The organism is Candidatus Photodesmus katoptron Akat1 (genome assembly GCF_000478685.1).
Taxonomy (GTDB): Bacteria; Pseudomonadota; Gammaproteobacteria; order Enterobacterales; family Vibrionaceae; genus Vibrio; species Vibrio anomalopis.
Window position 1 is genome coordinate 1 of the sequence record NZ_AMSD01000002.1, and the last position, 115,343, is coordinate 115,343.

108 protein-coding genes, 6 tRNA genes, 2 rRNA genes and 11 pseudogenes (1 of these 127 running past the window's edge) are annotated in these 115,343 nt (G+C 31.9%); 74 read left to right on the plus strand and 53 right to left on the minus strand.

The features are described from left to right. Window positions 1–386, plus strand: a pseudogene (locus O1U_RS04920) (M48 family metalloprotease); the annotation flags it as partial. 131 nt (window positions 387–517) lie between these two features. Here the strand turns inward: O1U_RS04920 and purB are convergent. The 13 genes and pseudogenes from purB to erpA form a co-directional block, all read right to left on the minus strand. After that, window positions 518–1,900 carry an adenylosuccinate lyase gene (purB, locus tag O1U_RS02450; protein ID WP_016503825.1) on the minus strand — a complete coding sequence of 461 codons (1,383 nt, stop codon included), beginning with the start codon at window positions 1,898–1,900 and terminating at the stop codon, window positions 518–520. A 49-nt stretch (window positions 1,901–1,949) separates the two neighbouring features. Beyond that, complete coding sequence (hflD, locus tag O1U_RS02455; protein ID WP_016503826.1) at window positions 1,950–2,570, minus strand: high frequency lysogenization protein HflD; 621 nt, start codon at window positions 2,568–2,570, stop codon at window positions 1,950–1,952. Between the two features lie 30 nt (window positions 2,571–2,600). Next, a complete protein-coding gene (gene mnmA, locus O1U_RS02460) occupies window positions 2,601–3,698 on the minus strand; it encodes a tRNA 2-thiouridine(34) synthase MnmA (protein ID WP_016503827.1) in 1,098 nt (365 codons plus the stop codon). 150 nt (window positions 3,699–3,848) lie between these two features. Continuing rightward, window positions 3,849–5,177: a sodium-dependent transporter gene (locus O1U_RS02465; protein ID WP_016503828.1), complete on the minus strand. Its 1,329-nt coding sequence runs from the start codon at window positions 5,175–5,177 to the stop codon at window positions 3,849–3,851. A 73-nt stretch (window positions 5,178–5,250) separates the two neighbouring features. Next, window positions 5,251–7,332, minus strand: coding sequence for an ATP-dependent DNA helicase RecG (gene recG / locus O1U_RS02470; protein WP_016503829.1), 2,082 nt, complete (start codon window positions 7,330–7,332; stop codon window positions 5,251–5,253). 119 nt (window positions 7,333–7,451) lie between these two features. Beyond that, complete coding sequence (gene spoT, locus O1U_RS02475; protein WP_016503830.1) at window positions 7,452–9,566, minus strand: bifunctional GTP diphosphokinase/guanosine-3',5'-bis pyrophosphate 3'-pyrophosphohydrolase; 2,115 nt, start codon at window positions 9,564–9,566, stop codon at window positions 7,452–7,454. Between the two features lie 39 nt (window positions 9,567–9,605). Then, window positions 9,606–9,935, minus strand: coding sequence for a DNA-directed RNA polymerase subunit omega (gene rpoZ / locus O1U_RS02480; RefSeq protein ID WP_016503831.1), 330 nt, complete (start codon window positions 9,933–9,935; stop codon window positions 9,606–9,608). 80 nt (window positions 9,936–10,015) lie between these two features. After that, complete coding sequence (gene gmk / locus O1U_RS02485; RefSeq protein WP_016503832.1) at window positions 10,016–10,657, minus strand: guanylate kinase; 642 nt, start codon at window positions 10,655–10,657, stop codon at window positions 10,016–10,018. A 998-nt stretch (window positions 10,658–11,655) separates the two neighbouring features. Beyond that, on the minus strand, window positions 11,656–12,603 hold the full coding sequence (gene lpxL / locus O1U_RS02490; protein ID WP_016503833.1) for an LpxL/LpxP family Kdo(2)-lipid IV(A) lauroyl/palmitoleoyl acyltransferase: 948 nt from the start codon (window positions 12,601–12,603) through the stop codon (window positions 11,656–11,658). Window positions 12,604–12,784: 181 nt separating this feature from the next. Then, a complete protein-coding gene (coaBC, locus tag O1U_RS02495; protein WP_016503834.1) occupies window positions 12,785–13,978 on the minus strand; it encodes a bifunctional phosphopantothenoylcysteine decarboxylase/phosphopantothenate--cysteine ligase CoaBC in 1,194 nt (397 codons plus the stop codon). Window positions 13,979–14,053: 75 nt separating this feature from the next. Continuing rightward, complete coding sequence (gene pntB, locus O1U_RS02500) at window positions 14,054–15,454, minus strand: Re/Si-specific NAD(P)(+) transhydrogenase subunit beta (RefSeq protein WP_016503835.1); 1,401 nt, start codon at window positions 15,452–15,454, stop codon at window positions 14,054–14,056. Window positions 15,455–15,467: 13 nt separating this feature from the next. Beyond that, window positions 15,468–17,064 (minus strand): annotated as a pseudogene (locus O1U_RS02505) (Re/Si-specific NAD(P)(+) transhydrogenase subunit alpha). A gap of 123 nt (window positions 17,065–17,187) precedes the next feature. Then, window positions 17,188–17,529 carry an iron-sulfur cluster insertion protein ErpA gene (gene erpA / locus O1U_RS02515; protein WP_016503837.1) on the minus strand — a complete coding sequence of 114 codons (342 nt, stop codon included), beginning with the start codon at window positions 17,527–17,529 and terminating at the stop codon, window positions 17,188–17,190. Between the two features lie 330 nt (window positions 17,530–17,859). Here erpA and O1U_RS02520 point away from each other — a divergent pair, with 330 nt between their 5' ends. The 37 genes and pseudogenes from O1U_RS02520 (at window position 17,860) to pmbA (ending at window position 44,166) form a co-directional block, all read left to right on the plus strand. Further along, window positions 17,860–19,005 (plus strand): 1-acyl-sn-glycerol-3-phosphate acyltransferase, encoded by a 1,146-nt coding sequence (locus tag O1U_RS02520; RefSeq protein ID WP_016503838.1) that lies wholly within the window; start codon window positions 17,860–17,862, stop codon window positions 19,003–19,005. A 601-nt stretch (window positions 19,006–19,606) separates the two neighbouring features. Then, window positions 19,607–21,388 carry a monovalent cation:proton antiporter-2 (CPA2) family protein gene (locus O1U_RS02525; protein WP_016503839.1) on the plus strand — a complete coding sequence of 594 codons (1,782 nt, stop codon included), beginning with the start codon at window positions 19,607–19,609 and terminating at the stop codon, window positions 21,386–21,388. A gap of 124 nt (window positions 21,389–21,512) precedes the next feature. Beyond that, on the plus strand, window positions 21,513–22,451 hold the full coding sequence (locus tag O1U_RS02530; protein WP_016503840.1) for an isoaspartyl peptidase/L-asparaginase family protein: 939 nt from the start codon (window positions 21,513–21,515) through the stop codon (window positions 22,449–22,451). Between the two features lie 125 nt (window positions 22,452–22,576). Continuing rightward, on the plus strand, window positions 22,577–23,875 hold the full coding sequence (locus O1U_RS02535; RefSeq protein WP_016503841.1) for an adenylosuccinate synthase: 1,299 nt from the start codon (window positions 22,577–22,579) through the stop codon (window positions 23,873–23,875). 67 nt (window positions 23,876–23,942) lie between these two features. After that, window positions 23,943–24,566, plus strand: a complete 624-nt coding sequence (locus O1U_RS02540) for a tetratricopeptide repeat protein (RefSeq protein ID WP_016503842.1) — start codon at window positions 23,943–23,945, stop codon at window positions 24,564–24,566. Between the two features lie 121 nt (window positions 24,567–24,687). Then, window positions 24,688–26,883 carry a ribonuclease R gene (gene rnr / locus O1U_RS02545; RefSeq protein WP_016503843.1) on the plus strand — a complete coding sequence of 732 codons (2,196 nt, stop codon included), beginning with the start codon at window positions 24,688–24,690 and terminating at the stop codon, window positions 26,881–26,883. Window positions 26,884–26,952: 69 nt separating this feature from the next. Beyond that, window positions 26,953–27,696 (plus strand): 23S rRNA (guanosine(2251)-2'-O)-methyltransferase RlmB, encoded by a 744-nt coding sequence (gene rlmB / locus O1U_RS02550; RefSeq protein WP_241761345.1) that lies wholly within the window; start codon window positions 26,953–26,955, stop codon window positions 27,694–27,696. Between the two features lie 453 nt (window positions 27,697–28,149). Next, window positions 28,150–28,461: a 30S ribosomal protein S10 gene (gene rpsJ / locus O1U_RS02555; RefSeq protein ID WP_001181007.1), complete on the plus strand. Its 312-nt coding sequence runs from the start codon at window positions 28,150–28,152 to the stop codon at window positions 28,459–28,461. A gap of 18 nt (window positions 28,462–28,479) precedes the next feature. After that, window positions 28,480–29,121 carry a 50S ribosomal protein L3 gene (gene rplC / locus O1U_RS02560; protein WP_016503845.1) on the plus strand — a complete coding sequence of 214 codons (642 nt, stop codon included), beginning with the start codon at window positions 28,480–28,482 and terminating at the stop codon, window positions 29,119–29,121. Window positions 29,122–29,138: 17 nt separating this feature from the next. Continuing rightward, on the plus strand, window positions 29,139–29,741 hold the full coding sequence (gene rplD, locus O1U_RS02565; RefSeq protein ID WP_016503846.1) for a 50S ribosomal protein L4: 603 nt from the start codon (window positions 29,139–29,141) through the stop codon (window positions 29,739–29,741). Next, window positions 29,738–30,031, plus strand: coding sequence for a 50S ribosomal protein L23 (gene rplW / locus O1U_RS02570; RefSeq protein ID WP_016503847.1), 294 nt, complete (start codon window positions 29,738–29,740; stop codon window positions 30,029–30,031). Before rplD ends, rplW begins: the two co-directional genes overlap by 4 nt. A gap of 19 nt (window positions 30,032–30,050) precedes the next feature. After that, window positions 30,051–30,875, plus strand: coding sequence for a 50S ribosomal protein L2 (gene rplB / locus O1U_RS02575; RefSeq protein WP_016503848.1), 825 nt, complete (start codon window positions 30,051–30,053; stop codon window positions 30,873–30,875). Window positions 30,876–30,893: 18 nt separating this feature from the next. Then, entirely contained in the window at window positions 30,894–31,172 is a 279-nt protein-coding gene (rpsS, locus tag O1U_RS02580) for a 30S ribosomal protein S19 (RefSeq protein ID WP_016503849.1), read from the plus strand. Window positions 31,173–31,187: 15 nt separating this feature from the next. Continuing rightward, window positions 31,188–31,529, plus strand: a complete 342-nt coding sequence (rplV, locus tag O1U_RS02585) for a 50S ribosomal protein L22 (RefSeq protein WP_016503850.1) — start codon at window positions 31,188–31,190, stop codon at window positions 31,527–31,529. An 11-nt stretch (window positions 31,530–31,540) separates the two neighbouring features. Continuing rightward, window positions 31,541–32,239, plus strand: a complete 699-nt coding sequence (rpsC, locus tag O1U_RS02590; RefSeq protein ID WP_016503851.1) for a 30S ribosomal protein S3 — start codon at window positions 31,541–31,543, stop codon at window positions 32,237–32,239. An 11-nt stretch (window positions 32,240–32,250) separates the two neighbouring features. Further along, window positions 32,251–32,664 (plus strand): 50S ribosomal protein L16, encoded by a 414-nt coding sequence (rplP, locus tag O1U_RS02595; RefSeq protein WP_016503852.1) that lies wholly within the window; start codon window positions 32,251–32,253, stop codon window positions 32,662–32,664. Next, window positions 32,661–32,851: pseudogene (gene rpmC, locus O1U_RS02600) on the plus strand (50S ribosomal protein L29). The gene rplP and the pseudogene rpmC overlap by 4 nt, the downstream one beginning before the upstream one ends. A gap of 1 nt (window position 32,852) precedes the next feature. After that, complete coding sequence (gene rpsQ, locus O1U_RS02605) at window positions 32,853–33,122, plus strand: 30S ribosomal protein S17 (RefSeq protein ID WP_016503854.1); 270 nt, start codon at window positions 32,853–32,855, stop codon at window positions 33,120–33,122. Between the two features lie 172 nt (window positions 33,123–33,294). Next, window positions 33,295–33,669, plus strand: coding sequence for a 50S ribosomal protein L14 (rplN, locus tag O1U_RS02610; protein WP_016503855.1), 375 nt, complete (start codon window positions 33,295–33,297; stop codon window positions 33,667–33,669). 12 nt (window positions 33,670–33,681) lie between these two features. Next, window positions 33,682–33,999, plus strand: coding sequence for a 50S ribosomal protein L24 (rplX, locus tag O1U_RS02615; protein WP_016503856.1), 318 nt, complete (start codon window positions 33,682–33,684; stop codon window positions 33,997–33,999). A gap of 19 nt (window positions 34,000–34,018) precedes the next feature. Beyond that, entirely contained in the window at window positions 34,019–34,570 is a 552-nt protein-coding gene (gene rplE, locus O1U_RS02620) for a 50S ribosomal protein L5 (RefSeq protein ID WP_016503857.1), read from the plus strand. A gap of 13 nt (window positions 34,571–34,583) precedes the next feature. Next, on the plus strand, window positions 34,584–34,889 hold the full coding sequence (gene rpsN, locus O1U_RS02625) for a 30S ribosomal protein S14 (protein WP_016503858.1): 306 nt from the start codon (window positions 34,584–34,586) through the stop codon (window positions 34,887–34,889). Window positions 34,890–34,919: 30 nt separating this feature from the next. Then, a pseudogene (rpsH, locus tag O1U_RS02630) lies at window positions 34,920–35,311 on the plus strand (30S ribosomal protein S8). 12 nt (window positions 35,312–35,323) lie between these two features. Beyond that, a complete protein-coding gene (gene rplF / locus O1U_RS02635) occupies window positions 35,324–35,869 on the plus strand; it encodes a 50S ribosomal protein L6 (RefSeq protein WP_016503860.1) in 546 nt (181 codons plus the stop codon). A 33-nt stretch (window positions 35,870–35,902) separates the two neighbouring features. Continuing rightward, window positions 35,903–36,259: a 50S ribosomal protein L18 gene (rplR, locus tag O1U_RS02640; protein WP_016503861.1), complete on the plus strand. Its 357-nt coding sequence runs from the start codon at window positions 35,903–35,905 to the stop codon at window positions 36,257–36,259. A 19-nt stretch (window positions 36,260–36,278) separates the two neighbouring features. Then, window positions 36,279–36,776, plus strand: coding sequence for a 30S ribosomal protein S5 (rpsE, locus tag O1U_RS02645; protein WP_016503862.1), 498 nt, complete (start codon window positions 36,279–36,281; stop codon window positions 36,774–36,776). Between the two features lie 16 nt (window positions 36,777–36,792). Beyond that, window positions 36,793–36,977, plus strand: a pseudogene (rpmD, locus tag O1U_RS02650) (50S ribosomal protein L30). Continuing rightward, window positions 36,974–37,405, plus strand: a complete 432-nt coding sequence (gene rplO, locus O1U_RS02655; protein ID WP_016503863.1) for a 50S ribosomal protein L15 — start codon at window positions 36,974–36,976, stop codon at window positions 37,403–37,405. The pseudogene rpmD and the gene rplO overlap by 4 nt, the downstream one beginning before the upstream one ends. Window positions 37,406–37,426: 21 nt before the next feature. Beyond that, window positions 37,427–38,743: a preprotein translocase subunit SecY gene (secY, locus tag O1U_RS02660; RefSeq protein WP_016503864.1), complete on the plus strand. Its 1,317-nt coding sequence runs from the start codon at window positions 37,427–37,429 to the stop codon at window positions 38,741–38,743. A gap of 28 nt (window positions 38,744–38,771) precedes the next feature. Further along, entirely contained in the window at window positions 38,772–38,885 is a 114-nt protein-coding gene (gene rpmJ, locus O1U_RS04840) for a 50S ribosomal protein L36 (protein WP_016503865.1), read from the plus strand. A 145-nt stretch (window positions 38,886–39,030) separates the two neighbouring features. Then, the gene (rpsM, locus tag O1U_RS02665; protein ID WP_016503866.1) at window positions 39,031–39,387 is read left to right on the plus strand and encodes a 30S ribosomal protein S13; all 357 of its coding nucleotides are present in this window, start codon (window positions 39,031–39,033) and stop codon (window positions 39,385–39,387) included. A 26-nt stretch (window positions 39,388–39,413) separates the two neighbouring features. After that, window positions 39,414–39,803 (plus strand): 30S ribosomal protein S11, encoded by a 390-nt coding sequence (gene rpsK, locus O1U_RS02670; RefSeq protein ID WP_016503867.1) that lies wholly within the window; start codon window positions 39,414–39,416, stop codon window positions 39,801–39,803. Window positions 39,804–39,834: 31 nt separating this feature from the next. Then, window positions 39,835–40,455: a 30S ribosomal protein S4 gene (gene rpsD / locus O1U_RS02675; RefSeq protein ID WP_016503868.1), complete on the plus strand. Its 621-nt coding sequence runs from the start codon at window positions 39,835–39,837 to the stop codon at window positions 40,453–40,455. 29 nt (window positions 40,456–40,484) lie between these two features. Next, window positions 40,485–41,474: a DNA-directed RNA polymerase subunit alpha gene (locus O1U_RS02680; RefSeq protein WP_016503869.1), complete on the plus strand. Its 990-nt coding sequence runs from the start codon at window positions 40,485–40,487 to the stop codon at window positions 41,472–41,474. A gap of 28 nt (window positions 41,475–41,502) precedes the next feature. Further along, window positions 41,503–41,877 (plus strand): 50S ribosomal protein L17, encoded by a 375-nt coding sequence (rplQ, locus tag O1U_RS02685; RefSeq protein WP_016503870.1) that lies wholly within the window; start codon window positions 41,503–41,505, stop codon window positions 41,875–41,877. Window positions 41,878–41,954: 77 nt separating this feature from the next. Next, on the plus strand, window positions 41,955–42,566 hold the full coding sequence (locus O1U_RS02690; RefSeq protein ID WP_016503871.1) for a flavin prenyltransferase UbiX: 612 nt from the start codon (window positions 41,955–41,957) through the stop codon (window positions 42,564–42,566). Window positions 42,567–42,819: 253 nt separating this feature from the next. Next, entirely contained in the window at window positions 42,820–44,166 is a 1,347-nt protein-coding gene (pmbA, locus tag O1U_RS02695) for a metalloprotease PmbA (protein ID WP_040356540.1), read from the plus strand. Between the two features lie 14 nt (window positions 44,167–44,180). Here the strand turns inward: pmbA and O1U_RS05015 are convergent, their stop codons facing one another. The 7 genes from O1U_RS05015 to O1U_RS02725 all read right to left on the minus strand — a co-directional run bounded on the left by O1U_RS05015 (window position 44,181) and on the right by O1U_RS02725 (window position 48,781). Further along, on the minus strand, window positions 44,181–44,333 hold the full coding sequence (locus tag O1U_RS05015; protein WP_141631650.1) for an HPF/RaiA family ribosome-associated protein: 153 nt from the start codon (window positions 44,331–44,333) through the stop codon (window positions 44,181–44,183). A 161-nt stretch (window positions 44,334–44,494) separates the two neighbouring features. Continuing rightward, on the minus strand, window positions 44,495–45,220 hold the full coding sequence (gene lptB / locus O1U_RS02700) for an LPS export ABC transporter ATP-binding protein (RefSeq protein ID WP_016503872.1): 726 nt from the start codon (window positions 45,218–45,220) through the stop codon (window positions 44,495–44,497). Window positions 45,221–45,224: 4 nt separating this feature from the next. Next, window positions 45,225–45,728, minus strand: coding sequence for a lipopolysaccharide transport periplasmic protein LptA (gene lptA, locus O1U_RS02705; protein ID WP_016503873.1), 504 nt, complete (start codon window positions 45,726–45,728; stop codon window positions 45,225–45,227). Next, a complete protein-coding gene (gene lptC / locus O1U_RS02710; protein WP_016503874.1) occupies window positions 45,709–46,275 on the minus strand; it encodes an LPS export ABC transporter periplasmic protein LptC in 567 nt (188 codons plus the stop codon). Before lptC ends, lptA begins: the two co-directional genes overlap by 20 nt. Before the next feature lie 11 nt (window positions 46,276–46,286). Next, on the minus strand, window positions 46,287–46,823 hold the full coding sequence (gene kdsC, locus O1U_RS02715; protein WP_016503875.1) for a 3-deoxy-manno-octulosonate-8-phosphatase KdsC: 537 nt from the start codon (window positions 46,821–46,823) through the stop codon (window positions 46,287–46,289). Further along, window positions 46,823–47,797 (minus strand): KpsF/GutQ family sugar-phosphate isomerase, encoded by a 975-nt coding sequence (locus O1U_RS02720; protein ID WP_016503876.1) that lies wholly within the window; start codon window positions 47,795–47,797, stop codon window positions 46,823–46,825. The genes kdsC and O1U_RS02720 overlap by 1 nt, the downstream gene beginning before the upstream one ends. A gap of 21 nt (window positions 47,798–47,818) precedes the next feature. Further along, entirely contained in the window at window positions 47,819–48,781 is a 963-nt protein-coding gene (locus O1U_RS02725) for a calcium/sodium antiporter (RefSeq protein ID WP_040356542.1), read from the minus strand. A 232-nt stretch (window positions 48,782–49,013) separates the two neighbouring features. Here O1U_RS02725 and O1U_RS02730 point away from each other — a divergent pair, with 232 nt between their 5' ends. From O1U_RS02730 to O1U_RS02765, 8 genes and pseudogenes are all read left to right on the plus strand, one after another. Beyond that, window positions 49,014–49,823, plus strand: a complete 810-nt coding sequence (locus O1U_RS02730) for an ATP-binding cassette domain-containing protein (RefSeq protein WP_034411794.1) — start codon at window positions 49,014–49,016, stop codon at window positions 49,821–49,823. Then, the gene (mlaE, locus tag O1U_RS02735) at window positions 49,817–50,611 is read left to right on the plus strand and encodes a lipid asymmetry maintenance ABC transporter permease subunit MlaE (RefSeq protein WP_016503879.1); all 795 of its coding nucleotides are present in this window, start codon (window positions 49,817–49,819) and stop codon (window positions 50,609–50,611) included. Before O1U_RS02730 ends, mlaE begins: the two co-directional genes overlap by 7 nt. A 2-nt stretch (window positions 50,612–50,613) precedes the next feature. Next, window positions 50,614–51,087 carry an outer membrane lipid asymmetry maintenance protein MlaD gene (gene mlaD, locus O1U_RS02740; RefSeq protein ID WP_016503880.1) on the plus strand — a complete coding sequence of 158 codons (474 nt, stop codon included), beginning with the start codon at window positions 50,614–50,616 and terminating at the stop codon, window positions 51,085–51,087. Window positions 51,088–51,090: 3 nt separating this feature from the next. Continuing rightward, window positions 51,091–51,729, plus strand: coding sequence for an ABC transporter substrate-binding protein (locus tag O1U_RS02745; protein WP_016503881.1), 639 nt, complete (start codon window positions 51,091–51,093; stop codon window positions 51,727–51,729). 6 nt (window positions 51,730–51,735) lie between these two features. Then, window positions 51,736–52,046: pseudogene (locus O1U_RS02750) on the plus strand (STAS domain-containing protein). 27 nt (window positions 52,047–52,073) lie between these two features. Continuing rightward, the gene (locus tag O1U_RS02755) at window positions 52,074–52,331 is read left to right on the plus strand and encodes a BolA family protein (RefSeq protein WP_420887246.1); all 258 of its coding nucleotides are present in this window, start codon (window positions 52,074–52,076) and stop codon (window positions 52,329–52,331) included. Further along, window positions 52,331–53,593: a UDP-N-acetylglucosamine 1-carboxyvinyltransferase gene (murA, locus tag O1U_RS02760; RefSeq protein WP_016503884.1), complete on the plus strand. Its 1,263-nt coding sequence runs from the start codon at window positions 52,331–52,333 to the stop codon at window positions 53,591–53,593. The genes O1U_RS02755 and murA overlap by 1 nt, the downstream gene beginning before the upstream one ends. A gap of 101 nt (window positions 53,594–53,694) precedes the next feature. Beyond that, window positions 53,695–54,417 carry a 1-acylglycerol-3-phosphate O-acyltransferase gene (locus O1U_RS02765; protein ID WP_016503885.1) on the plus strand — a complete coding sequence of 241 codons (723 nt, stop codon included), beginning with the start codon at window positions 53,695–53,697 and terminating at the stop codon, window positions 54,415–54,417. A 121-nt stretch (window positions 54,418–54,538) separates the two neighbouring features. On the opposite strand, the gene O1U_RS02770 is transcribed toward O1U_RS02765, so the two are convergent. The 4 genes from O1U_RS02770 to mutY all read right to left on the minus strand — a co-directional run bounded on the left by O1U_RS02770 (window position 54,539) and on the right by mutY (window position 56,306). Further along, window positions 54,539–54,614: transfer RNA gene (locus O1U_RS02770), tRNA-Asn, on the minus strand. Between the two features lie 54 nt (window positions 54,615–54,668). Next, window positions 54,669–54,744 (minus strand) — tRNA-Phe (locus O1U_RS02775). 215 nt (window positions 54,745–54,959) lie between these two features. Then, on the minus strand, window positions 54,960–55,235 hold the full coding sequence (locus tag O1U_RS02780) for an oxidative damage protection protein (RefSeq protein ID WP_016503886.1): 276 nt from the start codon (window positions 55,233–55,235) through the stop codon (window positions 54,960–54,962). A 24-nt stretch (window positions 55,236–55,259) separates the two neighbouring features. Further along, window positions 55,260–56,306 carry an A/G-specific adenine glycosylase gene (mutY, locus tag O1U_RS02785; RefSeq protein ID WP_016503887.1) on the minus strand — a complete coding sequence of 349 codons (1,047 nt, stop codon included), beginning with the start codon at window positions 56,304–56,306 and terminating at the stop codon, window positions 55,260–55,262. A 195-nt stretch (window positions 56,307–56,501) separates the two neighbouring features. Between mutY and trmB the strand changes: the two genes are divergently transcribed. Further along, entirely contained in the window at window positions 56,502–57,224 is a 723-nt protein-coding gene (gene trmB / locus O1U_RS02790) for a tRNA (guanosine(46)-N7)-methyltransferase TrmB (protein WP_016503888.1), read from the plus strand. 41 nt (window positions 57,225–57,265) lie between these two features. On the opposite strand, the gene hemW is transcribed toward trmB, so the two are convergent. The 7 genes from hemW to metK all read right to left on the minus strand — a co-directional run bounded on the left by hemW (window position 57,266) and on the right by metK (window position 64,077). Next, the gene (gene hemW / locus O1U_RS02795) at window positions 57,266–58,453 is read right to left on the minus strand and encodes a radical SAM family heme chaperone HemW (protein ID WP_016503889.1); all 1,188 of its coding nucleotides are present in this window, start codon (window positions 58,451–58,453) and stop codon (window positions 57,266–57,268) included. Then, on the minus strand, window positions 58,425–59,048 hold the full coding sequence (gene rdgB / locus O1U_RS02800) for an RdgB/HAM1 family non-canonical purine NTP pyrophosphatase (protein WP_016503890.1): 624 nt from the start codon (window positions 59,046–59,048) through the stop codon (window positions 58,425–58,427). The genes hemW and rdgB overlap by 29 nt, the downstream gene beginning before the upstream one ends. Window positions 59,049–59,286: 238 nt before the next feature. Continuing rightward, complete coding sequence (locus O1U_RS02805) at window positions 59,287–59,844, minus strand: YggT family protein (protein WP_016503891.1); 558 nt, start codon at window positions 59,842–59,844, stop codon at window positions 59,287–59,289. A gap of 385 nt (window positions 59,845–60,229) precedes the next feature. Continuing rightward, window positions 60,230–60,931 (minus strand): YggS family pyridoxal phosphate-dependent enzyme, encoded by a 702-nt coding sequence (locus O1U_RS02810; protein WP_016503892.1) that lies wholly within the window; start codon window positions 60,929–60,931, stop codon window positions 60,230–60,232. Between the two features lie 145 nt (window positions 60,932–61,076). Beyond that, complete coding sequence (gene ruvX / locus O1U_RS02815; protein ID WP_016503893.1) at window positions 61,077–61,493, minus strand: Holliday junction resolvase RuvX; 417 nt, start codon at window positions 61,491–61,493, stop codon at window positions 61,077–61,079. A 364-nt stretch (window positions 61,494–61,857) separates the two neighbouring features. Next, the gene (gene gshB, locus O1U_RS02820; RefSeq protein ID WP_016503894.1) at window positions 61,858–62,811 is read right to left on the minus strand and encodes a glutathione synthase; all 954 of its coding nucleotides are present in this window, start codon (window positions 62,809–62,811) and stop codon (window positions 61,858–61,860) included. A 111-nt stretch (window positions 62,812–62,922) separates the two neighbouring features. Continuing rightward, on the minus strand, window positions 62,923–64,077 hold the full coding sequence (gene metK / locus O1U_RS02825) for a methionine adenosyltransferase (protein ID WP_016503895.1): 1,155 nt from the start codon (window positions 64,075–64,077) through the stop codon (window positions 62,923–62,925). Between the two features lie 230 nt (window positions 64,078–64,307). On the opposite strand from metK, the gene mdh reads away from it, so the two are divergent. Further along, window positions 64,308–65,249: a malate dehydrogenase gene (mdh, locus tag O1U_RS02830; protein WP_016503896.1), complete on the plus strand. Its 942-nt coding sequence runs from the start codon at window positions 64,308–64,310 to the stop codon at window positions 65,247–65,249. 5 nt (window positions 65,250–65,254) lie between these two features. On the opposite strand, the gene ispB is transcribed toward mdh, so the two are convergent. Beyond that, a complete protein-coding gene (ispB, locus tag O1U_RS02835; RefSeq protein ID WP_016503897.1) occupies window positions 65,255–66,223 on the minus strand; it encodes an octaprenyl diphosphate synthase in 969 nt (322 codons plus the stop codon). Between the two features lie 268 nt (window positions 66,224–66,491). Between ispB and rplU the strand changes: the two genes are divergently transcribed. The 4 genes and pseudogenes from rplU (at window position 66,492) to folA (ending at window position 68,797) form a co-directional block, all read left to right on the plus strand. Further along, window positions 66,492–66,803 carry a 50S ribosomal protein L21 gene (rplU, locus tag O1U_RS02840; protein ID WP_016503898.1) on the plus strand — a complete coding sequence of 104 codons (312 nt, stop codon included), beginning with the start codon at window positions 66,492–66,494 and terminating at the stop codon, window positions 66,801–66,803. A gap of 34 nt (window positions 66,804–66,837) precedes the next feature. After that, window positions 66,838–67,095: a 50S ribosomal protein L27 gene (gene rpmA / locus O1U_RS02845; RefSeq protein WP_016503899.1), complete on the plus strand. Its 258-nt coding sequence runs from the start codon at window positions 66,838–66,840 to the stop codon at window positions 67,093–67,095. Between the two features lie 127 nt (window positions 67,096–67,222). Continuing rightward, window positions 67,223–68,269, plus strand: a pseudogene (gene cgtA / locus O1U_RS02850) (Obg family GTPase CgtA); the annotation flags it as partial. Window positions 68,270–68,308: 39 nt separating this feature from the next. Further along, window positions 68,309–68,797: a type 3 dihydrofolate reductase gene (folA, locus tag O1U_RS02855; protein WP_016503901.1), complete on the plus strand. Its 489-nt coding sequence runs from the start codon at window positions 68,309–68,311 to the stop codon at window positions 68,795–68,797. A 63-nt stretch (window positions 68,798–68,860) separates the two neighbouring features. Here the strand turns inward: folA and O1U_RS02860 are convergent, their stop codons facing one another. From O1U_RS02860 to pepA, 7 genes are all read right to left on the minus strand, one after another. After that, on the minus strand, window positions 68,861–69,691 hold the full coding sequence (locus O1U_RS02860) for a symmetrical bis(5'-nucleosyl)-tetraphosphatase (protein WP_016503902.1): 831 nt from the start codon (window positions 69,689–69,691) through the stop codon (window positions 68,861–68,863). Between the two features lie 115 nt (window positions 69,692–69,806). Then, window positions 69,807–70,628 (minus strand): 16S rRNA (adenine(1518)-N(6)/adenine(1519)-N(6))-dimethyltransferase RsmA, encoded by an 822-nt coding sequence (rsmA, locus tag O1U_RS02865; RefSeq protein WP_016503903.1) that lies wholly within the window; start codon window positions 70,626–70,628, stop codon window positions 69,807–69,809. Beyond that, window positions 70,625–71,623, minus strand: coding sequence for a 4-hydroxythreonine-4-phosphate dehydrogenase PdxA (pdxA, locus tag O1U_RS02870; RefSeq protein WP_016503904.1), 999 nt, complete (start codon window positions 71,621–71,623; stop codon window positions 70,625–70,627). Before pdxA ends, rsmA begins: the two co-directional genes overlap by 4 nt. After that, on the minus strand, window positions 71,613–72,881 hold the full coding sequence (locus tag O1U_RS02875) for a peptidylprolyl isomerase (protein WP_016503905.1): 1,269 nt from the start codon (window positions 72,879–72,881) through the stop codon (window positions 71,613–71,615). The genes pdxA and O1U_RS02875 overlap by 11 nt, the downstream gene beginning before the upstream one ends. A gap of 46 nt (window positions 72,882–72,927) precedes the next feature. Next, window positions 72,928–75,351, minus strand: coding sequence for an LPS assembly protein LptD (gene lptD, locus O1U_RS02880; protein ID WP_241761346.1), 2,424 nt, complete (start codon window positions 75,349–75,351; stop codon window positions 72,928–72,930). Between the two features lie 55 nt (window positions 75,352–75,406). Beyond that, the gene (locus O1U_RS02885) at window positions 75,407–78,277 is read right to left on the minus strand and encodes a valine--tRNA ligase (RefSeq protein ID WP_040356546.1); all 2,871 of its coding nucleotides are present in this window, start codon (window positions 78,275–78,277) and stop codon (window positions 75,407–75,409) included. 252 nt (window positions 78,278–78,529) lie between these two features. Then, window positions 78,530–80,029, minus strand: coding sequence for a leucyl aminopeptidase (gene pepA / locus O1U_RS02890; protein WP_016503908.1), 1,500 nt, complete (start codon window positions 80,027–80,029; stop codon window positions 78,530–78,532). 183 nt (window positions 80,030–80,212) lie between these two features. Here pepA and lptF point away from each other — a divergent pair, with 183 nt between their 5' ends. Together lptF and lptG are read left to right on the plus strand one after the other, a co-directional pair. After that, window positions 80,213–81,313: an LPS export ABC transporter permease LptF gene (gene lptF, locus O1U_RS02895; RefSeq protein WP_016503909.1), complete on the plus strand. Its 1,101-nt coding sequence runs from the start codon at window positions 80,213–80,215 to the stop codon at window positions 81,311–81,313. Between the two features lie 4 nt (window positions 81,314–81,317). Next, a pseudogene (gene lptG, locus O1U_RS02900) lies at window positions 81,318–82,390 on the plus strand (LPS export ABC transporter permease LptG). 62 nt (window positions 82,391–82,452) lie between these two features. On the opposite strand, the gene O1U_RS02905 reads toward lptG, so the two are convergent. Then, window positions 82,453–82,926: an RDD family protein gene (locus O1U_RS02905; RefSeq protein ID WP_016503910.1), complete on the minus strand. Its 474-nt coding sequence runs from the start codon at window positions 82,924–82,926 to the stop codon at window positions 82,453–82,455. A gap of 244 nt (window positions 82,927–83,170) precedes the next feature. On the opposite strand from O1U_RS02905, the gene O1U_RS02910 reads away from it, so the two are divergent. The 6 genes from O1U_RS02910 (at window position 83,171) to O1U_RS02935 (ending at window position 88,650) form a co-directional block, all read left to right on the plus strand. Next, a tRNA-Leu gene (locus O1U_RS02910) sits at window positions 83,171–83,256 on the plus strand. A gap of 368 nt (window positions 83,257–83,624) precedes the next feature. Beyond that, a 16S ribosomal RNA gene (locus O1U_RS02915) occupies window positions 83,625–85,181 on the plus strand. A 78-nt stretch (window positions 85,182–85,259) separates the two neighbouring features. Beyond that, window positions 85,260–85,336, plus strand: a tRNA-Ile gene (locus O1U_RS02920). Window positions 85,337–85,416: 80 nt separating this feature from the next. Then, a tRNA-Val gene (locus tag O1U_RS02925) sits at window positions 85,417–85,492 on the plus strand. A 173-nt stretch (window positions 85,493–85,665) separates the two neighbouring features. Continuing rightward, window positions 85,666–88,569, plus strand: a 23S ribosomal RNA gene (locus tag O1U_RS02930). Together the 16S and 23S rRNA genes with 4 tRNA genes alongside form the textbook arrangement of a ribosomal RNA operon. 4 nt (window positions 88,570–88,573) lie before the next feature. Next, a tRNA-Asp gene (locus O1U_RS02935) sits at window positions 88,574–88,650 on the plus strand. 4 nt (window positions 88,651–88,654) lie between these two features. Here O1U_RS02935 and O1U_RS02940 read toward each other — a convergent pair. After that, complete coding sequence (locus O1U_RS02940; protein WP_040356548.1) at window positions 88,655–89,467, minus strand: sporulation protein; 813 nt, start codon at window positions 89,465–89,467, stop codon at window positions 88,655–88,657. A 363-nt stretch (window positions 89,468–89,830) separates the two neighbouring features. On the opposite strand from O1U_RS02940, the gene ccoG reads away from it, so the two are divergent. Next, on the plus strand, window positions 89,831–91,237 hold the full coding sequence (gene ccoG, locus O1U_RS02945) for a cytochrome c oxidase accessory protein CcoG (RefSeq protein WP_016503912.1): 1,407 nt from the start codon (window positions 89,831–89,833) through the stop codon (window positions 91,235–91,237). A gap of 222 nt (window positions 91,238–91,459) precedes the next feature. Further along, on the plus strand, window positions 91,460–92,062 hold the full coding sequence (locus tag O1U_RS02950; protein WP_016503913.1) for a thiol:disulfide interchange protein DsbA/DsbL: 603 nt from the start codon (window positions 91,460–91,462) through the stop codon (window positions 92,060–92,062). A 98-nt stretch (window positions 92,063–92,160) separates the two neighbouring features. Here the strand turns inward: O1U_RS02950 and O1U_RS02955 are convergent, their stop codons facing one another. Together O1U_RS02955 and dnaQ are read right to left on the minus strand one after the other, a co-directional pair. Beyond that, complete coding sequence (locus tag O1U_RS02955; RefSeq protein WP_016503914.1) at window positions 92,161–93,327, minus strand: TIGR03503 family protein; 1,167 nt, start codon at window positions 93,325–93,327, stop codon at window positions 92,161–92,163. Window positions 93,328–93,466: 139 nt separating this feature from the next. After that, window positions 93,467–94,203, minus strand: a pseudogene (dnaQ, locus tag O1U_RS02960) (DNA polymerase III subunit epsilon). A gap of 54 nt (window positions 94,204–94,257) precedes the next feature. On the opposite strand from dnaQ, the gene rnhA reads away from it, so the two are divergent. Continuing rightward, the gene (gene rnhA, locus O1U_RS02965; protein ID WP_016503916.1) at window positions 94,258–94,737 is read left to right on the plus strand and encodes a ribonuclease HI; all 480 of its coding nucleotides are present in this window, start codon (window positions 94,258–94,260) and stop codon (window positions 94,735–94,737) included. A 263-nt stretch (window positions 94,738–95,000) separates the two neighbouring features. Here the strand turns inward: rnhA and O1U_RS05020 are convergent, their stop codons facing one another. Beyond that, the gene (locus O1U_RS05020; protein ID WP_420887247.1) at window positions 95,001–95,207 is read right to left on the minus strand and encodes a methyltransferase domain-containing protein; all 207 of its coding nucleotides are present in this window, start codon (window positions 95,205–95,207) and stop codon (window positions 95,001–95,003) included. Window positions 95,208–95,597: 390 nt separating this feature from the next. Next, window positions 95,598–96,761 (minus strand): annotated as a pseudogene (locus O1U_RS02975) (transglycosylase SLT domain-containing protein); the annotation flags it as partial. Between the two features lie 397 nt (window positions 96,762–97,158). On the opposite strand from O1U_RS02975, the gene aroC reads away from it, so the two are divergent. Both aroC and murI read left to right on the plus strand, forming a co-directional pair. Then, window positions 97,159–98,244, plus strand: a complete 1,086-nt coding sequence (gene aroC, locus O1U_RS02980) for a chorismate synthase (RefSeq protein WP_016503918.1) — start codon at window positions 97,159–97,161, stop codon at window positions 98,242–98,244. Window positions 98,245–98,298: 54 nt separating this feature from the next. Continuing rightward, complete coding sequence (gene murI / locus O1U_RS02985; RefSeq protein WP_016503919.1) at window positions 98,299–99,111, plus strand: glutamate racemase; 813 nt, start codon at window positions 98,299–98,301, stop codon at window positions 99,109–99,111. Here the strand turns inward: murI and O1U_RS02990 are convergent. After that, window positions 99,083–99,508: an RNA recognition motif domain-containing protein gene (locus tag O1U_RS02990; RefSeq protein WP_034411865.1), complete on the minus strand. Its 426-nt coding sequence runs from the start codon at window positions 99,506–99,508 to the stop codon at window positions 99,083–99,085. The genes murI and O1U_RS02990 overlap by 29 nt on opposite strands. Window positions 99,509–99,807: 299 nt before the next feature. Here O1U_RS02990 and O1U_RS02995 point away from each other — a divergent pair, with 299 nt between their 5' ends. The 3 genes from O1U_RS02995 (at window position 99,808) to O1U_RS03005 (ending at window position 102,500) form a co-directional block, all read left to right on the plus strand. Next, the gene (locus O1U_RS02995; protein ID WP_016503921.1) at window positions 99,808–100,401 is read left to right on the plus strand and encodes a YhgN family NAAT transporter; all 594 of its coding nucleotides are present in this window, start codon (window positions 99,808–99,810) and stop codon (window positions 100,399–100,401) included. Between the two features lie 421 nt (window positions 100,402–100,822). Further along, complete coding sequence (gene pdxH, locus O1U_RS03000) at window positions 100,823–101,458, plus strand: pyridoxamine 5'-phosphate oxidase (RefSeq protein WP_016503922.1); 636 nt, start codon at window positions 100,823–100,825, stop codon at window positions 101,456–101,458. 124 nt (window positions 101,459–101,582) lie between these two features. Next, on the plus strand, window positions 101,583–102,500 hold the full coding sequence (locus O1U_RS03005) for a DUF368 domain-containing protein (RefSeq protein ID WP_040356599.1): 918 nt from the start codon (window positions 101,583–101,585) through the stop codon (window positions 102,498–102,500). 209 nt (window positions 102,501–102,709) lie between these two features. Here the strand turns inward: O1U_RS03005 and lysS are convergent, their stop codons facing one another. The 6 genes and pseudogenes from lysS to mutH form a co-directional block, all read right to left on the minus strand. Continuing rightward, entirely contained in the window at window positions 102,710–104,224 is a 1,515-nt protein-coding gene (gene lysS, locus O1U_RS03010) for a lysine--tRNA ligase (RefSeq protein ID WP_016503924.1), read from the minus strand. A gap of 31 nt (window positions 104,225–104,255) precedes the next feature. Beyond that, window positions 104,256–105,353, minus strand: a pseudogene (gene prfB / locus O1U_RS03015) (peptide chain release factor 2). A gap of 60 nt (window positions 105,354–105,413) precedes the next feature. Further along, entirely contained in the window at window positions 105,414–106,736 is a 1,323-nt protein-coding gene (brnQ, locus tag O1U_RS03020) for a branched-chain amino acid transport system II carrier protein (protein WP_016503926.1), read from the minus strand. Window positions 106,737–107,026: 290 nt separating this feature from the next. Beyond that, window positions 107,027–107,929: a 3'-5' exonuclease gene (locus tag O1U_RS03025; protein WP_016503927.1), complete on the minus strand. Its 903-nt coding sequence runs from the start codon at window positions 107,927–107,929 to the stop codon at window positions 107,027–107,029. 103 nt (window positions 107,930–108,032) lie between these two features. Then, window positions 108,033–108,446, minus strand: a complete 414-nt coding sequence (locus O1U_RS03030) for a DNA polymerase III subunit psi (RefSeq protein ID WP_016503928.1) — start codon at window positions 108,444–108,446, stop codon at window positions 108,033–108,035. Between the two features lie 134 nt (window positions 108,447–108,580). After that, complete coding sequence (mutH, locus tag O1U_RS03035) at window positions 108,581–109,246, minus strand: DNA mismatch repair endonuclease MutH (RefSeq protein ID WP_016503929.1); 666 nt, start codon at window positions 109,244–109,246, stop codon at window positions 108,581–108,583. Window positions 109,247–109,374: 128 nt separating this feature from the next. Here mutH and rppH point away from each other — a divergent pair, with 128 nt between their 5' ends. The 3 genes from rppH to O1U_RS03050 all read left to right on the plus strand — a co-directional run bounded on the left by rppH (window position 109,375) and on the right by O1U_RS03050 (window position 111,649). Then, window positions 109,375–109,872 (plus strand): RNA pyrophosphohydrolase, encoded by a 498-nt coding sequence (gene rppH, locus O1U_RS03040; protein ID WP_016503930.1) that lies wholly within the window; start codon window positions 109,375–109,377, stop codon window positions 109,870–109,872. 120 nt (window positions 109,873–109,992) lie between these two features. Next, complete coding sequence (lgt, locus tag O1U_RS03045) at window positions 109,993–110,796, plus strand: prolipoprotein diacylglyceryl transferase (protein WP_016503931.1); 804 nt, start codon at window positions 109,993–109,995, stop codon at window positions 110,794–110,796. Between the two features lie 4 nt (window positions 110,797–110,800). Next, complete coding sequence (locus O1U_RS03050; protein ID WP_016503932.1) at window positions 110,801–111,649, plus strand: thymidylate synthase; 849 nt, start codon at window positions 110,801–110,803, stop codon at window positions 111,647–111,649. A gap of 52 nt (window positions 111,650–111,701) precedes the next feature. On the opposite strand, the gene rpsT is transcribed toward O1U_RS03050, so the two are convergent. Further along, window positions 111,702–111,968 (minus strand): 30S ribosomal protein S20, encoded by a 267-nt coding sequence (gene rpsT / locus O1U_RS03055; protein WP_016503933.1) that lies wholly within the window; start codon window positions 111,966–111,968, stop codon window positions 111,702–111,704. 236 nt (window positions 111,969–112,204) lie between these two features. On the opposite strand from rpsT, the gene murJ reads away from it, so the two are divergent. The 3 genes from murJ to ileS form a co-directional block, all read left to right on the plus strand. Beyond that, the gene (murJ, locus tag O1U_RS03060) at window positions 112,205–113,767 is read left to right on the plus strand and encodes a murein biosynthesis integral membrane protein MurJ (protein WP_016503934.1); all 1,563 of its coding nucleotides are present in this window, start codon (window positions 112,205–112,207) and stop codon (window positions 113,765–113,767) included. A gap of 80 nt (window positions 113,768–113,847) precedes the next feature. After that, complete coding sequence (gene ribF / locus O1U_RS03065; RefSeq protein ID WP_016503935.1) at window positions 113,848–114,786, plus strand: bifunctional riboflavin kinase/FAD synthetase; 939 nt, start codon at window positions 113,848–113,850, stop codon at window positions 114,784–114,786. Between the two features lie 63 nt (window positions 114,787–114,849). After that, window positions 114,850–115,343: the 5' portion of an isoleucine--tRNA ligase gene (ileS, locus tag O1U_RS03070; RefSeq protein ID WP_040356549.1), read on the plus strand. It continues 2,347 nt past the right edge of the window; the window shows 494 of its 2,841 coding nt (coding positions 1–494); it begins with the start codon at window positions 114,850–114,852; its stop codon lies beyond the right edge, outside the window.

Below are 115,343 nucleotides of genomic sequence, written 5' to 3' on the forward strand. Positions count from 1 at the left end.
TACGTTTGTAATTTTCTTTTCTCGTTTTATTGCCAACATTGTTGCTTCAAATAATAGTGGGGAAGGAGAAGAAACTGGACCTAATATGATGGTTTACTTTTTGTTTCTTTAGTTCTTGATTTAGTATTCGGTCTTTTAGCTAGTATAATTGTTATGTGGTATAGTCGTCAACGTGAATTTCGCGCTGACTCTGGTGCAGCAAGTTTAGTTGGTAAAAAAGCATGATTTCTGCATTGCAACGTTTAAGAACAAATCCAAACTCTAAACTTGAGAGTTCTATGGCAGCATTCGCTATCAGTGGAAAGAAATCTGTACTTAGTTTGTTAATGAGTCATCCTCCGATCCAGAGAAGAATTGATGCGCTTCATTTTAATAGCAGCAATTAAATTGCAATTAGCTATTAATCTTAACTGATAGTGTACTAGTACTAATTATTAGATTAGTTTAGTTATTAGTTTAGTTAGTACAATAACAATAGACTGGTTTTCTTTTTTCAGTGAAGATGAAGACGATCCAATCATTTATTTAAGCTGATATTGTCAGCTAGCCTAATGGCCTGTCCAATATATTGTTCAGGTGTTATTTTTCTAAGACGTTCTTTTAGTTTTTTAGGAAGATCTGACTTTTGAATAAAATCATGTATAATTTTCTTATCAATAATTTTATTACGAGTTAAATCCTTCAATTTTTCGTAAGGTTTAGGTACTCCATAACGGCGCATTATTGTTTGTATTGGTTCTGCTAATATTCCCCAATTTTTATTTAATTCGGTAAGTAAAGCTTCACGATTTATTTTAAGTTTAGAAATTCCTTTTAATGTAGAAGTATATGCAATGATTGTATAACCAATTCCAACACCAAGATTGCGCAATACAGTAGAATCAGTTAAATCTCTTTGCCAACGAGAAATAGGAAGTTTTTTAGCTAAATGATCAAATACAGCATTAGCAAGTCCTAGATTTCCTTCTGAATTTTCAAAGTCAATTGGGTTAATTTTATGTGGCATTGTTGATGAACCAATTTCATTGGTAGATGTTTTCTGTATAAAGTAATTTAAGGCTATATAACCCCATATATCACGATTAAAATCTATAAGAATAGTATTAAATCTTGAAATTGCATGAAATAGCTCAGCTATATAATCATGTGGTTCAATTTGAGTTGTATAAGGATTCCAAGTAATACCTAAGGATTTCGTAACAAATTCTTTGCTTAATAAATGCCAATCTACTTTAGGATAAGCAGCATAATGAGCATTATAATTACCTACAGCGCCATTAAATTTAGCTAGAATTTCTATCTTTTGGATTTGTTTATATTGACGCTTCATACGGTATAGAATATTAGCCAGCTCTTTACCCATTGTTGATGGAGAAGCAGGTTGACCATGCGTACGTGATAAAAGGGGTATATCTCGATATTCAATAACAAGAGCAGTAATTGTATTTATGATTTTTTTAATTTTAGGAAGGATGATATTATCGCGTGCTTCCTTTAACATAAGTGCATGAGCAACATTATTAATATCTTCTGAGGTACATGCAAAGTGAAAGAATTCACTTACTGAGTGTATTTCATGAAATTTTGCTGCTTTTTCTTTAAGGAAATATTCTATAGCTTTAACATCATGGTTAATTTGATCTTCAATTTCTTTAATACGCATTGCATCTTGTTCAGAAAAATTATCTTTAATATCATCCAGATACTTATTGGCTTTATTACTAAATTGGGGAACTTCTTTAATATGAACAGTTGAAGATAGTTTTTTAAACCAAAGTATTTCAACAATGACACGATATTTAAGAAAAGCTAACTCACTAAAAATTTTTCGTAAATCAACTGTTTTCTTTTCATAACGACCATCCAGAGGAGAAATAGCAGTTAGTGAAGATAATTCCATATTATATTTTACCTTGTAAATAGGAATGAATGGAACGAATTTGCTAGAATTATATTCTAGCAAGTAAAACACTTGCTTGTTCAACCATTTTTTTTCGATTAAAAATTAAGTTTCGTCGTTTTCCACCAACTTGACGCCAAAGAACGACACTTCGAGTGCCTGATAGTAACAAAGCTCGTACTTTATATTGATTAATTTTATTTTGTATCACTGAATGAGTTCCCATAACTTGAATGCGAGGACCTATAGGACTTATAATATCAAGATAAATATTAGATAATTGTTCAATTATTTTTTCATGAACTAATTCTAAGTGTTCAAGTTGGTCAGTTAAGACTGAAATTCGTTTGGCAAGTTGGTCCATAGCATCATGATGACGACTTAATTTTCGTTCTAGATTTAGTAAATTAATAATATAACGGATGATTTCAATGCTTTCAGGTGTATTATCTATACCTTTTGCAAGTTGTTTAATTCCAATTTTTAAATTAGCTTCTTCGCCATAAACATTAATTGTACTATTAGGATTAGTATTAAATATAGCATTTAAAGAAGTTTTAAATCCATTCAGATCACATGTGCCACTTTTAGCAACCTGTTGGACTAAGGTAACAGCTTGATAAATACCAGAAAAAGCAATAGTACGATTATAAATTGTTTTATTAGGCAAATTATTTTCTCCAAGTGGCTTTAATTAATTTTATTCTTGAATAATACCACCACCAAGACAAATGTCCTTTAAGTAGAAAACTGCAGATTGTCCAGGAGTTACAGCTATTTGAGGCGAATCAAAAACAATGCGAATACTTTTACAATTAATTGGAATTAAGGTGCAAGGAGTATCTTTTTGACGATAGCGAGTTTTTACTGTACAAGTAATCGGTTTTGTCATTGGCACTCTATCTACCCAGTATAATTTTGAAACAATACATTCTTTAGATTTTAAAAGTATATGCTCTTTGCCCGGTACGACAATAAGAACATTTCTTTTTATATCTTTTTTAGCTACATACCATGGTTTACCATTACTGTCTTTTTGTCCGCCAATACCTAGTCCTTTTCTTTGCCCTAATGTATGATACATTAAACCTTTATGTTCACCTATTACTTTACCTTCTTGTGTTTCAATCTTTCCTGGTTGTGCTGGTAAGTAGCGCGATAAAAAGTCAGAAAATTTTCTTTTCCCAATAAAACAAATGCCTGTAGAGTCTTTTTTATTTGCAGTGATAAATCCTTGCTCTTTCGCAATACATCGAACCTCAGATTTTTTAAAGTTACCAAGTACAAATAGACTTCGAGCAATTTGTTTATGGCTAAGGGTATAAAGAAAGTAACTTTGGTCTTTTGTATTATCTATACCACGTAACATTTTCGGTTTTGCATTTTTATGCATAAAGGAACGACGAACATAGTGTCCCATAGCAATATAGTCAGCATCAAACACTTCATTAGAAAATTCTAGAAAAGTTTTAAATTTAATTTCTTTATTGCAAAGGATATCAGGGTTAGGGGTTCTTCCTGCTTTATATTCTTCTAAGAAGTGCTTGAATACATTATCCCAATACTCTGAAGCAAAATTGACAGTATGGAGATTAATATTCAGCTGTTCACATACTGCCTGCGCATCAGAAAGATCCTGTGCTGATGCGCAATATGTTTCATTGTCATCCTCCTCCCAGTTTTTCATGAAGAGAGCTTCAACATGATACCCTTGTTTCTGTAAAAGATAAGCAGAAACTGAAGAATCAACTCCACCAGACATGCCAAGAATAACTTTCTTATTGCTATTTTTAGACATTTTTAGATAGCACCATTTAAGCATCATAAAAGAATTATTCTAACAGAAATATTACTTAATTGATAGTACTGAAATAAAATCAACATATTTCTTAAAACACTATACGATAGTCATAAAAGTTTGATTGTTGAATTATTTAATATAATTTCTTTAATGAAAGAATATTAATAGCATAAATATTGGACATATTATTTTTATATAAATAGGCCAAATTTTCCAAAAAAAACTTTCTTGTATATTTGCATAACCTTTTTTAAGTTCTTGCAATACCTTGTTTCTATTCCATAACCAACCTGAAATTAAGGCAATAAATAATCCAATAATTGGTTGCATGTAAACAGTAGTTAATTGTACAAAAAAACTAAATAATTCATTAAAATTCCATATTATTATTGAAGAAATAGTTATAATTATTACACTAATCCAGGTAACAGCAATTGACCGACTTTGATTCAGCTCTTCTATTGCACATGAGACAGGAACTTCTAGCATTGAGATAGAAGAAGTTAGCGTAGCAATGATCATTAATAAGAAAAAAATGCTACTAATAACAAGACCAGATGTTCCCATTGTATTAAATAAATTAGGAAGCACTTTAAATACTAAAGTATCAGAATGAAGTAATTTACCTGATTCTGAAAAAATTTGTACTCCATTATTTTGTGCTACAAACATAGCAGGGAGAATTAGTAAGCCAGCAATAAATGCGATAGCAGTATCAAATATTGCTACTTGAGCAGCTATTGTAGGTAAATTAGTATCTTTTTTTAGGTAAGAACCATAAACCATCATTGTGCAAACTCCTAGCGATAGTGAAAAAAAAGCCTGTCCCATTGCACTTATTGCCAAATTAAAACTAAGATGTGAAAAATCAGGAATTAGATACATCTTTAGTCCTTCTTTAGCTCCAGATTGAGTAAAGATGTATATAGTCATGATAATAAAAAGAACCAGTAAGAGAGGCATCAGATAGGTTGAACATTTTTCAATACCATTAGCAATACCATTTCTAACAACTAACATAGTTAGTAACATAAATATTATCATAAGCATTAAATTTCTAGCTATACTAAAAGTGGTTAGCCAATTAGCAGTATTATTCATTCCTAATAATTTAACTCCATTACTAATAAAATAACCAATTAGCCAGCCAGCTATAATCGCATAGAAACTTAAGATAAGTGAAACTGCTACTATGCTTATAATAGCAATCCAGCTAATTTTCCATTTAGGAGAAATTTTTTTTAAAGACCTAATTGGATTCGACTGAGCATAACGGCCAATGGTGAGTTCGGCAACTAATATAGGGAATGCTAATAAAAATACCATTAGCAGGTAAATAATTAAAAATACTGCCCCACCATTGTTTGCTGTTTGTGTTGGAAACCCCCAAATATTTCCTAAACCAATAGCAGAACCTGCTGCTGCCATAATAAAACCAAACTTTGAAGAAAAGTGATTTCTAGAATTGCTTGCCATATATAATACCGATATCATGTTTATTTATAGGTTAATTAGTTTTTTATATTCTTATTAAAAGTCAAAGGACTTGCTAGGCTTTATCATAGTTAACATTGTTTTTACTTATCCATCTGTTAATAATTTCCGTAGTATTTTTAGGGTGATTTTTGTAAATATAGTTCGAAATTTTTTTTATTTTTGGAATTAAGTATTGATCTCGCATCAAATCAGCTATCTTAAAATCGATTAATCCAGTTTGTTTTGTACCTAGTATTTGACCAGGACCTCGCATTTCTAAGTCTTTTTGAGCAATAAAAAAACCATCATTACTATTACGCAATACACTTAGTCGGTTTTTTGCAATTTTAGAAAGTGGAGTATGATATAATAATACACAATAACTTGCTATTTTCCCTCTTCCTATACGACCACGAAGTTGGTGAAGTTGAGCCAGACCAAGTCTTTCTGCATTTTCTATAATCATTAAGCTAGCATTTGGTATATCTACGCCAACTTCAATAACAGTAGTAGATACTAAAAGGTGAAGCTTATTATCTTTGAATTCATTCATTATTTTTTGTTTTTCATTAGAATTCATTCGACCATGTAATAAACCAATTTTTATATTAGGTAGGTTTTTTCTTAATTTATTTGCTATATCAATTGCTGATTCTGCTTTTAATACTTTTGAATCATTAATTAGAGTACAAATCCAATAAGCTTGTTTTTCTTCATTTAAACAAGCCTTATATATGTGTTTCATGATATCAGAACGTTTACTTGATGGTATTGCTACTGTTTGAACAGGCGTTCGATTAGGAGGTAATTCATCGATAATTGAAATTGCAAGATCAGCATAGATAGTCATTGTTAGTGTTCTAGGAATAGGTGTTGCTGTCATGATTAATTTATGTGGGTAAATTTCGTACTTTAATCCTTTCTTACGCATTTCTAATCGTTGATGAACTCCGAATCTATGTTGTTCATCAATAATTACTAAAGCTAAGTTATAAAACTTTACATGTTTTTGGAAAAGAGCTTGGGTACCAATTATCATTTTAGCTTCGCCATTAGCGATTCGTGTTAGTTCTGTTATTTTGGATTTCCCTTTTAATTTACCTAATAAGAAACTTAGTTTTATGTTAATTCTATCAAACCAGTTGCAAAATGTAATAATGTGTTGCTCTGCTAGTAATTCAGTCGGAGCCATAAATGCAACTTGATAGCCATTTTCAATAGCTTGTATTGCTGCTAATGCAGCAATCAAGGTTTTTCCTGATCCAACATCACCTTGAAGTAGACGCATCATAGGTTGAGTTTTAGTAAGATCGTCCTCAATTTCTTTCGCTACTTTTATTTGAGCATTAGTAAGTGAAAAAGGAAGTTGTTTTAGTAGATTTTTTTTTAAAAAAACGGACCTTGTCAAGGAAATCGCCGTTGCTTTTTTATTCTTATGTCGTATTTTTAGAATAAACAAATTCTGTGCTAAGAGTTCCTCTAAGATCAATCTAATTTTTGCTGGATGTTTATTTTTGTGAAGTATACTTATATTAGTGTATTTTGAAGGTCTATGAATAATATGAATTGCTTGAGTTATGGTTATTTGTCCATCATATAACCCTACTGGAAGCAATTCTTTTACACTTGTAGTTTTAAGAATTTTTAATGCTTTGCTAGTTAAGTTGCGTAAAGTAGTTTGTTTTAAGTTTCCAAGGCGTGGATAAATAGGAGTAAGATTATGCTGGATATTAGGAGTTCTTTGAGGTGTGAATAATTTATAATCAGGATGGACCATTTCTAATCCCGTGTATCCTTGTTTCACTTTTCCATAAGCGTATACTAATTTACCTTTTAAAAAAAAATTTTTAAATTTATCAGAAACATTTAAAAAACGCAAAACTATTTCATTTTTTCCATCACTAACTGTAACAGTAAATATTTTTTGTTTGTAAAAAAATGTATCTAAGTGAATGATTTTTCCTTGAACAGCAGCAGAAAGACCAATGTATAATTTAGCTATAGGATAAATACGAGTACGATCTTCATAACGTAATGGCAGATGAAATAGTAAATCTTGAACGTTTTTAATTCCTTGTTGAGTTAATTCCTCAATCAATTTATTGGTTATCTGAGGAAGTGAGCTCAAATGGATATCTGATAAAAAAACCGGCATAATAAACTTAATTGATAATCGATTATAGTATAACTCTCAAAAATATAGTAAATTATTTTTTCTTTTGATTGTACCAGAGTTGAATATCTATATTAAGATATAGATAACACTTGATTTCTTTATTTGCGTTTTACTTTGATCACATATGGCATGACACGAATTTTTTTTATAATACTAGCAAGATGTTTTCGACAATTAGTTGTCAGAGATACCGTAACTGTATGAAGATGGTGATTACGTTCTTCAGTTGATAATCCATGAATATTAGAGTTCGTTTTGGAAATAGTATTAATTAATTCTGCTAACGAGTTATGATGGTTTTTTGTATCGATTTTTAGCTCTGTTATAAATTCTCGCTTGTAATCATCTGACCATTTCACTGCCATATGTTTATCAGGTTCTTTTTGATAACCATGTATATTAGGACAAATTTCACGGTGTACTATTAATCCTCGACCAGGAGAAATATAAGCAATAATGTGATCATTAGGAATAGGATGGCAGCAGTTAGCAAATGTTAGCAACATGCCTTCTGAACCTAGAATAGGAAGCTTGTTTTTATGGGTAATGTTTGTTTTATATTTAGTTTTAGTTATGTTATCTCCAAGTAATCGTCGAGCTACAACAGTACTTATAAGTTCACCAAGACCAATCTCTGCTAATAGGTCTTCAATGTTATCTAGCTTTAGCTCTCTTAAAACGCGTTGAATATGAATCTCAGTAATATCAGATAAAGAAAAATCTCCTAATGCATGATTTAGTAAACGACGCCCTAAAGTAATAGATTCTTCTCTACGCATTGTTCTTAAAATTTGACGAATTTTAGTTCGGGCACGAGAAGTCATTACATAGTTGAGCCAGGAAGCGTTTGGACGAGCGCAAGGAGCAGTAAGAATTTCGATAGTTTGGCCATTTTTAAGTGATTTACTTAATGGATATGGATTTCTCTCAACATTTGCACCAACACACATGTTACCTACATCAGTATGTACTGCATAGGCGAAATCTACAGCAGTTGCACCTACTGGTAATTCAATGATACGACCTTTTGGAGTAAAGACATAAATTTCATCAGGAAATAAGTCAGATTTAACGTTTTCAATAAATTCAAATGAGTTATCTGCACTTTTTTGTAATTCTGATAAACTTTGCATCCAGCGTTGTGCTTTGATTTGTGCTGTAGTTCCAGTCCAAATATTATTACCTTCTGTGCATGACCAATGTGCAGCTATACCTTTATCAGCCATCTGTTCCATATCTTCAGTTCGAATTTGTACTTCTACAGGTACTCCATGCGGACCAACCATAGAAGTATGTAAAGATTGATATCCATTAGCTTTAGGTACTGCAATATAATCTTTCATTCGATTAGGTCGAGGTTTATACAAGTTATGTATTTGTCCAAGTGCTCGATAACAATCATCAGAATCCTTTACTACTACGCGGAAAGCATAAACATCCATAATTGTATGAAAACGCTGTTCTTTAGATTTCATTTTGTTATAAATTGAGAATAGATTTTTTTCTCGACCCAATACTCTTGCCTTCAAACTAGCTTGTTCTAAATGCTCTGCAATTTCATTATGAATACGTTGTATTATATCTTTACGATTACCACGAGCAGAACAAAGTACTTTTTTAAATACCCTATAACGATCTGGATAAAGCGCTTCAAACCCAAGCTCTTCAAGTTCAGTTTTAATATTATGTATTCCGAGACGATGTGCTAAAGGAGAGTATATTTCCAGTGTTTCTCTTGCAATGCGACGTTTTTTATCAGGGCGAAGTGCATTTAATGTACGCATATTATGAATACGGTCAGCAAGCTTAATGAGAATAACCCGAATATCCTGTACCATAGCCAGGACCATTTTACGAAAATTTTCGGCTTGGGCTTCCTTTCGATCTCGAAATTTTAGTTTATCTAACTTAGAAACTCCATCCACTAACTCCGCAACTGTCTTACCAAATTTATTTGTTAGTTCTTCTTTAGTGACATTACAGTCTTCAATAACATCATGAAGTAAGGCAGCTTGTAGTGTTTCGAGATCAAGACGCATTTCTGCTAGGATAGAAGAAACAGCTACCGGATGCATAATATAAGGGTCACCGCTTGATCGTGTTTGTCCTTTATGAAAGTTTTTTGCTATCAAATAGGATCGAAACAAAGCTTCAATTTGAGGCCCTTTTAAGTATTCTTGGGCAATGCCTTTAAGGTCATAGAAGAGATACAAATTTATAAGCCAGAAAGATTACCAATTTAAAATAGAGCATTAAAAAACATTATATTTTGGAAACAATTGATGTCTAGATCCAAAATCTAGTGAATCTGAATGATGTTGCTTGTTGTTGCTTACTGCAGCTAATTCTGCAGCTTCTTGTTCTTGTTGCTCTTGGCGTTCACGAGTATCAAGAAAGTTTTTAGTGATTAAACCTTCTTCTATTTCACGAAGAGCAATAACTGTTGGTTTATCATTTTCTTCTGGTATTAGTGAATTTTTTCCACCAATTTGCATTTGACGAGCGCGTCGTGCTGCAATGAGAACTAAATCAAATCGATTGCCCACTTTTTCGACAGCATCTTGAACAGTTATACGTGCCATGAGAACTCCAGGTTAGTTAAACAAAAATCTTAACTAAAAAAAGTCAAGAAATAAAAAACTCATACATACTAATTTTAAATTCATTTTTCTAAAAGCCCTTGAATTAGATCATGATATTTATAAATCTGCTTATCTTTTTTTAATCTTTCTGAACGAATAATTGCTTGAAAATCTACCAAAGCTGTATCAAAGTCATCATTTAAGATAATATAGTCATATTCGTTATAGTGAGAAATCTCTGATTCTGCTTCCGCTACACGTCTAGCAATATCACTCTTGCTATCTTGAGCACGAGAATTTAAACGATATTCCAATTGACAATAGGAGGTTGGTAATATAAACACACTTTTCGAAAAAGGAATTTCCTTACGGATTTGACGTGCACCTTGCCAATCAATATCTAGAATAACATCACTACCATTATTTACATTCTCTAACATCCAATTACGCGATGTACCATAATAGTTACCAAACAATTCTACATGTTCTAGGAACTCATTTTGAATTATTAGGTCTTCAAAAGATTTTCGATTTATAAAGTAATAATGGATGCCATTTTGCTCATTTGGTCGCATATTACGAGTGGTGTAAGATATGGATAGCTTTATTGTATTCATTAAATCGTTCTTTAATATTGCAGAGATCAAACTAGACTTCCCTGCACCACTAGGTGCAGATACAATATAAAGAGTGCCTTCTACTTTTGTTTTTGATAAGCCCATAATCCTTACTATAAGAAGAATGTAATCAATTTAACTTTAAAAACCAAAGGTAATCCGTCTTCTTAACTGATTGCTGTTCATTAAAATTAGAAAAAACCATGAGGATAACTATACACAAACGGAGATAGTATCACAAAAGGAAATGGATTGTGTATATTATTTTATGTTTTTTGAGTTAACCATCATTTATTTTAGTATGGAATATATGATTTAATCCTTATTAAAAAATTAAAAGTTTACATAGAATGCCTCTCCATCTTTGCGTATCTCTTAATAAAGATAAATATCATATATATTATTCTAGACAGAGAGGTGCTAGATTTTCTATTCTTGATTCATTACTAGTTAGAAAATTTATTATAAAATGTGTATTTCATATTTATTAATGAGTTCATTTTAAGGTTGTTTTTTTGGTAGAAAAAAAGTACAAATAGTGAATTTTGTTTTCTAAAATTCTTGTCTAGTAGCTTGTATCAAGCAATTAAAAATAGGTTTGCTTTTTAGTTTCATAATGATAGTCACCTTATAGCATTTTAATACTATAACATTGTAGTTGGATAGTAAGGTGACCAAGCTTAGTAGAACTAGGTTATAGATTTCTATTAGAAATCCACATTATAGGTAAATAAAGGAATCAAGTTTTTTATTAATTAGTATTTCTTTGTTTTGATTATATTTAGTAGAATGAATTGAAAATACTGAAGATACTAGTAAATATTAACTTGCTTTAGCAGGTGTTTCTTAGTATTTTTTGATATCTTTTTTAGTTTTTTCGAGAAAAAGCATTTCAAATTAATACGAGTTTGACACTTCTAATAAGAAGTATTTTTGTAAGCTTTAAATTTTTAGCTAATTGAACACTTACTTTTAAAAAGATGTTAATCCAGGTTAACCAATATTATAATTGTAAGAAAAAACTAAAACGAAATATTTATCAGTATTACCCGTATTATTATTTATGAATTAGAGAATCCTATACAATTTTAAAGGATAAGAGACTATTGGTAACGTGAATTAGTTAGTGATTTATTCGGTAAAGATTTATATCTTTTATGTATCCACATCCATTGTTCTGGTGCACGTAGAATAATTTTTTCTATATACTGATTCATATAGATAGCCGCATTTATTTTATTTTTTTTAGGATAATTTTCTTCAATTGATTTATCTGCGATGATTTCGTATCTATTATCTGCATTTCTAAAACCAGATCCTAGTACAATGGCACATTTAGTAGCATAAATCAGGATGCTAGGACCTGTAGTTGTACATGCTTCTTTTACTTCAAAAAACGGGACGAAAACCGATTGATTATGACCATAATCTTGATCAGGAAGATAAAATAGACGGTTCCCTTTTTTAAGTACACGAATCATTTGTTTTAGATTAGTTCTATGTATTAGCTTATTGCCATTTCTCGTACGTCCACGATATTGAATAAATTCGTAAACTGGATTTTTATTTGGTCGATAAACACCATAACCTGATAGACCGAGTATGGCAAATGCTCGTGCTGTAATTTCTAGATTGAGCGAATGCACACAACAAAGAAGCACCCCTTTTTTTTTATTATCTAATCTTTTTAGCTCCTTAACATCTTTAGTTAATAGAATGTTTTTTAATCTCCACGTGGGCCAAAACCAAGCTACACCCGTTTCAATCAACGCTATACCTGTGTTTTTAAAATTTTCTATTACTAATTGTTTTATTTCATCTTTACTCATTTTAGGAAAACTAAGTTCTAAATTTCGTTTTGCTATTTTTGCTCGTTTCCTTTCTAAATACATGCTTAAAATTCCTATGCATCTCCCTAATTTTAATAGGAAATAAAAAGGAAGTATATTAACTAAGATTGCTAATAATGATAAACCAATCCAAACCAACCAATTTTTAAAATAAAATAGTTCAATTGAAAGTTGAGGTTTTACAAATTTCTCGTTATCCATAATTTTTACTTTATTTGTTTTTTATCATGTTTATAGGATAGTTTTATTAACAAGAACAAAAGCATCCTTTATGATGATTCGATTTTATATGCTTACTATGAGAGATTTCTTTTTTCTTCTTCAAACTAATGAGTAATAGATTTATTATGTATAATAAGGATGAACAAATTATCAAAGTAAATTACAGACATTCACTAATATAAAGCAGAATTGCTTTTGCTAATTTAGTTTTTGAAGTTAATGGTAATTGTGTTTTTTTTTGTTTTTCATAAATGGTGATTGCATTATAATCACTATTAAATCCCTGATTGGAACATGCTACGTTATTCGCACAAATTATATCCAGATTTTTTTTAATAAGTTTATCAAGGGTATTTTTTTCAATATTTTGAGTTTCAGCAGAGAAGCCAACAGTAAATGGTCTGTTTTTTACCAATTTACCAACATCGGCAACAATATCTGGGTTTTTTACTAACCTAATATTCATTTGAGTTCTATTATCAGTCTTTTTAATTTTTTGACTTGATATAGTTTTCGGTCTGTAATCAGCTACAGCAGCACAGCTAATAAAAACATCATGTTTAATTGCATGATTCAATATAGTTTGATGCATTTCTAGAGCACTTTTAACGCTAATACGAGTTATATTTTTAGGTTTAGAAATAGAGACAGGTCCGCTAACTAGTGTAACTTTAGCTCCAAATAGTTTAGCTGCTTCTGCTAAGGCATAACCCATTTTCCCAGAGCTATAATTAGTGATATATCGTACAGGGTCAAGTGCTTCATGAGTAGGACCTGCAGAAATTAATATTGATTTACCCTGAAGACATTTAATTTGAAAAAAAACCTCACATCGCTCAACAAGTTGTATTGGTTCTAACATCCTACCTAGACCAAGATTTCCACATGCTTGTTTGCCAGATTTTGGCCCCCAAATATTTATGCCTCGTTCAGCAAGGATAGTAAGATTCTCTTGAGTTGCTCTATTAAGATACATGTTTTGATTCATAGCTGGTGCTATTGAAATAGGTGTATTTGTTGCTAAAATTAATGTAGATAATAGGTCATTAGCAATTCCTACTCTCATATTTGCAATGAGATTTGCTGTAGCAGGAACTAGTAAAATTAAATCAGGCCATTTTGCTAGCTCAATATGTTTCATGGAATACTTTTTTCCAGAACAACTAAATGATATCGGATAACCTGAAATAGTTTGCATTGTAAGAGGAGTAATGAATTTTGTTGCCGTTTGTGTCATGACCACTCTAATATCAGCTCCAAGTTCAATTAGAGTCCGTGCAAGTTCTGCGCACTTATATGCGGCAATTCCACCAGTAATGCCTAAAAGGATTCTTTTTCCGGACAAGGTTTGCATGGATCTCATTTTCCTTACAACACAGCATAATAGTATAAAACTAAAAGAATCTAAATTAACTTTCTTAATATTAATTTAATTTTTTCGGTTTGAAAGAGTTTGAGATATCGCTTCTATATTATCTTTCGCATCACCAAACAACATTGCTGTATTTTCTTTAAAGAAAAGTTTATTTTGTATTCCCGCATACCCTGTGTTCATAGAACGCTTTAATATAATAACATTCCGAGCATGCCATACTTTCAATACAGGCATTCCTGCTATTAGACTATTTTCTTCTTCGAGAGCTGCTGGATTAACTGTATCATTTGCGCCAATAACTAAAACAGTATCAGTTTTACTTAGTTTATGATTTATTTCATCCATTTCAAAAACAAGATCATAAGGTACTTTAGCTTCTGCAAGAAGAACGTTCATATGTCCTGGCAGTCTACCAGCAACAGGATGAATTGCAAATTTTACATCAATATTTCGAGCTCGTAATTTTTCAGTCATTTCATACACTGGATATTGGGCTTGAGCTACTGCCATACCATATCCGGGAACAATAATAATTGATTTAGAATTTATAAGAGTTTTAGTAACATTTTCAATGTCTGTTGTGTAATATTTTCCTATTGTAGAATCTGAATCGATTGTTTGAATTTGACCAAATCCACCAGAAATTACACTAATGAATGAGCGATTCATTGCTTTGCACATAATGTAAGAAAGAATAGCACCTGAAGATCCAACTAGCGCACCAGTTATAATTAACAAGTTGTTTTGAAGCATAAAACCAGTTGCGGCTGCCGCCCAACCTGAGTATGAATTGAGCATTGAAATAACAACTGGCATATCAGCACCGCCAATAGAAGCAACTAAATGATATCCAAATGCAAGTGAAATTAAAGTTGTTGTAGTTAATATTAGCACTTTCCAATTAGTTCCAGTTTCTATGAACTGAAATAATAAAAATATGGAAATTAAAAGTGCAGCAATATTCCATATGTGCTTGTACGGAATGTTTAACGGTTTAGAAGAAAGGATTTCCCTTAGTTTTCCAAAAGCAACTAGTGAACCTGAAAATGTAATTGAACCAATAAAAATTGCTAAGAATATCTCAACTAAATGAATGACTTGTTCAGTTTGAGTTATATATTCTTCTTGAAGAAGAATATAATTATTATAGCCAACTAAAATAGCTGCCATTCCTACAAAGCTATGGAGAATTGCAACCAGTTCAGGTATTTTTGTCATCTCAACTTTCTTAGTGTATTTAATACCAATAGTCCCACCAATTAGCATAGCAATAACAGTCCAAATTAATCCTTCATATCCTTGAGAAAATATAGTTGCGATAAGAGCTATGCTCATACCTGCCATTCCGTAATAATTTCCTAAACGTGCCGTTTTTTGTTTAGAAAGACCGGCTAAGCTTAAAATAAAAAAGACAGCAGCAAGAATGTAAGCTGTATGTACTAATCCTGAAGACATATTGGATTCTCCTTCAATCTTTATGAAACATTTTAAGCATACGTTCAGTTATAGTAAACCCCCCGAATATGTTGATGCTTGCAATAAGCACGGCAATGAATGACAATAAAGTTACGATTCCACTGCCTTGTTCTATTTGTAATAATGCGCCAACAATTATGATACCAGAGATTGCATTTGTCACTGACATTAATGGGGTATGAAGTGCATAGGTTACATTCCAAACAACGTAATAACCGATTATGCAGGATAGAACAAGCACAGTAAAATGCTCAAAAATGGCTTCTGGAGCATTAAATGCAATCCAACCTAATACTCCTACGAGAACTGATAATATTAAAAATTTCTTTAATGATAATATAGGGTTAGCTGGATTAATCTTCGTTTTACTAACTGGATTAACCTTCGTTTTACTAAGTTTTTCTACTTGTTTTGTTGGAGATATTGATATTGGAATAGGTGGTGCTGGCCAGGTTATTTCCCCTTTTTTATGACGGTCACACTTCGCAAAATCACATCTTCAAGATTAATACTAATTTGACCATCTTTCCCTTTGCATAATAACTTAAATAGGTTAAGAATGTTAGTAGCGTAAAGTTCTGATGATTGACTAGGAAGTCTTGCTAGTATATTAGTATAGCCTATAACTTTGCTTCTGTTATCTGTTGTGACGACTTTATCAGGTATTGTATACTCACAATTTCCACCATTAGAAGCAGCAAGGTCAACTAGAACAGATCCAGGCTTCATATTATCTACCATATCTTTGGTGATTAGTATTGGTGCAGGTTTTCCTGGAATTAATGCACTAGTGATAATTATATCTATATCTTTGGTTTGGTTCGCATATAGTTCTTGAGCTTTTTTATTAAAATGATCGGACATTTCTGTTGCATATCCATCAGTCCTTTCTATCTTCTCTGTTGTTTTTTCTTTTACTTGCTGATAATTTATCTCTAAAAATTCAGCACCCATTGATTTTACTTGTTCTTTCACTTCAGAACGAACATCAAATGCTCGCACAATTGCACCTAGACTTCTAGCCAATCCTATGGCAGACAGTCCTGCAACACCAACACCTAGAACTAATACTTTTGCTGGTTCTATTCTACCTGCTGCTGTTATTTGACCACTAAGAAAGCGTCCAAATTGATGCGAAGCTTCTATTATTGCTCGGTAACCAGCAATATTTGCCATAGAAGATAAAGCATCTAGTGATTGGGCTTTAGATATTCTTGGAACTGCATCCATTGCTATTACATTAATATCTTTGCTAGATAGTCGCTTCATTAATTCAGGATTTTGAGCAGGCCAAATGAAACTTATGAGGGTAGCCCCTTTCTTGATAAGTGTTGCTTCATCAATATTATTTTTTGATCAAAAATAGGAGCATTAACCTTAAGAATAATATCTTTTTCCCAAACTTTCTTTGTTGAAACAATTCTTGCTCCTGAAGTTTCATAGTCTAAATCACGAAAGTTTGCTAGTTCTCCTGCTTTGGATTCAACAAAAACCTCAAAACCTAATTCAATAAGATGTTTAACTGATTTTGGACAAGCAGAAACTAGCTTTTCACCAGATCGTATTTCTTTAGGTATACCAACTTGCATAGACTATCCCTCAACTAGATTGTTATTGCATAGCAAAAACGACAAGCTTTTTATAAAAAACACTTAAAATTTTTTTATTTTAAATAATCTAACCATATTACTAATATATAATAAATGATGAAATCAAATACTAAATGATGACCCGCATCCACAAGTTGTCACAGCATTTGGGTTGTCAACGAAAAAGTAAGAACCTTTTAGCCCTTCTGTATAATCAACTACACCTCCAATCAAGTATTGGAGACTCATTGGATCAATAACTAAAGTTACACCTTGATTTTCAATAGTAGTATCACCATCATTAATGTTTTTATCAAAAGTAAACCCATACTGAAAGCCGCTACAGCCACCACCTGTAATATACACTCTTAGTTTTAACGCTAAATTTTCTTCTTCTAAAAGTAATGTCTTTACACGTATAGCTGCTGCATCAGAAAAAGTTAGTGGAATGTTTGTTTTATTCATAAATAATATTTCTTATATATTTAGGATATGGAAACCTTATTTTAATTGTCAGATTTAATCTGTCAGAAACAATAACAAAGTAAGCAATTAACTTAACAAAGTGTTACAAAAAAGTACAATCAATTATATGGATAAATTAATTTTTAATTAAGAAATGTTTACTGGATATTATAAATAGTTGAGTTGTTTCTGCTTTACATAGGAATAAATTAGCTAATTTAATATAATAAATATAGCTAAAAGCTTTTTATATTAATATTTTTTAGGATGAATGATATAAAGATTATGCGTAGAATATAAATTATTTCCCACTTTTATATAGTTTAAGTAATGAGTTTTGATACTTCCCGTTATGCAGAGATTCGTCCATATAATGACAAAGAGATTCCATCCGCTATAGCTAGATTGATTAATGATCGAGAATTTATTAATGCAATTCTTCGTTATCGTTTTAAAAATTATTCTCTTTGGTTAAAAAATCTAATGGCCCCATTTATGAGAATGTATTTAAAAATTAAATGGGCTAAATTAACTTCAGTTGAAGCTGTTCAACTTGAGGTTAAAAAACATTTATCTAGAACTTTGAAATCTACAACTGATGGAGTGACTTTTTCAGGTCTAGATAAGTTAGTTCAACACAAAGCATATTTATTTATTTCTAATCATCGTGATATTACAATGGACCCTGCTTTAATCAATTATGCTCTTCATCAGTTTAATCATAAGACTGCTCGTATTGCTATTGGTGATAATCTCTTAAAAAAATCCTGTGCTACAGAATTAATGAAGTTAAATAAAAGTTTTATTGTAAAACGTTCAGCAAAGGGTCCACGTGAAATCATGAAAGTGTTGAGCACTCTATCTAGTTATATTAAGCACTCGCTTGATACAGAAAATTCAATTTGGATTGCTCAGAAGGAAGGACGTGCAAAAGATGGTAATGACTTTACTGATCCTGCAATTTTAAAAATGTTTTATATTGAAGGACGTAAGAGAAAAATCAGCTTTCCTGAGTATATTAAATCTTTGCGTATTATTCCAGTAGCTATTTCTTATGAGAATGATCCATGTGATGTCGCAAAAGCATGTGAACTATATGAGCGTTCAAGTAAAGGAAGTTATAAAAAAGGAGAATTTGAGGATATCGAAAGTATTGTTCAGGGTATTCTTGGTGATAAAGGCAAAGTGCATATTGCATTTGGTGATATCATCGATCAGGTATTTAAAACTCCAGATCAATTGGCAATTGAAATTGACCGTCAAATCTATAAGAACTATAAACTTTTTCCAATTAATATGCTTGCTGCAGGAAGAAGTTGTGGAAAGTTTGAAAAAGATGTTTATCTCAAATTGCAAAAAAAGCTAGAATCTTTACCAATCGGAGCACATCAATACTTGTTAGATAGTTACGCAAACCCAGTTCGAAATCAAAAAAAACAATTTAATTTAGGAAAGGTACAGTTTTTTATTTATTAAAATAAGTATAATTTCTTGTATAAGATTGTAATTTATTTGGATATTTATCTGTTTTCGTTAGTTTTGTTTTGATCTAAGTGGATAGAGTGCTTATTCTCTTTTTTTAGCGAGATATATAGATAGTGCCTATTGTTTATTTTTATTTTATCTTCTAATAAAGATATTCATCTGTTATGTCTAGCATATTAATTATAGGCATCTCCTCCGGATTTAGAGGTAAATCTCATTTTTTTTCTCCATTACATTCTACTATATACTTAACAATTACAGTTATAGTTTAAACCTTAATTTTTTAGTCTAATTTAGAAGAAAACTAGTTGTTTGTAGTTATCTAGGGAGAAAATCTAAGTTAGATGATATAAATTATCAAATTTATAAGCAGTGTTTTTGTCTTGTTTTAGATGAAAATTTGATGTTAAAGTTCACTTCTAGGGTTACTCACTGTATCTAATTTATGGTTACTATGCATTTTAAAAGATACGTTTTTTTTGAGTGCTTGTTCAGCTAATCAAATTAGTTGTTTTGTGTTATTTACAAAATATTAAGTTATAGAACAGCTGATTTAATGCTTATTAAAGACCGTTTTTTTAGGAAATATAGAATGGTATTGGAAAATGATTTTTTGCAAAGTTGTTTGATTTTTCTTATCTCTGCTGTGATTGCTGTACCACTAATGCATCGTATAGGTTTAGGTTCTATAGTGGGTTATTTATTAGCAGGAATTATAATTGGTCCTTATGGATTTGGATTAATCGATGATGTTAAAGCAATACTGAATTTTTCTGAATTTGGTGTAGTACTGTTATTATTTCTTATTGGATTAGAACTTAATCCAACAAAACTGTGGCAAATAAAGGGCTCTATTCTAGGATTTGGAGGCACTCAAGTTATTTTTACGACAGTTTTAATTTCTATTATTGTTTATTGTATTGGAGTAAATTTAAATACTAGTTTAGTCATAGGAATGGGGTTAACACTTTCTTCTACTGCAATGGTATTGAGAGTTTTAGAAGAGCAAAAATTAATAGATAAGGAAGAAGGACGAGCTGGTTTAGCAGTGTTATTGTTCCAAGATATTGCAGTGATACCTATGTTAGCATTATTGCCTGTTTTAGCTGGTAATATAACATGGAATTGGCTAGATGCTTTGTGGAAGCTAAGTGCTATCCCGGCTCTTTTAGTTAGTGGACATTACATACTTAAGCCGTTATTTAAGTATGTGGCAATAAATGATATAAGTGAGTTATTTACTATTGCATCTTTACTGCTAGTTATAGGTATTTCTGTAGTGATGGAAATGCTTGGTCTATCTATGGTATTTGGTGCCTTTTTAGCAGGTCTTCTTCTCGCTGACAGTGAATATAGATATGAATTAGAAGTTGCTATTGAGCCTTTCAAGGGTTTATTGCTTGGTTTGTTTTTTATTTCTATAGGTATGATTATCAATTTAGGGTTACTTATTTTAGAACCTATAAAAATCATAACCGCAGTTTTGGCTTTAGTTCTTATAAAAAGTTGTATTTTGTACCTATTAGCTCAACTTTTCGTTAAATCTAATAAGTTAAGAAGAACAATTTCGGTGATATTAAGTCAGTCTGGAGAATTTGCTTTTGTGATTTTTGCTTCTGCTCAGAAACAGGGTTTGCTAAAAGAAGAATTTTCTTCTTTTTTACTTCTAGTAGTTAGCCTATCTATGGTTACTACACCAATATTACTTTTAGTTCAGATGAAATGGTTCTCTTCTATATTTAGTGATAAAAATAAGTCTAAAGATTTAATCCTTGACGTAGTCAATAATACAGCTCCTCAAGTTATTATTGTAGGATTTAGTCGTTTTGGGCAAATTCTTGCACAAATGATGCGTGTTAAACAAATTAAAATGACTGTGTTAGAGAATGATGTAAATCAAATAAACTTTTTGAGGAGATATGGCTATAATGCATTGTATGGCGATGCTACCCAGTTAAAATCACTATATGCAGCTGGAGCAGATAAAGCTACTATTATTATAATATGTACAGACATATCAAATAAAATAGTTAAAATTATTGCGCTGTGTAATCGTTATTTTCCTAAACTTAAAATTTTAGCTAGGTCACGAAGTTATCTTGAAGAACATCAATTACTAGTTCATGGAATTAAAAATTATTCAAGCGAAGTCGTTTTTGGTGCAACAGATTTAGGTAGACAAGTTTTAATAGCGCTTGGTATGCGATCATGTCAAGCTAAACAGGCTGAAGAAGATTTCAGAAAAATTAATAGTATTGTACTAGAGAAATTGTTTTCTCAATATAATGAAAATCAATTAAATGGATTAGAAGAGCAAGAACTAAGCAAAAAACTTGAAGAATTGTTCAGTTTTAAAATAAAAAATTTTTGTTAAAATTATAATTCTTATTAAGGAGTAATTTTTTAAAAAATATAATTTTAATTCAGATAATGTTGTTAAAAGAAGAAAAATTTTAAGTTTTGATTATATGAAAGTTTAATATTTAAAGGTAGATATTATGGTAAAACCGTTTTCTATTGCTATTCATGGTGGTGCAGGTGCTTTTCAAAGAAAGCAGATGAAGAAAGAAATTGAGTTATCTATAAAAAAAGATTTGGAGAGTTCTGTGTTAGCTGGACATTCAATTTTGAAAAAGTCTGGTGATGCCTTAGATGCAGCTGTTGAAGCAGTTAGAATTTTGGAGGATTCTCCAAATTTTAATGCTGGAAGAGGTTCGGTCTTCAACAATAAAGAGATTATCGAGATGGATGCTTCTGTTATGCATGGTAAAAAAATGACTGCAGGAGCAATTGCAGGAGTACGTCATATTAAAAATCCTATTATGTTAGCCAGGGATGTAATGAAGAAAAGCAAGCATGTATTGTTGGTTGGAGAAGGAGCAGAAGAATTTGCTTTTGAACATAATCATCAGTATATTAAGCAAGATTATTTCTATACAACTATTCAGTACAATCGATTGATTTATATGAAAAAAAGAGATTTATTTGAACTTTCTGATCCAGAGTATCTAAATAATAAATATGGTACAGTTGGAGCTGTTGCTTTGGATCAGCAAGGTAATCTTGCTTCCGCAACTAGTACAGGTGGTATTACTAATAAAAGGTATGGACGTGTTAGTGATTCAGCATTAATTGGTAGTGGAACAGTTGCTGAAAATGGTAATGTTGCAGTATCCACAACTGGAATAGGAGAAATATTTATTCGAAAAATGGTTGCAAGTGACGTAGCAGCTAGAATGCGCTATTTAGAAGAAGATATCATTACTGCTAGTGAATCAGTAATTCAAGGTGATTTAAAATCAATAGGTGGTGAAGGAGGTTTAATTGCAATAGATGCTTATGGCAATATTTGTTTTTCTATGAATACTTCTGGTATGTATCGAGCGAGTATTGATATTAATGGAAATCTTATCATAAAGATTTATTCTGATGACTAATTTAAAATTATTTTAGTAAATATAATTTGCACTAATAATCCGATTTGATAAAAATTGGCTGAAAAAAAAATGTTTAATGATAAAGTTTTTTCTTAATCAATAACTAAAGCCGGTTTTTATTAAAGATGGGTAATAATGTAGTGGTATTAGGTACTCAGTGGGGTGATGAAGGCAAAGGTAAAATTGTTGATCTTTTGTCCAGAAATGTGAAGTATGTGGTTCGTTATCAAGGTGGTCATAATGCAGGTCATACTCTTTTTATTAATGGGAAAAAAATTGTACTTCATTTGATTCCATCAGGTATTCTTAATAGCAATGCAACCTGTATGCTTGGTAATGGTGTTGTTCTGTCACCTGATGCTTTATTCAGAGAAATACACTTTCTTGAGAAAAGTGGGATTATTATCAGTCAGCGCCTTTTTATTTCTGAAGCTTGTCCATTAGTTCTCCCTTACCATGTTGCCATTGATCGAGCAAGGGAAGAAAAGCGTGGAGAAAAAGCAATTGGTACAACAGGTCGTGGTATTGGTCCAGCATACGAAGATAAAGTTGCTCGTCGTGCTTTACGAATTGGGGATTTATTCAATGAAAAAGAATTTTCAAAGAAATTAAAAAAAGTACTTGAATTTTATAATTTCCAGTTAAAATACTTTTATAAAGTTGAACCATTACTCTATAACCAAGTATTGGAAAAAGCAATGTTTTATTCGGAATCGCTAACCTCAATGGTCATAGATATTACAGATCAACTGGATAAAGCTCGTCAGCGTCAAGATAAAATATTGTTTGAAGGTGCGCAAGGTACATTATTAGATATTGACCATGGTACTTATCCTTATGTGACCTCCTCCAATACAACTGTTGGTGGTGTTGTTAGTGGTTCTGGTTTTGGTTTTCGTCATCTTAATTACATTTTAGGTATTGCGAAGGTTTACTGTACACGTGTAGGTTTTGGTCCATTTCCTACAGAATTAAATTGTGAAATTGGTAATTATTTAGGATTAAAAGGTAATGAATTTGGTGCCACTACAGGTCGTCAACGTCGTTGTGGTTGGTTTGATGCTGTTGCAGTACGTCGTGCAGTTCAGATCAATTCAATTTCAGGTTTTTGTTTAACTAAATTAGATGTGTTAGATGGATTGAAAGAGGTGAAAATTTGTACTGCTTATAAAATGAAAAATGGTTTCATTGCAAAAACTTTACCAATGTCTTTTAGAAATTTTGAGGAAGTTGTTCCTATTTATGAGACAATGCCAGGCTGGGATGACAATACAAGTGGTTCTAGAACATTAGAAGTATTACCTCAAGCATCACTTAATTATATTAAACGAATTGAAGAACTAATTGGTGTGCAGGTTAATATTATTTCTACTGGTCCTGAACGTGAAGAAACAATTATAAAAGTTCATCCATTTGATTTTTAGCCGTTAGTTTTTCAGTTTTATCTTGCAGAGTTGCTATTTTATGAATATTTTATAGAATACTTAAGTGATGAATCTAAAAATAATAATTCGATTAGGATTAATACTGTTATCATTACCAGCTTATGCAAAGTTAGGCACACCTATTCCTGTTTATACCGAGGTTGAATTAATTGAATTAATAGAAAAAAATCAGCATTTACAAAGGGTAAAATCTGATAATTGTCAATTAGTAGAAGATATTTTAGCACGTGCTAGCCGTGCTAGTTTGCCATCTTATGAGTTTTTATATGGTGATATGCTAACTTGGGGTGTGTGTGTTAATCAAGATGTTGAGCTTGGAATTCATTATATGAAACGTGCTGCTGTTCAAGGGTTACCAGCAGCTCTTGAACAGTTAGGGCGTTATTATGCACGTGGTCTATTTTTTCAACCCAATAAAGAACGTGCTATGTTTTATTTGAGGAAAGCTTCAGCAATAGGAAATTTAAATGCCAAAATCTATTTTGCTGAATTATTATTGAGCGAGTATGGAAGTCCTTTAGATTATGAAGATGCTTATCATTGGCTTCATAATTCAAGTGTAGCAGATAAGTCTGTTCGTAAGAAAATTTCAACTCTATGCAAAAGTTTAGAAATGCGTATGCCAGCAAATATTATTAGAAGAGTTAAAAATCAGGAACGCTTTCAATAAGTTTTGTTGTTTGCTCTCTCTAATCTCTAATTCTAATATAATATAACCATGCTAAAATCCTCAGTCAAAGAATGTGCACTTCATTTCATTTAAAATCAAGTTTGATTATATGTAGAAAAAAATGAATAACGATCCATTTTTATTCCGTGAATCTAAAAAGTATAAAAATCCTATTCCCAGTAGAGAATTTATTTTAGCTTATCTAGATAAGCTTCAGACACCTATTGATCATAATTCTTTATTTAAAGAACTAAATTTATCTAGAAAAGAACATTATAAAGCATTAAGACTTAGATTAAGGGCAATGGAACGCGATGGGCAGTTAATTTTAATTAATCGTTATCATTATGCTCTACCATACAAATGTGAAACAATGAAGGGGTTTGTAATCGGGCATAGACATGGATATGGCTGGTTTCGACCAGAAGGTCAAATAAGCAATCATATTGATGTATTTTTACCTCATCATCAAATGCGCACTATTATTCATGGTGATTATGTATTAGTACGTTCTTTTTGTGCATATAAAAATGCTCGAAAAGAAGGTCGGGTACTTCAATTATTAAAACAATGTAAAGATCAAATAGTTGGTCGATTATTCTTTAAAAATAATACTAAATATGTTTTAGCTAATGACTCTCGCATTAATCGTGATATTTTAATTCCAGACGATGATAGTAGTAATGCTCAAGTAGGTAATATAGTAGTGGTTGAAATTATTAACAGAAATGAACACTGCGCTAAGGGAATAATTGGGAAAATTATAGAAGTTCTTGGCGAAAGTATGTTACCTGGTATTGCTATAAAAGTTGCACTCCTTACTCACAAAATTCCTAATATTTGGCCTGATAATGTAGAAAAAGAAATCTCTAATTTTTTAAACTTTTCTGGAAAAATTTCAGAAAAATCGAAAAAAGGCAGACTAGATCTTCGAGATTTACCTTTTATTACTATTGATGATGAAGATGCTCATGATTTTGATGATGCGGTTTTTTGTAAAGCTCGAAAGAATGGAGGTTGGCGTTTATGGGTTGCTGTTGCTGATGTAAGTTACTATGTACATCCTAATAGTTATATAGATAAGGAAGCAATAAATCGCGGTAATTCAGTTTATTTACCTTCTCGGGTTATACCAATGTTACCTGAAGTGCTTTCTAATGGCTTATGTTCACTAAAACCTAAAGTAGATCGCTTATGTCTAATCTGTGAAATATCTATTTCAGATATGGGTAAGTTATTAGATTACAAGCATTATGAAGCAATAATATCTTCTCATAAACGTTTCACTTATAATGAAGTAAGTGCGATTTTAAATGGTGATAAAGTATTGCGTATTCTTTATAATCCATTTATTCGACATTTAGAAGAACTACATAAAATGTATAAAGTTCTAAAAAATGCACGAAATCATCGTGGTTCGATTGAATTTGATGTTTTTGCAACAAAAATTATTTTCTCTTGTAGATATAAAATTGATCGTATTGAACCTATCATTCGGAATGATGCGCATAAAATAGTTGAAGAATGTATGATCTTAGCTAATATTGCTTCAGCTTTGTTACTTGAGAAATCTAAAATACCTGTTCTGTTTCGTATTCATGACTCTCCAGATAATATTAATTTAAAGGAATTACGTATTTTTTTAGATAGATTAGGTTTGAATTTAACAGGAGGTTTAAAGCCATCTTCTAAGGATTATGCTAACTTAATCAGTAAAATAGCCAATCATAAAAATAAAGAGCTAATCCAAAGTGTTTTATTGCGTTCTATGAAACAGGCAGTATATAGCTCAAACAATACAGGTCATTTTGGATTAGGATTAAAAGTGTATGTGCATGTTACATCTCCCATTCGACGTTATTCTGATTTAGTATTGCACCGTTTGATTAAATATATTCTTTCTCAAGAAAATAATACCCTTACCAATAGTTACTATCGTTATTCATCTAGCGATATAAACTTTTATAGCGCACAATGTTCCATGACAGAGCGACGTGCTGATAATGTTAACAGAATGGTTTCTGATTGGTTTAAATCTGAGTATATAAAAGATTATATTGGAGAAGAATTTAATGGGATAATTATTCATATAACGCATTTTGGGTTTTTTGTTCGATTAGATGAATTGTATATTGATGGTTTAGTACATATCTCTTGCTTAACTAATGATTGTTACAAGTTTAATTTGCTTAATCAAAGCTTGATAGGTAAGAATTTTGGTATAAATTACCGCTTAGGTGATATAGTGAAGGTGAAGATTTTATCAATTGATTCAGAGCACAGCAAGATTACTTTAAAATTGGTTAAGGGAAAGTAAATGATAGGTATTAGTAAGAAATCAAACCTATTACTATCAAGTAGACAAGTGTGAAAGATGGTGATTAGATTGAGTAATAAAAACGAATTAATTTATGGAATTCATTCAATAAAAGCAGTTTTAAAAAAAGTGCCTGATCGATTGCTAGAGGTTTTTATCTTGAAAGGTAATTATAGTATTCGTATTTCTAATCTTTTAGATGAAATAAAAATATATTCTATTTCTATTCAAAAGATGAACCGTAGATCTTTGGATGCAAAAGTAGGTAATACAAAACATCAAGGTATAGTTGCTAGAATAAAAAAAACTAAAGAATTTCATGAAAATGATTTGTTTTTTATTTTATCGAAGCATAAACACCCCCTTATTTTAGTACTGGATGGTATAACAGATCCTCATAATTTAGGTGCATGTTTGCGCAATGCAGATGCTGCAGGTGTTCCATTAGTTATTGTTCCAAAAGATAGAACATCACCAATAACGGCAACTGTAAAAAAAGTTGCATGTGGTGCTGCTGAAACAGTAGGATTAGTTAGAGTCGTTAATTTAGCTCGTACTATTCGATTGCTTCAAAATCAAGGGTTTTTTTTTGTTGGTACTGATAGTAACGCTAAACGTGATATTTATCATACTAAATTGACAGGTTCTGTAGCGATTGTTGTGGGTGGAGAGGAAAAGGGTATTCGTCATCTAATTCGTGTAACTTGTAATGATCTTGTTAAGATTCCAACAGTAGGTAATATTACAAGTCTTAATGTTTCAGTTGCTTCAGGAATTTGTTTATTTGAAGCTCTTCGTCAACGTTTAGTATAGTCTAATTTTATAACTGCTGAGATAATGTGACTTGATAAGTGTTTTTAGCTGCTTTAAAAATAATTTTGTTTATTTTTAAAGCAAGCACTTGCATGTGAAATTGTGATCTGTATAATTCAGCACACTAGTTTAATCCAGATGTGAGTTTATCAGGTAGTCTGATTAAAAAGAGAACTGACTTCCCTGGTTCTAGTATTTTATTTAGTTTGGCCTCAGCTAGCGTTTGTGGCCAGCTGTGTTTATTGTCTTTTAAATAGCTTATTTGTTAGATAGAGTTTTATTTAGGGTCAATTCAAGGAAGATTAATTGGCAACGTATTCCTATATATTTTTTATGCTCGGATGTTGCAGTTATTCTATCGAATCAATCGCAATCGGTGTTTTTTATTTTTAATAAATACTTAATTATTACGCCGCTGCTTTATTGTACATTTAATTATTGGAGCTCTGTATCATGCAGAACCAACGTATTCGTATACGCCTAAAAGCTTTTGATTATAAATTAATTGATGCTTCCACTGCAGAAATCGTTGAAACAGCAAAGCGTACTGGTGCACAGGTTCGCGGTCCTATTCCTCTTCCTACTCGCAAAGAGCGTTTTACTGTTCTTATTTCTCCGCATGTTAATAAAGATGCTCGGGATCAATATGAAATTCGTACTCATAAGCGTCTAATTGATATTGTTGAACCAACAGATAAAACTGTTGATGCTTTAATGCGTTTAGATCTTGCTGCTGGCGTTGATGTACAAATCAGCCTAGGTTAAAGTAGAGGGATAAAAGGAATGATTGGTCTGATTGGACGTAAAGTAGGTATGACCCGTATATTCACGGAAGAAGGTGTTTCTACACCAGTAACTGTTATAGAAGTTGAAACGAACCGTATTTCTCAAATTAAAACTTTTAAAAAAGATGGCTATATTGCAATTCAGGTAACGACTGGTGATAAGAAACGTAGTCGTATTTCTAAACCAAGAGCTGGTCATTTTGCAAAATCAGGTATAGAAGCTGGTCGCGCTCTTTGGGAATTTCGTTTAAAAGATCAAAAGTTATTTAAATTAGGCGATGAACTAAATTTGAAATTACTTAGAAAGTATAAGAAAGTAGATATTACTGGAAAATCTAAGGGGAAAGGTTTTCAAGGTGTTGTCAAACGTTGGAATTTTCGCACTCAAGATATGAGTCATGGTAATTCTTTATCTCATCGTGCACCTGGCTCTATTGGACAGTGTCAAACTCCAGGTCGTGTCTTTAAAGGTAAAAAAATGGCAGGTCATACTGGATGTATTCGTGTAACGACGCAAAATTTAGATATCGTACGTATTGATATTAAACGTAATTTGCTTCTTATTAAGGGAGCAGTACCAGGTTCAATAGGTGCTGATGTTATTGTAAAACCAGCTATTAAACAAAACTATGACGTCTAGAGAGGGGTAGTATAGTAATGGAATTGATAGTTAAAGGTGGTGATACATTAACTGTTTCTGAAGCGATTTTTGGATGTGATTTCAATGAGGCTTTGGTACATCAGATTGTTGTTGCATTTAAAGCCGGTGCTCGTCAGGGCACTCGTGCTCAAAAGACACGTTCAGAAGTTTCTGGTGGTGGAGCAAAACCTTGGCGTCAAAAAGGCACAGGGCGCGCTCGTTCTGGTACTATTCGTAGTCCACTTTGGCGGTCAGGTGGTGTTACTTTCGCAGCAAAAATGCAAGACCATAGTCAAAAAGTCAATAAGAAGATGTATCGTGGTGCAATGAGAAGTATTTTTTCTGAGCTTGTTCGTCAAAAACGATTAGTAATTATTAATACTTTTTCTATACCTTTCCCAAAGACGAGGGAATTGATTGCTAAACTCAAAATACTTAATTTAAGTAATATTTTTATAGTGACTGATAAGATAGATAAAAATTTGTTTTTGTCTGCTCGTAACCTTTATGAGGTTGGTGTATCTCATGTGTCTGGTATTGATCCTGTATGCTTAATAGCTTTTGATAAAGTTTTGATAACTGTTTCGGCTCTCAAGAAAGTTGAGGAAATGTTAGCATGATTACTGAAGAGCGTATTTTAAACGTTATACGATTTCCGCATATCTCTGAAAAAGCAACTATTGCAGGAGAAAAGTTTGGAACTATTGTTTTTAAGGTTGCTAAAGATTCGACTAAAAAAGAAATTAAGTTAGCTGTAGAAGAGTTATTTAAAGTAAAGGTTAGGTGTGTAAATACTCTTATAATAAAAGGTAAGCGAAAACGTCAAGGTCGTCGTATTGATGTTAAGAAGGCTTATGTTCTCTTAGAGAAAGGTCAGGATATTGATTTTACTAGCAGTGCTGCGAAATAAATAACTGGAGTAGTTTAGAATGGCTATTATTAAGTGTAAGCCGACTTCCCCTGGTCGTCGTCACGTTGTCAAAGTTGTTAATTCGGAGTTACATAGAGGTAACCCATATAAACCTTTATTAGCAAAAAATTCTAAGACTGGCGGTCGTAATAATAAAGGTCGTATTACAGTGCGTCATATTGGTGGTGGACATAAACGTCGCTACCGTTTAATTGATTTCAAACGTAATAAAGATAATGTTCCGGCAAAAATTGAGCGTATAGAATATGATCCTAATCGCAGTGCTAATATTGCTCTAGTATTATACAAAGATGGTGAGCGTCGTTATGTTATTTTACCTAAAGGTATCAAGAAAGGTGATGAAATTCAATCAGGATTCAATGTTCCAATAAAAGTAGGTAATGCTTTACCAATGAGCAATATTCCAGTTGGTACCGTTGTTCATTGTATTGAGTTGAAGCCTAAAAAAGGAGCTCAGCTTGCTCGTTCTGCTGGTGCTTATGCCCAGATTATTGCTCGTGATGGTTTATATGTTACTATTAGATTGCGCTCTGGAGAAATTCGGAAAGTACTTTCTGATGGACGTGCAACAATTGGCGAAGTTGGTAATGCTGAATATATGCTGCGAGCTTTAGGTAAAGCAGGTGCTAAGCGCTGGCGTGGTGTTCGTCCTACTGTGCGTGGTGTAGTGATGAATCCAGTTGACCATCCACATGGAGGAGGTGAGGGGAGAACATCTGGAGGTCGTCATCCAGTTTCACCTTGGGGTGTACCAACAAAGGGCTTCAAGACCCGAAAAAACAAACGCACTGACCGGTATATTGTGCGTCGTCGTAATAAATAATAGTGAAGAGGAATCAGCATGCCACGTTCTCTTAAGAAAGGGCCTTTTATTGATTTACATTTGTTGAAAAAGGTAGAGAAAGCGGTAGAAAGTTCAGGGAAAAGACCTATTAAAACTTGGTCTCGTCGTTCTATGGTTATTCCAAAAATGATTGGTTTGACTATTGCTGTGCATAATGGTCGTCAACATGTTCCAGTTTTTATAACTGAGGAAATGGTGGGCCATAAATTGGGCGAATTCTCACCAACTCGGACTTATCGCGGTCACTCTGCAGATAAGAAAGCTAAAAAGCGTTAAAGGAAGGAAATAGCAATGGAAGCACTAGCTAAACATAACTTTGCTCATATTTCTCCTCAAAAGGCTCGTTTAGTAGCTAACCAAATACGAGGACAAGCTGTAGCTCAAGCTTTAGAACTTTTAACCTTTAGCAATAAAAAAGCCGCAGGATTAATCAGGAAAGTGCTTGAATCAGCAATTGCTAATGCAGAGCATAATGAAAATGCAAATATTGATGATTTGAATGTTGCTAAAATTTTTATAGATGAAGGTCCTATTATAAAGCGCATTATGCCTAGAGCAAAGGGTCGTTCGGATCGCATCTTTAAGCGGTCAAGCCATATCACCATTATTGTAGCTGATCGACAAAGTAACTAGGAGAGGAAATAATGGGTCAAAAAGTACATCCAAATGGTATCCGTCTTGGTATTGTTAAGAATTGGAATGCTACATGGTTTGCTAATACTAAAGATTTTGCTGGTAACTTAGATAGTGATTTTAAGGTGCGCAAGTTTTTATCTAAAGAACTAGAAAAAGCTTCTCTCTCACGTATAGTTATTGAGCGCCCAGCTAAAAGTATTCGCGTAACCATTCATACTGCTCGTCCAGGTATTGTTATTGGAAAAAAAGGGGAAGATGTTGAAAAGCTAAGAACAGCTGTAGCTAAAATTACTGGTGTTCCAGCTCAAATTAATATTGCTGAAGTACGTAAACCTGAACTTGATTCTCAGCTTGTAGCTGATAGTATTGCATCTCAATTAGAGCGTCGAGTTATGTTTCGTCGTGCTATGAAACGTGCAGTACAAAATGCTATGCGATTAGGTGCTAAAGGTATTAAAGTAGAGGTGAGCGGTCGATTAGGTGGTACTGAAATTGCGCGTTCTGAATGGTATCGTGAAGGTAGGGTTCCTTTACATACTTTGCGTGCTAATTTAGATTATTCACTTTCTTCTAGTAAAACTCAATATGGTGTTATTGGAGTTAAGGTTTGGATTTTTAAAGGTGAGATTTTAGGTGGCATGCCAATTACCATGTTAGATAAAAAAACTGATAAATCTAATAAAAAGCAGCGTAAAGGTCGTAAATAAGGAGTTAAAAAATGTTACAACCCAAGCGCACTAAGTTTCGTAAGGTCCAAACTGGCCGAAATCGTGGTTTAGCAAAGGGTACTAGTATAAATTTTGGAAACTTTGCTTTAAAAGCAGTAGGACGTGGCCGATTGACTGCTCGTCAGATTGAAGCTGCTCGTCAAACAATGACGCGTCATATTAAACGTCAAGGCAAAATTTGGATACGTGTATTTCCGGATAAACCAATTACAGAAAAACCTCTTGAGGTTCGTCAAGGTAAGGGTAAAGGTAATGTTGAGTATTGGGTAGCGCAAATTCAACCTGGTAAAGTAATGTATGAAATGTCTGGTATTTCTGAAGAATTAGCTCGTGAGGCTTTTCGACTTGCTGCTCGAAAATTGCCATTTAAAACTATGTTTATAAGTAAACAGGTCATATCATGAAAGCAAGTGAACTTCGTAAAAAAAGTATTGAAGAACTAAAGTCTGAACTTTTTGGTATGTTGCGTTCTCAGTTAAATTTACGTATACAAGCAGCGACTAATCAGTTAAAAAAACTGATACTTTAAAAAGTATTCGTCGTGATATCGCGCGTGTTAAAACCGTTTTAACTGAAAAGGCAGGCAGCTAAAATGAACGAACAAAAACGTATTGAGAAGGGTTATGTTATTAGCAATAAGATGGATAAATCTATCGTTGTTGCCATTGAGCGAATGGTAAAGCATCCAATTTATGGTAAATTTGTTAAACGTACCACAAAAGTGCAAGCACATGATGAAAATAATGAATGCAATTTTAATGACCAAGTTGAGATAGCAGAATGTCGTCCGCTATCTAAAATGAAGTCTTGGACATTAATTAAAGTTTTTAAAACCAAAAAGTATAGCGTAGTTTATTTATAGTTTTTTTTGTGGCCACTTAGCGTGATCCAGTCAGCTTGGATTAGTTGCATTACCAATTCATTAAAAATGATGATATAGCCTAGCTATTTTCCTATTATCTGAATTTAGGAACGAATTGTTACTTGCAGAAAAAGTGGGTATATTTAAAATATTACATTAGTGGAGTATGGACATGATCCAGATGCAAAGTACACTCGATGCTGCAGATAACTCTGGAGCTCGTAGAGTAATGTGCATTAAAGTATTGGGTGGTTCTCGTCGTCGTTATGCGCATATCGGGGATGTTATTAAGGTTACAGTTAAAGAAGCAATCCCTCGTAGTAAAGTAAAAAAGGGTGATGTTCTTAAAGCGTTAGTAGTTAGAACACGGAAGGGTGTTCGTCGCTATGATGGTTCCATTATTCGTTTTGATCGCAACGCTTGTGTATTGTTAAATAATAATACAGAGCAACCAATCGGCACACGTATTTTTGGTTCAGTTACGCGTGAACTTCGCGCTGATATGAGATTTATGAAGGTTATTTCTCTAGCTCCAGAGGTTTTGTAGGAGTACTTATAAATGGCAAATAAAATTCGTCGTAATGATGAAATCATCGTTCTTACTGGAAAAGATAAAGGAAAGAAGGGGAAGGTAACTAAAGTTTTTACGAATGGTAAAATCATAGTTGAAGGTGTTAACTTTATGAAAAAACACAAAAAACCTATATTAGATCGAGGTCAGAAAGGTGGCATTGTTAGACAAGAAGCAGTTATTGATATTTCTAATGTAGCAATTTTTAATATAGCTACAGGTAAAGCGGATCGTGTCGGTTTTCGTTTTGAAAATAATAAGAAAGTTCGTTTCTTTAAATCAAATGGCGAAATTCTTCCTAATTAATAAAATTTGGAGTTGGAATGTGGAGAAACTTCATGATTACTACAAATCATCTGTAGTTAATAGACTCACTAAAAAGTTTGATTATGCTAGCGTTATGCAGGTCCCTAGAATTGAAAAAATCACTCTAAATATGGGTGTTGGGGAGGCAAGTAATGATAAAAAGCTACTAGAAAATGCTGTGCATGATATGGCCAAAATTTCTGGTCAGAAACCGATTATGACCAAGGCGCATAGATCCGTTGCTAGTTTTAAGATTCGTGAGGGTTACCCAATTGGTTGTAAGGTAACATTACGAGGTAGTCGTATGTGGGAGTTTTTCGAACGTTTGATTTCAATTGCCCTTCCTCGTGTTCGTGACTTTCGGGGTGTTAGTTCTAAATCTTTTGATGGAAAGGGAAACTATAGCATAGGTATACGTGAGCAGATTATTTTCCCTGAAATTGATTACGATACGGTTGATCGTGTTCGGGGGCTTGATATTTCTATAACTACATCTGCTAAAACTGATGATGAGTGTTATGCTTTGCTAGCTGCTTTAAATTTTCCATTACGTAAGCGCAATTTAAGCTAAGGATGTTACTTTTATGGCTAAACAATCGATAAAAGCTCGTGAAGCTAAGCGGGCTAGGTTAGTAGCAAGGTTTGCCGCTAAGCGTTCTTGTTTCAAGTCTATTATTAGAGATTTAAATGTTTCAGATGAAGAACGTTGGAAGGCAGTGCTAAAGTTACAATTATTGCCACGCGATTCAAGTCCAACACGACAACGCAATCGTTGTAATCGAACTGGTCGTTCCAATGGTTATTTACGTAAATTTGGGTTAAGCCGTCTTAAGGTTCGAGAAGCCTGTATGAAAGGCGAGATTCCAGGTCTTCATAAAGCTAGTTGGTAATTCTTATTTAATTCATTTGGAGTGAAAATTATGAGCATGCAAGACCCTATTTCTGATATGTTAACTCGAATTCGTAATGCTCAAGCAGCAAGCAAATTGTCAGTGAAAATACCATCTTCAAAGTTTAAAATAGCAATTGCTAAGTTGCTTAAAACTGAGGGTTATATTATTGATTTCAACATTGAAAAATCAATAAAGTCTGAGCTGGAGATTATACTTAAATATTTTCGAACTCGTCCAGTAATTGAACAGATACAGCGTGTATCACGTCCTGGTTTACGTGTTTACAAGAAAAAAATGCACTTCCATTAGTAATGGGTGGTTTAGGTGTGGCTATTGTATCCACTTCTCAAGGATTAATGTCTGATCGCATTGCTCGCGAAGTAGGTCTTGGTGGTGAAATTGTGTGCTATGTCGCTTGAGGAAAGTAAATTATGTCTCGTGTTGCTAGAATGCCTGTTATCATTCCGAATGGAGTGAAGGTAAATCTTAATGGTCAAAAGATTATTATAATAGGCAATAGGGGTCAATTGGCCTATATGATAAATACTGCTGTTGCTGTTTTTAAGGAAGATAATAATAAGTTAATTTTTTCTGTGCATGAAAAGAACACAGATTTAACTTATGCCAATGCACAAGCAGGCACAGCTCGTGCGTTAGTAAATAATATGGTTATCGGTGTTGTTAATGGATTTGAAAAAAAACTGCTTCTAAAAGGAGTTGGGTATCGAGCTTCTGTAAAAGGTAATCGGTTAGTTTTAATGCTTGGTTTTTCACATCCATTAAATTATATCTTTCCTAAAGAAATTCAAATAGAATGTCCAAGTCAAACAGAAATTGTTATTACTGGTTGTGATAAACAGTTAGTAGGCCAGGTTGCAGCCAATATTCGTTCTTACCGAAAACCTGAACCTTATAAAGGTAAAGGAATTCGTTATGTAGACGAAATGATTCGTACAAAAGAAGCTAAGAAGAAGTAAGTAATTATTATTTGATAGAGGAGAGGTTATACTGTGGATAAGAAATCATCTCGTATTCGTCGAGCTATGCGTTCGCGTAAAAAAATTTTAGAGTTAAAAGTAGCTCGTTTGATGATACACCGTACTCCTCGTCATATGTATGCCCAGATTATTGCATCAACTGGTTCTGAAGTAATAGCTTCAGCTTCTACTGTAGAAAAATCAGTTCGTAATCAAGTTACAAATAACACAGGTAATATCAGTGTAGCTAAAATAGTAGGGAAAATAGTTGCAGAGCGAGCTCTTAAAAAAGGTGTTTCTACCGTTGCATTTGACCGTTCTGGTTTTCGATATCATGGTCGAGTAGCAGCATTAGCTCAATCTGCCCGTGAAGCTGGTCTCAAATTCTAAGGTAGTAGGTTTATTACATATGGCTAAAGAACAACAACTAAATGATTTACAAGAAAAATTAATTTCTGTTAACCGTGTCTCTAAAACGGTTAAGGGTGGTAGAATTATGAGTTTTACTGCACTAACAGTGGTTGGTGATGGTATCGGTCGCGTTGGCTTCGGGTATGGTAAAGCTCGAGAAGTACCAGCTGCTATTCAAAAAGCGATGGAAAAAGCTCGCCGTAATATGGTTACTATTGCACTTAAAGGAAACACTCTGTTTCATGCAGTGAAAGGGCGTCATTCAGGTTCTAAAATTTACATGCAGCCTGCTTCAGAGGGCACTGGTGTAATAGCAGGTGGTGCAATGAGAGCAGTACTTGAAGTGGCTGGTGTGCATAATGTATTAGCAAAATCATATGGTTCCACTAATCCTATTAATGTTGTTCGTGCTACAGTTTCTGGTTTGTTAGATGTGAAATCTCCTAAAATGGTTGCTAGAAAGCGTGGACTAACTGTTAAAAAAGTTTTTGGATAAATAGAAAGGTTATCTTATGGGAACTATAAAAGTGACACAAATTAGAAGTTTGATTGGACGGATACCGAATCATAGAGCTTGCCTTAAGGGTTTAGGTTTACGAAAAATAAATCATACAGTAGAACTTGAAGATACACCATCTATTCGCGGTATGATAAAAAAGTTTATTATATGCTTAAGGTTGAGGAGCGATTAGTATGAGATTAAATAGGCTATCTCCTATGCCTAATTCTAAACGTTCTAAGAAGCGTGTAGGGCGTGGAATTGGTTCTACTTTTGGAAAAACGAGTGGTCGTGGTCATAAAGGACAAAAGTCACGTTCCGGTGCTAGTATTCCTGCAGGTTTTGAAGGTGGACAAATGCCTTTAAAAAAGCGGCTGCCTAAATTTGGTTTTACTTCTCGTAAAAGTTTATTTTCTGCTCAGGTTCGATTAGCTGAATTAGAGAAAGTAGCTGACGATGTAATTGATCTTAACACTCTTAAAAGTGCTAATGTAATTGCTAAAAATATTCGGTTTGTTAAAATTTTTCTTTCTGGTAGTCTTACTAAAATAGTAACTATTAAAAGTTTACGCGTAACTAAAGGTGCAAGAGTAGCAATTGAATCGTTAGGTGGTAAAGTGGAGTAATCACTGTTAAATGAGGTATGAATGCTAAAAAAAATAGGCAAAGATTTGACTAATATTAATCAGTTGAAATCACGGTTGCTTTTTGTAATTAGTGCATTGTTAGTATTTAGGGCAGGATCTTTTATTCCGATTCCAGGTGTTGATGCGGTTGTTCTTAGCGATGTATTTGAGCAACAAAAGGGAACTATCATTGAAATGTTTAATATGTTTTCTGGTGGTGCTCTGGCTCGAGCATCAATTTTAGCGTTAGGCATAATGCCTTATATTTCTGCTTCAATCATTATACAATTGTTGACTGTACTTTATCCAACCTTGTCAGAAATTAAGAAGGAAGGAGAAATAGGTCGAAGAAAGATTAGCCAATATACACGTTATACTACACTTCTCTTGGCAACACTCCAAGCCATTAGTATTGCAATTGGTTTACCAAATATGGTTGATGGTCTTGTTGTAATCAATCAAGCTGTTTTTACTTTAGTTGCAACTATAAGTTTAGTAACTGGAACTATGTTTTTAATGTGGCTAGGTGAACAAATTACAGAGCATGGAATTGGCAATGGTATTTCTTTGTTAATTTTTTCAGGAATTGTTGCTGGACTTCCTTCAGCAGTAGGACAAACAATTGAGCAAACACGTCAAGGTGAATTACATGTTCTGATTCTTTTTTTGATAGGGATATTGGCTTTCGCTGTGATATATTTCGTTGTTTTCATTGAGCGTGGTCAACGCTGTTTAGTTGTTAACTATTCTAAGCGTCAACAAGGTCGTAAGATTTTCGCTGCTCAAAGTAGTCACCTGCCTTTAAAAGTGAATATGGCTGGTGTTATACCTGCGATCTTTGCTTCAAGTATTATTTTATTTTTGGGAACATTAGCCCAATGGTTTGGTCAATCTCTCCATAGTTCTATTTGGTTGAGTACTATATCTTTTGCTTTGAGTCCAGGACAACCCTTATATGTGATGTTATATGCAACGGCGATAATATTCTTTTGTTTTTTCTATACACCTTTGATTTTTAATCCACGTGAAACTGCAGATAACTTAAAAAAATCTGGTGCATTTTTACCTGGTATTCGTCCGGGAGAACAAACATCTAGATATATTAATAAAGTAATGTCACGTTTAACGCTTGTTGGAGCTTTGTACATTACTTTTATTTGTCTAATTCCTGAGTTTATGATGGTTGCTTGGAATGTGCGTTTTTATTTTGGTGGAACGTCTTTGCTTATTGTAGTAGTTGTGATTATGGATTTTATGGCACAAGTACAGACTCATCTCATGTCACAACAGTATGATTCTGTATTAAAAAAAGCAAATTTAAAAGGCTATAGTCGTTAATTTAGATTTAATTACGGAGTTTTATCAAATGAAAGTTCGAGCTTCTGTTAAAAGGATCTGTCGTAATTGTAAGGTAATTAAGCGAAACGGTATTGTTCGTGTTATTTGTATTGAACCAAGACACAAGCAACGGCAGGGTTAACTTAGCAATTTTTTTACTTGAAATATAAGGTAGTGTTGAGTATATTACTCGGCTTCTTTTCCTTTTTTTAATTAGTAATTCGTAGATTGTCCTAGATGGACTGCTTCGAATATTTTTTTACTGGATAAGTTTTGGGGTAAAGGTAATGGCTCGTATAGCAGGCATTAATATTCCTGATCAAAAACATACTAAGATTGCTTTAACTGCAGTTTATGGTATTGGTAAAGCGAGCTCTCAGGCTATTTTAGCTGAAATGGGTATTGCTGAAAATGTGAAGATCAGTGAACTAAGTGAAGTTCAGATCAATAAACTTCGTGATTGTATAGCAAGGTATACTGTAGAAGGTAATCTACGTCGTGAAATATCAATGAACATAAAGCGCTTGATAGATCTTGGGTGTTATCGTGGTCTTCGTCATCGTCGAGGTCTACCATTACGTGGACAGCGTACTAAAACTAATGCTCGTACTCGAAAGGGTCCGCGGAAACTGATAAAAAAATAATCAGAATTAAAAAAATAGAGATTACAATGGTAAAACAAACAACTCGTACTTTTAAACGTTTACGCAGACAAGTATCTGATGGAATAGCGCATATTCATTCATCTTTCAATAATACGATTATAACTATTACGGATCGTCAGGGCAATGCTTTGGCTTGGGCAACTGCTGGCGGTTCTGGTTTTCGTGGTTCTCGTAAGTCTACACCTTTTGCTGCACAAGTTGCTGCTGAACGTTGTGCAGAAATGGCAAAAGAATATGGTTTAAAAAACTTAGAAGTTATGGTTAAGGGTCCAGGTCCAGGTCGCGAATCTACTGTTCGTGCGCTGAATTCTGCTGGTTTTCGCATTACTAATATTGTTGATGCTACACCAATCCCTCATAATGGTTGTCGTCCTCCTAAGAAACGTCGTGTGTGAAAATTCTTAGGAATGTGTGGAAGAGAAAATAATGGCAAGATATTTAGGTCCTAAGTTAAAACTTAGTCGTCGTGAGGGTACTGATCTATTTCTAAAATCTGGTATTCAACCGATTGATACTAAGTGTAAAATTGATAATGCACCAGGTATGCATGGTTCCCGTCGTTCTCGGTTATCTGAATACGGCATTCAGTTGCGTGAAAAACAAAAAGTTCGACGTATGTATAGTGTTTTAGAGAGACAATTTCATAATTATTATAAGGAAGCTGCACGTCTTAAAGGGAATACAGGTGAAAATTTACTTCGACTCCTTGAAACTCGTCTTGATAATGTAGTTTATCGTATGGGATTTGGGTCAACTCGTTTAGAAGCACGTCAATTAGTTAGTCACAAAGCTGTTTTAGTAAATAATAAAAATGTTACTATTCCTTCTTTTAAAGTTATGATTGGTGATGTTGTATCAGTTTCCAACAAAGCCAAAAAGCAATCTCGTATTAAGGAAGCTTTACAAGTTTGTGAACAGCGTGAAAAAATAAACTGGATTGAGGTTAGTTCTAAACATATGGAAGGTACGATCAAACGTATGCCTGAGCGTTCTGATTTATCTGCTGATATTAATGAGCAATTAATCATTGAACTTTATTCGAAGTAAGGTTAAGAATTGAAATTGGAGAGAACACAATGCAGGGTTCTGTAACAGAGTTTCTTAAACCGCGTTTTGTTGATATTGAACAATTTAATGCGACACATGCAAAAGTAACGCTTGAGCCATTAGAGCGAGGTTTTGGGCATACCTTAGGGAATGCACTGCGTCGTATTCTTATGTCGTCAATGCCAGGTTGTGCTGTAACAGAGGTAGAAATTGAGGGGGTTCTTCATGAGTATAGCACTAAGGAAGGAGTACAAGAAGATGTTCTAGAGATTCTTCTTAATCTTAAAGGCCTTGCTATAGCTATTTCTGAAGGTAGAGATGAAGTCTTTATTACTTTAAATAAGTCAGGTTTAGGCCCAGTTTTTGCGAGTGATATTTCTCATGATACTGATGTTTCAATCGTTAATCCAGAGCATGTTATTTGCCACTTAACTCATGAGAATTCTCAAATTTCTATGAAAATAAAAGTTGAGCGTGGTCGTGGCTATGTACCCGCTTCTGCTCGTATTCATTCTGAAGAAGAGCGTCCGATAGGCCGATTATTAGTAGATGCGACATACAGTCCAGTAGATAAAATTGCCTATTCAGTGGAGGCAGCTCGTGTAGAGCAACGAACAGATTTAGATAAGTTAGTTATTGATATGGAAACAAATGGCACCTTAGAACCTGAAGAGGCTATCCGTCGTGCAGCTACTATTTTAGCTGAGCAATTAGATGCATTTGTAGATCTACGTGATTTGAGAGTTCCTGAAGAAAAAGAAGAAAAACCAGAATTTGATCCTATATTATTGCGTCCTGTAGATGATCTCGAGTTAACAGTTCGCTCTGCAAATTGTCTAAAGGCCGAAACAGTACACTATATTGGTGATCTTGTACAACGAACCGAAGTTGAATTGCTGAAAACTCCTAATCTTGGTAAGAAATCTCTTACAGAGATCAAAGATGTACTTGCATCACGTGGGCTATCTCTTGGTATGCGCCTTGAGAATTGGCCACCAGCATCTATTGCTGAAGATTAATTAAGAATAATTTTATAAGGATAGAGATATGCGTCATAGAAAGAGTGGACGTCGGCTTAACCGTACTAGTAGCCATCGTAAGTCTATGTTTAGAAATATGGCTACTTCTCTTGTTCATCATGAGATTATTAAAACTACCTTGCCGAAGGCTAAAGAATTACGTTGCATAATCGAACCTTTAGTTACTTTAGCTAAGAAAGGAGATTTGGCTAGTCGGCGTCTTGCTTTTGCACGTATTCGTAATGAGGCAATAGTTGCTAAGCTATTTAATCAATTAGCTCCACGATTTTCTAGCCGAAATGGTGGGTATACACGCGTTTTAAAGGCTGGTTTTCGATCTGGAGACAAAGCTAAAATGGCATATATTGAATTTGTAGATCGCGTTTTAAGTAACAAAGGATAATCAGTTGTTCTAAAATAATTTATTGGCTTAACTTCTTTTAAACTGAAGCAGGTTTAGGAAATAGTGGATTAAAATTTGTGTTTAATGAAACAAAATCTATTACCTTAGCATTTACAGGTGCGTCAGGTGCTTGCTATGGCTTGCGTTTACTTAGATACTTGTTGCTTGCTAATTATAAAGTTTATTTATTAATTTCATCTGCAGCAAGAGTAGTCTTAGAATCTGAACACAATCTAAAATTATCGAATAAAACTCAAATAACCAAACAGGCCTTCTCTAAATATCTCAACTGCTCTTTAGAAAATTTAGAAATTTTTGGTAAAAATGATTGGTTTTCAGTTGTAGCATCAGGCTCTGGAGCACCTAAAAAAATGGTTATTTGTCCATGTTCTGTAGGTAGCGTTGCAGCCATTGCATATGGAATGTCTGAAAATTTAATTGAACGTGCTGCTGATGTGATTATTAAGGAACAAGGTCAATTATTGTTAGTAGTTCGTGAGACACCTTTTTCAACTTTACATTTAAAAAATATGCATAAATTATCGAAAATGGGAATCACAATTATGCCTGCTTCTCCTGGTTTTTATCATCAACCTCAATCAATTGAAGATTTAATTGATTTTATAGTTGCTCGTATTTTAGATCATTTTGGTATTCAACAAAGGTTACTAACTTGTTGGGGAGAATGATTAAAGCACAGTTTTCAAGTATTTTAAATGCATATTTTTAACCAAATCGATATGATTTAAGTTTCATTAGCTATCCTTAACCTGTTTATACTCAGTTAATATTCTATATTATTTTTTTAGATAACTATCCCTTTGTTAAGTTAATTAAATGATTAATAATAAAGTACAATAGAATATATGTTCTGTTATATTGTAGTACATGTTATTCTAATTAAAATAATTAAAATAATTAAAATAAATATTAAGATTTAATATGGATTTAGAACAACAAATTACTCAGCAACGTATTGAATTAGAATTAATAGCTTTAAAAGCTTTAAAGATCGCTTCAATAACCGCTAATGCCTGTGAAGTTACTATTACAAAATCAACAGGTTTAAGTGTTTCTAGTCTGATGTGTGCAGTAGAAAATATTGAATTTATGAATGATTCTATTCTTAAAGTTACTGTTTATAAAGGAAAAAGAAAAGGGAGCGCATCGACATCTGAATTAAGTATGAAAGCAATTCAAATGACAATAGCAGCAGCATTAGATATTGCTCAATATACTTCTGAGGATTTATATTCAGGTTTAGCTTCAAAAGAGCTAATGGTTCAAAATATTCCAGAACTTGATTTATTTTGTCCAGATATATTAGATCCTAATTCTGCATCTAAAATTGCAATTACAGCAGAAAAAAAAGCCTTATCTTATAATGATAAAATTAAGCAAAGTAATGGTGCAAATTTTGATGTTTGCTACGGTATTAAAGTTTATGGGAATAGTTATGATTTAATTGCAAGTTATCTATTTAGTCAATATCAAATGAGTTGCTCTATAATTGCTCAAGGGGAGAACTCGGAAATGGAATGTGACTATGGTTATAGTATTGCCCGTCATAAAAGTGATTTATTAGCGCCAGAAATTGTTGGTAGAGAGGCAGCTTTTAAAGCAGTAAATCGTTTGGGTGCTAAAAAACTAATTACTGGTACATATCCAGTAATGTTTTCCGCTGATATTGCTTCAGGATTAATTGCTCACTTAGCAAGAGCTATTAGTGGCGAAAGTTTGCATAGAAAATCTTCATTTTTGCTCGGTTATCTTGGTAAACAGATATTTCCAAAATGGTTTAACATTTCAGAAGATCCTCATGTTTTAAGAGGGTTAGGCTCTAAACCATTTGATAATGAAGGTTTATATACTAAAAATTGCCAGATTATTAGTAATGGTATCTTAATGACTTACCTATTATCAAGTTATTCTGCTCGTAAAATGAATATGATTGAGACTGGACATACAGCTGGTATTCATAATTGGTTTATACAATGCATTAATAAGAAAAAAAAATCTCAAATGCTAACAGAATTAGATACAGGTTTGTTAGTTACTGAAGTAATAGGTCAGGGTGTAAATATTGTTACTGGTAATTACTCTCGAGGAGCTGTTGGTTTTTGGGTGAAAAATGGGCAAGTTGAACATCCAGTTTCAGAAATAACAATTGCAAGTAATTTGAAAGACATGTTTAGAAATATTGTTGCTATTGGTAACGATGTGGACACGCGTTCAAAGATTCAAACTGGCTCTATTCTAGTAGAATCTATGAAAATAGCAGGTAACTGAAAAGTTAGTGATTACTAATTGTTTAATTTTGATTTATTGAGCTGCTTAATAAGTTTATCTATATCTACAAGTAAGTCAATAGAAGCATACATATTTTCATTGGTTGCTTCTGCATGTATACAATCGATGATTGATATAGTAGTATAGCTTCGGCTATTTTTTTTCAATACGCAAGATCACTTGAATATTATTAATTTTATAAAAGTAACACTATTGCTTTATTCGCTTTCTCACAGCTTCAATATCATCAAGTTCAATATTATCGAGTAAATGAAGGATTCATTTAGTATTTTTCACTTAATCTATATATTATTTTATTTTGATTGAATTATAGACGGAACTGTTCTCCTAAATACACTTGTTTTACCTTAGTATTATTTAAAATATCTGTTGGTGTCCCTTCTGCAATTAAATGTCCTTGACTAACTATGTATGCTTTTTCACATACATCTAGAGTTTCACGTACATTATGATCAGTAATAAGTACACCTAATCCTCTATTTTTTAGGTATTTAATAATTTTTTTTATATCAATAACTGAAATTGGATCAACACCAGCAAATGGTTCATCAAGCAAAATAAATTGTGGATTTACTGCTAGCGCGCGAGCTATTTCTACTCGACGACGCTCACCACCAGATAAAGCCATACCTAGAATTTTTCGAATATGTTGAATTTGGAATTCTTCTAATAAATTTTCAAGTTTATCTTGATATTCTTCATTAGTCATATTTTTGCAGGTTTCCAATATAGCCATGATATTATCTTCCACAGTTAGTTTGCGAAAAATAGAGGCTTCTTGCGGAAGATAACCTATTCCCATTCTAGAACGGTTATGAATTGGGAGAAGACTGATATCTTTTCCATCAATAGTTATTTTCCCTTCATCTCTAGAAACTAATCCAAGAATCATATAAAAAGAAGTGGTTTTGCCAGCCCCATTTGGACCTAGTAATCCAACTATTTGTTTAGATTCTACTTGTAGGCTAACATCAAATACTACTTGGCGTTCTTTATACTTTTTAGCTAAATGTTCTGCTTTTAAAATTGCCATTAATTTATTTTTTTATAATTTTAGGTTGAAGTGTTGTACTGACTCGATTATTAATATTGCCATTAACAACTAATTTTTGGTTAGCAATATTATAATAGATCTTATTTCCACGAATAATACTATTTTCTTGTGATAGCATTGCACGTTCGCTAATAATAAGTTGATTATCAATTATATTGTAATATAATTCCTCAGCTTCTCCATATAGAATTTTACCATCATCTCTAAGTTGAGAGAATGTTGCTAAGTTTCCATAACCTTCAATTTTTTGAATGGTACTATTATCTTTATCTAAAATTATAATGATTTTTTCTGCATGAATACTAAGGTCACCCTGTTTAAGCTTAACATCTCCTAGGAATGTAACTTCGTTACTTTGCATATCTAATCGTTGACTATTAGAATTAATATAAACAGGGTGATTTTGATTAGTTAAAAGTGCACTTGTAGTACCGTTTGGTATTAATAATAAGAAAAGTGAAAAAAGGCTAAGATATAAAAAATTCATATTGACCTTTTACTTTTTTAGAAAGAATTGCAGTGTTTTTTATAAAGTTTCCTTTCATCTCTTGTCCCTCTATTTTAAATTTTTGACCAATAAATACTACGTGATCATGCGACCAAAAATTTTTATTATTAAGTTCAATATTTAGTTCTTTTGTTGACATTACATCAAATACTGATTGAACAAGTAAATTTTTTGCTAGAACATTATCATATAAGGTAAGTATTCGGTTTTCATATAACAATGCTTTATCTGAGCTAATTTCCCATTCCTGAATTTGCCCATTTTTATATATTTTTAAAACAGGAAATTCAAATTCAGTTTCACCACTTTTAGGGAAATACTTAAGATGTTTAGAAGTGATGATATGACTACGAATTCCTTCTTCTGTATAAAAGATATTTTCCATATTCTTACTACGAAACATTGGTATTTGTTTATTTGAAGTTATGTACCTATTAATTTTTTCTTCTTTTTTTTCGAATAAATAATAAATTGAGTAAGAGGCTGATAAAATTAGTATAATGTAAACAATATGAGATAAGTTCATACACTAAAGCCTTATATATTTAATTTATTACGTGATTGGAGAATTAAATCACATACTTCACGAATAGCACCATATCCACCTTTCATTTTAGTTATGTAATTTGCATGTTTTGCAAGTAATGGGTGTCCATCAGCTACGCAAATTGACAATGCTACTTTCTGCATTACGGGCAAGTCAGTTAGATCGTCACCAACATATCCTATTTTTGTTGAATCCAAGTTTAGTTTTTTACATATACTTTGATATGTTTCAAGCTTATTATCCCGTCCTTGGTAAACATGTACAATACCGAGGTCTTTCATACGTTCTTCGACAATTTTAGATTGTCGAGTGGTTATGATAGCGATTTCAACGCCAATATTCATCAATAATTTAACTCCATATCCATCTCTGGCATGAAAGGTTTTTATTTCTTCAAAATTATTACTCATATAAATCAAGCCATTAGAAAATACTCCATCTATATCACAAACTAGCAATTCAATTTGTTTTGCGATTTTAATGAGTTTTTCTTCTACTGAACCATAAAGAGTTTTGACCATTTTCATTATATTATCCCTGCTTTTAGGAGATCATGCATATTTAAAGCTCCTATAAGGTTATTTTTATCACATAAAATTAGTGAGTTAATATTTTTTTTCTGCATTAAATTTAGCCCTTCTAAAGCTAGCGTATTAGGATGGATGCTAATTGGATTTTTATTCATTACCTCACCAATAGTAGTATGATGAATATCAATGCGTTTATCAAAAATACGACGTAAATCACCATCTGTAAATATACCAAGCAAATGTTTTTTTTGATCAGTAATAGTTGTCATACCTAATCCTTTTTGAGTAATTTCAATTAAAGCTTCACAGATTAGTGTATTTGCTGTTACCATCGGAAGTTCTTCATTTGAATGCATTATATCGGATAGTTTTAGTAACAGTTTTCTTCCTAACATACCTCCTGGATGAGATAAGGCAAAATCTTTAGCAGTAAATCCACGAGCCTCTAGTAGTGCTACTGCAAGAGCATCTCCCATTACTAAAGTTGCTGTTGTGCTAGATGTTGGAACTAACCCTAGCGTACATGCTTCTTTGTGTACTGTTGTTTTTAGGTGAATATTAGATAATTGCGCTATGTTGGAATTTGGTTTACTTGTTATGCTAATAACTCGAATATTTAAATGTTTTAATACTGGAAAAAGTGAAAGAATTTCTTTAGATTCTCCAGAGTTAGAAAGTACTAGGACAATATCTTCAGGATCAATCATGCCTAAATCTCCATGCGCAGCTTCACCTGGATGAACAAAAAAAGCTGGTGTTCCAGTACTAGCAAGAGTTGATGCTAATTTATTTCCAATATGACCAGATTTTCCTATTCCCATAACTACAATTTTCCCTTGATTCGAGTAAATCATGTTACATGCTGCAATAAATGCACAATCAAAATTATTTTCAAGTTGTTTTAGTGTTGCAATTTCTGTTGCTAAAACCTGTTTAGCTATTTTACAGTAATCAAAAGTAGTAGATGACATAAAATTTCTCCATGAACTAAGCTATATGTGTATGTTTATAATTAAATAAATTTGATAACTAACGAATAGAATAAATAGCAAAGTGCCTGAGATAAAATTAATACTACGCGATTTACCGAGTGCCATTATGATAAACAATAGTGATAGTCCAAGCATTATCCAAAAATCTCGTTTCATTGCGTATTCATTTAAAATAGAAGGGTTTAAAACTCCAAGAGTGCCTAAAACAGCTAAAATATTAAAAACATTGGACCCAACTATATTTCCAACAAGCATATCCGTTTCATTTTTAATTCCGGCCATTAGCGATGTAGCAAGCTCTGGAAGGCTAGTGCCAACTGCAATGATAGTAAGACCTATAACCAGATCGCTCATACCTAAGTATTTAGCGATAATTAAGGCGTTATGAATCAAATTATTTGCTGAAATTGGTAGTATTATTAAGCTAATAGCTATCCATACTATAGATCGTATACTATGAGTTTTTTTAGGAATTTTAAGTTCTTTTTTCTTAAATGATGCATTGTTATCTTTTTTTTTACGATTAGTATGTAACACTATTACTATGAAGGTACTGAACATACAAAACAACAATATGCTTTCATAAAAGCTTAAGTAATTATCCCAAAGGATTACGCCTGCTACGATGATTGCTAGCATCATTAATGGGAATTCTTGACGTATCATAGAATCTTTAATAGATAAAGGTTTTATCATTGCAGTAAGACCTAGTATGAGAGCAATATTAGTTATATTTGAACCAAGTACATTACCTACTGCTGTATCAGTTTTTCCATCTAGAGCAGCTGTAGCAGATAATACCATTTCAGGAGCTGATGAACCAATTGCTAGGATAGTAGTGCCAATTACAAGCGGAGAAATTCCAGCATTTCTGGCTAAATTAGAGGCTCCAGAGATCAATCTATCTGCGCTCCATATTAAAAAAAGAAAAGCAATCATGAGGAGTAGGATAGTTTTAATCATACTAATTTTAAACTCAATAAAAATAATGATTCATTTTACTTATGACATTATGCTTAAGCAAATTAAAGAAGGTCTTTATGAAACTATTACTCCTAATAGTAAACTTTTAAGTTTTTATTAGTTAAGAACCTTCTTATTTAAAGATTTTTACCGACTTTATCTTAATGCGTTTGTGATTGTCAATTTTCATGTGTGTTAAAACATAGAAAGGATAGATGGAAAAATGGACCTTATGCAAGTAGGCAATCTTATTAGAATAAGAAATTTATCTTTTTCATCGTCTGAAAAAAAAATATTAGATAACATTAGCTTAAATATTCCTAAAGGTAAAATTACTGCACTTATAGGACCTTCTGGTATTGGAAAAACTACTTTATTACGTCTCATTGCTGGACAGTTGATTCCTGATTCTGGTGAAATTTGGTTTTGTAATGAAAATATTCCATCTTTAAGCAGAAATAAACTTTATCAAGTACGTAAAAAAATGAGTATGTTATTTCAATCTAATGCACTTTTTACAGACCTTAGTGTTTTCGATAACATTGCTTTTCCACTTAGAAAACATACTCAGCTTGATGAAGAATTGATTCGAACATTAGTACTTTTAAAACTAGAATCAGTCAGTCTCCGTCCTGTTGCTAATCTCATGCCAAATGAATTATCAGGAGGGATGGCTCGTCGTGTCGCATTAGCTCGTTCCATTGCTCTTGATCCATACTTAATTATGTATGATGAACCTTTTGTTGGTCAAGATCCTATAATGATGGCTGTGTTGATGAAGTTAATTTATAGTTTAAACCATGCTCTTGGTATGACATCAGTGTTAGTTTCTCATGATATTGCTGAAGTTATGAGTATTGCTAATTGGGTTTATCTATTAGTAGATGGAAAAGTAATTGCTAAAGGTTCTCCAGAAGAACTTAGAAACAATTCTAATATGTATGTACAAAATTTTTTACAAGGGATCTTCATGAATTCCTCATTAACATATTCCTATCATACTGCTATTAATATTGAAAAGGATCTGTTTCAATCATGCTAGTTTTATTCCAATTTCTTTCTTATATTGGTCAAAGAACTATTTCTATTTGTAGAACATTTGGTCGTGCTAGTTTAATGTTATTTGGTGCAGTAATTCCTTTATCGATCAAAAAAATAGGGAAAAGTTCAGAATTGCTTATTAAACAACTTTACATTGTTGGTGTTCAGTCTATTGCAGTTATAGTAGTAGCTGGATTATTTATCGGTATGGTTTTAAGTTTTCAAGGTTATATGGTTTTAGTTGATTATGGTGCAGAAAGTGTTTTAGGGAAGATGGTAGTTTTATCTTTACTGCGAGAACTTGGTCCAGTTATAACGGCTTTATTGTTTGCTGGTAGAGCTGGCTCGGCTTTAACTGCTGAAATTAGTTTAATGAAAGCTACTGACCAGTTATCTAGCTTAGAAATCATGGCAGTAGATCCACTAAAATATATTATTGCTCCCCGTTTTTTAGCAGGTTTGATTTCAATGCCGTTTTTAGCAATGATTTTTGTAGTAGTAGGTATATGGGGCGCTCAATTAGTAGGTGTTTATTGGCAGGGAATGGATCATGCTAGTTTTTGGTCAGCGATTCAATCTTCGATAGAATTAACTAAAGATCTTGGTAAAAGTTTAATAAAATGTTTAATTTTTTCAGTTACAGTAACTTGGATTGCTTTATTTAATGGGTATGATTCGAATCCAACTTCTGAGGGAATTGGTCATGCTACGACTCGTACTGTAGTTCATTCATCTTTAGCTATTTTAGTATTGGATTTTGGACTTACGGTATTGATGTTTAGGAATTAATTATGAAACAGATACGTAAAGTGGAGCTATTAGTAGGTAGTTTTATATTGATAGGAAGTTGTGCAATTTTATTGATGTTTGTTCAACTTGCTAATTTCACAGGGATAGATTCAAAAGATGTATATACTTTGAAAGCGAAATTTGAAAATATTGGTAACTTAAAAGTTCGTTCTCCAGTTAAAGTATCTGGGGTAGTGGTAGGACGAGTAGCAGACATATATTTAGATGTTAACACCTTAATTCCTGTAGTTTCGATGGAGATTAACTCTCAATATAACCAGTTCTCAGATACTTCAAGCCTTAGAATTTTAACTTCTGGTTTAATTGGTGATCAATATATAGGTTTGTTTCCCGGTTTTCTTTTTGATGGTCAAAAAACTTTAGTTGATGGTGATTTAATTGAAGATACTAATTCAGCGTTAGTTTTAGAAGATTTAATTAGTCATTTTCTTTATTCTATTGAAAAGGAGAAGTAAGAAATGCATAAAAAACTTTGTTTGATTATTTGTTTGGTGTTGACGTTTTCAGCATTAGGAAAAATTAACATAATAATTGATAAAACGAATCCTTATCAGATGATAGATCTAGTTTCTTCACGTCTGTTTAGTCGACTTAAGGTTGAACAAAATAAAATTCATACAAATCCTGAACACTTAAAAATCATTGTTGAAGAAGAGTTAATGCCTTATGTTAATAGTCGATATGCATCATTTAAATTAATCGGTTCAGAATTAAAAAATATAAATCTTCAAGATTTACATATTTTTGTAACAGCGTTTCACAAGTACTTAGTTACTTTGTATGCTCAAGTTTTAACACAATATGCAGATCAAAAAATTGTACTAGAACCATCACCAAATTTAGATAATGAAAAGCGTATAATTGGTATTAAAATCAAAATGTTTGATATCTCCCATCCTACTATTGAGTTTCAGTTTAGATTGCGTAAAGATTTAAATTCAGGTGAATGGAGTGTATTTGATATTATTGTTGAAGGTATTAGTTTATTATCAAGCAAAAGAACCGAATGGAGTAGTAAAATTCGTAAAAATGGTTTAATTAATGTAGCTGAACAGCTTAGTGAGCTAGCAGAGCAGCGTATACAGCTTGAGACTTAAAGTATAATGACTTCTCATCCTCAATGGAGACAATTTAGTAATAGTTATATTAAATTGCTTGGTATACTAGACCATGATACTGTTCCTTCTCTTTGGTATTTTATTAAATCATGGAATTTTCAAGTTGAAAATTTAGAAATATCTTTGGAGCAAGTAGCTAAGATTGATTCTACTGGTATGGTTATGTTACTTCACTTAATAAAGCATGCAAAGAAAAAAACTGTCATATATTGCTTAGTTTTGTTTCTAAACAGTTAAATACTTTATTCCGAATAAATAAAATTGATTTTATAGTAGATAAGCATATTAAAAATTAAATAGGTTTAGAGATGTGCATAGATAGAATGAAAGTTCAACAGTTATTAAAAGAGAGCCTAAACCTTGAAAAGGTACATGTAAATGGTCAGGATCGTAATTATGAAGTAATTGCTATTGATATTCGGTTTAGTGGTATGACTTCAGTGAAGAGGCAACAATTAATTTATTTTCCTCTCATTAAGTATTTCCAAAATAATGATATTCACTCTGTTTCCATTAAAACTTTTACTCCAGATGAATGGGTAAATTACAGTACTTTAAACTGCTTATCAGGCATTAATTAGTGGAAAAGTTTAGAATAAAAGGTTCAGATGAACCATTAGACGGTGAGGTGATTATTTCTGGTGCAAAAAATGCAGCATTACCAATTTTATTTGCCTCTATTTTGGCAGAAGAACCTGTTGAAGTAAGTAATGTTCCTCATTTGCGTGATATTGATACTACTATAGAATTGCTTAGGCAATTAGGTGCTAAGGTAGAATGGAATGATTCTGTATATGTTGATTCAAGTAAAATTAGTTGGTACTGCGCTCCTTATGATTTAGTGAAGACTATGCGTGCTTCTATTTGGGTATTAGGTCCACTTTTAGCTCGTTTTGGTCAAGGTCAAGTATCTTTACCTGGTGGTTGCGCAATTGGTGCTCGTCCAGTCGATTTACATATTTATGGTTTAAAACAATTAGGCGCTACAATTACTCTTGAAGATGGTTACATTAAAGCAAATGTACATGGGCGATTGAAAGGAACTCATATTGTCATGAATAAAGTAAGTGTTGGTGCAACAATTACTATCATGTCTGCTGCTACTTTAGCAAAGGGGAAAACAGTGTTAGACAATGCAGCCTGTGAACCAGAAGTTGTTGATACAGCAATGTTTTTAAATACTTTAGGTGCCAAAATTGTAGGTTCAGGTACAAGAAGTATCTTAATTGAAGGAGTAAATAAACTTTCTGGAGGAAAGCATTCTGTAGTTGCTGATCGAATTGAAACTGGTACATTTCTTGTGGCGGCTGCTGTATCTAGTGGTAGAATTATATGTCGTAATACATATCCTTGTTTATTAGAAGGGGTTCTATCTAAATTAGAAGAAGCAGGTGCCTTAGTGGAGTCTGGTAAAAATTGGATTAGTATTAATATGACTAACCGTCGTTTAAAATCTGTAATAATTCATACTTCTCCATATCCTGGTTTTCCAACTGATATGCAGGCGCAGTTTACATTATTAAATATGTTAGCGAAAGTTGGTGGGGTGATTACTGAGAATATTTTTGAGAATCGTTTTATGCATATACCAGAGCTTATTCGAATGGGGGGCAAGGCAGAAATTAAAGGTAATACAGTTGTTTGTGGTGATATTGATAGGCTCAGCGGTGCACAAGTAATGGCAACTGATTTACGTGCTTCGGCTAGTTTAGTAATTGCAGGCTGTGTTGCTCAAGGTGAAACTATTGTTGATCGTATTTATCATATTGATCGAGGTTATGAAAATATCGAAGATAAATTATCATTGCTTGGTGCAAATATTGAGCGTTTTAATGATGAATAATTTACTTTACATAAATTATTACAATCACAGTTATTATAGATAGATTGAGTATTGTTTGTTATGCAAATTGGCTTTGTTATCTTTATTTTTAAGGAAAAGAAATGATTGCAATATTTCGTATTTTTATCATGATGTTTTGTTTACCTTTGATTTTTATATTTGGTTGTGCTTATTGTTTATTAAATCCACGTAATCCTAACCATGTATTTAATTTTGGTCGTTGTTTTAGCAAAATGTCTAAGATTTTTGGTATTAAAATCGATTTGCGTATGCCTAAAAATGCTTATTCTCGTGGTCAGTGTATTTATATTGCTAATCATCAAAATAATTGGGATATGGTTACTGTTTCTTCAGCTGTAACACCAAAAGTAGTAACAGTTGGTAAGAAAAGTTTAGTTTGGATCCCTTTATTCGGTCAGTTATATTGGCTTGCAGGAAATATTTTAATTGACCGTTTTAATCATTCAAAAGCAAGGTGTATTATCAATCAGATAGTTAAGCGAATAAAGTATAGTGATATTTCTGTATGGATATTCCCTGAAGGAACTCGTTCTCGTGGTCGAGGACTGCTTCCATTTAAGATGGGAGCATTTCATGCTGCAGTTCTTGCTGGTGTGCCTATCATTCCTATTGTATGTACTTCTACTACTGGGATTAGATTAAATCGTTGGAATAACGGTTATGTGATTGTTGAAATATTGTCGCCAGTTTCTACTGAAAAATATAATAGCCACAATGTTCGTGAACTTGCTAAGATTTGTCATTTAAAAATGAAAGATAAGCTTTTTATTCTTAACCGAGAAGCAGAATTATTAAATCGATAAATATCCTTAGGAAGGAAGAATGAAATAAAAGGAATCAATCGTAAAATGTTAATTTTATATATTCATGTAAACTATTAATTTAATCTCAATAGCTGAATATTGCTTATCGAAAAAAGGTTATTGGCTCCCCCTGCAGGACTCGAACCTGCGACATACGGATTAACAGTCCGCCGTTCTACCAACTGAACTAAGGAGGAACAGGAATAATAAATACAAGCTATCAGTTAACAATTTTATCTATCTGAAAATGATGGTGCCTCGAGGCGGAATTGAACCACCGACACGAGGATTTTCAGTCCTCTGCTCTACCGACTGAGCTATCGAGGCAAAACATGTACAATAAACAGGCACCTCAACAAAAACTGTTGTTCACCTAATAGACAGATCTCGTAAGAAAACTAATTTTATATAATATTCTGACTAAAATTGGCATATTTTAAATATGCCTAGAAACGCAGATATTAAACGAATTTTCTTTTCTTTAGTCAACATTTTTTTTAAAAGTTTTAAATTATTTGCTCTAAAATGTGCTTTAGTTTCCTTTATTGATTTTTGATACTCTGTATATCCTTAATAGATATATTCTTTCCTTTAAATAAAAAATCAACCATTTCTGATTCTAATAATTTAAGATGTTTTAAATTCATCGTGTTAAGTTGTTTTTCGTTAATTATCATAGTTTGTTTATTTTTCCAAAGTGACCAAGCTTCTTTTGAAATATTTTCAAAAATCCGTTTTCCTAGTTCACCAGGATAAAGTTGAAAATCCATTCCCTCTGCATTTTTTTTAAGTCGAATACAATAAATAATGCGCCCCATAATTATTCCTCTTATAAACCGAAATTATTCGCAAGGCAACCTTTCCAATAAATATTTTATTGGAGTTGCTAATCCAATTTTTTTAGGTTTCAGCAAGTCATACCAAATCCCTTTATGAACTTCAATTTTCCATATTGGCAATGTAGATAACTTTACTAAACTTGGTGTAATATAAAGTTGATAGTGAGAAAAAGTATGTTTGAATGAAATTAACTTAGTAAGTTGTAAAATATCTTTATAAGATATTTTATACGAATCTAGTTGACTTTCAATTTTAGGGTTATTAGCTTCAGGGAAGCTAAATAACCCTGCCCAAACTCCACTAGTTGGACGTTGTTCTAACCACACTAAATTCTTATATTGTAGTATTGTAAAATAAACCTTTTTTACTGATTTTTCTCTCTTTATTTTTTTGCTTGGATAATTTAATGGATTGCCTTTTTTATAAGAAATGCAATACTGATTTATTGGACATAATAGACACTTAGGTTTAGCCCGTGTACATATCATTGCTCCTATATCCATCATTGCTTGGTTATATTTATCAGTATTTTTTTGAGGTGTATACTTTTCAGCATATTTCCATAAAGTATTTTCTATCTTTTTTTCTCCTGGCCATCCTTTAATTGCGAAGCAACGAGTTAGTATTCGTTTAATATTTCCATCTAAAATTGGATATGTTTTATTATATACTGAAGAAATTATAGCACCAGCGGTTGAACGACCTATACCAGGCAGTGCATTTATTGCTTTTATATTCTTTGGAAATTGTCCATTATATTCTTTCTGTATAATTTTTGCTGTTTTATGTAAATTTATAGCTCTAGAATAATAGCCTAGTCCACTCCATAAATGAAGAACTATATCTTGTTCAGCATTAGCTAACTTTATAAGATTTGGAAAGGTTTTTATAAATCGAATATAATAGGGAATGACAGTAGATACTTGAGTTTGTTGCAACATAATTTCTGATAACCAAACAGTATAGTCAGTCTTGTTTTTTTGCCAAGGCAGATTTTTTCGACCAAACTTGCAATACCATTCTAAGACAGATTGTGAAAAATGGGTCATTTTTAGGTGTTTATTTATAAGATATATAAATATATATGGGTAATTATATGATTATTATCTTTAAGGTTTCCGATCGAATTATAATTAATTAGCTAAACAAAGGTTTTCCGATGTTTTTCAAATTAGACTATAATGATTTTCAATATTGTTCAATACAATTAAATTTTTTATGAGATAAGAATCAAGTACTAAATTATGGTAAATAAAGTAATTACAAATGAGTATTTCAAAAATGGAAAAAGAATACGAAAAGTACATAGTTTTATGTGTCGAGGAGGTCGTTTAACTAAGTCTCAACAAAGTGCAATTAAGGAATGTTGGTCTGTAATGGGAATTAATTATCAAAATTGCTTTCTTGATTGGAATCAAGTATTTGGCAATTATAATCCTGTTATCTTAGAAATTGGATTTGGAATGGGAAAATCATTAGTTGCAATGGCTAAAAATGAATTAGAGAAAAATTTTTTTGGTATAGAAGTCTATGCTCCTGGTGTGGGCGCATGTCTTTCTTCTGCACGTGATGCTGGGTTGACTAATTTACGAATTATGCATTATGATGCAATCGAAGTGATGTCCTATATGATTCCTAATAATAGTTTGGATAGACTTCAGCTATTTTTCCCTGATCCTTGGCATAAACGTCGTCATCATAAGCGTCGTATTATTAAATCTATGTTTGCTGAGACATGTCGATTAAAATTAAAAAGAGGGATCGGCATTTTACATATATTAACTGATTGGAAAAACTACGCTGAATATATAATTAAGATAATGGATGTTATTCCTGGTTTTTTAAATTTATCTGAAAACAATAACTATATTGCTCATCCAAGTGAACGTCCAGTAACTAAATTTGAAGTGCGTAGTCAGCGTTTAGGACATAAAATTTTAGAGATAAAGTATAAAAGGATAAATTGAGATTGCTCTACTACAAATAGAATATATTAATCAATTATTTTTTATATAAAAGCTATGAGAAGATCATTTAAGAAAAGTTGACCTTTTTTAGTTAGCTTCCAGTGTGTACTTGTTTCTGTTAAATATCCTTCCATTAAGGACCAATCAATAGGATTTTGGATTGTTTTGATATCGAGTTTAGTCTTATCAGTAAAATCTTGTTTTGGGCAATCTTCTATTAACCTGAAGCGATTCATAAAAAATTCAAATGGTTTATCTTTATTTTCAACTTTTAATTCCTTAGATAAATATAATTGAACTTTATTATTTAATCTTGTCAAATAGTCTCTTGGATTCCTGATTTTAATTGTGCGAATTATTAGACCATTTTCAAAAGTAAGTTTTCCATGTGAACCACAACCTATGCCTAAGTAATCACCAAATCGCCAATAATTAAGATTATGTTGGCATTGATAATTTATTTTACTATAGCTTGATATTTCATATTGAGTATAACCTGATTTAGTTAGTTTATCATGTCCTTGTTGTGAAATATCATATATATGGTCATGAGGTAAATAAGGTTTTTTATAGTAAAAAATTGTATTTGGTTCAATAGTTAATTGGTACCAAGATAAATGTGTTGGATGAAATTGAATTGCTTTGTCTAAATCTGATAGTGCTTGTTCTACATTTTGTTTTGGCAATCCATACATTAAATCTAAGTTTACATTTTTAAAATTTAATTTTTTTGCTAAACTAGCAGCATAGATAGCTTCTTCTAGTCTATGAGTTCGTCCAAGATATTTTAGCTTTTTTGATTCAAAGCTTTGTATACCTATTGAAATGCGGTTAATACCTGAGTCTAAATATCCAGAAAAACGTTCTATTTCAAGAATATTGGGATTAGCTTCTATAGTAATCTCTATATTAGATTTAAATGGAATACGCCTTTTAATTCCTATAATTAATTTTTTGATACTTTCAATAGACATTAAACTTGGCGTTCCACCACCAATAAAGATTGAATGAATTAAGTATTGATTTTGGTTAAGCTGATATCTTTCAATATCTTTGTCAAGGTCTTCAAGTAAAGCAATAATGTATTTTTGTTCTGGAATATTAGATTTAGAAACATGCGAATTAAAATCGCAATATAAGCACTTTTTTACACACCAAGGAATATGCACGTATAGACTAAGTGTTGGAAAAGCTAGCTTATTAAGAGATTTTTTTAGAGTTTTTAACATGATATTTTTTAGTAAAAGCTAATAGCAATTTTTTCAGTGCTTGGCCACGATGAGAAAGTTGGTTTTTTTTGTTTAATTTTAATTCAGCTGAGGTGCAGTTTTCTTCTGGTATGAAGAAAATAGGATCATAACCAAAACCATTTTCCCCTTGAGCTTGTTTTAAAATCATTCCTTCCCATATTCCATGGCAAAAAATTGGTGCAGGATCATCTGCATGACGAAGGAATAATAATATACAGTGAAATCGAGCAGTTCGCTTATGTTCTGGTATATTTTTCATTGCTTTTAGTAATTTTAGTACGTTTTCTTTGTCTTCAGAATTTTTACCAGAATAGCGGCTTGAGTAAATTCCCGGAGCACCTTTAAGACAGTCTACCTCTAAACCAGAATCATCTGCAATAGCGGGTAGATTAGTTGCTTTAGAAGCATGACGAGCTTTAATAATTGCATTTTCGATGAAAGTAGTTCCTGTTTCTTCTGCTTTAGAAATATTGTATTTACTTTGTGAAATAGCATCAAATCCAAATGTATTTAATGAATCAATAAGCTCGTAAATTTTATTTTGATTTTCTGTAGCTAGTACAATTTTATTCATGTATTTTAATACTCACTTTATTATAAAATTATTTTTTAATATACAATATTTGTTTAATATTCTAGTTTTTTCTCTTATAAGTGAATGTTTTCTTCATTAGTAATTTAAAATATCAATGTGTTGATTTGTTATCATTAATTTTTTTAAATAAAAATATATATAACTAATCAATTTTTTTATAGTGTCTATAATTTCGGAAAGTTTTATATTTTGTCCAGTTTTTAAGTTATTTTCGTATTCATAGTCGATACCAAATTGGACCTATTATATCTCCCATGAAGAAGTTTGCGAATTGTAATCCAATAAATAACGCTAATACACTTAAATCAAAACCACCGATTATAGGGATAATACGACGAATTGGCATAAGCATTGGTTCTGTTAACTGATAAAATACGTGTTCTATAGGTCCATGATTTTTATTTACCCAGCTTAGTATTGTACAGATAAGCAATATCCAGAATAGAAGACTACCTGCTGTTTTAATGAATAATGCTATTCCAAGTAATAGTAATGTACTGCTAAAGTGTATAGTAGAACTACTGATTATAGTGAGTATCATTAGTTTTAGCACGCATAGTAAATAAGCAAAAAGTGTAGTTGTTATATCGATATTACCTATCATAAATGGAATAATTTTTTGTAGTTTACCAACAACAGGTTGAGTAGATTTTACAATGAACTGAGAAAAGGGATTATAAAAATCAGCATGAGAAGCTTGTAACCAAATTCGTAAAATTATTACCATGATGTACAGATCAAACAAGGTGGAGGTTAGAAAACTCATTGAATTCATAAAGGTTCCTTAAGTAATTAATTAGTTTGTTTTATTACAAATATTGTAAAATTAAAACATTTTTTTTCACTTCTTTGGTACGAGTACTTATAGTTTGCATTGCTTTTTCAAAAATTGATCATTTTAATGGATGAATTTACTAAAGGATTAATACTGTTCTTTAGCATGCAACTATGGTTACTTGAATGAGTTGAGTTTTATTTTAAAGACTAAAATATTAGTACATTCAGTTAGCACTGATTTTTTTCGGTATTAATATGATGTTGAATATAAAGAAAATCAAGCATTTCTTGCTTATTAGCTACTGAATTAATTAAGTTTTTTTGATAAACAGAAGTTAGTTATAAAATAATGGTTAAAAAGTATTTATTAAATATGTTTTGTTTCAATCATAATTGCGAATACCAAAGATTGCTGTGCCAATGCGAACTATAGTACTACCAGCTGCAATAGCAGCATGCATATCATTGCTCATCCCCATAGATAAAGTATCTAGAAATGGATATTTAAGATTTAATTTTTTTTTCAAATTAACCAATTTTAAAAAACTACTAAATTGTGATTGATACTCAGATTTATTATGTGGAATTGACATAAGGCCTCTTAATTTGAGGTTTGGTAACGATGAGATCAGTTTAGCTAGAGGAAATATTTCTGTATCAGTAACGCCGAATTTATTTCTTTCGTTGCTAGTATTAACTTGTATTAACACCTGAATTGGTTTCATTCCTTTCGGTCGTTGATCATTAAGTCTTTGAGCTATTTTAGAGCGACTGATAGTATGTACCCAATCAAAATTTTTTGAAACTTGATTAGTTTTATTAGATTGAATATTACCAATAAAGTGCCATTCTAGCGATAACTTTAGATATTTTTTTTGAAAAAAAACTATTTTATCCACGCCTTCTTGTACGTAACTTTCTCCAAAGATTCTTTGACCAGCCCGTATAGCATCCAAAATTTCATTGATAGTTCTACTTTTACTAGCTGCAAGAAGTTGCACTGAATTTTGAGAACGTCCAAATTTTTTTTGGGCACTTTGAATGTTTGAGGTGATGTTTTGGATATTTTTTTTTATATTGACCATAGATCTTAAGAAATGTAAAAACTAGCAATATTAATTTTGTTTATTGTAGTTATTAATAGTAAAAAAATGATATTTAAGTCTAAAATATCTAATAGAAAACGACTTGTTTTAAAACAATGTGTCTAGTTAAAAATTTCTCAACGAATTAATTATGCTCAAACCAGCTTTCTAGAATAATCACCGCTGATTGACAGTCCACATTATTTTTACTTAGTGCTTTATAACCACCACTATCAAATAGTAATGATCGTGCTTCAGTAGTTGAAAATCTTTCATCATGAAGTTCAACAGGCAATTTAAAGTAATTTTGCATGTATTTTGCGAACCTTTTCGTTTTCAAAGTTAGATTACTTAAGTCTTTATCGTACAGATCAATAGGTAAGCCAACAACTAAGAGATTAGGCTTCCAAGTTTTGATATGTTTATCGATCTCATTCCAATTTGGAATACCATTATTAGCCTTCAACGCTTGTAATGGAGAAGCAGTATGTGTTACGTCCTGACCAATAGCAGTACCAATGTTTTTAGTTCCAAAATCAAAAGCTATCACTGTTCTAGACATATTCTTTTTTTAAGTTTGTTTAATCTAAAATGAGAAGTGTCAGTACAATATAAAATATCTTACAATAAGTCATAAACTGAATATTTATAATATTTTAAGAAAGCTTAACTACATAACGGTAAGAGAAAATAGTAAATAGTGCGATGGAGCTATTCATTTTAGGTTCTTAGAATCGTTTTCAAAGATATATACCACAATTCATTATAGATTAACGTAAAGATAAACACTGACCTTTTCTATAAAAAAGAAGGTCATTGTAAACTAATTGATTATTTTTGTCTATATTGATATCAAGTACGATTCTTAAATTTCAGATTAAATGTAAATCGTAGTTGCCTGTATTTCAATAAAGTTATAAATAGTGTTAACCTTGCTTCTCTATTAAGCTTAGAAGAACATCCATAAATTTCCTAGTAATAGAGATATTAAATGCTAACTCAATTTCTCTAATACAGGTAGGACTGGTAACATTGATTTCTGTCAACTTGTCCCCAATAATATCTAGTCCTACAAATATTAAACCTTTTTCTTTTAATACTGGTGAAACACTTTCAGCTATCTTAATATCAGTCTCATTTAGTGTTCTTGCTTCAGCAATACCTCCGATAGCTAAATTAGCTCTTATTTCTCCATAAGCAGGAATACGTGCTAAACAATAAGGGATTACTTCACCATTAATTATTAAAATTCGTTTATCCCCATTAGCAATTTCGGGTATAAAAGCTTGTGCCATTACATAATTGTTTCCATTCTTAGTAAGAATTTCAATAATTACTGGCAAGTTCAACGCATTTTTTGTTATTCGGAATACAGAGGCACCACCCATACTATCAAGAGGTTTTAAAATAATTTCACCGTGTCTTTTTTGAAATGCTTTTATTTTTTCAGATGAACTAGTGACTAGTGTAGCGGGAGTTAGCTCTGGAAACCAAGTGGTGAATATTTTTTCATTACAGTCGCGTAAACTTTGTGGTTTATTAATTACTAATGTACCTTTTCTTTCTGCGTGTTCTAGAATATACGTTGCATAAATGTATTCAGTATTAAATGGAGGATCTTTTCTCATTAAAATGATATTAAGTTCAGATAGTTCAATAGTTTGTTTTGAATGGAATGTATACCAAATTTTAAGATTTTCCTGCAGTGTGAGTATTCTACTATTTGCCATAGCTATACCTTGTTCAAAATATAGATCATTCATTTCCATATAATAGATTTGGCAACCATAGCGTTGTGCTTCTAGCATTATGAAGAAAGTAGAGTTTTTTTTTATATTAATAAATTTAATAGGATCCATTACAATTCCAAGTTTTATCACGACTTTCTCCACATTATTTTAAATAGACTAATCAGGTATTAGTTTTTTTGTTCTTAATGAAAAAATTAGTTAGTACTCTATCCATAAGTATTTATATAAACATATAAATACTTATCTTATAGTTGCAAATTGTTTAAGTAGAGGTGCTTTATCAATTGATTCCCAAGGAAATTCTTCACGACCAAAATGACCATATACAGAAGTTTCCTTATAAATTGGTTGTAAAAGGTGTAACATTTCTTGTAAACTATATGGGCGTAGATCAAAGTGTTGATGTATTGCTTCAATAATAGTTTTTTTAGGTACTTTTTCTGTACCAAATGTCTCTAACATAATAGATGTAGGATTAGCAATACCAATGGCGTAGGATAATTGAATTTCACAGCGTTCAGCAAGATCAGCTGCAACGATGTTTTTAGCAACATAACGTGCTGCATATGCTCCTGAACGATCAACTTTCGATGGATCTTTGCCAGAAAAAGCACCACCACCATGACGAGCTGCACCTCCATAAGTATCAACGATAATTTTTCGACCCGTTAAACCACAATCAGCCATTGGACCACCTATAACAAATCGTCCACTTGGATTGATCAGAAAATTAGTATTTTTATTAATCCATTCAGAGGGAAGAGTAGGCTTAATGATCTCTTCCATTACTGCTTCATGGAGACACGATGATGAAACTGAATCACAGTGTTGAGTAGAAAGAACAACTGTATCAATACCAATAATTTTGTTTTGATAATATTGGAATGTTAATTGAGATTTAGCATCAGGACGTAAAAAATTAAGTTTTCCATTTTTGCGAACTTGAGCTTGTTTTTTTACTAATCTGTGAGAGTACATAATTGGAGCTGGCATGAACATTTCTGTTTCATTGGTTGCATAACCAAACATAATGCCTTGGTCACCAGCACCCTGTTTTTTAGGAACCGCTTTATCAATTCCCTGACTAATATCTAGAGATTGTTTTCCAATAGTATTTAAGATTGCACAAGAGTCAGCATCAAACCCCATATCAGAATGAATATAACCAATTTTTCGAAGAGTTTGACGAGTAATTTCTTCAATATCAACCCAGGCAGAGGTCGTAATTTCACCACCAACCATTACCATTCCTGTTTTGACATAGGTTTCGCAAGCCACTCGAGCTTTGATATCTTGTGTTAAAATAGCGTCAAGAACAGCATCAGAAATTTGGTCTGCAATTTTATCTGGATGACCTTCTGATACAGATTCAGAAGTGAATAGGTGTTTAGTCATAAAAATACCACTTTTAAAAATTAAAATGCTTTCATAAAACTTGATATAAAAATAATGGATAGTTATAACATATATTGTCTACCGATTTCTTTATTTTGTAATATAGGTGTCAGATTTAAAATATTTTCTAGTTAAATCTGTTTTAATTTATTAGTTGATGGTTTATTAATATATACCTTTCTAAGGTCAAGAGAAGATGATAATTTGTTAGTATAATGGAGAAAAGGTGTATGAAAATAACTATTATTGGTGCTGCTGGTGGTATTGGTCAGGCATTAGCATTGTTGCTTAAAAAGCATCTTCCATCAGGTTCAAATTTAGCATTATATGATATTAATCCAGTAATATCTGGTGTAGCAGTAGATTTAAGTCATATTCCAACTTTGATATCCATTAATGGGTATTCTGAAGGAGACATAACAAAAGCACTTAAAGATGCTGATATTATTTTAATTGCAGCAGGTATTTATCGTAATCCAAGTATGGGACGTTCTGCTCTTTTTAATGTAAATGCGAGTGTTGTGAGTTCTCTAGCTGAAGAGATTGCAAAAGTCTGTCCAAAAGCTTTCTTAGGTATTATCACTAATCCTATAAATATGATGGTACCAATTGTTGCAGAAATTTTTAAAAAAGTTGGGGGTTATGATAGGCGTCGTTTATTTGGTATAACAACATTAGATGTAATTCGTTCTGAAACTTTTATTTCTAGCTTAAAAGGTAGAGATCCATGTGATATTGATGTCTCAGTTATCGGAGGACACTCAGATAGTACTATATTGCCTGTGCTTTCTCAAGTAAAGGGTGTTGATTTTACCCAAGAAGAATCCGAAATGTTAACAAGAAAAATTCAACAAGCTGGTACTGAAGTGGTGAAAGCAAAGGCATGTTCTGGTGGCAGTGCTACTCTTTCTATGGCAGAAGCTGCATGTCGTTTTTGTTTAAAACTTATTAAAGCACTCCAAGGAGAAAAAAATATAATTGAATGTGCCTATGTAGAGGGAAAAGGGAAGCATGCACAATTTTTTGCTCAACCAGTAAAATTGGGTAAAGAGGGTATTGAATCATTTTTAGATTATGGGAAATTAAATAATTATGAAAAACATTTATTAAATGGAATGTTAGAAACATTAAATAACGATATTAAAATCGGAATTGATTTTGTTAATTGTTAATTATTTTATTTTTTACGATTAACTGAAATATGAGCAAGCTGTATTAGGGCTTCTTTATGCATGGATTCAGGTAAAATTGATAGTTCAGCTATAGCTTTATTCGCTTCCTTATGTGCTTTTTTCCTTGTATACTCTAAGGAGCGGGTTTTTTTCATAGTCACTAAGATCTCATTTAATTTTTTGATTCCATTAGCTTTTTCGATAGCCTGACGAATGATATAAGCTTGTTCTGGTGTGCTGTTTTTCATAGCGTGTAAAAGGGGTAATGTTGGTTTCCCTTCTGACAGGTCATCTCCTGTATTTTTACCCATATCTATATTGCTAGAAGTATAGTCAATTACATCATCAATTAATTGAAAGGCAGCACCTAAGTATTTTCCATATTTTTTTAATGCTATTTCTATAGAATGGGGAGCGTTATTTAAAATAGCACCAATTTGCGTCGCTGCTTCAAATAAACGTGCGGTTTTAGAATAAATTACTTTCATATAATTTTCCTCAGTTATATTAGGGTTATTGCAGTTCATTAATTGTTGAACTTCGCCTTCGGCAATAATATTTACAACATTGCTCATTAATTTTATGATCTTCCAAGATCCTAATTCAGTCATCATTTGAAATGCACGAGTATAAATAAAATCACCAACAAGAATACTAGCAGCATTGCCAAATCTAAAATTTGCTGTTTCCTTACCACGACGCATATTTGATTTATCAATTACATCATCGTGTAGAAGTGTAGCAGTATGGATAAATTCTATAAATGCAGCTGATATTGTATGACTTTCCCCTTTGTAACCAAGAGCTTTACTAGATAAGATTGTTAACATAGGACGCAAACGTTTACCACCAGTTAATGTGTAGTATCCTAGTTGTTTTATTAAGGTTACATCAGAATTCAATTTTTTTTGAATAATTTGGTTGACTATTGCCATATCATTAGCAGTAAGCATTTGGATATCTTTAAAATCCATTATAAATCCAGATTAAAGTTAGATTTTGATATAGTATTATGTATTATTTTGCTAGTAACTAGTAAATAATACACTAAAGATGTTTTATTCACACCTTACTACAGTTGAGTAATTTCTAATTTTTATAGAATTCATTTTTCAGCAGTTTTTTTTAAAAATATAGCTTGTCACAAGAACCATGTTTCTGTAAAATCGTTCAGGTTCAGTGCGTACCTATTATTCTAGTAGGTGTTTTTTAGGTAGATTTTAAAGCGGGGTAATTTAAATTATGTACGCTGTTTTCCGATCTGGTGGTAAGCAGCACCGTGTAACTAAAGGACAAACTCTTCGCTTAGAGAAATTAGATGCTAAATCTGGTTCTACTTTAGAGTTTAACAGCGTCCTATTAGTGTCTAATAGCAGTGAAGGTATCACTATTGGTACTCCTATTATTCAAGGTGCTAAAGTATTTGCAGAGGTATTACAGCACGGTCGTGATAATAAAATTAAAATTGTTAAGTTCCGTCGTCGTAAGCATTCTCGTAAGCAGCAAGGTCATCGTCAATGGTTTACAGAAGTAAAGATTACTGATATTGATTAATTGATATTTTACTAACTAGGAGAGTTTAGAAGAGATGGCTCATAAGAAGGCTGGAGGTTCTACACGTAATGGTCGAGATTCAGAAAGCAAGCGTCTTGGTGTAAAGCGTTTTGGTGGTGAGTATGTATCAGCAGGTAGTATTATAGTTCGTCAACGTGGTACTAAATTTCATGCTGGTATAAATGTTGGTATTGGTAGGGATCATACTCTTTTTGCTCTTAGCTGTGGTAAGGTTAAATTTGGAATTAAAGGTATTAAAAAACGAAAATTTATTAGCATTGAATCTTTTTAGATTTATTGTTATTTAGATTAACTAAAACCCTGCCTAATTTTAGGTGGGTTTTTTTATGCAGGTTATATAATAATAAAGTTATAGATTTTTAAAAGTATTGAACTTATTAAAAGTTCGAGTATAAAAAATGAAATTTGTTGATGAAGCAATAGTGAAAGTTGAGGCTGGTTCAGGTGGTAGTGGTGCCGTCAGTTTTTTGCGTCAAAAGTTTATTGCTAAGGGAGGACCTGATGGCGGTAACGGTGGCAATGGTGGTGATATTTATATCCTTGCTGATAAAAGCCTCAATACACTAAGCAATTATCGCTTTCAACGTTTTTATTTAGGAGAAAATGGAAAGAATGGTGGTTCCAGAAATTGTACTGGTAAAAGTGGACAAGATAAGATATTACGCGTTCCCATTGGAACACGTATTGTTGATGTTTACAGTAACAAAATTATTGGAGAACTGATTGAACATGGTGAAAAACTTATTGTCGCTAAAGGAGGCTTACACGGTTTAGGTAATTCTTGTTTTAAATCTTCAGTTAATCGTGTACCATATCAAAGAACTTTAGGTACTAAAGGTCAGATAAGAGAGCTTCGTTTAGAACTTCTTCTTTTAGCTGATGTAGGGATGTTAGGATTGCCAAATTCAGGTAAATCAACTTTTGTTCGCTCAGTATCTTCAGCTAAAATAAAGGTTTCAGATTATCCATTTACTACATTAATTCCTAGCTTAGGTGTAGTTAATCTTTCTTCTAAGAATAGATTTGTTATTGCAGATCTGCCTGGTTTGATAAAAGGTGCCTCTGATGGTGCAGGTTTAGGTATTCGTTTTTTGAAGCATCTTGAACGTTGCCGAGTACTGTTACATATGATTGATATAGACTCTATTAATGAATCTCAACCTGAAAGAGACATATTGATGGTCATTAATGAACTTCGAGAGTATAGTAAAAAATTAGTAAATAAACCACGCTGGTTAGTGTTTAATAAGGTCGATTTATTACCAAAAAAAGAAGTTAATAAAAAGGTTCAGGGTATCTTAGAAAGGTTAAATTGGCAGGGGAACTATTTTAAAATTTCTTCACTTAAAAATCAAGGGACTAAAGAACTTTGTAGTAAATTAGCTAATGTATTAGGGGAATTATTTTCTGAAATAAGAACTGTTTCTAAAGAAAATTCAGTTAATTAAATCTTTATTAAGAATTAGGTTAATAAAAAAATATTAATGTTAATTAGCATGATTTCTGCAATAACCAATGATCGAACTATTGGAAATGCTAATAAAATGCTTTGGTATCTTCCTGCTGATTTTTCTTGGTTTAAGCGATGTACTATTGGTAAACCCATTATTATGGGAAGAAAGACTTTTGAATCTATTGGGTATGTATTACCTGAACGAAAAAATATTGTACTTACTCGTGATAAAAAATTAAGGATAGAAGGGGTATTAACTGCTTTTTCACTTGATGAGGCTTTAGAAGTGTTAGGTGAAAATGTCAATGAGGTTATGATTATTGGTGGTGCTTCTATTTATCAATCTTATTTATCTAGAGCTCAACGGTTATATTTAACACATGTAAATTGTAATCTTCATGGAGATGCTTACTTTCCAGATTGGGGAACAGGGTGGAGTATAGTTTATAAAAAAAACCATTTTGCAGATAAAAGAAATTCTTATGATATGACATTTTTAATTTTAGAACGTAATATATAAGCACACTAAATGCTCATTTTTTTCAAAAAAAAGGTACTAAATTTATCCATCTATTTTCAATTTTCAATTAAAAGTATTACACGTGTTTTTTTTTATAGATTTTTGCATAAAGAACGTTTTATCTTCCCAACGAAGCATTGTCAAAGTTCCTCCCCACACACAACCTGTGTCTAAACTGATTACGTTATTATCTTTATAACCTTCTAATGTTGACCAATGGCCAAATAGAATGGTTTTATTTAAATGTTGTCTTGATGGAAGTTTAAACCAGGGGCTAAGTTTTTTGTTTTTTACTTTATTTGGTGAAGCTTTATGATTCATATCAAGTTTTCCATCAGAATAGCAAAATCTCATTCGAGTAAATGCATTAATTATATATCTGTATCGTTCACTTTTTGTTAGAGTATTGCTCCAAGAATTTGGGGTGTTTCTATACATGTTTTTTATAATCCAAGACCAGCTTTTTTTTTTAAGTTCTTTTTCTACTGCTCTGGCAGCTGTTCTTGCTGTAAAAAGATTCCATTCTGGTGAAATCCCAGCATGGCATACAATAAACTCATCATGTTCTATCATTAAAGATTGAGTTCGCAGCCAGTTCACTAATTCTTCTTTATCTTTTGCCGAAAAAATAGCAGCAATATTATCCTGTCTTTTCATTTTTTTTATGCCAAGGTATATAGCTAGTAAATGCAAATCATGATTTCCTAAAGCTACTTTAGCTTTATTCCCTAAATTTTTTATAAATCTAAGGGTTTCTAGAGAATTAGGTCCTCGTGCTACAAGATCTCCTGTAAACCATAATGTATCTTGATTAAAATCTAATGGTATATTTTTGATTAGTAACTTAAGTTCGTTTAGGCAACCTTGAATATCACCTATAATGTAATTAGACATGATATTTTCCAAAAAATATAGTAGAGATATTAAATTAGACAGGTAATAAACATTATAAAATGCTATGTAATAAAATCACTTACCTAGTAAAAATTGGGTAAGGATAAATAAAAATCTAATTGTTTAATTTGCAGTTTAAATTTGCCCAATTAGCCATTGCTATAAATTCTTCTAAGGTTAAATTTTCTGGTCTCATATCTGGATTGATACCTAATGTTTTAAATGCTTTTATATCAAGTAATTCTTTATAGCAATTTCGGATAGTTTTTCGTCTTTGATTAAAACCATTACGGCAAAGTTTATCTAGCCAAATAAGATTATTTTCTGAATTTAGTGATTTTTCATGTAATACTAATTGAATAAATACTGAATCAATTTTTGGTTCAGGGAAAAATGATGTTGATGGGATATTTAATAATGGAAGTATTTGCTGACAGTAATACTTCACCATTACAGTTAATCGGCCATATGCTTTGCTACCTGGTTTCGCAGTTAGTCGATCTCCGACTTCTTTTTGTAATGTGAAATGCATATCCTGAATATTGGTATGAAATTTAAATAAATGGAATAATAAGGGAGTGGATATGTTATATGGTAAATTACCAAAGATACGCAATTTTTTATTTTTTTTTATTAATCTAGCAAAGTTAAAACATGTTGCATCTGTTGGATATATGATTAATTTATTTGATAACGTAGGATGATTACGTAAGCGTTGAACTAGACTATCATCAAGTTCAATTACGGTAAAAGAAGAATTAATTTTTTGGTTAATCGCTTCTGTAATAGCACCTAAGCCAGGACCTATTTCTACTAAATTTTCTTCTGATTTTGGATTTATTAAGGAAACTATATCTTTAATAATATGAGGATCCTTTAAAAAGTGTTGTCCAAAACGTTTTTGAGCTTTATGTCCTAGGTATATTTTTTTTTTCATATCTTAAGATGATTCTCCCCTAAATTTACTGCATATTTAATTGCTGTCCTAAGACTTTTTATATTAATTGCTTTTCTTTTCCCTGCAAATTCAAGTGCAGTACCGTGATCAACTGAAGTTCTTATAAAAGGAAGACCAAGAGTAATATTAACTGAACGAGAAAAACCTTTATATTTTAATACAGGGAGTACTTGGTCATGGTACATACCAAGTATAACATCTGCCTTTTTTAGATATTTATCATTAAAAATTGTATCAGCTGGTAAAGGTCCGATTAAATTAATTGCATATTTTTGACGAATCTTTTCTAATGTTGGGATAATCATCTCAACTTCTTCTCTGCCAAGAAATCCATTTTCTCCTGCATGTGGATTTAGTCCACATACATAAATGGAAGGGCTTTTTATCCTAAATTTTTTAATTAATTCTCTGTTAAGAAGACGAATAGTTTTTTCTAATTTATCTTTCGTCAATGTTTTAGATACTTGAGATAATGGGATATGCGTAGTGGCTAACGCAACTTTAAGACCTTTAGTTGACAACATCATGACAACTAGTGATGTATTAGATTTTTCTGCTAAAAATTCAGTATGTCCACTAAAGGAAAAACCAGAACGATTAATTGCTCCTTTATGTACAGGGCAGGTAACAATAGCGTCAAATTCATTATTCATGCAACCTAAAATAGCTTTTTCTAATATATTTAATACATAACAACTGTTGTTTGGATTAATTTTCCCTGCAATAACAATATCATTTAGGGGGATATGATCCACAATTAAAGAACCAGCTTTTTGCATAATAGGTTTCATATTACTTTCATAATTGATTAGATTCACATCAATACCCAATAATTGAGCACGTTTAGATAATAAAGTCTTATCTGCACAAATAATTAGTTGATGTGACCAATTTTCAGTCGAAAGGAATAACGCAAGATCTGGACCAATACCTGCAGGTTCTCCTGATGTAATAATAATACGTTTAATGCTCATATTTATCCTGAATTATTTCAATGAAAGAATTTGCATAAATCTCTCGTAACCATTCCTGTGTTTCTAAGTTAAAATTATGTTCAAATAAAATTTGATGGGCTTTATTTTTTATTGATAATTCGGTATGATCGGTTTTTCTTCGATCTAATATTTCTAAGATATGCCAACCATGCGTAGTTTTAAATGGTTTACTGATTTGACCGATAGGTAATAATTTAATTTTATCTTGAAATTCAGGCAAGTATGATTCAGTACTTTGGTATCCGAGCTCACCATTGTTTGCAGAAGAATTTAGGTCTTGGCTATGTTCTCGAGCAAGTTGCTCAAAATTTGCTTTTCCTGTTTTAATTTTATAGATAAATCCGTTAAGTTTTCTTTTGATTTCATCATCATCAGAGATTAATGTTGGTTTTATGAGAATATGACGAGCATTTACTTCAGTTACAATAACTTGATTAGGGTCTTTTATATCTTCTATTTTTAATATATGTAAACCAATACTACTTTGGAATGGTCCAATTATAGTTCCTTTATTTATTTTCGCTTGTTTAATTTGATTAGCAAATATAGTTGGCATTTCTTTTATACCTATCCATCCTCTATTATTTTTTATTACTTGAGGTTCTTTTGAACAGCCATAAAATGTAGATTTTGGTTGTGTGCTTTTTTTCATCTGGTTAAGTAACATTTTTGCTTTATTTTGAATTTGTTCTTTATTTAATTGTTTGTTAAAACAAAGTTGAATATGAATAATTTTATATTGAGCTAATTCTTCCCTTTCATTTAAAAGTGAAGCAATTAAGTTTTTGAGTTCAATAGGTAATATCTTGATACGACGAGGAATTAATATATTACGTACTTCTTTTATCATAAGATTCTTTTGAATTTGTTCTTTTAGGTCTTTTTCAGTTAGATTGTTTATGTTAAATCGATTATTTTTGATAATGTTAGTAATCACATCGTTTAAATAGTCATTACTTATGCTTATTCCAATATGTTTAGCTTCTTGTTGTTGAATTGTTTCAATAATTAGTTCTTCTAGTATTTGCTCAATTGAAGTTTTTTTTTGAAAATGAAATTTTGTATCTTTATCTTTTTTGATGCTATTCTTCAGTATTTTAAGTCTTTTATTAACTTCACTTTGGAGTATTATACCTTCATTAACAATGACTTTGATCTTGTCTAGCTCAACAGGTTGTGCAGTTACTAACGTTATTTTAGCAAGAAAAATAAAGCTAAAGAATATGTATTTCCACAATATGATGTACTCCTGTGATAAAATATTTATGGTGTATAAAAATAAATTAAGTTGTAGATTGCTTCAATAAAAATGGATGACTATAACCTAATCTACTGGTAAATTCATTACCAATAATTCTGTTATTTAACTTCAAATTAGAGTTTGTTCCAAACCCCAAAACACCAAATTTAAGATTGAAACGGTCTTCATATTTAGGTTTTTTATTGTTCTTAGTTTTTTGATTTTTTAGTTCTTTGCTATATGTAAGAGCAACATACCAACAATTTGAATGATAGCCTAGACCTGTAAGCCATTCTAATTCTTGCTTGGTTGTAAGATCGAAAAAATATTGTGCATTGGCCTGCCATTTATGATTTATTTGATATGCAGTGAGTAATCCTAGTTGTGATATTTTAGATTGACTTAACTCTTTTAATCTGTCTTTAGAATAGCCATAGGCAAGAATTTTTTCAATATAACTAGGTTTAATATAACGATAGCTAGTTTGTAAGTATCCATTATTAAATTGATATTCTAAAGTAAAATTGCTTAATTGAATTTTTTTACTATTCGTATCGTATTGAAAATTACTATGATAGAATAAATTATCATCGTAGTTAAAATCCATTGTAGCAGATAAACTAGAATAGTGAGAAGAACTTATATTTGACTGAATATTAGTAAAGTTTTTCTTCAGATAAAAAATTTGACCTAACGAAATATTTAGACGTTCTTTATAAGAATTATTAAAAAATCGTGAAGATACAGCATAACTAAATTGGTTACTTCCAACAATTTTATCAATACTGCTAAAGTTTCTATTTCGAAAAAGATGATAGTAGTCGGTTTGTAGAAAGGTCGTGTCATAAGAACTATTAGATTTTTCTTTCTCTGGTATATATAAGTACTGAATTTCTGGTTCTAAGGTTTGTATGTAATTTTTAAAGGTTTTCATATGACGTTCAAGAATAATACTTCCACGAGTTTTAAATGTCGGTATAAGCCGAGTAATTTGTTTCTTTTGTCTCTTTAAGTGAGCAGAGGGAGCTGTTTTCTCTTGATAATATGTTCCGAGTAATCGTGCTTCAGTAATCCAAACACCCCAGCTATTACTAATTGGTACCTTTAACCCTGGTTCAATATGTATGCGTATTGTCGATGGGGCTTTTTTATTATTAGCATTAAATTTTGATATTTGTCCCGTTAGATCAAAATCTAAAAATTTCATTAGCATTGGTGCATAGTAGTTAAAATTAAACTGAGGGATTATGCGATATGGAATATCATTTTCAGTAAATGGTTGCAAGTTATGTATTAGCAATGAAATATCCCACTTATCTGAATAATAACTTATTTTGCTTTCTTGAATTTGATTATTTTCTTGGTTGCCAATATTTGAGTTTACATTAGAGAAATAATTATTGTCGCTTATTTTTAAGTAATTAAATTTTAATTTCCAATCTTGTTGGAAGTTGCCTTCGTGTTTATAAAGTAGCCCCCAACGCTTCTTTTTTTCTGGATGTTTTTTATCTTTTGGTAAAAATTCCAAGTGTATGGTTCCTGAACCAAATGTAGATAAATAACGAAATTTATTATTAAATTGTAAATTACGCTTTGTCATATGTATTAATGTAGTTTCTAAGTCATAGTTTTCTGAAAGGTTCCAGTAAATTGGAGTTTCTATTGTGAATCCATTTTTGGAACCGTAAGAAATATTTGGATATAGAAAACCAGTCTTTCGAGTATTGCTAATAGGTACAGTTAGGATTGGTAAGTAGAATATAGGAAAATTATAAATTTTAAATCGAGGATGGTAAAAAGTAGCTTCTTCTTTATTTTGATCTATCACGATTCGTGATGCATTTAATTTCCAAGTATTATTTTTTTCTGAACAAGAGGTTATATAAGCATTTTCCATGATGTAGGTGCTTTTATCTATCTTTGATATTTTATAAGCTTCTCCTCGTCCTGGTTTACATAGGAAATTGTATTTATTGTTTTCCATTAGCATAAAATCAGTATCAAAATAATTAACTACTTTATCAGAAAAAATATCTAATTTACCATCGTTAATATTAACATTGCCTTGTGCCACAATCCTTTTATTTATTTCATATAATGTTACAGTATCTGATTTAATTTGCTTGTTACCTTGAACAATAACAACATTTCCAGAATACTTTACCTTATTTTGATTGAAAGCTTCTAATGAATTAGCTTCAATTTGAATTGATGATGTATTAGAGTCTATCAATGGCAATTTAGCATTTACACATTGTTTGTTGGAACAGCATTCATCTTGTAAAGATTTGTCTGATTTGGCTAAGATTTGAGTTGATATTAGTGTAAAAAAAACAACATTAATCAAATTTCTTAATAAAGTTAAAAGAAACTTGATATCGGTTTTTTCTATCTTTTTAATCCAGTTTAAAACAAAAATATTTTGGAGAACTAACGTCATAAACAATATGTATGTTCGTAAATTCATCATATTTCATTATTAAACTACAGTGCAAGTTCAAGTTGGCAGATTAAAAAAACAGTTATACAGTTGTTATTTGATTAATAACTATCTTTTGCTCTTTAAGTTTTATTATTGTTTCTTCATAATGTTTAAGTTTTTTTCTTTCTTTTATTATAATTTCCTTTGGTGCCTTTGAAAGAAAATTTGTATTGTCCAATTTTTTTTCAATGTGTTTAATTTTAATTTGGATTTTTTCCATTTTACTATTTAGTTCTATAAGTTCTTTCCTTTTATCAGTAAGATTTTCCATTACAATAAATAATTCAGATTTACCAATAAGCATTGTTGTTACGTATGGAGGGAGCTTATCGTGTTCATTAATAAGTTCGATTTTCTTTAATTTAGAAAATGATAATAATAAATTTTGATTATTTTCTAAATATTTTTTTTCTCCTGGATTAATTTTCATAATAGCATGTAGTTTTTTATTTGGTAAAATTTTATATTTATAACGTAAATTACGGATGCTAATGATAAATTTTTTTATCCATTCAGTATTATTAATTGCCTCTTGATTATATTTTGAATCTTCATATTGAGGGAAATTTTGAAGCATAATAGTATCTCCCTCAATACCATACATAAGTGGTTTGATGTTTTTCCATATGGATTCTGTAATGTAAGGCATAATAGGATGAGTAAGACGGAGTGTTTTTTCTAACACTGTAATTAGGGTATAACGTGCTGCTTCTTTTTCTCTTTCTTGTCCTTTTGTTAAAACAAATTTAATGAATTCCAGATACCAATCGCAAAATTGATTCCAGATAAATTCATATAGACTGTTAGCGGCTAGGTCTATACGATAGTTATCTATGTGCGAAGTGAAATTTTTTGTTGTTATTTCACATTGAGATTGAATCCATTTATCAGTCAATGAATATTCAAATTTTTTATCTTTTTTAAAATTATAATCTTTATGTTTTACATTCATTAATACGAAACGGCCAGCATTCCATAGTTTATTGCAGAAGTTACGATAACCTTTAAGACGATTCATATCCCAGTGAATATCACGGCCAGTATTAGCTATCGCTGCAAGGGTAAAACGTAATGCGTCGGTACCGTAAGGAGTAATACCTTCTCTGAAGGTTTGCCGTGTATTTTTTTCTATTTTTTTTTCTAGTTTAGTTTGCATAAGATTATCACAACGTTTACTTACTAAAGACTCTAAACTGATTCCATCAATTATATCTATTGGATCTAGAACATTACCTTTTGATTTAGACATTTTTTGACCGTTTTCATCACGTATAAGTCCTGTCATATAAACTACTTTAAAAGGTACTTGCGAATTATTATTTTTATCTTTAATAAAATACGAGCTCATCATAATCATTCGTGCAACCCAAAAAAATATGATATCAAAACCTGATACTAGAACGTTTGAAGGATAGAACATCCTGAAGTTTTCAGTATTTTGGGGCCAGTCTTGTGTAGCAAATATCCAAAGAGAAGAAGAAAACCAAGTATCAAGGACATCATTGTCTTGTTGTAATATGATAGAAGAATTAAGATTGTTTTTTTTTCTTGCTTCATTTTCAGTGCGACCAACATACACTTTTCCTTGACTATCATACCATGCAGGGATACGGTGTCCCCACAAAAGTTGACGAGAAATGCACCAATCTTGAAGTTTTTCCATCCAAGAAAAGTACATATTTTCATACTGTTTAGGAAAAAATCGAATCTGACCGTTTTTTACTGCTTTAATAGCAGGTTTAGCAAGAGATTTTGTTCGAACATACCATTGATTAGTAAGTCTTGGTTCGATAACTACAGCACTGCGGTCACCATATGGAATTGTTATGTCATGTTGTTCGATTTTATCAACTAAACCTAAATGTTTAAGTTCTGAAACAATGGCTTTTCGTGCAGAAAAACGTTCCATTCCATGATACTGTTTTGGAAGTTCAGTATTATATACACTACTTTTTTTTCCATCAGTTGTAAAAATTTCAGATGAAGTTCTAATACAGGCATTTAAAGTTAAGATATTAATGATTGGTAAATTATGACGTTGTCCAACTTCATAATCATCAAAGTCATGTGCTGGTGTAATTTTTACGCAACCTGTACCTTTTTTCATGTTAGCATGATCATCAGCAATAATAGGAATTAATCGATTAGTGATTGGAAGCAAGATTTTTTTACCAATTAGATCTTTATAACGAAAATCCTTTGGATTAACTGCCACAGCAGTATCACCTAATATAGTTTCTGGTCTTGTTGTCGCCACAATGACATAATTTTGACTATGTTTTGTCATTGTTCTATTTATTAACGGATAACGGAAATAGTACATATAACCTTTTTGAATTTTATGTTCTATCTCAAGGTCAGAGATTGCTGTACATAGTTTTGGATCCCAATTAACCAGACGTTTACCTCGGTAGATAAGATCATCTTCATAAAGACGTACGAAGGCTTCTTTTGTAGCTTCAGAGAAGCCTTTATCCATAGTAAAACGTTCTCGATCCCAATCTACAGAAGCTCCAAGTCGACGTAGTTGCTCAGTGATTGTGGAGCTAGATTCTTTCTTCCATTCCCATATTTTTTTTATGAAATCTTCACGATCAAAGTCATATTTATTTTTGTTTTCTTCTCTGGCAATTTTACGTTCAACAATCATTTGAGTAGCAATACCAGCATGGTCAGTACCAACCTGCCAGAGGGTATTTTTCCCTTTCATACGTTGATATCGAATTAAAGTATCCATGATGGTAGTTTGAAATGCATGACCTATGTGTAAAGTTCCAGTAATATTCGGTGGCGGTATGACAATACTGAAAGAATCTTTTGAAGTGTCACCATGTGGCTTAAAGTAGCCTTTTTTTTCCCAATTGGTATATAAAGTTTCTTCAATTAACTCTGGTTTATATATTTTTTCCATAGAATTCAATATTATTTTAATCCAATAGAATAGTTTTATTTTAAAAGTTCTAGAAAGGAGATATTAATAATATATACTATATAAGTATTAATATAACTTACTTTTTTGAAAGCTAGCTTAGAAATAAAACTTCCTAAATTTAAAAGTATGTAAGTAAGTACAAGATACTGGTAAAAAAAATTATAAATTAGAGAATAAACATTGCTGAAGTAGTAGTCGATTCCCTAAGTTTTTAAACTAGCTAGATATAATCTATTTTTTGTTCACTGCTTTAGAACGATTTAGTAAGAATTGAACAAGCATAGATACTGGTCGACCGGTTGAACCTTTTGATTTCCAAGCTGTACCTGCTATATCAATATGTGCCCAATGATACTTTTTAGTGAATCTAGATAAAAAACAAGCAGCAGTAATAGCCCCAGCAGAACGATCACCAATATTAGCAATATCTGCAAATTTGCTTTTAATCTGTTCCTGATAATCATTTAAGATTGGGAGTTGCCATACTTGATCATTTGCTTGTTCAGAAGCACTTATCAATTCACAAGCTAAAGGATGATGGTTAGACATTAGAGCGCTAACATGATGACCGAGTGCAATCACACATGCACCCGTTAAGGTCGCTATATCAATTATGCAGTCAGGATCAAAACGTTGAACATAAGTGAGTACATCACAAAGTACTAGTCGGCCCTCAGCATCAGTATTTAGTACTTCCACTGTTTGACCTGACATTGTAGTAAGTATATCGCCAGGTCGGTAAGCGTCGCTACTAGGCATATTTTCGCAACCAGCGAGAATAGCCACTACATTGATTGGTAAATCCAATCTCGCTAATGCTTTCATTGTACCAAACACAGAGGCAGCACCACACATATCATACTTCATTTCATCCATCTTCTCACTTGGTTTGAGAGAAATACCTCCAGAGTCGAAAGTAAGTCCTTTCCCTACTAACACGATTGGTTTTGCCTTAGCATTAGGATTCCCTTTATATTCTATAATAGACATGCTAGATTCATTCTTAGAACCATAACCGACAGCAAGATAAGCTGCCATCCCTAGTTCTTTCATTTCGTTTTCAGAAATAATAGTTGTAATAATATTATCATACTTGCTAGCCATCTTGAGAGCTTGAGAAGATAAATACGTTGGATTTGCAATATTTGGTGGCATGTTACCAAGATCTTTTGATGCTTTTATTCCAGAAGCAATAGCAAGAGCATGAGTCATTGCTTTTTCAGCTTCTACTAATTCATTAGAATTCAATACGTTAAATTCTAATCTACCTAATCGATGTGAAAATTTTGGTATAGTAGTCTTAAATTTTTCAAATGAATAAAGATTATCTTGAATAGTTTCAATTGCTTGACGGATTTTCCAGTAAGTATTTTGCTTTTTAACAGAAAGATCAGTTAAAAAACATATAGCTTCTTTTGAACCTATCTTATTTAATTTTTGGATCATCTTTTGGATGATTTTTTTATACTGGTATTGGTCAAGATCAGACTTTTTTCCACAACCAACAAGTAAAACTCGTTTTGAAAGTAGAGATGGTACATTATATAAAAGTAACGTTTCTCCTAGTTTACCTTTTAAATCTTCATGATTAAGTAAGGAACTAATATAATTTCCGCTTATTCTATCTACTTGTTGAGCTGCTAAAGAAAGATGACATTGTTCAAAAACACCAACAATGATACATGCGCTGCATTGATTTTCTGGACTTTCACTTTTAACGCTAAACTTCATTACTTACTCCGACATCTTAAAGACAAATAGAACTAAATGTTAGATAATACTTTTATTCTAAATACTATAAACCAGCACAGTACTTAAGCAAGAATCTAAGCTAGCAAATACTAACAAAACTGAAGATTTAGAAATATAGTGATTTAATGTTTAAAAAACAAGTTTTATGTAGGTACTTTCATTGTGATTATTATTAGATATTTGACCTATGAAACATTTAAAAGCCAACTTTCAATATTTTTTATCTTTTTTTTAGTTTTTCTATGTCAAAAATTTATACAGGTTTTAGCAGAAGTATCAGATGGAGTAATTCCTGCTAAAATGATTCTATCAATTGTTACTCTTAACATGCCAGCAGTTGGATTATTCATGTTACCATTTAGCTTGTATCTCGGTATTTTATTAACTTTTGGTCGTTTATATACTTCAAGCGAAATTATTGTTATGAATTCAATGGGTATTGGTAATCATTTTTTAATGCGTTCTGCATTATATTTATCAATTATTACTGGTTGTATAGCTGCATTTAATTCATTTTGGTTAGCACCATGGAGTGCAAATAGAGAAGCAGAATTAATGGAGCAATACATATCAGGGAATAGTGTAGATCTTTTAAGAAAAGGAAGTTTTCATCGTATTTCTGATGGGTTTTCAGTAGTTTTTATTGATGATATTCAAGATAAAAAATTAAAAAATGTTTTTGTTGCTCAGATTCGTCCAAAAAATTCAATTTTGCCAAGTATAATATTCTCTAATTTTGGTGATATCAAAATTACTGATGATGGTCGTTATATGATTACTATGTATGAAGGAACACGCTATGAAGGGATACCAAATCATCTTGATTATCATATTACTGAATTTGATGAATACGAGGGGATAATAGGACGACGTGTTATACAAACTGAAGGAAAAGAATGGAAAGCAATTCCAACGTTAGACCTTATATCTAACTCTACAGCAGAGGCTCAAGCTGAGTTGCAATGGCGTTTATCAGTAGTAGTGTCTGTTCCTTTATTAACAATATTAGCTATTCCTTTATCTTCAGTAAATCCTCGTCAGGGGCGTTTTGTAAAAATAGGACCAGCAATATTAATTTATTTAACTTATTTTTTATCAGTCAGTGCTATTAAATCAGCGATTGAAGAGGGATCTATTCCTATCTTTGTTGGTATGTGGCCAATTAATTTTGGGCTTTTAGTTTCTGCTGTAGTACTAAATTGTATGGATACTGTATTAGTAAGAAAACTTAAAGATAAAATAAAGATAGATAGGGTAATTTAAATACATGTTTAAAATCATAGATGTATATATTGGCAAAACAATTAGTACAAGCATTTTGCTTGTACTAATCACTTTTATTGGTTTATCTAGTATTATTAAATATGTAGAACAATTAAAAAAAGTAGGTGAAGGAAACTATGATTTATTGCAAGCTTTATTATTTGTAATACTAAGTATTCCTCGTGATCTAGAAATGTTTTTTCCTATGGCAGTGATGCTTGGGTCATTAATTGGTCTTGGAGTCCTTGCAGAAAATTCTGAATTAGTTGTTATGCAAGCTGCAGGGTTTTCTAAGCTAAATATTGGTGTATCAGTTCTTAAAACCGCTGTACCATTAATGTTTATTATGACTATTTTTAGTCAATGGGGAGTCCCACAAGCACAAAAAATGGCTCGTGATTTAAGAGCGATTGCAATTTCTGGTGGTAATTTAATTTTATTGCGTACTGCTGTTTGGGCCAGAGATAGTAACGACTTTATTTTTATGGGTAAAGTAGAATTTAATAAAATCCATAATTTAAAAATATGGAAATTTGATGATAAAAAACATCTCACATTAGTTATATCTTCAAAGGAAGCTAACTTCATTAGCAATGATGATACATGGGAAATGAAGGATGCTCAAATTACTGATATGCGTAATGGAAGCAATATTTCAAAAAAATATTACCAATTTATCATTGGAATACCCCTCTTTCTCCTGATAAGTTAGCAGTGGTAACCATGAAACCTGAAGAATTATCTTTTAGTGGCTTATATCATTACATAACTTATCTAGAAAATTCAGAACAAGATTCTTCGCATTATAGATTAGCACTTTGGAGAAAAGGAAGTCAGCCTTTTACTATTGCAGTTATGATGTTAATGGCTTTTTCATTTATTTTTGGTCCATTGCGTAGCGTTACCATGGGAACAAAGATGCTATTTGGAATAATTGCAGGATTTATTTTTTATATTTCGGGTGAATTTCTTTCTCCTTTCAGTTTAGTTTATTCTATTCCACCAGTTTTTGCTGCAATTGCACCTAACGTTATGTTTTTACTTGTAGCTATAATTTTATTAAAGAAAAATATATAAAAAAAGAAAGAAGGAATATTGATTATATAGCTAAATTTAAATAGTAAAATTACCAAAGCATATTAATCCTTTAATACCACAATTTGGGTTTTTGAGAGAACATCATGAAAACTTTGTTGTTGCATGTTAAAAAGCATAGAAAAATTTGCAATACCAAACACAGATGTAGCTAATCGAATAAAAGCTTGTGAAATTGTAATTACACTTCTCCCATCTTGGTTACGCAATTGTATTCTCCAAGTTTTCATGCCTAAAGTTTGACCTGTTTTTACCCAAAAAAAATGGAAAAAGCAGATCCATATTATGCTTAAATAAATTGCAAACAATTGACTTAATATAGGATGTTTATCTAACAACCCTGCAGGATCACCATATTCACCATAGTGTACTATCTCTAAAGAATGCAATGCAAAAATAATTGCAATAACGATACCAGCTGCAATAATTTCAATCGCAAGAATAATGAGAGAATCATACAAAAGTGCTCCCAAACGACGTATCAATCCAGCAGGAGGAAGTGAATTTATTTTATTCATATTTAAAAGATCATTTAACAGGTATAGTAAAGATACTATAATTCAATAAAATTTAGTGTAAAAGAAAGCAAAATTTTAAAGAGAATCATTTTGCTTTACTATTGTAATATTTTAGTGATTACATATAATTCCTCAAGTTGGTATGTAAAAGCATTAGCACTTGAGGCTATATTATTTTATTCATCATTAATTTCTATATATTTTATACTAGTATAGTAAAAAAATAGGGGATGACTGTAAGTTTAGCTGTGTGATGGAATTGGTAGACATGAGTGATTCAAAATCACTTGCCGTTAAGGCGTAGCGGTTCGAATCCGCTCACAGCTACCAAGTTTTCTATTTTGGAGAGGGATAAAGCCTCATACAAAGGCAGTAATTCAGAAGCTAAAAAACATATAATAGCTATTTTAAATAAAGTAATTTATTTACATATATAAATTTTATAAAAAGTATTTGACACAGAGTTGGATCTAGCTAGAATGTTTGATTCTTTCTAGTAAAAGAAGAAAGCAAGCTCTTTAATAACATTAAATCTATTAATCTGTGTGAGCACTTATTTGATAACAGTCTTAAAGGCTTGTTTAGTGAACAACAAAGGGAACGATCGATATTTATTTAATTGATAGGAACTAATGTTGGTTTACATTTTTTTGATGTATTGAGTATTCATTAAGCAATTACCTTGATAACAAAAGCTTTAATTGAAGAGTTTGATCATGGCTCAGATTGAACGCTGGCGGCAGGCCTAACACATGCAAGTCGAGCGGAAACAACAGCTATCCTTTTTTTAAAAGGATAATTGGTTGTCGAGCGGCGGACGGGTGAGTAATGCCTAGGAAGTTGCCCAGTAGAGGGGGATAACCATTGGAAACGATGGCTAATACCGCATAAACTCTTTGGAGAAAAGCAGGGGACCTTTTATAGGCCTTGCGCTATTGGATACGCCTAGGTGGGATTAGCTAGTTGGTAAGGTAATGGCTTACCAAGGCGACGATCCCTAGCTGGTCTGAGAGGATGAACAGCCACACTGGAACTGAGACACGGTCCAGACTCCTACGGGAGGCAGCAGTGGGGAATATTGCACAATGGGCGCAAGCCTGATGCAGCCATGCCGCGTGTGTGAAGAAGGCCTTAGGGTTGTAAAGCACTTTCAGCAGTGAGGAAGAATATGCATCTAATACATGTATATTTTGACGTTAACTGCACAAGAAGCACCGGCTAACTCCGTGCCAGCAGCCGCGGTAATACGGAGGGTGCGAGCGTTAATCGGAATTACTGGGCGTAAAGCGCATGTAGGTGGTTTGATAAGTTAGATGTGAAAGCCCGGGGCTTAACCTCGGAACTGCATTTAAAACTGTCAGACTAGAGTACTATAGAGGGGGGTGGAATTTCAGGTGTAGCGGTGAAATGCGTAGAGATCTGAAGGAATACCAGTGGCGAAGGCGACCCCCTGGATAGATACTGACACTCAGATGCGAAAGCGTGGGGAGCAAACAGGATTAGATACCCTGGTAGTCCATGCCGTAAACGATGTCTACTTGGAGGTTGTGGCCTTGAGCTGTAGCTTTCGTAGTTAACGCGTTAAGTAGACCGCCTGGGGAGTACGGTCGCAAGATTAAAACTCAAATGAATTGACGGGGGCCCGCACAAGCGGTGGAGCATGTGGTTTAATTCGATGCAACGCGAAGAACCTTACCTACTTTTGACATCCAAAGAAGCCAGTAGAGATACAGGTGTGCCTTCGGGAACTTTGAGACAGGTGCTGCATGGCTGTCGTCAGCTCGTGTTGTGAAATGTTGGGTTAAGTCCCGCAACGAGCGCAACCCTTGTCCTTGTTTGCCAGCGAGTAATGTCGGGAACTTCAAGGAGACTGCCGGTGAGAAACCGGAGGAAGGTGGGGACGACGTCAAGTCATCATGGCCCTTACGAGTAGGGCTACACACGTGCTACAATGGTGTATACAAAGGGTTGCCAACCAGTAATGGTAAGCTAATCCCCTAAAGTACATCGTAGTCCGGATTGGAGTCTGCAACTCGACTCCATGAAGTCGGAATCGCTAGTAATCGTAGATCAGCACGCTACGGTGAATACGTTCCCGGGCCTTGTACACACCGCCCGTCACACCATGGGAGTGGGTTGCAAAAGAAGTGGGTAGTTTAACTTTCGAGAGGACGCTCACCACTTTGTGGTTCATGACTGGGGTGAAGTCGTAACAAGGTAGCCCTAGGGGAACCTGGGGCTGGATCACCTCCTTAAAATATCAGGATTGTTTGAATGAGTGCTCACACAAATTAATTAGATTAATTTAAAGTTAAAGAGTTTAGTTAGATATTGGGTCTGTAGCTCAGTTGGTTAGAGCGTTCGCCTGATAAGCGGGAGGTCGGTGGTTCAAGTCCACTCAGACCCACCAATCCTTTTGAATATTTAAGTTATTACCAAAAGGAGTTAAAATTGAACGTTCATACTTAAAGCTAATGTATGCAAGGAGAAGGGCGATTAGCTCAGTTGGTAGAGCACCTGCCTTACAAGCAGGGGGTCACTGGTTCGAGTCCAGTATTGCCCACCAATGATTAAACGATTAAAATTACCAATTTAAATAATAGTTAAAGCCTGTTCTTTAACAATTTAGAAAACTAGACAGATAATTCTGTTAGTTAATTTAGGATAATAAAGTTATCCTGGCATTAATTTAATAGAAAGATAAATTATTTGTTATATTAAAACTTTTTAGGGTTGTATGGTTAAGTAATTAAGTGTACACCGGTGGATGCCTTGGCAGTCAGGGGCGATGAAGGACGTATTAACTTGCGATAAGCCTAGATAAGGAAGTAAAATCCGCTTGAGTCTGGGATTTCCGAATGGGGAAACCTATACACGCAAGTGTATATCATAATGTGAATATATAGCATTATGAAGTAAATCGAGGGAACTGAAACATCTAAGTACCTCGAAGAGTAGAAATCAATATGAGATTCCGAAAGTAGTGGCGAGCGAAATTGGAGTAGCCCTTAAACTATTAATGTATTAGGTGAAAGCTCTGGAAAGTGCTGTGATACAGGGTGATATCCCCGTAACCGACAGTACATTATTAGTGAAATCGAGTAAGGCGGGACACGTGATATCCTGTTTGAATATGGGGGGACCATCCTCCAAGGCTAAATACTACTGACTGACCGATAGTGAACTAGTACCGTGAGGGAAAGGTGAAAAGAACCCCTGTGAGGGGAGTGAAATAGAACCTGAAACCGTGTACATACAAGCAGTAGGAGCGCTGTTATTCAGTGTGACTGCGTACCTTTTGTATAATGGGTCAGCGACTTATATTCAGTGGCAAGGTTAACTGCATAAGGGAGCCGAAGGGAAACCGAGTCTTAACTGGGCTATTTTAGTCTCTGGATATAGACCCGAAACCAGGTGATCTAGCCATGAGCAGGTTGAAGGTTGAATAACATCAGCTGGAGGACCGAACCGACTAATGTTGAAAAATTAGCGGATGACTTGTGGTTAGGGGTGAAAGGCCAATCAAACCTGGAGATAGCTGGTTCTCCCCGAAAGCTATTTAGGTAGCGCCTCGGATGAATACTACTGGGGGTAGAGCACTGTTAAGGCTAGGGGGTCATCCCGACTTACCAACCCTTTGCAAACTCCGAATACCAGTAAGTAATGTCCGGGAGACACACGGTGGGTGCTAACGTCCATCGTGGAAAGGGAAACAACCCAGACCGCCAGCTAAGGTCCCTAATTTGTAGCTAAGTGGGAAACGATGTGGGAAGGCTTAAACAGCTAGGATGTTGGCTTAGAAGCAGCCATCATTTAAAGAAAGCGTAATAGCTCACTAGTCGAGTCGGCCTGCGCGGAAGATATAACGGGGCTAAGCTACAAACCGAAGCTGCGGCAATATAACCAACTGGTTATATTGGGTAGGGGAGCGTTCTGTAAGCTGTTGAAGATATGTCGTAAGGCATGTTGGAGGTATCAGAAGTGCGAATGCTGACATGAGTAACGATAATGAGGGTGAAAAACCCTCACGCCGGAAGACTAAGGGTTCCTGTCCAACGTTAATCGGGGCAGGGTAAGTCGACTCCTAAGGTGAGGCCGATAGGCGTAATCGATGGTAAACGGGTTAATATTCCCGTACTTTTTGCAATTGCGATGGGGGGACGGAGAAGGCTAGGTGTGCCTGGCGACGGTTGTCCAGGTTCAAATATGTAGGCGAATAGTTTAGGGAAATCCGGATTATTTTACGCTGAGATATGATGTCGAGCTGCTATGGTAGTGAAGTCATTGATGCCATGCTTCCAGGAAAATCCTCTAAGCTTACAGATTGTAAAGAATCGTACTCTAAACCGACACAGGTGGTCAGGTAGAGAATACCGAGGCGCTTGAGAGAACTCGGGTGAAGGAACTAGGCAAATTGGTACCGTAACTTCGGGAGAAGGTACACTTTTAACGGTGAAGTTCTTTGCGAATATAGCTGTTGAAAGTCGCAGATACCAGATGGCTGCAACTGTTTATTAAAAACACAGCACTGTGCAAAATCGTAAGATGAAGTATACGGTGTGACGCCTGCCCGGTGCCGGAAGGTTAATTGATAAGGTTAGACTTATAAAAAGTCAAAGCTTTTGATCGAAGCCCCGGTAAACGGCGGCCGTAACTATAACGGTCCTAAGGTAGCGAAATTCCTTGTCGGGTAAGTTCCGACCTGCACGAATGGCGTAATGATGGCCATGCTGTCTCCACCCGAGACTCAGTGAAATTGAAATTGCTGTGAAGATGCAGTATACCCGCGGCTAGACGGAAAGACCCCGTGAACCTTTACTACAGCTTGGCACTGAATGTTGAACTTATATGTGTAGGATAGGTGGGAGGCTTTGAAACCAGTACGCTAGTATGGGTGGAGCCGACCTTGAAATACCACCCTTATATGTTTGATATTCTAACTTAGCCCCGTTATCCGGGGTGAGGACAGTGTCTGGTGGGTAGTTTGACTGGGGCGGTCTCCTCCTAAAGAGTAACGGAGGAGCACGAAGGTGGGCTAATCACGGTTGGACATCGTGAGGTTAGTGCAATGGCATAAGCCCGCTTAACTGCGAGAATGACAATTCGAGCAGATGCGAAAGCAGGTCATAGTGATCCGGTGGTTCTGAATGGAAGGGCCATCGCTCAACGGATAAAAGGTACTCCGGGGATAACAGGCTGATACCGCCCAAGAGTTCATATCGACGGCGGTGTTTGGCACCTCGATGTCGGCTCATCACATCCTGGGGCTGGAGTCGGTCCCAAGGGTATGGCTGTTCGCCATTTAAAGTGGTACGCGAGCTGGGTTTAGAACGTCGTGAGACAGTTCGGTCCCTATCTGTCGTGGGCGTTGGAAGATTGAAAGGGGCTGCTTCTAGTACGAGAGGACCGAAGTGGACGAACCTCTGGTGTTCGGGTTGTATCGCCAGATGCATTGCCCGGTAGCTAAGTTCGGAATCGATAACCGCTGAAAGCATCTAAGCGGGAAGCGAGCCTTAAGATTAGTCTTCCCAGGCACATATGTTGTCCTGAAGGGTTGTTCAAGACTAGGACGTTGATAGGCAGGGTGTATAAGCATTGTGAAATGTTAAGCTAACCTGTACTAATTGCCAGGCTTATAATTTTGGAGGGAGTGGTAGTTCAGCTGGTTAGAATACCGGCCTGTCACGCCGGGGGTCGCGGGTTCGAATCCCGTCCACTCCGCCAAAAATTACTTTTTTCTCCATAAGGTGCTATTAATGTAGTTTAATACTATATTTCTAACTTCTTGAATACATGTTTCAGTAGAAATTTCTAATTGATATTTTAGTTTTCCAATACTTAATAATTTACCTAATGTTTCTTTTGAATTTTTTGTTTGATTACGATTAATTTCGAACCATAGTTTTAGGAAATTATTACTCCTATGTGTGATTATTTCTATTTCACGCCAATAGCCATGATATGGTCCCATTGTTGGAACAAATTCAAATTTTTGTATGAATGGAGAAATAAAACCTTCAATCGTTTCGCATTTTACGTGACGAATACGCAATCCTTGTTCCTCAAGTACTGTGAAAATTTGATCCATTAATGCATCAGGACGTACTGTAAGTAATTCTTTATTACTTATTGAATTTATAGACATAGAGGTATGTATTTTTGTTTCAAGCCATACCTTTGTATTATTAATGGTAATTGGTGTGTTCCATGGTACATTCATACTTATATTGAAATCTCGAATTTCTCCAGATTTAATATTGAAAGGGAATGCTAGGTTCCAATTAGATAGGGTGTGTGATCGAGATATTTTAATAAAGTGTTTTTTATAGAAAAAGTTATCTTTTTGAGTATGCTTTTTTTCAAAATAATGACAATATAGTTTTAAATTAATATTACTAATAATTTGTTTTTTATGTTTTCCATGAATATTGATTTTAATATTAATATCTTTTCCTGGAAAAAGTACTGCTTGTTGTATAATTGAATTAGCTGTTATAAAACTGTTCTCAAAACTTGCTAGGATTTTTTTAAAAAATGACATGAAGAAAATAGCTCCTAGATAAAGATTACACATAATAACCTTAGACTTATTTAAAATTAAAATCTTTCTTTTATTATTATTGTTTATGTTAGTATGCTAATTTACTGGTTCTTGCTTGAATAATAATAATGATTATTCATGGTTTTTTCCATTAAAATATAATAATAAGATATTGATATTATTACTGATATAGATGTTATCTATCTTGATTGAGTTAGATAAAAAACTAAAACAAATGGATTTACTCAATGCTTTAGATATAATTTTTATGTTATTAAAAATGGTTTTTATTTATATGCTTTAGTAAGTAGTTAATAGATTTAAATAATTTAATTAGGTTAATTAGGAGAAAGTTATAACCACATGAATCAGGATAGAATTCCTATTAAAAATATTATGCTGCAATCAGCGAAGCGAAAATCTAATAAAGAAAATCCTGATAGATTCAATCTTGGCAATCATATCTATGTTCGAAAAAGTAAAGGGACCTTTCAAAGGTTACGCCGTTATGTTGCTTGTTTTTTATTATCCCTGTTTTTTTTTCTACCATGGTTTAGTTATAATGAACGTCAGGCTATTTTATTAGATATTGGTAATCAACAAGTTAACTTTTTTTGTATTACTATCTATCCACAAGATCTTAAAATATTATTTTTTTTTCTCTTGATTATTTTATTCAGTTTATTTTTTTTAACTATGTTTGTGGGTAGAATATGGTGCGGTTATTTTTGTCCACAAACTATTTGGTCATTCATATATATTTGGTTTGAAGAAAAATTTGAAGGATCCGCTAATAAGCGTCGTAAACAGGATTCTTCTGTTCTTACTATTAATATTATTATAAGAAAAATAACTAAGCACGTTTTTTGGATATTAATAGCTTTTCTTACAGGTTTAACTTTTTTGGGTTATTTTTTACCTATCAAGGATTTAATAAGTAATTTTTTTTCTTTTAATTCTAGTTTTTTGGTTTTATTATTTTCTGTATTGACGTATATAAATTCGGCTTGGATGCGTTCAATTATTTGCATTCATGTATGCCCCTATGCTCGTTTTCAATCAGTTATATTTGATAAAAACACTTTGATGGTTGCTTACGATGTTAATCGTGGTGAAAATCGTGGAAAACGTTCAAGACAAGTAGATTCTGAAAACTTAGGACTAGGAGATTGCATTAATTGTAATCTTTGTGTTCAAGTTTGTCCAACTGGTATTGATATTCGTGATGGTTTGCAATATGAATGTATTAATTGTGGTGCTTGTATTGATGCATGTAATAAAACCATGTCTTATATGGGATACAAACCTAATCTTATTAGTTATATAACTAAAAATCGTTTATTAAGTTTGAATACTAAAATAATAAAAACAAAGTTATTTAGCTGCATTATTCTATTATTATTTATGGTTGGTCTTTTTTTGCTAGAGATTATTAATCTTAAACCCATAGGCTTAACTGTATTACGTGATCGTAATCAGCTATTTAAAAGTAATTATTTAGGTGAAATTGAAAACACTTATATACTAAAAATTATCAATAAAACAAAAAAGTCGAAGAAATATTATTTAGATATAAAAGGTTTAAACAACATTTCTTGGTACGGTAAACGACTTGTTCAAGTAAGACCTGGAGAAGTATATAATGTTCCATTGAGTTTGGGTATTTATCCAGATAGATTAAATTTACCAGTTACAAAAATTCAATTTATAATTTCAGATGATGAAGATTTTAATGTTTCAGTTGAAAGTCGATTTATTAAAGGATTTTAAGATATAAAATTCAATAGATAATACATTTTTTAAAAATTTGACTTGTTTTTTTTATGATATCTATGTAAAGTGTCCAGATAAAGAAGTACCTAATAGAAAAAGTTTATCTATATAATTTTGGTATTCTCAAAGTGTTTTTTATATTACATAAGAAAAAAAGCTCGATAACCTTGAGAAGATCGATTTAGGCTGATATCAATATAGTAATAGGTTTTTATTGAAATGAAAAAAATAATCGTGATAATGATGACAAGTATTATCATAAGCTTAAGTGCTCATACAGCTCCATTTTATCAGGAAGGAAAAGACTATACAATATTAAATTCTGAAGTATCTCGTGAACCAATTATAACTGAGTATTTCTCTTTTTACTGTTCACACTGCGATTCATTAGAACCAGTGATTATGCAGTTAAAGAAAAAATTTTCACATGTACAATTTCAAAGAAAACATGTATCCTTCATGGGTGGAGAAATGGCCATTCCTATGAGTAAAGCCTATGCAACTATGCTTGTTTTAAATGTTGAAAAACAAATGGTTCCGATATTGTTTAATCGTATTCATGGTGTAAGAACTCCTCCTAAGAATAATACTGAGTTACGTCAAATTTTTATCGATGAAGGTATTGATGGCAATAAATATAATAAAGCATTTAGCAGTTTTATTGTTGATTCAATGGTACGTCGTTTTGATAAAGAATTTCAAAAAAGTCACCTTAAAGGAGTACCTTTAATTATTGTAAATAATCGATATCTTGTTAAATCCCAATCAGTTAGAAGTATAGATGATTATGTTGGTTTGATACGTTATTTATTAAATAAATAAACTAAAACGCAAAACTTTATAGTTTATTTAATTCATTCATTAACATTCATTACATTAAATAAATAGATACTGCTAACTTGTGCGTGTTGATTATTTTTTTATTTTTTCTGTTCTCTAGATAAAAAAAACCAACACGTTAATCCTAATAGGATTGTAATGCTATTTCCCACGATAATAACTATAATATTTCTTGCATGCTTTATCTTTTTTTCAGACTCAACCTTTATCCCAATTTTGTTATTTTCTTTCTGTTCTTCTGTCTGTAATATACTTTGATTTTGTTCTGGAATAATAAAGCTTAATGGACGGTTAGACTCGATATCATTTGCGTATACATGTCCATACCATCTGATGTTCTTTTTATTTTCAAGCTCAATTGTTAGTTTAGTATCTTCATTTTTTGCCATTCCTTGAATTGTAGTTATTGTGTTCTTTTTTTTATTATGATACGTAATGGATGCAGCTAAAGAGCCTGGAACAATAGTTCCATTTTTCCCAGAAAATACAATTCTATGTGGTGTTTCTTCTTGTTCTGATTGAATAAATTTAATTTGTATAGGGTTAGGATAAATAAAAGTCTCTTGTTCTCGAGCTCTTAAAAAAATTCCATTGCCTGATGTAATTCTAACTTTATATTTACCAGGTTTTGCTTTAATTAATAAAGGAACAGTAAATACCCCATCTCTTGGATATTCATCTAATCCTCGACCGTCATCAGAAAATTGTTCAATTATTTTTGGTGCTGATTGTGCTTTTTTTTTGAACAAGAAAATTTTTTTTTCAAGAAATTTAGTAAAAGTAATGTTTAGATTAAGTTCTTCTAGAAAATCTTCTAAAAGAAGAGGTTTCCTATCATTTAATAATCTAGCAGTAAATTTAATTGTTTCACCATTAAAAAAATGACTAGGTAAAGGATCTGTTTCAATTGTTAAATTAGAAATAAGTTTAATCTTATTTTTAGGAGTTACTTTACCTATAGCTTGCCATGGTCCTGGCATTGGTTTATCAATCGATATAATATCCATATCTGATGTATGGTACCAATGTACATTTTTATGTTTTTTCCATGAATAATATTTTTTCCCGTCAGGACGAATGAGAATAACAGGCTGTGTTAACTCTGTACGATAAATGATAAAAGTTATTTGTTTAATAGCAGGATCTACTCGAAATCGATTATTTAGTAGTGATATTGAGGAGGATATTTCATTTGAAAAGCTATTACTTATAAAAAATAGTATTTTTAATAAAACTATCAGTCTCAATGTTTAAACTCCTTATAGGTGATAAAACAATGAATTATTGCATTTAGTATTAAACTGTATTTCCTTTTTTTCTTCTTATTATTTGAGAAATATCTAAGTTTTTTTATTAGTCAATCATCTATCAATATTAATTTTTTTATTAAATCCATAAACAATTTCCAGATTTTTTAAGAAAAGTTAATCTCTTTTCATGCTCTTCTATTTCATTAGATGTAGCAAATAAAATTTTTAAAGTTCTTTTTTTGGTATCATTTGTTTTCATTAATTGTTTTTTTTTGAATCAGAAAACTTAAAATTTAAACTAGTTTGTCCCCCTGTCATTGCTAAATATACATCAGCAAGAATTTCTGCATCTAGTAATGCACCATGAAGAACACGTGAAGAAATGTTAATATTATAATGCTTAGCTAGTGAATCTAGATTTTTTTTAGCTGGAATATTTGGCGTTTTTTTAGCAATAGCAAGTGTATCAGTTATTTTACAATAATCAGTTATTTTACCAATTTTTTTATTAAGCATTGAAAATTCTTGGTTTATAAAACCGATATCGAAAGGAGCATTATGAGCTATGAGTTCTGTATCTTTAATAAAGGCTAAAAACTCTTGATGAATATCATGGTATTTAGGTTTATTCATCAAGAATTCATTAGTAATGCCATGAATTTTAATCGCATCAGGATGAATATTACAATCTGGTTTGATATAAACATGAAAATTATTTCCAGTGCGTTTACGGTTAATTATTTCAACCGCACCAATTTCTATGATTCTATGTCCATGATAATGCGCACGGCTATCTTTATTAATACCTGTCGTTTCTGTATCTAAAGCAATAAGACGTTTTTTACATATAGAATTGTTATTTCTAGTACTCATAGTTAATTTTATGCACAATATGATTAATTTAGTTAATTTTAATAATACCAAATTATGATAAAACAAGTACAAATTTTTACAGATGGTTCTTGTTTAGGAAATCCAGGTCCTGGTGGTTATGGAATTATTTTACGCTATAAAAATTTAGAAAAAATAGTAAAAAAAGGTTATATATTAACTACTAATAATCGAATGGAAATTCTTGCAGTTATTGTCGCATTACAAAATCTTAAAGAATCTTGTAGCATTGTGTTAACAACAGATAGTAAATATGTACGTCAAGGAATTACTCAGTGGATTCATAATTGGAAAAAATCTAATTGGAAAACTGTAAACAAAAAACCTATAAAAAATCTTGATCTTTGGAAAAGATTAGATCAAGTAGTTTTGCTACACCAAATACAATGGTGTTGGGTAAAAAGTCATTCAGGTCACAAGGAAAATCAAAGGTGTGATAGATTAGCTTATTTATCTGCAAAAAATCCAACTGAAGAAGATATTGGATATCAAAATTCAGTTAACTGTATTAATTAATTGTAGATTTAACGGTTTTACTAGTTATTGCTGATGATATTGGTCCTCTTAATTTCCAATTAAGTTTAATTGGGTGAAGTAAATAAGTTCGTTTTCTTGCTATAATAAAATATAAACTTTTGATTGGTGAAGTCCAATTACCTAAGTAATGTTCAATAAACCAATAGAACCAACTATTTTGATAGTTTTGAATAGGTAGTAATTAATGCATAAGAGTCAAAATAAATTACTTGATAATTAAGTAGTACTAGCAATTTTTTGATTTAATAGTAATAAATTATTTTTCTTAAATGGATCCAGTTAGTTAGTCCAAGAAAGCTAATTGGATTAAATCCAGTAAGAATCAAATAACCATTATCAACCATAACACGATTCACTTCGTGAAATGTTTGATGAGGTTTTATGCAGTAATTAAGTTGATGGAATAAAATTACAGCATAAAAGCTTTTTTCTAAGAAAGGTAGTTGCATCCTCATTTGCTATGATATGGAACTTGCTATGAAGATCTAGGTTTACTTGATGATGTATCTTGCAGTTATAACTAGTAAGCTCACAACTTAATCCACCTAGTTTGAGCATATGATAGCCAAATAGTTTATCGCACCAAGTAATCCAATCGAGTTTGAATTGTTGATTTGAGCCAGTGACTATTTTTGAGTTGTAACCATGAATAAGGTTTCTTAATTTTTTATTTTTCAAGAACATAATTCAAGTTCATCCAATTTGTTTTCATTATAATGAGTATTAATAGTTTTAGATTTGAAAGTATATGAGTCTATTAAAATTTTTAATTATTTTTCATTATGAATTTTATTAAAAAATACAGATAATTTGCTATTAATTTATTGATAGTGTTTAATATACTTATGCTGATTTTTACTAAAACTAGGAATCAGGAGGTATTGATTTATAAATATTTTATTATTTGATAAATTATTTGTTCTTTGAATTAGTTTAGTTGTTGTTTTATATTTTTTAGCAAGCAAAATTAAACTATCTCCTGCTTTTACTTGATAGCAAATTACTTTTATTCCTTTCCCTTGATGCTTTTTGATATTATCATTAAAAGACTGTATAGAATCAATTGGTAATAATAGTTGATAGGGACCATCGGGTGCTGTTATATATTGATTATAAGCTGGGTTTAACTTTTGTAATTTTTGAATAGATATACCTGCATATTTAGCTGCCACAGTTAAGTCCAGTTGTATTTTAGGATTAACTAATTTAACTACTGGTTTATTTGCAACAGCTGGAATTTTTATACCGTATTTTTCAGAATTAGAAATAATGTCAGCTAGTGCTAAAAGCTTTTGCACATAACTAGTGGTTTCTTTTGGTAAATCAAGTGATAAAAAATCAATTGGTTTTCCGAGTCTATTATTTTTTCGAATAGCGCTAGATATACGTCCTCCGCCACTATTATAAGCTGCAATTGCTTGTTTCCAGTTTCCATTAAAACGTTTATTTAAATGGGTCAGATAATCAAGCGCCGCATCTGTAGAAGCTGCCACGTCAAGTCTGCCATCATACCAAAAATTTTGTTCTAATCCGTAGCTTTTTCCTGTATTTGACAAAAATTGCCAAAGTCCAGAAGCCTTCTCTTGAGAGTAAGCTAATGTATCAAATGAACTTTCAATAACAGGAAGTAAAGCAAGTTCCAATGGCATATTACGTTGTTCAATTTTATCAATAATAAGGTATAGAAATGGTTCAGCACGTTTTGATACTGTGTTTAAGTGATTAGGATTCTTAATATACCAATTTCGATAACGTTCTATTGTTTCATGATTTGGAATTTCCATTTTTAGTTGCATGGCAATCCGTTTCCAAGCGTCTTCTTGAGATTGAGGTGTTGAGAGAATAGAATTTTCCTGAATCTCTACCTGAGATTGATTGATTCTTAATTTTTTCTCAGCTTTTTTTTCAGCAATATCAGTTGGTAATGAAAAAAAAGTTTTTGGGGATTGGGTTAATTGACATCCTGTTAAGAAAAACAAAAAAAAATTACATAGTATCCTCATTGTACAATCCTTGCTGTTAATTCTGCATTAGCTTTATAACGATTTTTTGATTATTAGATAAGAATTTACATTTAGGTAAACTGCGCAAAACTATATAATATAATAAAAGTTATCCTTTTTTAATATTATTAGTTATTTTTAATATAGTAATACTATTATAAAATAACTAATGTTTTTAGTTCGACATAAATTAACATTACTTAATAATACTGCTGGACTTTTTTTTATCTTTAAGCTAGCTTCATTTTTATTCTCCTTAAACTTAAAATAGCAGTGATGAAATTTTATAATTATACGTAATCAGATTTTAGAACATATCAGTCAATTTATTTATATGCAGATTAATTTTAGTTATGAGTATTTTAATCTGGATCAACTAATTTCAGTTAAGGTAATTATGTCAGGGAATAGCATAGGCCAAAATTTTCGAGTGACAACGTTTGGAGAAAGTCATGGCATTGCACTAGGATGTATTGTTGACGGATGTCCACCTAAACTGGAAATTAAAGAATCAGACCTGCAGAAAGATTTAGACCGTCGTCGTCCAGGTGCTTCCTGTTATACAACAGAGCGTTCTGAGCTTGATGAAGTAAAAATCTTATCTGGTATTTTCAATGGAAAAACAACAGGTACTCCTATTGGTTTATTAATTAAAAATTCTGATCAGTGTTCTGACGATTATTTAGAACTTAAAAATAAATTTAGAGCAGGTCATGCAGATTATACGTATTATCAAAAATATGGTATTCGTGATTACCGAGGTGGTGGACGTTCTTCCGCTCGTGAAACAGCTATGCGTGTCGCTGCTGGTGCAATTGCTAAAAAATATTTAAAACAAGAATGTGGTATACAGATTCGTGCGTATTTATCTCAAATTGGTCATATTTCAATAGATAAGGTTGATTGGAACGAAATAGATAATAATATATTTTTCTGTCCTGATATCGATAAAGTTAATGCGTTTAAAAAATTAATTGATCAATTAAAAAAAGAAGGTGATTCTATTGGTGCTAAAGTAAATGTAGTTGCAACTAATGTACCAGTTGGGTTAGGCGAACCAGTATTTGAACGGTTAGATGCAGATATTGCTCATGCCTTAATGAGTATTAATGCAGTAAAAGGTGTTGAAATAGGGGATGGTTTTAACGTTATTCAAAAAAAAGGTAGTGAGAATAGAGATTTATTGACACCTAATGGATTTTCTAGTAATCATGCTGGTGGAGTTTTAGGTGGAATTTCTACTGGTCAAGATATAATTGCTAAGATTGCGCTAAAGCCAACTTCAAGCATTTCTATCGTTGGAGAAACTATTACGATGGCAGGTAATTTGACTCAATTTATTGCTAAGGGCCGTCATGATCCATGTGTTGGTATTCGTGCAGTTCCGGTTATAGAAGCTATGCTTGGAATTGTTTTGCTTGATCATTTGCTTCGTCATCGAGCACAGAACTTTAGAGAAATGAATGAAAAATCTAATTTTTAAATGTGAAGAAGACCTTCATTAGAAATATTTCTATAGAAAGTTATTGGAATTTTTATGGTGATTACCTTAAAAAGTAATAAACATATTCTTATTTTTGATTCAGGTGTCGGTGGTTTATCTATTTATAAGGAAATAAAATTTATTTTACCTAATCTTACTTGTACTTATATTTTTGATAATGAAGCTTATCCTTATGGTGAATTAACACAGAATGTAGTAATCAAACGAGTTACTTCTTACGTTAGCAGTTTTATAAAAGCTTACCCTATTGATTTAGTTGTTATAGCTTGCAATACTGCAAGTACAGTAGTTCTTCCTGTATTAAGAGAAAAGTTATCGATTCCCTGTGTTGGTGTTGTACCAGCAATTAAGCCGGCATCTATTTTAACTAATAGAATAATTGGACTTATTGGTACATTGTCTACTGTTAATTGTCAATATACTAAGAATTTGGTTAACAATTTTGCAAAAAAAAACACTGTTAAAATGTTGGGTTCAACCAGATTAGTTAATGTAGTAGAAGAAAAAATTAGAGGTAAAAAGGTTAATATCAATGAATTAGCTGAAATATTGATGCCATTAATTGGGAATATTGATGTTCTTGTTCTTGGTTGTACGCATTTCTTATTAATTAAAGAAGAAATTCAACTTGTTTTTGGGGATAAAGTTATATTAGTAGATTCAGGAAAAGCTATTGCAAAAAGAGTAAGAGAACTGTTAGGTATATCAAAAGATTTAGAATTTAAAAAAGACAGGAAGGACTTAATTTACTGTAGCACACGTCCTTGGAAGCAAGATATACTGAACGATGTGCTACATGATATTGGGTTTTGCTCTGTTAGGATTCGTTTACTCCAATGTGTTTAGGATCGTTAGCAATACGCACTTTTAGGGTTCGTTGCATATAATCTATTCCATTAAGTGCATTGATCGTTTTTGTAGCATCATCAGAAGCAATAACTATAAAACCGACTCCTTTTCTTTTTCCTGTACGTTTATCTTTCATTAAACGAACAGCAAATACTTCAGCATGTTTAGAAAAAAGTTCTTTTACATTAACTTCATTTGCTTTATAGGGTAAATTTCCTACATAGAGTGTTATCGTTTCAGTATTGTTTTTGCTAGCAAATTTAAAAATACAAATAGAAGTGAAGACACCGATAATAAAAGAAATTGATGGTGGGATTGTTGTTAATTGTGAGAAAATAATTCCACCTAATATTGCTAAGGTGATAGTCATCAAGAAGAGTTTATAAGATTTCATAATTGGAATACTACATTTTTTATAAATTATGGAAAAAAAGTTCGTTACAACGAACCGGACATAAGAAAGTCTACGTGGATACTTAATATTTTCCAACATATTGATGTGATATATTTCAAATGTTCAAATTTTATTTAATAAATTTAAAGTAAAATACATGTTATTTTTTAGCAATTTGTTTATTTCAGTCTAGATGCTATATAAAAAAATAGGTAATTATATATTACTTATCATGTTTAAAATATTTATTATTATATACTATTACTTACCTATTTTAATTTTCATAGAAGGACAGTTTTATGGATATGTTATCTACAGCAACTGTGCTTTTTCTAATCATGGATCCACTTGGTAATTTACCTATTGTTTTGTCTATGCTTAAGAATTTAGACTCAGTTCGTAGACGAAAAGTATTAATTCGTGAATTATTAATTGCATTGTTTATATTAATAATATTCCTATTTTTAGGTGAGAGCATAATGACCTTTTTGCGCTTAGAACATGGAACATTAAGTATATCAGGTGGTATTATACTGTTTATTATAGCAATTAAGATGATATTTCCAGCAAGCAGTAATAATAGTGTAGTAAAGGATGAAGAGCCATTTATTGTTCCTATAGCGATTCCACTGATTGCTGGTCCTTCTGTTATTGCTGCGTTACTGTTGCTTTCCAGTCAGTATCCAGAAAGTTTACTAAGCTTGTTATGCGCGTTACTGATAGCTTGGATAGCAACTTTTTTAATTTTAATATTTCATGGTTTTTTTCACCATATTCTAGGAGAGAAAGGTTTAAAAGCCTTTGAAAAATTAATGGGATTAGTATTAGTAATGATTTCAATTCAGATGTTGATTAATGGAATTAAAAATTATGCAATTTTAGGTAGTAGCTAGAAATGATTTTTAATTTGACTCATAATCCATGCATTGTGTTAAGTAAAGTAAAGATAGGTCCTTTACGAGCTATTAGATATGAATAAGTGATACCTTTTCCTTTGAAATTTAATTTATTATACTCTATTTTAATTCGTGTTTTTTAACAAGAAATTTATTCTATATTTTATTGTAAATGAGGTACGATTTTAGATAAATAATTATAGTTTTTAATATTCATCTTGTAGTAATAAGTCGTTATAAGTATTACAAAATAATTTTTCTTACTAATGTCAATAGCATTATTGATATTTTTTTGTTGCTAAGTTCAAATAATGTTATTGTGTTGACTAATTAATCATATATAGTATTTACGATTTTATTTAATTTTTAAGGAGATACAATTCCAAACCTTGAAAAATATAGTGCACAAGGAATAGAAATGAAGTGTTTAAGTATTCGAAATGAATATGTTCGCAGTATTTTAAGACGAAGAGATTTAAATCCTGATCCTATTGAACAATTTAAATTATGGTTGCAGCAATCTATTGATGAACAAGTAATTGATTCTACAACAATGACAATTGCAACAGTTGATAAAAATAATCAACCATTTCAACGTATTGTATTACTAAAAGGTATTGATACGAATGGTTTCGTATTTTATACGAATTTTTCTAGCCGTAAAGCTAAGCAGATTGCATTGAATAAAAAAGTAAGTTTACTATTTTTTTGGGGCAAAATGGAACGCCAAGTACATATTACTGGTATAGCAAAAAAAATGAGTTTAAAAGAGAATATAAGATATTTTTATTCACGACCAAAAGAAAACCAGATTGCTTCTCTTGTAAGTAAGCAAAGCAGTAAAATTACTTCTTATAGTATTTTAGAAAATGCTTTTCTAAAATTGAAAAAAAAATTTGATCAGGAAAATATTCCAGCCCCAAAATTTTGGGGTGGATTTAGAATTAATCCAGAAACTATTGAGTTTTGGCAAGGAGGAAAGTACAGACTTCATGACAGGTTCTTATTTTCAAGAAATAATAATCATTGGACTATTGATCGGTTAGCTCCTTAAGTTTTCTTTTACTTTATCCTATGCTAATTCCTATTTCTATCTTAGAGTAAATATATTTTTGCTTTATTTTTCAGATTAAAATTCTATAATTACAATTTAGTTAAATTAAAATAATATGAGGAAAATAAATTATTTTAGTCTTTTTTTGAAGGGTGTACTTATCGGTGCAGCTGATATTATTCCTGGAGTTTCTGGAGGTAGTATTGCTTTAATTGTCGGTGTTTATGATACTTTTCTTAAAAATATTAGATCTATCAGTTTGTGTCTTTTTTCGGCTTGTAAAAATGATGGTTTTCCTCCTTCCTGTCAGGATATTAATGTTTCTTTTCTAGTTGTTTTATTTTCCGGGATACTAACAGGTATTCTTATATTAGCGAGGTTAGTTAATTGGCTTGTACTCACTTACTCAATATTAATTTGGTCATTTTTCTTTGGACTGATTTTAGCATCAGTCTTTGTTTTGATTAATGAAATAGAACATCTTAGCGACTTCTTTCATCCTTTATTCCTAATGTTTGGTAGTGCTGTTTCATATAGCATTACAGTATTTAAGCCAATTGAACTTTACTTTAATAACCTTATTTTATTTTTTACTGGTTTGATCTCGGTGTGTGCAATGATTTTACCAGGTATTTCCGGAGGGTTAATTTTACTTCTAATTGGGATGTATTTTCCTATTCTTGAAGCTGTTCAGTTGTTTCAATTTGATGTATTAATGATTTTTTTTTCTGGTTGTGTAGTTGGACTTCTTTCTTTTTCTCATTTAATTTACTTTTTATTAAAACGATTTAGGGATTATACATTAATATTTTTAGCAGGTTTAATGTTTGGTACATTACCTAAATTATGGCCTTGGAAAAAAACTACTTCTTGGTATACTAACTATAAGGGTGACCAGGTTCCATTGTCTCAGAATAATCTCTCTCCATTTAAGTTTGAATCCTTATTTTCTGAGTCATCTCAACTTTTTTATGCTGTGATCTTTATGTTTTTAGCTATTTTTTTCGTTTTAGGATTAAAAAAACTTTCATCTCAAGAATAGTTGACCTATCTTTATATTTTTTTTGAAGTGATTTTTAAACATTAGCTCTGGATACATTTATAGCTTTGATCTTTATGCAATAAAAAACAACGATAGTTGATTAAAAAAGATGATTTATGAATTTAAGTATCCTAATATGCATGTTTTTTCGATGCATATTTATCATTCTAATTATTAATTAGCTTCATTTATTTATTGAACTAATCTAGTTATTTTCGCATTGCTGGAAATAAAATCACATCTTTAATATTGTGAGTATCAGAAAATAACATAACTAAGCGATCAATACCTATTCCCTGACCTGCTGTAGGGGGTAGACCGTATTCTAATGCAGTAATATAATCAGCATCATAATACATTGCTTCATCATCACCCGCATTTTTTGCATAAACTTGAGACTTAAATCGAGCATTTTGATCTTCTGAATCATTTAATTCTGAGAAACCATTTGCAATCTCATGACCAGCAACAAAAAATTCAAATCGATCAGAAAAAAATGGATTTTTATCATTATGACGAGCAAGAGGAGAAATATCTGCTGGATAGTCAGTAATGAATGTTGGTTGAATAAGGTAAGGTTCTACTGTTTCAGTGAATATCTTTTCAATCAATTGACCGCAAGTAAAAAACCGTTCAATAGTAATATCTATGGATTTTGCTATTCTAAGCATTAGGTTATGATTTTGAAGATCCTTTTCTTTTAAACTTTGAATCTGAGCATGATTTATATTATAGCGCCTAATAGATTCAAACATACTCATACGGACATAAGGACCAGAAAATTCTATTTTTATATTTCCATAGCTTATTGAGGTTGAACCCAGGACTTCAAGTGAAATAGAGCTTAACATATTTTCAGTAAAGTTCATGAGTTCATTATAATCAGAATATGCTTGATAGAACTCTATCGTTGTAAATTCTGGATTATGATGTGGAGATAACCCTTCATTACGGAAATTTCTATTTATTTCAAATACTCGTTCAAACCCTCCAATAACTAATTGTTTTAGATATAATTCGGGTGCAATGCGTAGATATAAGTCACTATTTAAAGCATTGTGATGCGTAACGAATGGACGTGCTGTAGCACCACCAGGAATTGTATGCATCATTGGAGTTTCAACTTCTATATAGTTATTAGATATCATAAAGCTACGAATAGCAGCTATCAATTTAGAACGGATGATGAATACTTCACGAGATTTTTTGTTAACAATCAGATCAATATAACGATGACGGTAACGAATTTCTTGATCAGATAAACCATGGAATTTTTCTGGTAATGGATGAAGTGCTTTAGTTAATAATTCATACGTCTTGGTTTTGATATATAAATCGCCTTTTTTAGATTTATCTAGAATGCCTTTAATACCAATAATATCTCCTATATCCAATTGTTTATATCGATTTTTTAACTCTGTTTGAAGAGATTTATTTAAATATATTTGGATACATCCCGATATTTCTTGAATGACTAAAAAAGGTCCGCGTTTTGCTATAATACGACCAGCAACAGATACTGAATACTTAAGTTCCTTTAACTCCTCTTTAGTATGATTAGAGAATTGAACTTGAAGATCATTAGCGAAATTATCACGACGAAAACTATTTGGATATCCATTAGAATCACAATTCTTTCGTATATGTTGTAGTTTCTTACGTCGTTCTTTAGTTAATGTACTTTCTTCTTTGGTATGCTGCTTATGTTGAATCGAATCTATCATAATATTTATGTACATCTCATAGTAATAATACTTACAATCCAGCTTTCAGGCTTGTTTCAATGAATTTATCTAAATCACCATTAAGAATAGCTTGTGTATTACGGCATTCTAAACCTGTACGAAGATCCTTGATTCGTGAATTATCTAGTATATAAGAACGAATCTGATTTCCCCATCCAATATTTGATTTGATTTCTTCATCAGCTTGCTTTTTAGCATTTTGCTTTTGTTTTTCTAGTTTAAATAGTTTAGAACGTAATTGTTTTATCGCTTGATCTTTGTTTTTATGTTGGGAACGCTCATTTTGACATTGTACCACTATGTTTGTTGGTAGATGAGTAATTCGAACAGCAGATTCTGTGGTATTTACATGTTGTCCTCCTGCTCCTGATGCTCGATAGACATCGATTCGTAGATCAGACAGTTTAAGATTAACTTCAATATTGTTGTCAATATCTGGATAAACAAAAGCAGATGCAAAGGAAGTATGACGTCGGTGATTTGCATCAAATGGTGATTTCCTCACCAGTCGATGGATACCAGTTTCAGTTCGGAGCCAGCCATAAGCGTATTCACCAAAAATGCGAAGAGTAGCACTTTTTAGTCCAGTGATTTCCCCTTCAGATGCCTCTATTATTTCTATTTTAAAACCTTTTGTTTCTGCCCAGCGTGAATACATCCTAAGTATCATCGAAGCCCAATCTTGTGCCTCTGTTCCACCAGAACCTGATTGTATATCCATGTAACAGTTTAAAGAATCATACTCAAGAGAAAACATTCGACGAAATTCTAGTTTTTTTAATTGAATATTAAGTTGATCAAGTTCAAATGTAATTTCCTCTAATATTTCTTGATCTTGTTCATCAATAGATAATTGAAATAAAGTGAAAAGGTCCTGAATATTTTGATCAAGTGATTCAATTGTTGTAACTACTATTTCTAATGAAGAACGCTTTTTAGCTAAAATTTTTGAATAATCAGATTTTTGCCAAACATTAAGACACTGAAGTTCTTTATTAATCTCTTTTAAATTTCTTTTTTAGTTTCATAGTCAAAGATACCTCCTCATAATATTAGTTCGTTCAGAGAGATTTTGAAGACGATTTTTAATTTGATTAATTAGAACCATAATTCCTCAGTGGTATGAAATTTAAATGAATAGCAAAATAACTATAAATAAAAAATCAATCTATTTTGTAATACTTTTCAGACTTCGTTTACTTTTGATATAGAATTCAATTAGAAACATGCTAATTATTGTTATTGTTGTTGGTAATAACCAGGTCATTCCAACTTCGAAAAAAGGAAATGATTTAAATATTTCAATGTCAAAACCAGCTATTTTTATTGAATCAACAATGGAAAATATAAGTGCAACGAAGGTAACTACACGGTAAACTATTTTAGGATGTAGTAATTTCTTACGTAAAAATGCAAGAGTAACAAGAGCGATTAGTACTGGATACAGTGTGAAAAGAACAGGGGTTGATAATGTAATTAAATTAGAAAGGCCTATGTTAGCTACCACTGAACAAGCAATGCCGTTAATAATGACCCATTTTTTATATGAAATGGAGGTTAGTGAACTAAAGTAATCAGAACAGGATGAAACCAAACCAATAGCGGTAGTTAAGCAGGCTAGAAATACAACTAATGAAAGTGCTATTTGCCCATAAGAGCCAAATAACGCTTTAACATATAAGGATAATATTACAGCACCATTATCAGGATTAGATATTAAATATGAACTAGTAGAACCTAAATAAAATAGTGATACATAGACAAATGTAAGACCAAAAGCAGCAATTAATGCTGAAATGATTAAATACTTAGCTAATGAATTAGGTTGATTGATTCCTTTATTACGTAAAGCATCAACAAGTAGTACTCCAAACATTAAAGCAGCAAATGTATCCATGGTATTATAACCCTCTAGGAAGCCTTTTTGCAGAGCATGTGTTAAATATTCACCTTGTGCAGGGATGATTTCACCTTGAGGATTTAGCATTACTGCTATTGCTAGTATAATTAAACTTATCAAAAGTATAGGCGTTAGTAGATTGCCAATAATATTAATTAAATTTCCTCTAGACCAAGCAAATAGTGTAGTAATTGCAAAAAAGATAAAGGAAAATAGAGCTAAGTTTAACTCATCTTGTGTATTAGTTAAAAAAGGCTTAACAAGCATTTCATAAGCTACAAGACCAGTTCGAGGAGCTGCAACAGCAGGTCCAATAATAACAAACATTGAAACAGAAATGATTAGCGCCACACATTTTGGAAGATCTTGAGAAACATCTTTCCAGGAACCACCTCTTATTGCGAGAGCAATAAGAGTTATAATAGGTAGTCCAACAGCTGTTATTAAAAATCCAAAGGTAGATAAAAGTACTTTATCACCAGACAGATGACCAGATAATGGAGGAAATATAATATTTCCAGCTCCCAGGAAAAATGCGAATAACATAAATCCTAGTGAAACAATATCTGTCAGTTTCAAAGTTTGTTTCACAGCTAATCCTTATAATTTATAAATTCTATTTAATTAAATAAGCCCAAAAATAAGCGTATATTTTGTATACCGGATGATAATGAATCAATCCTTTTAATTTATCTGAAAAAAGTAAAATAACATATTTTTTAAATAAAACGCAAAATTAAACGCAAAATTAGATGCATAAAACTATATCTATTTTAGATTACGATATTTAATTTTTAGTTTTTTTTGATGTGTTTATCAATATCTTTTTTTGTTGCATAAAAAACTATTAGTTCGAATATAAACAATAATAAAATTGCTTGCTAATCTTTAAAGCGATTTCTAGAATTTTTATATTCATAATGCGCGTGCTTTGAACCAAGATTATATAGTCTATCTAGATATTTTTTTTCTTTTATTAGTTCTTTTTCAGGAATTTCACGATACCAATGATTTTTTATTTTATTGATTCGAGTATTCCAACGATATCCTCGTTCTTTAAGAGAGTCTTTTACAGAAAAAGGAGCACCAAATGCTCGAACTACAATCGTTTTTTGTTTTGATTTGGAAAGCAAATTTAACAGAGATTCTGGCAATAAATGAAATAACCAAACCATAGATAAACAATCATTAACTGCTCTATGACCGTCATAGAACCAGCCAAGACGTAGTAATAAGTGCTCTAATTTATAACTTTCAAATCCTAAAGTTTTCCAATCAACTTCATTAGCTGAACAAGCCCATGAAAAATTTTTTAATTTTGTAAAGCGCTTTTCAAAGAATGGACGATCAAATTGAGCATTATGAGCTACTATCATCGGGTCATTGTCCAGCCAACTAGCCACTAATTGATCATCAATAAATTTTCCATGCAGCATTTCATCTGTAATTCCTGTCAACCGTTTGACAAATTTAGAAAGAGGATTAGTAGGTTCTTCATAGAGGTTTATAACATCCAAAATAGACACAATGCAACCTTGTGATGGACTATACAAACTTCTTACCATACCCAACTCAATTATAGTATCATTTTTTTCAGAAAGACCAGTAGTTTCTGTATCTAAAAAAACAATAGGTAATTCATCTCCAATTGGTGACGATAGCTGTAATGGCCAAGTTTGTTCTGCTTTAGTTAAAGAAATACGTTCAATTAGTTGAAAATCATCAGGTCGAGTTAAGATTTCTGTAATTCGCTCTAAAGGAAATATTGCACGTTCTTTTTTCATTTTAATGATCTATTTTTTGGATTATTTTTTCTGATTGATATAAGGTTGCCAGGTTAATATTATCAAGAAAAACATTATATGAGTAATTATTACTTTCTTAGAATTATTTAAGAGAACAAATTTGTTGCCAAAGTAAATAGCGTTCTTTCTTATTACCAATGATTTTTTCTAATAAAGGTGAAACTAAAGATTTCTTTATAGTGTTTCTAATAGGCGGATGGCCAGCAAACCAAATCCATTTTAGTTGGTTTGCTTCGATATAATTAAAATATTCTGGTAAAACATGACAAGCTTCTGATGGATTTAATTGCATGCTTTTTAATACATTTTCAAATAGTTTAGCTGTTTCATTTTCAGGATAAACTGGAGATACTAATAGAAAATTAAAATAAGACGGCAAGGTAATTTGATTTAATTGATAGCCAGATAATTTTTCAGGATGTGCCAAAATCCATTGAGTAATGCCCATTTCTTTTAGGTAATTAAAATAATTGCTTGATGAAGTATTTTTTTTCATCGTTTAAAAAAACTAGTATATGGTACTGGTAAAAATAATAAGTGTATACTAACAGTATATGCTTTGTTTAGTTTGTAATTATAACATTTGCTTTAGTTATTTGTTATAAATATGAATATTGTATCATTTTGTTCTTAGATAAAATGCGATTGCAATATACTAGCAGTAAAGCAGGTTCTCAAATAGAAACCTCTAGGAAATGTTTTGATTAATTTTCCATCAGTACCGTAAGCATTGGTACGTACTTGGCTATTTGCTGCTTTTGGTCGCAGTTGTAATACTTCGCCATGTCGAGCAGTTATTTGTTCTATTTGACCTAAAGCAATCATGTCAATAATTTCTTCCCAATCAGTTTTTAGTTGTAATTCTTGTGTTTTTGAAGGAGACCAAAGTATTGGATATCCTATTAAACGTTTGGATAATGGTATTTCGCGTTTACCTTCAACTGGAATCCATAGAATTCGTGATATTTTTTTCCGAAGATAGCTTTGTTCCCAGCTAAGTTCATGTACTTGAACTAAAGGCGCGATACATATAGAGGTTGTTTCTAAAGGTTGGCCTTTATGTCCTATAGGTATGCTTTTAAGTTCAATTCCTAGATGTTCAAAATCTTGTTTTGGTTTATTTCTCGAACAAGCACCTAAATGCCATTCTAAAAGTTGACCTATCCATCCTTTATCTTTAATTAAGTTTGATGGTACTAGCATATTTGCTTCAATCGCGAGCTCCAAGACAGTAAATCCAGCTATATTTCTTGCCCTTTCAAATAATTCTTCTTCAGATTTTGGAGTTGTTTTCATAATATAATTATATCAATAGAGGGTAGGGAAATTATAATAATAAACAATAGATTTTTTATAGATTTACTCCTATTTTTTAAGATAGCAGATAAATTATTTCAGTTGTAATTTTATTTGAGGTTTGTTTAGTGATAGACAATAATGGTTACCGCTTAAATGTAGGAATTGTAATTTATAATAATCATAGCCAGGTTTGCTGGGCTAAAAGATATAAGCAACATTCGTGGCAGTTTCCTCAAGGTGGAATTCATAAAGGAGAAACTGCTGAACAGGCAATGTATAGAGAACTTTATGAGGAGCTAGGATTAAAAAAAAGAGATGTAAAAATTGTAGCAAGTAGTCGTTATTGGTTACGATATAAACTACCAAAAAGATTGGTAAGATGGAATTCAAAACCTATTTGTATTGGACAAAAACAAAAATGGTTTTTGTTAATTCTCGATTGTGATGAATCACGCATTAATATGCAGCTGGGAAATGTTCCTGAATTTGATGGTTGGAGATGGGTAAGTTATTGGTATCCAGTAAGGCAGGTAGTTTCTTTTAAACGAGATGTATATCGACGTGCAATGAAAGAATTTTCTAGAATAGCAATGCCTTTTAAAAATAAAAAATACAGTAATTGATAAGAATTTTAATAACTTGATGCTAGTGCTTTAGATTTTTTTAAAAATACTTTACATTAAGTGCTCTTTTATAAGCTATTTTTAAATTATTACTGCCCAGTAGTAAAGGAAAATTCTTTAATGTATGAAAGTTTTTTAGTATTTCCTAATCTTGACCCTATATTATTTTCTCTTGGTCCATTTTCGATACGTTGGTATGGATTAATGTACCTAGTTGGTTTTATATTTGCTATCTGCTTTGCTAAATATCGTGTACGTTGCTTAGATATCGATTGGACTTCTGATCAAATATCTGATCTATTGTTTATTAGTTTTATTTCAGCTATTTTAGGAGGTCGTATTGGTTATGTTCTATTTTATAAATTTAATTTCTTTCTTAATAATCCTTTATACATTTTTAAAATATGGATGGGAGGAATGTCTTTTCATGGTGGTTTATTAGGAGTTATTAGTGCAATATTTTGGTATTCTAAAAAAAATAAATGTAATTTTTGGAGTGTAGCAGATTTTGTTGCTCCACTAGTTCCATTTGGTTTAGGAATGGGCCGTATCGGTAATTTTATTAATAGTGAGTTGTGGGGAAGAGTAACTGACGTGCCTTGGGCTATTATTTTTCCCAATGGAGGCAATCTCCCTCGCCATCCTTCTCAATTATATGAATTTTTTCTTGAGGGTTTAGTATTATTTTTAATAATCAATTGGTTTACTAAAAAAACACCTCCTGTGGGTTCTGTATCAGGATTATTTTTAGTAGGATATGCTACATTTCGATTTTTTATTGAATATTTTCGTGAACCTGATGAACATTTAGGTTTATTTTTTGGATATACTACAATGGGACAGATTTTATCTTTACCTATGTTTATTATTGGGATATTAATAATATTGTATTCTTATATATTTTTTAGAAAGCAACAGGTTTAATTAAGTGAAACAGTACTTAGAGCTATGTCAACGTATTGTTGATAATGGTGTTTGGATTATAAATAAACGTACAGGGAAACGTTGTCTTACTGTCATAAATGCAGATCTTAGTTATGATGTAGCTAATAATCAATTCCCTCTTGTAACTACTCGAAGAGGTTTTTGGAAACCAGCAATCGCTGAATTAATTGGGTATATCCGTGGTTATGATAATGCAGAAGATTTTCGAAAATTAGGCACTAAAACTTGGGATGCTAATGCAAATTTAAATAAAGTGTGGTTAAATAGTCCATATCGCAAGGGAAAAGATGATATGGGTAGGGTATACGGTGTACAAGGACGTAGATGGAAGTATGATGGTGGTTATATTGATCAGATGCGAAATATAGTGAATGATTTATTGCTAGGAATTGATGATCGTGGAGAGATTCTTTCTTTTTATAATCCTGGTGAATTCCACATGGGATGTTTAAGGCCTTGCATGTATAGTCACCATTTTTCATTATTGGGTAATACTTTACATTTAAATAGCACACAACGTTCATGCGATGTCCCAATTGGATTAACATTCAATATGGTCCAGGTATATGCTTTTTTAAAGATTATAGCAAAAATTACTAATAAAAAGGCAGGTATGGCATATCATAAAATTGTAAATGCTCACATATATGAAGATCAACTAAAATTAATGAAAGAAATTCAATTGAAGCGTATACCCCTAAAACCTGCAACTTTTCACATTAACCAAGATATCAATTCCCTAGAAGATCTAGAAACTTGGGTAACATTAGATGACTTTTGGATTAAAGACTATAAGAGTTATGGACCGATCAAATACCCCTTCTCTGTTTGAAAAGAAACTGTCTAATTAATTATTAATAATGGACTTTTTAGTATAGAAATAATTATACTGCCATTAATTTAACTGCAGCTGAAAAACGTGATTTATGACGAGCAGCCTTATTTTTATGAATAAGACCCTTAGTAGCCATTCGATCTAATATAGGAATTACCTTAGAAAGTGCAATTTCTGCAGCTTCCTTATTGCCAGTCTTAATAGCAGCAGTAGTTTTTTTAATATGAGTACGCATAAAAGAACGGCGGCTTGCATTATGGCGACGATGCTTTTCAGATTGAATTGCACGTTTTTTAGCAGATTTATTATTTGCCAATGTATTAAACTCCAAAAAAACTAGTTTAGGGATAAAATATAAAAATGATTTTAATCAATCCTTTTTATCAAACATATTCCAGAGAACTATTCTAACTCCTAGTAGTAGGATAAGTCATCTAGAAATCAACATCCGATCATTATATCAGTATTTTAATGTTAGTACTAATACTTTATTTTTTATCATTACATCTATCAGAAAACATAGAATAAAATAAATTTTTATTGAGGTTTACTATGAGCAAACATCTTTTAAAATCTGGAATTATAGTTAGTACAATGACTTTAATTTCCCGTATATTAGGAGTTATGCGTGATATAGTGATAGCTAGTTTAGTTGGATCTAGTATGAATGCAGATGTATTTTTTTTTGCTAATAAAATTCCTAACTTTTTACGTCGTTTATTTGCAGAAGGAGCTTTTTCACAAGCTTTTATCCCTATTTTAACTGAATACTATAAATATAATAATATAAAAAAAACTCGTGAATTAATTTCAGTAACATCCGGAACATTAGGCTTAATTGTTTTAATCGTTACGATTTTTGGAGTCTTAGGATCTAGCATATTAACGGCTTTATTTGGAATAGGTTGGTTTATAGATTGGCTAACTGATGGTCCTGAAGCTAAAAAATTCGAATTAGCCAATTGTATGCTCAAAATTACTTTTCCTTATCTATGGTTTATTACCTTCGTTGCTTTATCTGGAGCTATTCTTAATACTATGGGGAAATTTTCTGTTTCTGCTTTTACTCCAGTTTTTTTAAATGTTATTCTTATAGGATTTGCATGGTTTGTTTCCCCAAATATGGATCAACCTGAAATTGGTTTGGCAATTGGGATATTTTGTGGTGGACTTTTCCAGTGTTTATTTCAACTTCCTTTTCTTATAAAAGAAAAATTACTTGTTAAACCTAAATGGAATTGGAACTATCCAGGTTTAATCCAGATTAGGACTTTAATGATTCCGGCTTTATTTGGAGTATCTGTAAGTCAAATAAATTTATTGTTTGATACTTTAATTGCAAGTTTTTTATCTACCGGGTCAATTAGTTGGATGTATTATGCAAATCGTTTATTTGAATTTCCATTAGGATTATTTGGTGTTGCTATTGCAACAATTATTTTGCCTACTTTATCGAGAAGTTATCTACACTCTCAAAGTAAAATCTTTACTAGTACGGTAGATTGGGGAGTTCGAATGGTAACTTTGTTTGGTGTTCCTGCTATGTTAGGATTAATGGTTCTTTCTAAGCCTTTGTTAATTGTTTTATTTATGCGCGGAGAATTTACTTTAAATGATGTTCATAATACATCTCTATCACTATTAGCATATTCATCTGGTTTAATTAATTGTATGTTAATTAAAGTATTTGCTTCTGGATATTATAGTAGGCAGAATACTAGAGCACCAGTAAAGTACGGTATAATATCTATGTTGTTCAATATTATATTAAATTTGATACTTTCTTGGTTTTATGGTTATTTAGGATTAGCAATGTCTACTGCTTTATCCGCTTTTGTCAATATGTTTCTTTTATATAAAGGATTATATCTGCAAGGTGTTTACCAATTAACAAAACAAACTGTATTCTTAATTTGTAAGATAATCTTGGCTAGCTGTTTTATGGGAATAATACTATTTTATCAACTTGATGATATATCAATTTGGTTAACTTTACATATTTTTGATAGAGTAGTTAGTTTATGTATATTGATAATATTAGGTATTTTTTCTTACTTAGTAAGTATTTTTTTTCTTGGTATACGCTTGAAAGATTTTAAAAGTATAACAACTTAAAAAATTGATAGAATGTATAATTAGCCTGTATTTATGTTGCGCTATTGCTATAATGCTAAACTGAAATAGTAAGGTTTTTAATGGAACTAATCCGAGGTATTAAAAATATTAAAGTGCAACATAAAAGTTGCGTATTAACCATAGGTAATTTTGATGGTGTCCATTTGGGACATCGTTATGTTCTAAATCAATTAGTTAAGCATGCAAAAATTTTAAACTTACCTTCAATTGTAATGATTTTTGAGCCTCAACCATTAGAATTTTTCTCTGAAAATCAATCCCCTGCTCGATTAACTCGATTTCGAGATAAGTTTATTCAATTGAGTAAATTTGGGTTGGATTATGTATTGTGTATACATTTTAATAAATATTTTGCAAATTTGTCAGCGGAATCCTTTATCCTTGATTTTTTAGTTTCTAGGTTAGATGTTAAACTTTTAATTTTAGGCGATGATTTCTGTTTTGGCAGAGATCGGATGGGAAATTTTTCCATGCTTAAAAAAGCAGGAGAAAATCATGCTTTTCAGGTTATTAGCACTAAAAGTTTTCATTTTAAATATTCTCGAATCAGTAGCACTTCCATTCGTTCTGCTTTAGCACATGGTAAGCTCAGTCAGGCTAGTCAAATGCTTGGAAGAAAATATAGCATTAGTGGACGTGTTTCTCATGGCCAAAAGTTAGGTCGTACTATTGGTTTTCCTACAGCTAATATTCCATTAAAACGTTTTGTAGTTCCTATTTCTGGTGTTTATGTTGTACATGTTTTAGGTTTACGAAAACAAAGTGTTAATGGTGTTGCTAATATAGGAAATAGACCAACTATTAATGCTCTTTCCCGGCAATTAGAAGTACATATATTTGATTTTTATGACGATTTTTATGGTAATTACTTAGAAGTGTTTTTTTTACATAAGATCAGAAATGAACAAAAATTTAGTTCATTTAAATTGCTTAAAAAACAAATAGAATTAGATGCTAAATTAGCTAGAAGTTGGTTTTTTAGCCACTTAACAAGTTAGTTAATTTATTTATTTTGATCAATTGATGTCATTTTTATAATTTTTGACAACGGATTAGGATTAATGAGTAATTATAAAGATACCTTGAATTTACCCAAAACAAGGTTTGCAATGCGTGGAAATCTTGCTAATCGTGAACCAGAAATGCTAAAACGTTGGAATGAAAAAGATCTTTATTCTGAAATTCGTAAAGCGAAAAAAGGGAAAAAATCTTTTATATTGCATGATGGTCCTCCTTATGCTAATGGCGATATTCATGTCGGTCATGCTCTTAATAAGATTCTTAAAGATATTATTATTAAGTCTAAAACTCTTTCTGGTTTTGATGCCCCATATATTCCTGGTTGGGATTGTCATGGTTTACCAATTGAATTATTTGTAGAAAAAAAATTAAAAAAGTTAGGTAAAAAAATAACTTCAGCTGAATTTCGTAAACAATGTCGTCAATATGCATCTGATCAAATTAATGTGCAAAAAAATAGTTTTAAGCGTCTTGGTATTCTAGGAGATTGGGATAATCCATATAAAACAATGGATTTTTCCACTGAAGCAAATAT

Coding starts and splice junctions, on each gene's coding strand:
- purB (WP_016503825.1), bottom strand. CDS start 1,900: ATGGAATTATCTTCACTAACTGCTATTTCTCCTCTGGATGGTCGTTAT.
- mnmA (WP_016503827.1), bottom strand. CDS start 3,698: ATGTCTAAAAATAGCAATAAGAAAGTTATTCTTGGCATGTCTGGTGGA.
- O1U_RS02465 (WP_016503828.1), bottom strand. CDS start 5,177: ATGGCAAGCAATTCTAGAAATCACTTTTCTTCAAAGTTTGGTTTTATT.
- recG (WP_016503829.1), bottom strand. CDS start 7,332: ATGCCGGTTTTTTTATCAGATATCCATTTGAGCTCACTTCCTCAGATA.
- rpoZ (WP_016503831.1), bottom strand. CDS start 9,935: ATGGCACGTATAACTGTTCAAGATGCTGTCGAAAAAGTGGGCAATCGA.
- gmk (WP_016503832.1), bottom strand. CDS start 10,657: ATGGGCTTATCAAAAACAAAAGTAGAAGGCACTCTTTATATTGTATCT.
- lpxL (WP_016503833.1), bottom strand. CDS start 12,603: ATGGATAACGAGAAATTTGTAAAACCTCAACTTTCAATTGAACTATTT.
- coaBC (WP_016503834.1), bottom strand. CDS start 13,978: ATGCAAACCTTGTCCGGAAAAAGAATCCTTTTAGGCATTACTGGTGGA.
- pntB (WP_016503835.1), bottom strand. CDS start 15,454: ATGTCTTCAGGATTAGTACATACAGCTTACATTCTTGCTGCTGTCTTT.
- erpA (WP_016503837.1), bottom strand. CDS start 17,529: ATGAATAAAACAAACATTCCACTAACTTTTTCTGATGCAGCAGCTATA.
- O1U_RS02520 (WP_016503838.1), top strand. CDS start 17,860: ATGAGTTTTGATACTTCCCGTTATGCAGAGATTCGTCCATATAATGAC.
- O1U_RS02525 (WP_016503839.1), top strand. CDS start 19,607: ATGGTATTGGAAAATGATTTTTTGCAAAGTTGTTTGATTTTTCTTATC.
- O1U_RS02530 (WP_016503840.1), top strand. CDS start 21,513: ATGGTAAAACCGTTTTCTATTGCTATTCATGGTGGTGCAGGTGCTTTT.
- O1U_RS02535 (WP_016503841.1), top strand. CDS start 22,577: ATGGGTAATAATGTAGTGGTATTAGGTACTCAGTGGGGTGATGAAGGC.
- O1U_RS02540 (WP_016503842.1), top strand. CDS start 23,943: ATGAATCTAAAAATAATAATTCGATTAGGATTAATACTGTTATCATTA.
- rnr (WP_016503843.1), top strand. CDS start 24,688: ATGAATAACGATCCATTTTTATTCCGTGAATCTAAAAAGTATAAAAAT.
- rpsJ (WP_001181007.1), top strand. CDS start 28,150: ATGCAGAACCAACGTATTCGTATACGCCTAAAAGCTTTTGATTATAAA.
- rplC (WP_016503845.1), top strand. CDS start 28,480: ATGATTGGTCTGATTGGACGTAAAGTAGGTATGACCCGTATATTCACG.
- rplD (WP_016503846.1), top strand. CDS start 29,139: ATGGAATTGATAGTTAAAGGTGGTGATACATTAACTGTTTCTGAAGCG.
- rplW (WP_016503847.1), top strand. CDS start 29,738: ATGATTACTGAAGAGCGTATTTTAAACGTTATACGATTTCCGCATATC.
- rplB (WP_016503848.1), top strand. CDS start 30,051: ATGGCTATTATTAAGTGTAAGCCGACTTCCCCTGGTCGTCGTCACGTT.
- rpsS (WP_016503849.1), top strand. CDS start 30,894: ATGCCACGTTCTCTTAAGAAAGGGCCTTTTATTGATTTACATTTGTTG.
- rplV (WP_016503850.1), top strand. CDS start 31,188: ATGGAAGCACTAGCTAAACATAACTTTGCTCATATTTCTCCTCAAAAG.
- rpsC (WP_016503851.1), top strand. CDS start 31,541: ATGGGTCAAAAAGTACATCCAAATGGTATCCGTCTTGGTATTGTTAAG.
- rplP (WP_016503852.1), top strand. CDS start 32,251: ATGTTACAACCCAAGCGCACTAAGTTTCGTAAGGTCCAAACTGGCCGA.
- rpsQ (WP_016503854.1), top strand. CDS start 32,853: ATGAACGAACAAAAACGTATTGAGAAGGGTTATGTTATTAGCAATAAG.
- rplN (WP_016503855.1), top strand. CDS start 33,295: ATGATCCAGATGCAAAGTACACTCGATGCTGCAGATAACTCTGGAGCT.
- rplX (WP_016503856.1), top strand. CDS start 33,682: ATGGCAAATAAAATTCGTCGTAATGATGAAATCATCGTTCTTACTGGA.
- rpsN (WP_016503858.1), top strand. CDS start 34,584: ATGGCTAAACAATCGATAAAAGCTCGTGAAGCTAAGCGGGCTAGGTTA.
- rplF (WP_016503860.1), top strand. CDS start 35,324: ATGTCTCGTGTTGCTAGAATGCCTGTTATCATTCCGAATGGAGTGAAG.
- rpsE (WP_016503862.1), top strand. CDS start 36,279: ATGGCTAAAGAACAACAACTAAATGATTTACAAGAAAAATTAATTTCT.
- rplO (WP_016503863.1), top strand. CDS start 36,974: ATGAGATTAAATAGGCTATCTCCTATGCCTAATTCTAAACGTTCTAAG.
- secY (WP_016503864.1), top strand. CDS start 37,427: ATGCTAAAAAAAATAGGCAAAGATTTGACTAATATTAATCAGTTGAAA.
- rpmJ (WP_016503865.1), top strand. CDS start 38,772: ATGAAAGTTCGAGCTTCTGTTAAAAGGATCTGTCGTAATTGTAAGGTA.
- rpsM (WP_016503866.1), top strand. CDS start 39,031: ATGGCTCGTATAGCAGGCATTAATATTCCTGATCAAAAACATACTAAG.
- rpsK (WP_016503867.1), top strand. CDS start 39,414: ATGGTAAAACAAACAACTCGTACTTTTAAACGTTTACGCAGACAAGTA.
- rpsD (WP_016503868.1), top strand. CDS start 39,835: ATGGCAAGATATTTAGGTCCTAAGTTAAAACTTAGTCGTCGTGAGGGT.
- O1U_RS02680 (WP_016503869.1), top strand. CDS start 40,485: ATGCAGGGTTCTGTAACAGAGTTTCTTAAACCGCGTTTTGTTGATATT.
- rplQ (WP_016503870.1), top strand. CDS start 41,503: ATGCGTCATAGAAAGAGTGGACGTCGGCTTAACCGTACTAGTAGCCAT.
- pmbA (WP_040356540.1), top strand. CDS start 42,820: ATGGATTTAGAACAACAAATTACTCAGCAACGTATTGAATTAGAATTA.
- lptB (WP_016503872.1), bottom strand. CDS start 45,220: ATGGCAATTTTAAAAGCAGAACATTTAGCTAAAAAGTATAAAGAACGC.
- lptA (WP_016503873.1), bottom strand. CDS start 45,728: ATGAATTTTTTATATCTTAGCCTTTTTTCACTTTTCTTATTATTAATA.
- lptC (WP_016503874.1), bottom strand. CDS start 46,275: ATGAACTTATCTCATATTGTTTACATTATACTAATTTTATCAGCCTCT.
- kdsC (WP_016503875.1), bottom strand. CDS start 46,823: ATGAAAATGGTCAAAACTCTTTATGGTTCAGTAGAAGAAAAACTCATT.
- O1U_RS02720 (WP_016503876.1), bottom strand. CDS start 47,797: ATGTCATCTACTACTTTTGATTACTGTAAAATAGCTAAACAGGTTTTA.
- O1U_RS02725 (WP_040356542.1), bottom strand. CDS start 48,781: ATGATTAAAACTATCCTACTCCTCATGATTGCTTTTCTTTTTTTAATA.
- O1U_RS02730 (WP_034411794.1), top strand. CDS start 49,014: ATGCAAGTAGGCAATCTTATTAGAATAAGAAATTTATCTTTTTCATCG.
- mlaE (WP_016503879.1), top strand. CDS start 49,817: ATGCTAGTTTTATTCCAATTTCTTTCTTATATTGGTCAAAGAACTATT.
- mlaD (WP_016503880.1), top strand. CDS start 50,614: ATGAAACAGATACGTAAAGTGGAGCTATTAGTAGGTAGTTTTATATTG.
- O1U_RS02745 (WP_016503881.1), top strand. CDS start 51,091: ATGCATAAAAAACTTTGTTTGATTATTTGTTTGGTGTTGACGTTTTCA.
- O1U_RS02755 (WP_420887246.1), top strand. CDS start 52,074: ATGAAAGTTCAACAGTTATTAAAAGAGAGCCTAAACCTTGAAAAGGTA.
- O1U_RS02765 (WP_016503885.1), top strand. CDS start 53,695: ATGATTGCAATATTTCGTATTTTTATCATGATGTTTTGTTTACCTTTG.
- O1U_RS02780 (WP_016503886.1), bottom strand. CDS start 55,235: ATGGGGCGCATTATTTATTGTATTCGACTTAAAAAAAATGCAGAGGGA.
- mutY (WP_016503887.1), bottom strand. CDS start 56,306: ATGACCCATTTTTCACAATCTGTCTTAGAATGGTATTGCAAGTTTGGT.
- trmB (WP_016503888.1), top strand. CDS start 56,502: ATGGTAAATAAAGTAATTACAAATGAGTATTTCAAAAATGGAAAAAGA.
- hemW (WP_016503889.1), bottom strand. CDS start 58,453: ATGTTAAAAACTCTAAAAAAATCTCTTAATAAGCTAGCTTTTCCAACA.
- rdgB (WP_016503890.1), bottom strand. CDS start 59,048: ATGAATAAAATTGTACTAGCTACAGAAAATCAAAATAAAATTTACGAG.
- O1U_RS02805 (WP_016503891.1), bottom strand. CDS start 59,844: ATGAATTCAATGAGTTTTCTAACCTCCACCTTGTTTGATCTGTACATC.
- O1U_RS02810 (WP_016503892.1), bottom strand. CDS start 60,931: ATGGTCAATATAAAAAAAAATATCCAAAACATCACCTCAAACATTCAA.
- ruvX (WP_016503893.1), bottom strand. CDS start 61,493: ATGTCTAGAACAGTGATAGCTTTTGATTTTGGAACTAAAAACATTGGT.
- metK (WP_016503895.1), bottom strand. CDS start 64,077: ATGACTAAACACCTATTCACTTCTGAATCTGTATCAGAAGGTCATCCA.
- mdh (WP_016503896.1), top strand. CDS start 64,308: ATGAAAATAACTATTATTGGTGCTGCTGGTGGTATTGGTCAGGCATTA.
- ispB (WP_016503897.1), bottom strand. CDS start 66,223: ATGGATTTTAAAGATATCCAAATGCTTACTGCTAATGATATGGCAATA.
- rplU (WP_016503898.1), top strand. CDS start 66,492: ATGTACGCTGTTTTCCGATCTGGTGGTAAGCAGCACCGTGTAACTAAA.
- rpmA (WP_016503899.1), top strand. CDS start 66,838: ATGGCTCATAAGAAGGCTGGAGGTTCTACACGTAATGGTCGAGATTCA.
- folA (WP_016503901.1), top strand. CDS start 68,309: ATGTTAATTAGCATGATTTCTGCAATAACCAATGATCGAACTATTGGA.
- O1U_RS02860 (WP_016503902.1), bottom strand. CDS start 69,691: ATGTCTAATTACATTATAGGTGATATTCAAGGTTGCCTAAACGAACTT.
- rsmA (WP_016503903.1), bottom strand. CDS start 70,628: ATGAAAAAAAAAATATACCTAGGACATAAAGCTCAAAAACGTTTTGGA.
- pdxA (WP_016503904.1), bottom strand. CDS start 71,623: ATGAGCATTAAACGTATTATTATTACATCAGGAGAACCTGCAGGTATT.
- lptD (WP_241761346.1), bottom strand. CDS start 75,351: ATGAATTTACGAACATACATATTGTTTATGACGTTAGTTCTCCAAAAT.
- O1U_RS02885 (WP_040356546.1), bottom strand. CDS start 78,277: ATGGAAAAAATATATAAACCAGAGTTAATTGAAGAAACTTTATATACC.
- pepA (WP_016503908.1), bottom strand. CDS start 80,029: ATGAAGTTTAGCGTTAAAAGTGAAAGTCCAGAAAATCAATGCAGCGCA.
- O1U_RS02905 (WP_016503910.1), bottom strand. CDS start 82,926: ATGAATAAAATAAATTCACTTCCTCCTGCTGGATTGATACGTCGTTTG.
- O1U_RS02940 (WP_040356548.1), bottom strand. CDS start 89,467: ATGTCATTTTTTAAAAAAATCCTAGCAAGTTTTGAGAACAGTTTTATA.
- ccoG (WP_016503912.1), top strand. CDS start 89,831: ATGAATCAGGATAGAATTCCTATTAAAAATATTATGCTGCAATCAGCG.
- O1U_RS02950 (WP_016503913.1), top strand. CDS start 91,460: ATGAAAAAAATAATCGTGATAATGATGACAAGTATTATCATAAGCTTA.
- rnhA (WP_016503916.1), top strand. CDS start 94,258: ATGATAAAACAAGTACAAATTTTTACAGATGGTTCTTGTTTAGGAAAT.
- O1U_RS05020 (WP_420887247.1), bottom strand. CDS start 95,207: ATGCAACTACCTTTCTTAGAAAAAAGCTTTTATGCTGTAATTTTATTC.
- aroC (WP_016503918.1), top strand. CDS start 97,159: ATGTCAGGGAATAGCATAGGCCAAAATTTTCGAGTGACAACGTTTGGA.
- murI (WP_016503919.1), top strand. CDS start 98,299: ATGGTGATTACCTTAAAAAGTAATAAACATATTCTTATTTTTGATTCA.
- O1U_RS02990 (WP_034411865.1), bottom strand. CDS start 99,508: ATGAAATCTTATAAACTCTTCTTGATGACTATCACCTTAGCAATATTA.
- O1U_RS02995 (WP_016503921.1), top strand. CDS start 99,808: ATGGATATGTTATCTACAGCAACTGTGCTTTTTCTAATCATGGATCCA.
- pdxH (WP_016503922.1), top strand. CDS start 100,823: ATGAAGTGTTTAAGTATTCGAAATGAATATGTTCGCAGTATTTTAAGA.
- lysS (WP_016503924.1), bottom strand. CDS start 104,224: ATGATAGATTCGATTCAACATAAGCAGCATACCAAAGAAGAAAGTACA.
- O1U_RS03025 (WP_016503927.1), bottom strand. CDS start 107,929: ATGAAAAAAGAACGTGCAATATTTCCTTTAGAGCGAATTACAGAAATC.
- O1U_RS03030 (WP_016503928.1), bottom strand. CDS start 108,446: ATGAAAAAAAATACTTCATCAAGCAATTATTTTAATTACCTAAAAGAA.
- mutH (WP_016503929.1), bottom strand. CDS start 109,246: ATGAAAACAACTCCAAAATCTGAAGAAGAATTATTTGAAAGGGCAAGA.
- lgt (WP_016503931.1), top strand. CDS start 109,993: ATGTATGAAAGTTTTTTAGTATTTCCTAATCTTGACCCTATATTATTT.
- murJ (WP_016503934.1), top strand. CDS start 112,205: ATGAGCAAACATCTTTTAAAATCTGGAATTATAGTTAGTACAATGACT.
- ribF (WP_016503935.1), top strand. CDS start 113,848: ATGGAACTAATCCGAGGTATTAAAAATATTAAAGTGCAACATAAAAGT.